Source organism: Acidovorax sp. GW821-FHT09B03 (genome assembly GCF_059418305.1).
This window is the reverse complement of the sequence record NZ_JBWKPP010000007.1, coordinates 110,248-222,386: the sequence shown is the minus strand read 5'-3', so window position 1 is coordinate 222,386 and position 112,139 is coordinate 110,248. Positions and strand designations below refer to the sequence as shown.

Below are 112,139 nucleotides of genomic sequence, written 5' to 3'. Positions count from 1 at the left end.
TGTCCCGCATGCCCCTGCAGCACGACCGCCTGCCAGGCGGTGGCTGCGAAGTGGGCGAGCCCATGCTCCGTTCGGCCCTGTCCGCCGTGCTGCGCGATGTGGCCCACCAACTGGGCCGCCGCGTGGCCGACGTGCGCGCCATCGGCTGCACGGGGCATGGCGCAGGCCTGTACGCGCTGGATGCGCGCGGTGAACTCGCAGGCGGGCGCGCCGTGGCCTCGACCGACCAGCGCGCCGGCGCACGCGCCCAGTCCCTGGCCGCCAGCCACGGGCCGCAGCTGCTGGCAGACGTCGGCTGCCAGCCCTGGCCCGGCCAGCCCACCGTGATCGCCGCCGAGCTGCTGGGCAGCGATGCCGTGCGCAGCGGCGCGCTGCAGCGCCTGATGTTCGCCAAGGACTATGTGGGCTTTCTGCTCACCGGCCAGATCGCCACCGACGCCAGCGACGCCAGCACGGCAGGCCTGCTGTCCGTGGCCAGCGGCGACTGGTCGCCGCTGGCCTTTTCCGCCCCGGGCATCGCCGGCCTGGGGCCGCAGGCTTTCGGGCCACTGGTGCGCAGTGGCGAGGTCATCGGCACGCTGCAGCCATCGGCGGCATCCGCGCATGGCCTGCCCGCGGGCATTCCCGTGGCCATGGGCGCCATCGACCTGCTGGCCGCGATGACGGCCGTGCGGGCCGAAGAGCGGGGCCGTGCGGTGTCGGTGCTGGGCACCTGGTGCGTGAATGCCGTGATCGGGCCGGTGCTCGAACCCCTGCCCGATGTGGCGTCCACCGTGAACTTCGGTCCCCGCGACCGGCGCCTGTACATGGAGAACAGCCCCTCGTCGATGGCCAACATCGCCTGGCTGGCCGGCGTGCTGGGCTTGCCCGATGCGCGTGCGGTGGTCGACCTGGCGATGTCCGTGCCCCTGGGGGCCGGCGGACTGCGCTTCCTGCCCTTCGTGAACGGGGGGGGCGGCGTCACGGCGGGCTTTGTGGGCCTCAAGAGCCACCACACGCGCGGCGACATGGCGCGTGCCGTGGTCGATGCGGTGGCGGCCCTGCATGCACGCCACACGGCGCGGCTGGCGGCTGGGGGCTTGCCGGTCTCGGCTTCCACCGTGCTGGGCGGCGGCGCCAGCGATACCCGCCTGGTGCGCCTGCTGGCGGGCCTGCTGGGGCACCCGGTGGAGCGCTGTGCAGACGACGAAACCGGTGCCCGTGGCGCGGCGATCTATGCCGCCCGGTCCCAGGGAATCGACCCCCATCCCTTGCATGCGAACTGCGACACGGTCGAGCCCGATGCCAGCCAGGCGCGTGCCCACGCGGATTTCAACGCCTCCTTCAACGAACTGATCGCCACCATGTCCCCTGTCTTCGGCCATCTGGCCGGCCACGCGCCCGAGCGCGCGCCACAGCCCCCCGCGGCGACGGCGGCCCCCGTCCCGCCGCAGCGCGTGGAGGCCTTGCCATGAGCGCCTCCACCCCCCTGCCATTCATGCGCCCGGCCGCCGTGGCGGGCCGCCATTTCTCCACCGTGATCGTGGGCGCCGGCATCAACGGCGTGGGCGTGTTCCGCGACCTCTCGCTGCAGGGCGTGGACTGCCTCATCGTCGACAAAGGCGACTTCAGCGCCGGTGCCAGCAGCGCGCCTTCGCGCATGATCCACGGCGGCCTGCGCTACCTGGAAAGCGGCAGCTTCTCGCTGGTGGCCGAGGCCACGCGCGAGCGCAATCTGCTCTTGCGCAACGCGCCGCACCTTGTGCAGCCGCTCAAGACCGTGGTGCCGCTGTCGAGCTTCTTCGGCGGGCTCATGAGCAGCGCGCTCAAGTTCCTGGGCCGCACCCCGCCCCAGCGCACGCGCGGCCTGCTGGCCGTGGCCACGGGGCTGCGCCTGTACGACCTCTTGGGCAGGCGCCAGCGCGTGATGCCCAACCACCGCATCAGCCGCGTGCAGCCGGCCGACCGCCTGCTGTTTCGCGCGGCCGTGCGCTGGACGGCGACCTTCTTCGACGCCTGGATCAGCCACCCCGAATGGCTGGTGCTGGAGCTGGTGCGCGACGCCTGCCGCGACCAGCCGCGCTCGGCGGCCAGCAACCACTGTCGCGTGATGGGCTGCGCGGGCAAGACCCTCACGCTGCGCGACGAAGTCACGGGTGAGGTGGTGCAGGTGACGGCCGACACGGTGGTCAATGCCAGCGGCGCATGGCTGGACCGCAGCACCGAACTGCTGGGCGGCGCGGGGCCGCGCGTGATGGGCACCAAGGGCTCGCACCTGGTGCTCGACCACCCCCTGCTGCGCGACGCGCTGGGCGGGCGCATGGCCTATTTCGAGGCGTTGGACGGGCGCGTGTGCATCGTCTACCCCTTCCTGGACCGGGTGCTGGTGGGCTCCACCGACATCCCGGTGGACGACCCCGACCAGATCGCCACCGAACCGGCCGAAGTGGACTACCTGCTCGAGGTGCTGGGCGAGGTGTTCCCCAACCTGGCCTTCGGCCGCCGCGACGTGGTCTACACCTATGTGGGCGTGCGGCCGCTGGCGCGCTCGGACGCCGACAAGCCGGGACAGATCTCGCGCGACCATTCGGTGGTGATCGACCCTCCCTCGCCATCGCGCGATATCCCGGTCGTGGGCCTGGTGGGCGGCAAGTGGACCACCTTTCGCGCGCTGGCCGAGGAGGCCAGCGATGAGGTGCTGCGCCTGCTGGGGCGCGGGCGCACGGCTTCGACCCGGCAACTGCCCATTGGCGGCGGCACCGACATGCCGCAGGGTGCGCAGGCGACCGAGCGTTTCATCGACCGCATCGCCCAGGATTCCGGCCTGGGCCGTGTCCGCGCCCAGGCACTGCTGCGCCGCTACGGCTCCCAGGCCTTGCGCATGGCCCAGCGTTTCAAGGTGGCCGGTGACGTGCCGCTGCAGCATGCACCCGACTACTCGGCGGCGGAGGTGGCCTGGCTGTGCACCGAAACCGGCGTGATCCACCTCGACGACCTGGTGATCCGGCGCACGCTGCTGGCCATTCGCGGCCTCGTCACGGATGCGGCGCTGGCCGAAATGGCGGGCATCGCCGCACAGGCGCTGGGCTGGAATGCGGAGCGCGAACGGCAGGAACTGCACAATTGCACCACCGCACTGCGCGAGCGCCATGGCGTGCGCCTGGCCCCCGCAGTCCCCGATTCCGATGCAGCGCCGGCTTTCCATGCATCATTGACCATCCATCCGGCCCTGAGCCCGTCCTGACGTGAATGCACCGACCGAACTCCAGCCCCTGCTCGACCGCAACTCCGAATCGCCCCTGTGGGCGCAGTTCCGTGATGCCCTGCGCCTGCAGATACTGCAGGGCGAACTGGCCATCGGCGCCAAGCTGCCCTCCGAGGCCGAGCTGGGCGAGCAGTTCGGCATCTCGCGCATCGTGGTGCGCGAGGCGCTGGCCGACCTGGTGCGCAACAACCTGATCTACAAGATCAAGGGCCGTGGCGCGTTTGTCGCGGCGCGCGAGCGCGACGAGGACTTCGTCTCCACCGTGCTCGGCTTCTCCGACGAAATGGAGCGCAAGGGCCGCTCGGTGCGCACCCAGATCCTGTCGCAGCAGCTGCGCGACCCCACGCCGCAGGAGATCAGCGCACTGGGCCTCACCGACGATACCCAGGTGGTGGCGCTCAAGCGGCTGCGCAGCGTGGACGGCGAGCTGCGCCTGCTGGTGGAAACCGTGGTTCCCGCCGACCTGGCGCCCGGCCTGCACCGCATGCGCCTCGATGACCGCTCGCTGTACGACGTGCTGCGCCGCCAGTACGGTGTGCGCCTGGTGCGCGCCGAGCGCTGGATCGATGCCGTGCTGCCCGACGCCGAGACCTGCACGCTGCTGCAGCTGGAACACCCCGAGCCGCTGCTGCGCATCGAGTCGATCGCCTATGGCGCCAATGGCCGGCGCCTGGAGTACTACAACGCCTTGCACCGCTGCAAGTCCAGCCGCCTGCACGTGCAGACCACGACCTGAGCGGACCGCAACGCTCTCTCGGTCGATCAGGAACTCTCGATAAAACCCAGCACGCGCGAGAAATCGCAGAGGGCCAGGTCCTTGCGGTGGATGGTGAAGGTCAGGGTGCCGGCGTCCCAGAACTCGAAGCCCGGGTGCCGGTCGGAGCCCAGGCGCAGCAGGTTCACCCACTCGCCGGGGTTGCCGCGCTGCAGCGCCACGGATTGCTCCTCGGGGCTGTCGTGCTGGGTGAAGACAAAGGCGTTCTGCAGGTGCACGCCGTGCTGGTTGTCCGGGCTGAACGACAGCTCCTCGGCCAGGGTGTTGTAGACCTCGCTCAGCGCGTCGTCCCCGTGGATATCCATGAGCCCTGCGTCGTCCCCCGTATAGCGCCCATGGGCGTTGTAGAGGATGGGCAGGGACACGGTGGCGTCCACCACGGCCCGGTAGCCCGTGTAGGCCCGGGACACGTCGATGTCGTCCACCGAATCGACCTCTGCCCCCCAGATGTGGGGCACGAGGGAACTGCGCGGCGAGGTATCGTGCAGCACGCGCACGCCGTCGCACGGGTCCTGGCTCTGGGCAAAGAAGTACAGCCGCCCGGTGCGCGGCAGCCAGCTTTGCAACCCGGCGATGGCGTCCAGGTCCAGCTGCGCATAGAAGTGCCAGGGCTTGCCGTCGGTGGTGGGGTAGGGCAGGCCGGGCGGCAGGTCCGGCGCGCCGCCAAAGCGGGTGCCGCCGCGCACCGGCGGCGCATCGGGCTGGGTGGTGCGCCAGCGCAGGGCCTGGCGGGCGTGGCGCAGCAGGGCAGGCTCGTGGGCCAGCAATCCGTGCCGGGCCAGGCCGGCATGCAGCAGGGCGGCATGCGCGGGGCTGCTGCTCGCCAGAAATGGCTCGGCGCTCGTGGCCACGTCGATCTCAGGGCGGTAGCGCATGTCGCGGAACAGCGGCAGGTAGCGCACGTCCACCTGCAGGTTCTCGATGCGATCGATCGAGGCGGGCAGGGAGGTGAAGGCATTGCCGCTCAGGTTCAATGCCTTGAGCGACGGCATGTGGCCTATGGCCTCGGGCAGCGAGGTGAGGCGGTTGTAGGACAGGTCCAGCCGTTCGAGGTGGGGCAGCTGGGCGATCTGCTCGGAAACGCTGGTGAGCATTCCGTGGGACATGGCCAGGTGGCGCAGTTGCCCGAGCTGGCCTATGGCATCGGGCAGGTGCTGCACGCTGGTGTTTGACAGGTCCAGCCGGGTCAGTTGCTGCAGCGTGCCGATCTCTTCGGGCAGTTCCGTGAAGCGGGCATGGCCCGTGGAGGCATAGTCCAGGATCAGCGACTCGATGGCGGTGAACGCCAGCACTTCCTCGGGGAACCGGTCCGTCCTGGGGGTGTCCGGCCGCCATTGCTGGCGCAAGCTCAGGTGGCGCACCGTGTCGGCGGGCACGGCCTGTGCTGCTTGCAGGCTGTGGAAGTCGCGGGGCTTGGGGCGCACCTGGCCACGGGGAAAGTGGCGCACCAGGTGCAGGGGCGTGCCCTGGCTGTCGTCATGGTGCTCCTGGCGCAGCACGCCATGCAGGGCGATTCGGTCAGGGGCCAGGTCGACCTGGCCGAAAAAGCGCAGACCGTACGCCACGCCCTGGACGTAGAGATGGAATGGGGAGTCCGGGTCGGTGTGCGGGTAGGAGAACACCCGGTGCGGTTCCCCCGCGCGGTCGTCGAAATGGAACAGGCCGCTGGACCACAGATGCGGTGCAGGGTTGCCCTGCTCGGGCGCGTGTTCGGCCTTGAAATCGAAGCGCATGCCGCCGTCTTCGAATACCACCCTGGAGTCTGCGGAGAACGAGAACGACGTGGCGCCGATCTGGAAAACGTCCTGGGGCGGGGCGGTGGAAGTGGGCGTCATGGCGCGGTCGGGTCTGCAAATGTCGCGGCCGATTGTGGCAAACCCGCGCCACGAAAAAAGGGCTCCCGCACGGGAGCCCTTTCAGGGAGTCAGGGGAAACACTTCCACATGGTGGCGGTGCCCACGACCGTGAGACACCACCACCATGGGAAGGCCCGCATTCTTTACAGGGCGCTGATTTCGCCCGAAGGGATCTGGCCCAGGCGCACGGCTTCAGCGGCTGCGGCACGCACGGCAGCGCGGTCAGCCGTGGACTTGTAGGTCACGACGCGCGAACCAGCTGGCTCCAGGCTGCGCGTTTGAGCGACGGTAGCGGCTTCTGCCGCCACTTCGGCGCGGGTGCGGTTCGTGTCGAACTTCAGGGCGAACTGCGAGCTGTCGGCTTCGTCAGCGTGGGCACCGAAAGCGGAGAAAGCAGCCACAGCGGCGATGGACAGGAAACGTGCGGTCTTGTTCATGGTGATCTCGATTCTTTGTTTATTGATTGGGTAGGGGGGCAGTTCAGTCCGGGGCGCTGATTACAGAGCGCCGATTTCGCCGGAAGAGATCTGGCCGGTGCGCACAGCGTCAGCAGCCTGGGCACGCACGGCAGCGCGGTCAGCAGTCGACTTGTAGGTCACGACACGCGAACCAGCAGGTTCGATGCTGCGGGTCTGGGCCACGGTAGCGGCTTCAGCGGCCACTTCGGCGCGGGTGCGGTTGGTTTCGAACTTGGTGGCGAATTGCGAAGCGTCGGCTTCGTCGGCGTAAGCACCGAAGGAAGCGAAAGCGGCAACAGCGGCGATGGAGAGGAAGCGAGCGGTCGTGTTCATGATGAAAGTCCTTTGGGTAGAAAAAGCGTCTCAAAAAAACCGGAACAAAAACAACTTCGAACCGGGTTCGGTGAGTCGCCTTGCGGGTTCGGCTCATCGATGGGTTGAACTGTACGCCTCAGGTGACCAGAGAAAAACCACCCAGTCGCGAACTAACTGTTCCAGTTTTAGAAATAATAATTGGAGTAGAAGGCCTGGGTTTACCCGCATCTCCTGGGGCTCGCATTTTTCAAAAAAGATAGCACCATGTGTATTGAAGTATTGGGTTTGAATCGGTTTTTGTGCTGCTGGTGAAGTCGATTCCGCAGACTGGCGATTCGACGGCATCATTGCAACGATTGAAACGCCTGGACACAAAATGCCGACTCCCGACTCGGCATGCCCCGCCTGGCAGCAAGGCATCGCCCCTGGGGGACAATCCGTGCATGAACATGTCTTCCGACGGCGACACTGCGGGCGCCGCATCCGGCCTGGCCTGGCAACCCGGCTTTGCCGCCCTGGGCCCGGCCTTTTTCACCGAACTGCAGCCCACGCCCCTGCCCAGCCCCCATTGGGTGGGAACGAGTGCCAGCGTGGCGCGCCTGCTGGGCCTGGACGAGGCCTGGCTGCGCAGCGATGCGGCCTTGCAGGCTTTCGCGGGCAATGCCCTCCTCCCCGGTTCACGCCCGTTGGCCAGTGTGTACAGCGGCCACCAGTTCGGCATCTGGGCCGGCCAGTTGGGCGATGGCCGGGCCATCCTGCTCGGCGAGACGGTCGGCGGCCACGAAATCCAGCTCAAGGGCGCGGGCCGCACGCCGTATTCGCGCATGGGCGATGGCCGGGCCGTGCTGCGTTCGAGCATCCGCGAGTTCCTGTGCAGCGAGGCCATGCAGGGCCTGGGGGTGCCGACCACGCGGGCGCTGTGCATTACGGGCTCGCCCGCGCCGGTGCGCCGCGAGGAGGTCGAGACGGCGGCCGTGGTGGCCCGCGTGGCGCCGAGCTTTGTGCGCTTCGGCCATTTCGAGCACTTCTCGGCCAACGACATGGACGACGAACTCCAGGCCCTGGCCGACTACGTGATCGACCGCTACTACCCGGACTGCCGTGGCCGCAGCGAGCTGGCCGGCAACCCCTATGCGGCGCTGCTGCAGGCGGTGAGCGAGCGCACGGCGGTGCTCATGGCGCAGTGGCAGGCCGTGGGCTTTTGCCATGGGGTGATGAACACCGACAACATGAGCATCCTGGGCCTGACCATCGACTACGGGCCGTTCCAGTTCCTCGATTCCTTCGTGCCTGGCCATGTCTGCAACCACAGCGACACCCAGGGCCGCTATGCCTACAACCGCCAGCCCAACGTGGCGTACTGGAATGTGTTCTGCCTGGCGCAGGCGTTGCTGCCGCTGATCGGCGACCAGGAGCTGGCCATGGCCGCGCTGGAATCGTACAAGACCGTCTTTCCCGCCGAGTTCATGGCCCGCATGCGCGACAAGCTGGGCCTGGGTGAGCGGGCAGAGGAGGGCGATGCCGAACTGATCGATGGCCTGCTGGTTGTGTTGGCCAAGGGCGGCGTCGACTATCCCATTTTTTGGCGCCGGCTGTCCCATGCGGTGGGCTCGGGCGAGTTCGAACCCGTGCGCGGCATGGTCCCCGACCAGGCGGCCTGGGACGCGTGGCTGGCAAAGTACCTGGCAGAGCCCCGGCTGGCCGACCGGGAGAAGGCTTCCCGCGCGATGCTGGCCACCAACCCCAAGTTCGTGCTGCGCAACCATTTGTGCGAAGAGGCCATCCGCGCGGCGAAACTTGGCGACTTCAGCGCACTCCAAACCTTGCAGCGGCTGCTGGAGCGCCCATTTGAAGAGCACCCCGGGCACGAGTCCTACGCTGCCTTCCCGCCCGCATGGGCTTCCACCATCGAGATCAGCTGTTCATCATGACCTATCCCGTCCACAAGACCGATGCCCAATGGCATGCCGTGCTCGAACAGAAGAACGCCGAGCCCGGCGCCCTGCAGGTGACGCGCTTTGCCGCCACCGAACGACCCTTCACTGGCAAGTTCGAAGCCCACTGGGCCGATGGCAGCTACCATTGCATCTGCTGCGGTGCCAAGCTGTTCGATTCGCACACCAAGTTCGACGCGGGCTGCGGCTGGCCCAGCTTCTCAGAAGCCGTGCCCGGCGCCATCCAGGAAATCGTGGACCACAGCCACGGCATGGTGCGCACCGAGACGGTGTGTGCACAATGCGGGGCCCACCTGGGCCATGTGTTCGAGGACGGCCCCCAGCCCACCGGCCTGCGCTACTGCATGAATTCGGCCTCCCTTGATTTCGAGGACAAGGCCCCCTGACCCCGCCCCATGAAAATCCTGATCGACTTCCTCCCCATCCTGCTCTTCGTCGGCGCCTACAAGTTTTACAACATCTATGTGGCCACCGGCGTGCTGATGGCGGCCACGGTGGCGCAGATGGCCCTGATCTACCTGATCGACCGGCGGCTGCAGACCATGCACAAGGTGACGCTGGCGCTGATCCTGCTGTTCGGCACGCTCACGCTGGTGCTGCAGGATGACCGCTTCATCAAGTGGAAGCCGACGGTGCTCTATGGCGCCATGGCCCTGGCGTTGGCGGTGGCGCTGTGGATCCTGAAGAAGAACTACCTCAAGCTGCTGTTGGGCAGCCAGATGGAGCTGCCCGATGGCGTCTGGATGCGCCTGAACGTGGCCTGGGTAATCTACTGCGCCTTCATGTCGGCCATCAACGCCTACGTGGTGCTCAATTTCAGTACCGAGGCCTGGGTGGAGTTCAAGCTCTGGGGCTATGCGTTCCCGCTGGTCTTCCTGGTGGCGCAGGGCATCTACATTGCGCCCCATCTCAAGAACGACGAGCCCGCTGCATGACCATGGCACCGACCGATACCACCACGATGCCCTCCCTGGCCCGCCAGATGCATGAGCGCTTGGTCGAGCGCCTGGCGCCCACGGCGCTCGAGGTGATCGACGAAAGCGCCGACCATGCCGGGCATGTGGGGGCCAATGGGACAGGCTTTGGCACCCATTTCCGGGTGCGCATCGCCTCACCTTTGCTTACAGGCAAGCCCCGCGTGGCGCGCCACCGCCTTGTGTATGATGCGCTGCAGGAATTTTTGGATGCGGGCGTCCACGCCCTCGCTATTGAAATCCTCTGAACCGGCCCCACTGTCCTGATCTGCCGTATTTCAGCTGGCAATTACTCTCTCATTTTTTGGATTCCGCATGAAGAAACAGCTCCTGTCCGGCCTCGTGGCCGCTGCCGTGCTGGGCACGTTGGCCCTGCCCGTTTCCGCCCAGAATCTCGCCATCGTCAATGGCAAGGCCATCCCCAAGGAACGCGCTGAAGTGTTCAAGCGGCAGTTGGCCAGCTCGGGTCGCCCCGTGACGCCGGAAGTCGAAGGCCAGATCAAGGACGAACTGATCACCCGCGAAGTCTTCATGCAGGAAGCGCAAAAGCGCGGCCTGGAAACCTCGGGCGATTTCAAGGTCCAGATGGAAATGGCGCGCCAGACCATCCTGATCCGGGAACTGTTCGTGGACTTCCAGAAGAACAATCCCGTGACGGACGAGGAAATCAAGGCCGAGTACGACAAGTTCGTGGCCGCCAACAGCGGCAAGGAATACAAGGCCAGCCACATCCTGATCGAGAAGGAAGCCGACGCCAAGGCGGCCATTGCGGCCATCAACAAGGGCGCCAAGTTCGAAGAGATCGCCAAGAAGCAATCCAAGGATCCAGGCTCCGGCGCCAACGGCGGCGCCATGGACTGGGCCAGCCCCTCGAGCTATGTCTCGGAATTCACCGAAGCCATGATCAAGCTCGAAAAGGGCAAGATGTCGCAGACCCCGGTCAAGAGCCAGTTCGGCTACCACATCATCCGCCTGGACGATGTGCGCCAGGCCGAGCTGCCCAAGCTCGAAGACGTGAAGCCCCAGGTCGCCCAGCAGCTGCAACAGCAAAAGCTGGCCAAGTACCAGGAAGAACTGCGCACCAAGGCCAAGATCGAGTAATCGATCGGCCTGCCCAGGTGGTGCGCCTTGCGGCGCGCCGCACAGAAAAAAACGCGGCCTTGGCCGCGTTTTTTTAATGGCGGGTGTGCCGGATCAGGGCTTGAGGAGCCAGGCCAGGCCCATCACGATGGGGATCAGCACCGGCTGGTGCAGCATGTAGAAGCTCAGCGACCAGCGGCCCAGCACGGCCAGGGGCGAAAGCGCGGCAGGCAGTCGCACCTGCAGCAGTCCGCCAGGGCGGCCCAGCGCCCATTGGCCTGCGGCCAGCCCCCACCAGAGCACGCCCAGCCAGGGGAAGATGGGCACATAGTCCTCGGTGAAGGGCTTGCGCGCCACCAGCCCCAGCCAGTTGAGCGTGCGGGCGTTGAAGGCCGGTGCCAGCTCGCTCCAGGCCCCTGTGAGCAGGTGGTTGGCCGCCACGGGCAGGGCCAGTGCCCCCAGGCCGCACAGCCACAGCCAGGCGCCCCAACCGGCCGTGAAGCGCGCGATCAACAGCATCACCGCCATGCCGTGCAGCACGCCGAAGTAGATGAAGCTGCGCGGGAACATGAAGAACGAGCCCAGGCTCACCAGCAGGGCGCAGCCGGCGATCTGCAGCCAGCGGCGGGTGAATCGCTGGAAGGTCTGCCCCTGGTGCAATGCGATGGCCTGGCCCAGGCCGGCGCAGAACAGGAACAGGCTCAGGATCAGGGTGCGTTGCGTGGTCCACACCGGGTCGGTGCGGAAGTCCTGGGGCCACAGGCCGAAATGGGCCAGGTCGAAGCAGAAGTGGAAGGCGGCCATCCAGACCATGGCTGCTGCGCGCAGGGCGTCTACGGCTTCGTAGCGGGGTGGGGTGGATGGTTTTGAGAGTGGGTTCATTCGGGGCGCAAGCGCGGTGGGCGTGGGGTGGATCGTAGCGCGACAGGGTTTCACTGCCGCTGGTGGCTGTCTGCTGTTTTGTGCTTTGGCTGAGGGCGGGCGCACATCCCGGCTCCCGCCCTCTGCAAAGGCAAGCCGTCGGCATAGACCCCAATACGTCAATGTTGCCCCGCAACCTCTGGTAGATACATTCTGAAATAAACCGAAACTGCCCCGAGACCCCCAAAAAACCGCCCAGGCGCACCATAGGACCCATGTTCAACACCGTCCATGAAAGGACTGCACCATGAAACCCTGGATCCAAAAAACCCTGGCCGGCGTCTTCGGCGCCACCATCGTCCTGGGCGGTCTGACCGCTTGCGCGGGCGGCCACCGCCACGGCGAGATGGGCCCCGAGAAGATCGCAGAGATCCGCGGTAAGGTCGTCAACCGCGTGAGCAGCAAGCTGGACCTCAACGATGCCCAGAAGGTCAAGCTCAATGCCCTGGCCGACACCCTGCAGGCCCAGCGCGCCGCGTTCAAGGGCAAGACGCCCGACCCGCGCGCCGAGGTGCAGGCCATCGTCGCCGGTGCCACCTTCGACCGTGCCCGCGCCCAGGCCCTGATGGAAGAAAAGACCCGTGCCGTGCAGACCGCCAGCCCCGAGGTGATCACCGCCATGGCCGACTTCTACGACAGCCTGAACCCCGCGCAGCAGCAGAAGGTGCGCGAGCTGATGGACAAGCGCGGCCGCCACGGTGGCGGCGGCTGGATGTCGCGCGGCTGATCGCAGGAAGGAGCCCCGCATGTCACCCACGCTGGAACCCATCCACACACTCACCGCGCGTGTGCGCATGCATGGCCCCCGCCTGCTGGCGGGCCTGCCGGACCCCCATGACGAGCTGATGTCGCTGGTCTGGGGCCCCCGCTTTGACCGCGAGCACGCCATGGGCCTGCTGGCCCGGCAGCCCGAGCATGCCGCCCTGACGCTGCCTGCGCTGCTGGATGCGGCCGACCGCTTCGACGCGCTGCACACCGGCGCCAAGCACCGCCTGCGCCAGCTCATCGTGCGCCACCGGGCGCTCGGTGGCGCGCTGGACAGCTGACCTTCTTAGAATCGGCCATGCACCGGATCCTGCTCATTGATGACGACGCACAGCTCGGCCCCCCGCTGGCGACCTATTTCCAGCGCTTCGAGCTGGAGCTCACGCATGCGCTCAGGCCCAGCGAGGGGCTGGCGCAGCTCGCGGCGGGCGGCTTTGATGCCGCCATCCTCGACGTGATGCTGCCCGAGATGGATGGTTTCGAGCTGTGCCGCACCATCCGCAAGCAGGGGGACCTGCCCATCGTCATGCTCACCGCGCGCGGTGACGTGATGGACCGGGTGGTGGGGCTGGAGCTGGGTGCCGACGACTACCTGCCCAAGCCGTTCGAACCGCGCGAATTGGTCGCGCGCTTGCAGACGGTGCTGCGCCGGCGGCGCAGCGACGGGCCGGGCAATGGACAGGGCCAGGGGCCGCTCGAATTCGAAGGCCTGCACATCGATGCCGCCCGCCGCAGCGTGCTGCGCCAGGGCGTGGCGGTGGAGCTGACGGGCACCGAGTTCGACCTCTTGCACCTGCTGGCGCGCGAGCCGGGCCGCGTGTTCAGCCGCGACGACATCCTGAACCAGCTGCGTGGGCACGAGGCCGAGCTCTACACCCGTGCGGTGGACATCGTGGTCAGCCGCCTGCGCAAGAAGCTCGAGCCGCTGGACTGCATCAAGACGCTGCGCAATGCCGGCTATTCGCTGGCCCTGCGAAAGGCGCCGCCATGAGGCGCTGGGGCCGGCAGGCAACGGCCGCGCTGCCTGGGGATGGGCCGCCAGCGGCGCGGCGCGGCTGGTGGCGCCACCACCATCGCCATGGGGTGGGCGAGGACGGCCAGCCGTGCCCCTGGCACCGGCGCGCGCGCGACGCCGTCGGGCACTCGCTGCGCATCCGCCTGGTGCTGCTGTTCCTGGTGCTGGCCTGCATGACCACCATCACCTTCGTGGGCGGCGTGCAGAAGGCCTTGTCGGTGGGCTGGCGCGAGGCGGCGCGGCCGCTGCTCATGGACTATGTGGACCGCCTCACCGGCGAGATCGGCACCCCGCCCAGCGTGGAGCGTGCGCAGGCCATCGTGCAGCGCCTGCCGATCCACCTGCGCATCGAGGGGCCCACCGTGAACTGGGCCTCGCACCCCGACATCCAGCGCCCGGACTGGATGCGCGACCACCGTCCACGCAATCCCAAGGAGCGCTGGCTGGACGATGGTGACGAGGGCCACCGCCTGCTGCAGCGCACCACGGCCGATGGCCACTCCATCGAATTCGGCCTGAACGCCATGACCTGGGAGCAAAAGCCCCGCGTGGCCTGGGTCACGCTGTCGGTGCTGCTGCTGCTCACGGGGCTGTCGTACGTCTATGTGCGCCACCTGCTGCGTCCGCTCGACGACATCCGCCGCGGCGCGCGGCGCTTCGGCGAAGGCGACTTCGGCGAGCCGATTCCCGTGCGCCATGCCCACCGGCCCGACGAACTCGGCCAGCTGGCGGCCACCATCAACACCATGGGCGAGGACATCCACCAGATGCTGGAGGCCAAGCGCGCCCTGCTGCTGGCCATGAGCCACGAGCTTCGCAGCCCGCTGACCCGCGCGCGCCTGAACACCGAGCTGCTGCCCGAGGGCCCCGACGTGGGACCCCAGCGCGAGGCGCTGATGCGCGACCTGGGCGAGATGGCGCACCTGATCTCCGACCTGCTGGAGAGCGAGCGCCTGGCAGGCCGGCATGCGGCCCTGCACCGCGAGCCCACCAACCTGCCCGAACTGGCGCGCGAGGTGATCACCGAGCTGGAGGTGCGGCACGAATGCGCCGACGACATCGTGGTCATTGCCGACCCGGCCTTGCCCGTGCTGGCACTGGACCGGGGGCGCCTGCGCCTGGTGCTGCGCAACCTGCTGGACAACAGCCTGCGCCACTGCGAGCCCACGGCATCGCCGCCCGAGCTGCACCTGCGCAGCACGCCCACGGGCGTGGAGCTGGAGGTGCGCGACCACGGCCCCGGCGTGCCGCCCGAGCACCTGGCGCGCATGGCCCAGGCCTTCTACCGGCCCGATGTGGCGCGCCAGCGCGCCACCGGCGGCGTGGGCCTGGGGCTGTACCTGTGCCGGCTGGTGGCGCAGGCCCATGGCGGCCAGTTCGAGCTGCGCAATGCCTCGCCAGGCCTGTCCGTGCGCATCACGCTGCCGGCCGAGCCTGCGCAGGTGGCGCCCACCAAGGGCTGAGCTAGCGCGCAGCCGCTCCCGGCGCAGTCATCTCGTCGCGTTGCTGCGCGAAGGCGGCCTTGGCGATGCGCGCGAACAGTGCCGAGCGCGGGTTCTCGTGGCCCTGCTGCCCCGGAGATGCCAGCACCACAGACTGGGCTGCCAGCGACCCGCGCAGGCGCCGGCAGACCAGGCGCTTGCCGTCGTAGCTCCAGTCGCGCACCGGCCGCGTGGTGAGCAGCGAAACGCCCAGGCCATTGGCCACCAGCGAGCGCACCATCTCGATCGAGGGCGTCTGGTGCGCGATGCGCGGCGTGACGCCTGCCTGGCGGAACAGCGAGAGAAAGTACTCGCGGCTGTGCGGCAGGTTGATCAGGATGAAGGGCTCCTGCGCCAGGGTGGACAGCGCAAGGCTGCTGCGCGCGGCCAGCGCATGCCCGGCCGGCAGCAGCGCATAGGGCACGAAGGAGGTGACCGCCTCCAGCCGCACGGCGCGCGCCAGGCCCAGGTCGTAGAGCAGGGCGGTATCGAGCGCGCCGCGCTCGAGCATCTGCACCAGGGTTTCGGTGTCCGCCTCGTGCACCTCGATCTCCACCTGCGGGTGCCGCTCGCGCATGCGCACCAGGATCTCGGGCAGGTAGCGCGGTGCCAGTGTGGACAGGCAACCCACGCGCAGCAGGCCGGCCTCTTCCTCGCGTCGCGGCCCTTCGAGCGCGCGCGCCTTCTCCAGCAGCACCTGTGCCTCGCGCTGGCGCTGCCGGCCTGCGGCCGTGAGCTCCAGCCCGCGTGCATGGCGGCGCACGAACAGCGCTTCGTTCCACAGCGCCTCCAGGTCGGCAATGGCCTTGGAGATGGAGGGCTGCGACACGCTGAGCGCGTGCGCGGCCCGGGCCGCGCCGCCGTGCTGTGCCGCGGCCACGAAATACTCGAGCTGTCGAAGGCTGATATTGATCAAGATAGTTGATCCATTGCATCAAGATTGAATATTTTATTTTGATAGAGGAATGGGCAACCATGTGAACTCCCGATCAGACACGGAGATCCCTGCCATGACCCCCACCACCCGCCCGCTCGACGGCGTGCGCATCCTCGACTTCAGCCGCGTGCTCGCGGGCCCGCTGTCCACGGCCCTGCTGGCCGACCTGGGTGCCGAGGTCATCAAGGTCGAGCCGCCCACGGGCGACGACTACCGCCACATCGGCCCCATGCGCGAAGGCATGAGCAGCCTGTTCACGGCACTCAACCGCAACAAGAAGAGCCTGGTGCTGGACCTCAAGCACCCCGATGCCGCACAGACCATCGCGGCGCTGGCCGCCACGGCCGACGTGGTGGTCGAGAATTTCCGCCCCGGCGTGGCCGAGCGCCTGGGCGTGGGCCCCGAGGCCTTGCGCGGTGTGAACCCGGGCCTGGTCTACGTGAGCGTTTCGGGCTTCGGCCAGACCGGCCCGCTGGCGCACCTGCCGGCCTACGACATCATCGTGCAGGCCATGAGCGGCCTGATGGAATCCACGGGCGACCCCGATGGCGCGCCCACCATGGTGGGCGAGGCCGTGTCCGACGTGATCGCCGGCCTGTTCGCCTCCTGGGCCACGCTGGCCGCGCTGCTGCAGCAGCGCCGCACGGGCGAAGGCCAGCATGTGGACGTGGCCATGTTCGATGCGACCCTGAGCTTCCTCGTCACCGGCGTGGGCCGATACCTGTTCACCGGGCAGAGCCCGCGGCGCAGCGGCAACCGGCACGCGTTCTCGGCGCCGTTCGGGGTGTACCGCGCGCAGGACGGGCATTTCGCGCTGGCCGTGCTCAACCACAAGCTGTTCGCATCGCTCGCGCAGCTCATCGGCGAACCCGGCTTTGCCATGGATGCACGCTTTGCGAGCGACGAGCTGCGCCATGCCAACGAACCCGTGCTCGCTGCGGCCATCGAAGCCTGGGCCGCGCAACGGCCGGTGGCCCAGGTGGTGGCCGCGCTGGAGGCGGCCGGCGTGCCTGGCGGCCCGCTGTGGACCACGGCCCAGGCGCTCGAATCCGAGCAGGGCAGGGCGCGCAGCCTGCTGCGCGAGGTGCACGACCCTCGCCTGCCCGGCCTGCGCGTGCCCACGCAGCCGGTCAAGTTCGGTGGCGCCGCGCCCAACCGGGCCGAGCCGGCACCGGCGCTGGGCCAGCACACCGACGAACTCATGGCAGCGCTGCTGCACTGCGGTGGCGAGCGGCTCGCGGCGCTGCGCGAGGCCGGGCTGTTCGGCCCGGCGCAGGCGGCCACCACCTCCCATTGATCCCTGAAGGAGATTTTCCATGACCACCATGAACCGACTGGGGGTGACCCCCGATGAACAGGGCATTGCCGATGCCGTGGCCCGTTTTGCCACCGAGGTACTGGCGCCCCGGGCACGCGAGATCGACGAGGCGGCCCTGTCCGTCACCTGCCATGTGCCGCAGCTGGCCGCCTTGGGCGTGATGGGCATGAACCTGCCCGAGCACCTGGGCGGTGCGGGCGTCACGCCCACGGCCATGCTGCTGTCGCTGGTGGAGATCTCGCGCGCCTGCGCGGCCACCTCGTCGATGATCGGTGCGCACTACCTGGGCACCGATGCGGTGCTCATCGGCGGCAGCGCCGGGCAGCACCAGCGCTTCTTGCCGCGTGCGGCCAGCGGCGAATGGCTTGCCGGCTTTGCGCTCACCGAGCCGCGCGGCGGCTCGCACCCGGCGGACATGCGCACCCGGGCCGTGCGCGAGGGCGACCACTACCGCATCGACGGCGTCAAGCACTTCATCTCCAACGCCCGCGAGGCGCAGTTCCTCGTGGTCTTCGCCAAGACCGACCCCGATGCCGGGGCGCGCGGTGTCAGCGCCTTCGTGGTGGAAACCAATACCCCTGGCACCACGGTCTCTTCGCCTGAGAAGCTCATGGGCATCCAGGGTGCGCATGCCTTCGAGGTCGCATTCGATGGGGTGCTGGTGCCGGCGGAAAACCTGCTGGGCGAGGAGGGAACGGGTTTCAGGATTGCCATGAAGGTCCTGGACAACAGCCGCCTGGACGTGGCCGCCACGGCCCTGGGCATTGCCGAAGCGGCGATTGCCGACGCCACGCGCTGGATGAAGGAGCGCCTGGTCGGCGGCGAACCCCTTGCCGGCAAGCAGGGCCTGCAGTGGATGCTGGCCGACATGAAGCTGCGCCTGGAGGCCTCCTGGGCCCTGACCCTGCAGGCACTGGCGCTGCGCCAGGCTGGCCAGCCCTTCACGCTGCAGTCGGCCATGGCCAAGCTGCATGCCTCGGAGATGGTCGGGTTCGTGGCCGATGCGGCGCTGCAGATCCACGGCGGCTATGGCTACACGCGCGAAATGCCGCTGGAGCGCTATGTGCGCGATGCCCGCATCCTGCGCATCTACGAGGGCTCCTCGGAAGTGCAGCGCAACATCATTGCGCGCACGCTGCTGGGCTGATTGCGGGTGATTGCACCTTTTTGGTGCAATCGGGGCGCCTGGCACTGGCCCGCAATTTGCTAAATCGCTGTGCCGGTGAAGCACCGGCCAGCGCCCCGAGTGGGCCCGACCATGGGATGGCCCGAAGGGCGTTCCCAAGAGACGGGAAGCGGGGCGGTTTCTTGGGGCCGAGGGCCCGGTTTCCTAGCGTTTACCCTGTATAGACAGGTACGATAGAACCTCCATTATCGGACCCAGGAAGCAAGGCCTGTTTCCCTGCGGATGCATAAAAGTACTTTTTTCCCCTACAGGAGCTGATGATGAGCCGAATGGTTGTGAAGATGGCGTCGCTGGCAGCGGCGGTTGCGTGTGTGGTGGGGCTGGCCGCACCGGCCCAGGCCCAGGAGACCAAGGTGGTTCTGGGCATGTCTGGCTGGACGGGCTTCGCCCCGCTGACCCTGGCGGACAAGGCGGGCATCTTCAAGAAGAACGGCCTGGACGTGGAACTGAAGATGATCCCCCAGAAGGACCGCCACCTGGCCCTGGCCTCCAAGGCCATCCAGTGCGCCGCCACCACGGTGGAGACCCATGTCGCCTGGAACACGAATGGCGTGCCCATCGTGCAGATCTTCCAGCTCGACAAGTCCTACGGCGCCGACGGCCTGGCCGTGCGCAACGACGTCAAAAGCTTTGCCGACCTCAAGGGAAAGACCATCGGCGTGAGCGCACCGGGCACGGCCCCGTACTTCGGCCTGGCCTGGATGCTGTCCAAGAACGGCATGAGCCTCAAGGACGTGAAGATCGTCTCGCTGGAGCCCCAGCCTGCCGCGCAGGCCTTCGTGTCGGGCCAGAACGATGCTGCCATGACCTACGAGCCCTACCTGTCCACCGTGCGTGCCAACCCCGCCGCCGGCAAGATCCTGGCCACCACCATCGAGTACCCGATGGTGATGGACACCGTGGGCTGCGACCCGGTGTGGCTCAAGGCCAACCCCAAGGCTGCACAGGCACTGGCCAATTCGTACTTCGATGCGCTGGAGATGATCAAGGCCGATCCGACCAAGTCCAACGAGATCATGGGCGCCGCCGTCAAGCAGACGGGCGAGGCGTTCGCCAAGTCTTCGGCCTTCCTGCGCTGGCAGGACAAGGCGGCCAACCAGAAGTTCTTCGCGGGTGAGCTCACGTCCTTCATGAAGGATGCCGGCGCGATCCTGCTCGAAGCCGGCGTGATCCGCAAGGCGCCCGAGAACTTCCCCGCGATGTTCGACGACAGCTTCATCAAGTAAGTAACCACCAAAGGATAGAACCATGAGTCGCGTGATGGGTGTTGCACCTTCGCTGGAGCCAGAGCGGCCTCGCCGCCGGGCCCTGGCCCCGCTAGAACCTGTGAGCACCCGCACGCGGCTGGTCTTGGGGGTGGCGTTTTTCATTCTGTTCTTCGCCGTCTGGGCCGTGTTCACGCTGGGGGGCTTTGTGTCGCCCACGTTCCTGGCCAGCCCCGTCACCATGGCCCGGGAAGGCTGGCTGCTGTTCACCGAGTTCGGCTTTTTGCACGACATCGGCATGACCGTGTGGCGCGTGCTGGGCGGCTTCATCCTGGCGGCGATCGTCGCCGTGCCCCTGGGCATCGCGATGGGTGCGCACAAGGGGGTGGAGGCCTTCCTCGAACCCTTCGTGTCGTTCTGCCGCTACCTGCCGGCCTCGGCCTTCATCCCGCTCCTGATCCTGTGGGCCGGCCTGGGCGAGATGCAGAAGCTGCTGGTGATCTTCATCGGCTCGGTGTTCCAGATCATCCTGATGGTGGCCGTGATCGTCGGCAATGCCCGCAAGGACCTGGTGGAGGCGGCCTACACGCTGGGCTCCAGCCCCACGGGCATCGTGCGCCGCGTGCTGATCCCCGGTGCCGCCCCCGACATCGCCGAAACCTTGCGTCTGGTGCTGGGCTGGGCCTGGACCTACGTGATCGTGGCTGAGCTGATCGGCTCGTCCTCGGGCATCGGCCACATGATCACCGACAGCCAGGCATTGCTCAACACCGGCCAGATCATCTTCGGCATCATCGTCATCGGCCTCATCGGGCTGGTGTCGGATACCTTCTTCAAATTCGTCAACCGCCGTCTGTTTGCCTGGAGTGCCCTGCGATGAGCCCGCTGCTGTCCATCCAAGGTGTCTCGCGCACCTTCGTCAGCCCCAAGGGGCAGGCCACCCAGGCCCTGCTGCCCGTCGATTTCGACGTGCAGGAAAACGACTTCGTGACCATCCTCGGCCCCTCTGGCTGCGGCAAGTCGACCATGCTGCGCATCGTCGCGGGCCTGGACCACCCCACCTCGGGCCGCGTGCTGCTCGGTGGCCGCCCCGTGGAAGGTCCGGGTGCCGACCGCGGCATGGTGTTCCAGAGCTACACGCTGTTCCCCTGGCTCACCATCGAGCAGAACATCCGCTTCGGCCTGCGCGAGCGCGGCATGCCCGAGGCCCAGCAGAAGGAGCGCGCCGCCTACTTCATCGCCAAGGTGGGCCTGCGCGGCTTCGAGCAGCATTTTCCCAAGCAGCTCTCGGGCGGCATGCAGCAGCGCACGGCGATTGCCCGGGCGCTGGCCAACGACCCCAAGATCCTGCTCATGGACGAGCCCTTCGGCGCTCTGGACAACCAGACCCGCGTGCTCATGCAGGAGCTGCTCCTGGGCATCTGGGAGGCCGAGCGCAAGACCGTGATGTTCGTGACCCACGACATCGACGAAGCCATCTTCATGGCCAACCGCGTGGCGGTGTTCAGCGCCCGGCCCGGCCGCATCAAGACCGAGCTGGCCGTGGACCTGCCGCACCCGCGCCACTACACGATCAAGACCTCGCCCGAGTTCATGGACCTCAAGGCACGCCTCACGGAAGAGATCCGCGCCGAGTCCATGGCCGCGGACGCCCACTGATCCCGCAAAGCCACCCCTTCGCCATGCCCGCTGCCTCCTCCGCCCGCGCACCCCGTCCCAAGGCTTCGCCACAACCCGTGGCGCAGCCTGAGACGTCTGCGCTGGCCCTGTACCAGCAGATCAAGGACCACATCGCGCGCAAGATCCAGGACGGCTCCTGGAAGGCCGGCGACCGCCTGCCGTCCGAGAACGACCTGGTCACGCAGTTCGGCATGTCGCGCATGACCGTGAACCGCGCCCTGCGCGAGCTGGCCGAGCAGGGCCGCATCGTGCGCGTGGCTGGCGTGGGCAGTTTCGTGGCCGAGGACAAGCCCCAGTCCACGCTGCTGCAGATCGCCAACCTGGCCAGCGAGATCCGCCAGCGTGGGCACGACTACCGCTGCAAGGTGCTGACCGTGGAGCGCGTCTCGGCCACCATGGAAGTGGCGGCGGCGCTCGACATGCGCACCGGTGAGTCGGTGTTCCACGCCGTGTGCGTGCACCTGGAAGACGGGCTGCCCGTGCAGCTCGAAGACCGCTACGTGAACCCGCGCGTCGTGCCGCAGTTCGCGCAGCAGGATTTCACGCTGCTGCAGCCCTCCGAATTCCTGGTGCGCAACGTGCCCTTCGACCAGGTCGAGCATGTGGTGGATGCCGTGCTGCCCACGCCCGACCAGGCGCTGCTGCTTGAAATGGACCCGGCCCAGCCGTGCCTGCTGCTCACGCGGCGCACCTGGAGCCGGGGTGTGCCCGTGACCATGGTGCGCTGCCTGCACCCGTCATCGCGCTACCGGCTGGGGAGCCGCTTCCGGGCGGACGGCAACCCGGTTTTTGAATAGGTATCCAGGACGCCTGCCGGTGGCAGGCATCCTTTTTTTTCGCTTGTGCCAACTTGTATATACAGGACCAACCCATGACCACTGCAACCTCTGTATCCCCAAGCACCCTGTTGCTGCGCCCCGGACAGGTGAGCCTGGCCGAACTGCGCCGCGTGAGCGCCGGTGGCGTGCGCCTGGCGCTGGACCCCGCGGCCCTGGTCGGCATGCAGGCCTCCGAGGCCACCGTGCAGCGCATCGTGGACGAGGACCAGGTGGTCTACGGCATCAATACCGGCTTCGGCAAGCTGGCCAGCACCAAGATCGCCCATGACCGCCTGGCCGAGCTGCAGCGCAATCTGGTGCTGTCGCACAGCGTGGGCACGGGCGAGGCGCTGCCCGACCCCGTGGTGCGCATGGTGCTGGCCACCAAGGCCGTGAGCTTGGCGCGCGGACACTCGGGCGTGCGCCCGGCCCTGGTCGATGCCCTGCTGGCCCTGGCCAATGCCGACGTGCTGCCGGTGATCCCGGCCAAGGGCTCGGTCGGCGCCTCGGGCGACCTGGCGCCGCTGGCCCACCTGGCCTGCGTGCTCATCGGCGAGGGCCAGGCCAAGGTCGACGGCAAGGTGGTCGGCGGCCGCGAGGCCATGGCCGCCGTGGGCCTGGCGCCCTTCGTGCTGGGCCCCAAGGAAGGGCTGGCACTGCTCAATGGCACGCAGGTGTCCACCGCGCTGGCGCTGGCCGGCCTGTTCGGGGCCGAGAGCGTGCTGGCCGGCGGCCTGGTGTCGGGCGCACTGTCGCTCGAAGCCATCAAGGGTTCGGTCAAGCCCTTCGATGCGCGCATCCACGAAGCGCGCGGCCAGGCCGGGCAGATCGCCGTGGCGGCCGCCGTGCGCGGCCTGCTCGACGGCAGCGAGATCGACCCCTCGCACCCGAACTGCGGCCGTGTGCAGGACCCGTACTCGATCCGCTGCGTGCCCCAGGTCATGGGCGCCTGCCTGGACAACCTCACGCACGCTGCGCGCGTGCTGCGCATCGAGGCCAATGCCGCGTCCGACAACCCGCTGGTCTTCACCGACACGGGCGAGGTGATCTCGGGCGGCAACTTCCACGCCGAGCCCGTGGCCTTCGCGGCCGACATCATTGCGCTGGCGGTGTCCGAGATCGGTGCCATCTCCGAGCGCCGCCTGGCGCTGCTGCTGGACACCGGCCTGTCCGGCCTGCCAGCCTTCTTGATCCGCGACAGCGGCGTGAATTCGGGCTTCATGATCGCCCAGGTCACGGCTGCCGCGCTCGCGGCCGAGAACCAGTGCCTGGCCCACCCGAGCAGCGTGACCAGCCTGCCCACCTCGGCCAACCAGGAGGACCATGTCTCCATGGCCACCTACGGCGCACGCCGCCTCTCCGAGATGGTGCGCAACACCGCCGTCATCGTCGGCATCGAGGCCATGGCCGCGGCCCAGGGCATCGACTTCGAGCGCGTGCCGGCCCCGGGCGCCGCTGCCACCCCCTGGCTCAAGAGCTCCGCGCTCGTTGAAGCGCAGCTCGCCGCCATCCGCCAGCGCGTGGCCTTCCTCGAGCAGGACCGCTACCTGGCGCCCGACATCGAGGCCATGCGCCTGTGGGCGCTCGAATCGGCCTGGCCCGCACCGCTGACCCAGTGCCTGCCCAGCCACGCCTGAACTGTCCCATCCATCCACCGCTTTTCGCACCCGTTGACCAGGAGATCACCATGAACGCCAACGACGCCATCATCGCTGCTGCCGCTGCCAACAACGACCCTCGCCACGACGCCTCGCGCGTGATCCGCGCGCCGCGCGGCACCGAGCTGACCTGCAAGAACTGGCTCACCGAAGCTGCCTACCGCATGATCCAGAACAACCTGGACCCCGAGGTGGCCGAGCGCCCTCAGGACCTCGTGGTGTACGGCGGCATCGGCCGCGCCGCGCGCAACTGGGAGTGCTTCGACCAGATCCTGGTCTCGCTCAAGGACCTGAACGACGACGAAACCCTGCTCGTGCAGTCGGGCAAGCCCGTGGGCGTGTTCAAGACGCACGCCAACGCACCGCGCGTGCTGCTGGCCAACTCCAACCTGGTGCCCCAGTGGGCCAACTGGGAGCATTTCAACGAGCTGGACCGCAAGGGCCTGTTCATGTACGGCCAGATGACCGCCGGCAGCTGGATCTACATCGGCAGCCAGGGCATCGTGCAGGGCACGTTCGAGACCTTCGTCGAGGCCGGCCGCCAGCACTACGGCAACAGCCTGGCGGGCAAGTGGATCCTCACCGCCGGCCTGGGCGGCATGGGCGGCGCGCAGCCGCTGGCCGCCACGCTGGCCGGTGCCGTGTCGCTCAACATCGAGTGCCAGCAGAGCAGCATCGACTTCCGCCTGCGCACGCGCTACGTGGACAAGCAGGCCAAGGACATCGACGACGCCATCGCCCTCATCAAGCACCACACCGAGCGCAAGGAAGCCGTCTCCATCGCCCTGCTGGGCAATGCGGCCGACATCCTGCCCGAGCTGGTGCGCCGTGCCAAGGCCGGCAGCATCAAGCCCGACCTGGTGACCGACCAGACCTCGGCGCACGACCTGATCAACGGCTACCTGCCCAGCGGCTGGACCGTGCCCGAGTGGCAGGCCGCCATGAAGGACCCCGCGCGCCATGCGGCCCTCACGGCTGCTGCCGCCAAGAGCTGTGCCGTGCACGTGCAGGCCATGCTCGACTTCCAGGCCATGGGCGTGCCCACGGTGGACTACGGCAACAACATCCGCCAGGTGGCGTTCGACCAAGGCGTGAAGAACGCCTTCGACTTCCCGGGTTTCGTGCCGGCCTACATCCGCCCCCTGTTCTGCGAAGGCAAGGGCCCGTTCCGCTGGGTGGCGCTCTCGGGCGACCCCGAGGACATCTACAAGACCGACGCCAAGATCAAGGAGCTGTTCCCGAACAACACGCACACCCACCGCTGGCTGGACATGGCGCGCGAGCGCATCAGCTTCCAGGGCCTGCCGGCGCGTATCTGCTGGCTGGGCCTGGGCGAGCGCCATCTGGCGGGCCTGGCCTTCAACGAGATGGTCAAGAACGGTGAGCTCAAGGCGCCCATCGTGATCGGCCGCGACCACCTGGATACCGGTTCGGTGGCCAGCCCCAACCGCGAGACCGAGAGCATGAAGGACGGCACCGACGCCGTGAGCGACTGGCCGCTGCTCAACGCGCTGCTCAACACCGCGGGCGGTGCCACCTGGGTCAGCCTGCACCATGGCGGTGGCGTGGGCATGGGCTATTCGCAGCACTCGGGCATGGTCATCGTGGCCGATGGCACCGACGCAGCGGCCGAGCGCCTGGCGCGCGTGCTGGTCAACGACAGCGGCAGCGGCGTGATGCGCCACGCCGATGCCGGCTACGACCTGGCCGTGGCCACCGCGAAGAAGCAGGGCCTGAAGCTGCCCATGGTGCGCTGAGCGCCGGCAGGACAGCGCTTTTTCCGAGGCACCGAGACATGCCCAAGGATGCGTCCACCCTGGCCAACGTGCCCACGGCCGACCGGGTGCTGCAGGTGCTGGCCGTGCTGGCCCAGCAGGGCAAGTCCATGCCTGCGGCCGAGCTCATGGAGCGCACGGGCCTGGCGCGCAGCACGCTGTACCGGCAGCTCGCGCGGCTCAAGCGCTGGGGTTTCGTGCTGGAGAGCGACGGCTTCTACGCGCCCGGCCCGCTCAGCCTGCAGTTGGCGCTGGGCTTCGACCTGGCCTCGCACCTGGTGCGCCAGGCGCGGCCCGACATGGTGGACCTGGCCCAGCAATCGCAGGAGAGCGTGGGCCTGATCGTGGCCGTGAACGACCAGGCCATCTGCCTGGACATGGTGGAGAGCCAGCATTCGCTGCGCTGCTCGTTCGAGAAGGGGCGCAGCGTGCCCCTGCGCGCCGGCGCCTCTGCCAAGTGCGTGCTGGCCCACCTGCCCGAGGCCGTGCGCGCCGCGGTGCTCGACGGGCTGTGGGGCGCGGGCACGCCCGAGCGCGACGCCGCGCAGCGCGAGACCGATGCCATCCGCAAGGCGGGCTTTGCCATGACCGCCGGCGAGGTGGACCCCGGCGTCTGGGGCTGCAGCGTGCCGCTGTTCGGCGCCTCGCGCCAGTCCGTGGGGGCCATCACGCTGATGGCACCGATCGTGCGTGCCAGCGGGCAGGAAGAAGCCCTGATCCGCATGGCCGTGGTGGCCGCGGCGCGCATCTCGCGCCAGCTGGTTTTGCATTGACCGACAACGATGACTGATTTTTCGATGAGTGCGATGGTTTTTTGGCTGGCTGCCCCAGCGTGGGAGCACTGAACATGGTGCAGTTTTTTGACCTGGCCTCCACCCCCAGCGTGCCCTGGAAGAACGGCGGCGGCAGCACCCGCGAGCTGGCCTGCTGGCCGCAGGGCGCCGGCATGGATGGTTTCGAGTGGCGCGTGAGCGTGGCCACGATTGCCGCAGCGGGCCCGTTCTCGGCCTTCCCGGGCGTGGACCGGCAGATCATGCTGCTCGACGGCGACGGGGTGCATCTGCGCTCGGACGACGGGCAACTGGACCACGACCTGGACCAGCCCTGGCAACCGCTGGCCTTCAAGGGCGACGTGCCGGTGGACTGCGCCATGCTGGGCGGCACCTCCACCGACTTCAACCTCATGGTGCGCCGCGGCCGCTGGCACGGCGGCCTGCAGGTGACCGGCCATGCGCGCGTGGCAGGGCGCGCACGCGCCGGCCTGTGCATGGTGCTGCGCGGGCGCTGGCGCTGCGGTGAAGAGGTGCTGGAGCCCGGCCAGGGACTGTGGTGGAGCGATGGCACCGCCGAAAATGCGCTGGAGCCTTTGGATGCCGATCCGGCATTGGCCTGGATCGACCTGGACATGGAACCCTCCGACTGACTGTTTGCCCATGACACCCACACCCATTCCCACCCCTCAAAGCCATCCCTCCGCCGACGGCATCTGGATCGGCCTGCGCCCGGCCCCCGGCCTGTGCGTACCCGATGTGCCTGTGCCCCAGGGTACCGCCACCTGCGTGGTGGTGCAGGGCGGCACCGTGCAGTGGGTGGGGCCAGAGAATGCCTGGCCTGCGGCCTGGAATGCCTTGCCGCGCCATGATGCGCGGGGCGCCCTGGCCACGCCGGGCCTGGTGGACTGCCATACGCACCTGGTCTATGGCGGCCAGCGCGCCAACGAATTCGCCATGCGCCTGGCGGGCGCCACCTACGAAGAGGTGGCCCGGGCCGGCGGCGGCATCGTCTCGTCGGTGCGCGCCACGCGCGAAGCCAGCGAGGACGAACTCCTCGCCCTGGCCCTGCCGCGCCTGCAGGCGCTGCTGGACGAGGGCGTGTGCGCCATCGAGATCAAGTCGGGCTATGGCCTGGCGCTGGAACACGAACGCAAGCAATTGCGCGTGGCGCGCCGCCTGGGCGAGGCGCTGGGCGTGACCGTGTGCACCACCTTCCTGGGCGCGCATGCGCTGCCGCCCGAGTACGCGGGCCGCAGCCAGGACTACACCGACCTGGTGTGCAACGAGATGCTGCCTGCGCTGGCTGCCGAGGGCCTGGTGGACGCGGTGGATGTGTTCTGCGAACGCATCGCCTTCACGCTGGCCGAGACGGAGCAGGTCTTTCAGGCCGCACAGCGGCTGGACATTCCCGTCAAGCTGCATGCCGAGCAGCTCTCGGACATGGGTGGCTCCGCGCTGGCCGCGCGCTACGGTGCGCTCTCGTGCGACCACATCGAGCATCTGTCGCAGGAGGGCATCGCTGCGATGAAGCAGGCCGGCACCGTGGCCGTGCTGCTGCCCGGCGCCTACTACACGCTGCGCGACACGCACCTGCCGCCCATCGCCGCGCTGCGCGAGGCCGGCGTGCCCATGGCCGTGTCCACCGACCACAACCCTGGCACCTCGCCTGCCTTGAGCCTGCTGCTCATGGCCAACATGGCCTGCACGCTGTTCCGCCTGACGGTGCCCGAGGCTTTGGCTGGCATCACCGTGCATGCCGCGCGCGCGTTGGGGCTGCAGGACACGCATGGCCTCATCGCATCGGGCCGGCCGGCCAACTTCGTGCTCTGGCCTTTTGCCGAGGCCGCGGAGCTGGCCTACTGGTTCGGCCACAAGCCCGCACGCACCATCGTGCGCCAGGGGCGCATCGTGAAAGGGGCCTGAGTCCATGGCCACGCACAGCGAATTCCTGGCGGCGCTGGTCGATGCGCTCGGTGCCGACCGCGTGCAGGTGGGCGATGCCGTGCCAGAGCGCCACCACACCGACTGGAGCGGCACGGCCCCCGTGCCACCGCTGGCGCTGGTGCGCCCGCGCAGCACCGAGGAAGTCTCGGCCCTGTTGCGCCTGTGCCATGCGCACCGCGTGCCCGTGGTGCCGCAGGGCGGCCTGACCGGGCTGGCCGGGGCGGCCGTGCCCTGTGCGGGCGGTGTGGCCCTGTCGCTGGACCGCATGAACGCCATCGAGGCGGTGGACGCACGCTCTGCCACGCTCACGGTGCAGGCCGGTGCCACCGTGCAGGCCGTGCAGGAGGCCGCGCTCGCCGTGGGCCTGCAGTTCGGCGTGGACTTCGGTGCGCGCGGATCGGCCCAGGTGGGCGGGGCCGTTTCCACCAATGCCGGCGGCAATGGCGTGCTGCAGTACGGCATGGTGCGCGAACAGGTGCTGGGCCTGGAGGTGGTGCTGGCCGATGGCGCGGTGCTGCCCATGCTGCGGCCCATGCTCAAGAACAACACGGGCTACGACCTCAAGCAGTGGTTCATCGGCGCCGAGGGCACGCTGGGCGTGGTCACGCGCGCGCTGCTGCGCCTGCGGCCCTTGCCGCGCGCCCGGGCCACGGCCCTGGTGGCGCTGCCCGATTTCGATGCCGCGCTGGCGCTGCTGGCCCGGCTGCAGGGGCGCTTTCCGGGCGCGCTGTCGGCCTTCGAACTCATGTGGCGCGATTTCGTCGAGGCCTCCCTTCGCTGGCAAAGCCTGCGCGAGCCCTTCGAGGTGCCGCACCCCTTTGCTGCACTCATCGACGTGGGTGGCCAGGACGAAGCCGGCCTGCGCGATGCGCTGGAGGAGGTGCTGGGCGAAGCCATGGAGTCCGGCGAGGCCAGCGATGCGGCCATCGCCCAGTCCGAAGCGCAGGCCCGCGCGCTGTGGAAGATCCGCGAGGCGACTGCCGAACTGCCTGCCAACATGCACCCGCCCATCAACTTCGACGTGAGCCTGCCGCAGGCCGACATCGGCCGGTTTGCGCAGGAGTGCCGCGCCGCGCTGACTGCCCGCTGGCCCGGGCACCTCACCGTGTTCTTCGGCCATATCGGCGATGGCAACCTGCACCTGTCCACCGATGCCTCCACCGTGAACGGGGAAGAGGGCGCGGTCGAGGAACTGGTGTATGCCCAGCTGGCGGCCTTCGGCGGCAGCGTCTCGGCCGAGCATGGCATCGGCCTGCACAAGAAGCCCTACCTCCACGCCAGCCGCACCCCGGCCGAGCTGGCCGCCATGCGCGTCATCAAGCAGGCGCTGGACCCTCTCCATCTCATGAACCCCGGCAAGGTATTCGACCTATGAACGCTGCTGTTGTTGTTTCCGCCATCGCTGCCCTGGCCCGCCCCGAGGTGCCGCCTTTGCCCGCCTACAACGCGGGCCTGTCGTCCGACGCCGTGCGTGAGCGCTACGGCGTGACCGAGATCGCGCGCCTGGCCAGCAACGAGAACCCCTACGGTGCCAGCCCCGCCGTGGCGCGCGCCCTGGTGGACCTGGCGGCGCGCGTGGGCACCTACCCCGATGCCAACTGCACCGCGCTGCGCGCCGCCATCGCCGCACGCACGGGCGTGGCGCCCGAGGGAATCGTCGTGGGCAATGGCTCCGAGGATATCCTGCAGATGCTGTGCCAGGCCTTCCTGTCGCAGGGCGATCGCGTGCTCACGCAGCGCCCGGCCTTCGGCCTGCACGAGATATACCCGCGCATGATGGGCGCGCAGGTCGAGCTGCTGGCGCTCACCCCCGAACTCGGCTTCGACGTGGATGCCTGGTGCGAGGCGCTGGCGCGCGGCCCCAAGATCGCCATGCTGGCCAACCCATCCAACCCCGTGGGCTGCATGTTCACCGCGCAGGAGTTCGAGCGCCTGCTGGCCGCCACGCCCGCGCACACCCTGCTGGTGGTGGACGAGGCCTACCACGAGTACGCCTGCCACGCGGCCGATTACCCCGATGTGCTGGCCCTGCTGCAGGGCCGTGCCATGCCCTGGATCGTGCTGCGCACCTTCTCCAAGGCCTGGGGCCTGGCGGGCCTGCGCGTGGGCTACGGCCTGGCGAGCGATGCGGCGCTGGTGCAACTGCTCGACCGCGTGCGCACGCCCTTCAACGTGAACCATGCGGCCCAGGCTGCGGCGCTGGCGGTATGGGGCGACGAAGCCTTCATGCAGCGCGGTGTGGCCGAGACGGTGCGCCTGCGCGGCGTGCTGGTGCAGCGCTTGCAGGCCCTGCCGGGCTTGCGCATCGCACCCTCGGCCACCAACTTCCTGTTCCTGGACATCGGCCGGCCCAATGGCCCGGTGAATGAGGCCCTGCTGGCCCGCGGTCTCATCACCAAGCCCTGGAAGGAGCCGGGTTTCGAGACCTTCATCCGCGTCTCCATCGGTACGGAGGCCGAGAACGCGCGGTTCGCCGACGCGCTCGCCACCATCCTGGAGGTGGCTGCATGAGCGCCAACACCATGCTGTTTGCCGAGCACGCGCTGCTGTCCGGTGGCTGGGCCCGCGACGTGCTGTTGCAGTGGGATGCCACGGGCCGCCTGCAGTCCGTGGTGCCGGGCAGTGCGGCCGGTGCCGCGCCGCGTGCCACGGGCCCGTTGATACCGGGCATGCCCAACCTGCATTCGCATGCCTTTCAGCGTGCGTTCGCGGGGCTGACCGAGTACCGCGGCGAAAGCCAGGACAGTTTCTGGAGCTGGCGCAACCTGATGTACCGCTTTGCGGCGCAGATCACGCCCGAGTCGCTGGAGGCCATTGCCACCTGGCTCTACGTGGAGATGCTCGAAGCTGGCTACACCTCGGTCTGCGAGTTCCACTACGTGCACCACGACCGGGACGGCCGGCCCTATGCCGACGATGCCACGCTGTCGCTGGCGCTGCTGCGCGCGGCGCGCCATGCGGGCATCGGCATCACCTTGCTGCCGGTGCTCTACCAGACCAGCGGTTTTGGTGCCAAGCCTCCGCGTGCGGACCAGGCCCGCTTCATCCGCAGCACCGACAACATGCTGGCGCTGCTGGAGCGCCTGGCACCGCTGGCCAAGGCCCAGGGCGCGGGCCTGGGCCTGGCGCCGCACTCGCTGCGTGCCGTGCCGCCGGACAGCCTGGCCGCTGCCGTGCAGGGCCTCACTGCCATCGATGCGCGCGCGCCCATCCACATCCACATCGCCGAGCAGACCCAGGAGGTGGACGATTGCGTGGCCTGGAGTGGCCAGCGCCCCGTGCAGTGGCTCTTGGAAAATGCCCCCGTGGATGCGCGCTGGTGCCTGGTGCATGCCACGCACATGACGCCACAGGAGTATGCCGATGCCGCGCGCACCGGTGCGGTGGCCGGCATCTGCCCGACCACCGAGGCCAACCTGGGCGACGGTATCTTCGACATGCCGCGCTGGCTGGGCCATGGCGGTGCCTGGGGCGTGGGCTCGGACAGCCATGCCTGCGTGAACGCAGCCGAGGAGTTGCTGGCGCTGGAGTACAGCCAGCGCCTGTCGCTGCGCCAGCGCAACGTGCTGGCCAGCGCCGCACAGCCCCAGGTGGGCACCGCCCTATGGCTTGCGTCCGTGCAGGGCGGGGCGCAGGCATCGGGTCGACCCATCGGTGGCCTGGCCGTGGGCCAGCAGGCCGATTTCGCGGTGCTGGACCCGTCGCACATCGCGCTGGCCGGGCTGCCGGTGGAATCCCTGCTCTCGGCCCATGTGTTCGGCAGCCACCGCACCAGTGCGCTGCGGGACCTGTGGGTGGGCGGCGTGCAGCGCGTGGCCGCCGGCCGCCATGCCCTGCATGACAGCGCGGCCGCCGCCTTTGCCCAGGCCCGTGCAGCGACCATCGCGCCACAATGAACGAAACTTGAAAAGCGTCCCCTTCGAGACCCACGCCATGAGCATCACCACCCAACCCGCCTTCACCTTCCACCAGGGCACTGCGCCGCTGCTGGTGTCCATGCCCCACGTCGGCACCTATGTGCCGCCAGCGATTGCCGCGCGCTTCACCGACGAGTGCCGCCAGGTGCCCGACACCGACTGGCACCTGGAGCGCCTGTACGATTTTGCCAAGGGCATGGGCGCCTCCATCCTCGCGGCCACGCATTCGCGCTATGTGGTGGACCTGAACCGCCCGCCCGATGGGGCCAGCCTCTACCCTGGCCAGAGCGTCACCGGCCTGTGCCCCGTGGACACCTTCGACGACACGCCCATCTACACGCGCGGCGACGGGCCCGACGACACCGAGGTGGCGGCGCGCCGCGATGCCATCTGGGCGCCTTACCACGCCCAGCTGCGCACCGAACTCGACCGCATCCGCGCCGCCCATGGCGTGGCCGTGCTCTGGGACGCGCATTCGATCAGATCGGTGCTGCCGCGTTTCTTCGAAGGCAAGCTGCCCGACCTGAACCTGGGCACGGCCAACGGCGAGAGCTGCGACCCGGCGCTGGCGCAGCAGCTGCTGGCGATCGCGCAGGCCGCACCGGGCTACACCGCGGTGCTCAACGGCCGCTTCAAGGGCGGGCACATCACGCGCCAGTATGGCCAGCCCGCGCAGAACGTGCATGCCGTGCAGTTGGAGATGACGCAGTGCAGCTATATGCAGGAGGCGCTGCCGTTCGACTACCTGCCCGAGGTAGCGGCCGGTGTGCAGCCGCACCTTGAGCGCCTGCTGCAGGCGGCTCTGGCGTTTGCGCGGGCGCGGGCCGGGGCCTGAGGATCGCGCCGCGGCGGGGCTGCCCATCTGCGCCGCGGGGCCTTGCTGGCCACAGTGGCACCCGCATAGGTGCTAGTATGGGTTTACGCCGCCCTGCGGGGCAGCAGGGTGCGCCACCTTGGCCACCTGTGCGGAAGGAGCCGCATTCCCCATGGAAACTGCGGCCTACTACTACATGCCCTTGTTCAAGCCGGGTGCCTTCGTGCACCTGGGGGGTAGCCGCGAGACCGTCAGCCATGTGGTTGTGCGCCGCAATGCCCTGATGGTCTACCTGGTGGGGCATGAATCCCCGGTGCACCCCGATACGCTCACGGTGGCACCCACGGCCTTTCACCTCACGCGGGTTCCCGACCGCGCCTGACGCGGGCAGGGCAGGCTCAAGCCGCCTGGTACTGCGCCATGGTCTCGCCCAGGCGCACGGGGCGCGCAGGCGCCCATTCGGTGTTGAACTGGAACGGCCCCTTGGGGAACAGCATCACCACAGTGGAGCCGAGCAGGAAGCGGCCCATCTCCTCGCCCTTTTGCAGCGACACCTGGCCGGGCGCGTAGTCCCAGTGGCGCAGCACGCCGGTGCGTGGCGGGTTCACCTGGCCATGCCACACCGTGGCCATGCTGCCCACGATGGTGGCGCCTACCAGCACCAGCACGAAGGGGCCGTTGGCCGAATCGAAGAAGCAGACCACGCGCTCGTTGCGCGCGAACAGGCCGGGCACGCCGCGCGCCGTGGTCGGGTTCACCGAGAACAAATCGCCCGGCACATGCACCATGCGCGTGAGTTGGCCGGCGCACGGCATGTGGATGCGGTGGTAGTCGCGCGGGCTCAGGTACAGCGTGGCGAAGTAGCCATCGTCGAAGCGCGCGGCCAGGGTCGAGTCGCCGCCCAGCAGCGCCGTGGTGGAGTACGAGTGGCCCTTGGCCTGGAAGATCTGGTCCTTCTGGATCGGGCCGAACTGGCTGATCGCGCCATCCACGGGGCAGATCAGGTCGGCATCGGCCAGCGGGCGGGCGCCGGGCTGCAGGGCCCGGGTGAAGAAGTCATTGAACGAGGCGTAGGCCGCGATGTCCGGGTTGGCCGCCTCCGCCATGTTCACCTTGTAGTGGGACACAAAGCCGCGGATCACCGATGTGGTCAGCCCTCCGAGCTGGGCCGAGGCGAATTTTCCCGCCAGGGTGGTCATGGCCTGCTTGGGCATCAGGTACTGGGGGAGAACGGCGAGGCGGTCAGACACTGTGGGAAGATCCTGCGAAAAGGGTGCGGGCCATTCTACTGATGCCATCCCCTCAAAAATGTAGGTGTGCAGCCTGTTGTGCTGGCTGTGTGCTCCAGGTATGGGGACGGGGCGACCAGTCCTCGGTGGCCTGCACCAGGGCGCCGACGTAGCCACCCAGGTCAATCCCCAATGCGCTGGTGGCCGCCTCGGCACCGGCATCCCTGCGGCTGGCGCTGGTGGCGAAACGGCTGAACGCAGGCCAGTCGCGCGCCAGCTGTGCCACGGCGATGCGGGCCAGGTCGTAGGACAGGGCGTTGCCTTCGTCCGTGCGGTGGAACGAGTCGCCCGACCAGAATTCCTGCATGCGCTCGGCATTCCAGAACGCCTGGTGGCGCTGGTGCATGGCCTGCGGCGACTGCGCGGGGCGCCCGGCACCCGCGATGCGGTGCTCGGTGTTCACGGCCAGGCCTTCGTCCAGCCAGGTGGGCAGGCGCAGCCAGGCCAGCGCACTGTGCGTGAGCTCGTGCGCGATCACGGGTTCGATGCTGGACAGGTCGGCCTGCACCACCACGAAATGCGGGCAGCCGTTGTGGATGAACATGCCGCCGCTGAAGGCGAACTCGCCGCCATCGGGGTAGAACTGGCCCACGTAGTGGTAGTAGAGCTCCTGGCTTTCCAGCACCAGCAACACGCTTTTCTCGCCGGGGTTGAAGCGCGCCACACCGTCGAGCACGCGTGCGACGCGCTGGCGCGTCTTGGTCACATAGCCGGCCATGGCCTGTGCCACAGGGGCTTCCAGTGCAGACAGGATGTACACGTCCTGGCTTTCATGCAGGTGCATGTGCGGGCCGATCGCGTCGCGCAGGTGCAGCAGCCAGGCGCGGCGGCCCTGGTCGATGGCGTGGGTCGTGGCCTCGGGGCTGCCGGCCTGCTGTGCCCAGAGGTCGAGTGCCTGCCAGTCCAGGGCGGGCAGGTCCGCAGGCGCGATCAGGTGGTCCAGCAGGTCGAAGGGGGCCAGGCCGGGGATGCGCAGGACCTCCGGCGCGGGCGGCTGCTCGCCGCCATGCCCGGGCAAGGGCGCCGCGGTGGACGGAGAATCCGCGGGTGGGGCAAACTGGTAGCGCGCCATGAAGGCGCCCAGGAAGGGCAGGATCCAGATGCCCATCACCATCAGGGCCTTGCGGTTGCCGAACTCGTCGCTGCGCAGCACGCGCCGCGTGGCCCAGATGTTGAGCAGCACCAGGGCCGCAAGGAGCGCGAGGAAGATGGCGAGGGCAGGGGGCATGGGCGATGGCAGCGTGGTGGCGGGCAAATGGCCGCATGCTAAGGCAATGCGGACCCGCCCAGGCGCCCTGTGCTGCACTTGCCGGCCCCGGCCGAGAAACTGTTCACGTTTCCTCGCGGGATCGTGGGTGCCTACACGCCCAGGTGCTGCTCCAGCAGGTGCGGCTGGGAGCACAGGGTCTCCGAGCTGCCCTCGAACACCACCTGGCCCTTGACCAGGATGACGTTGCGGTCGGTGATCTGGGTGACGTGCTTCCAGTTCTTGTCCACGATCACGCTGCTGATGCCGCTGGCCTTGATGAGGCTGCAGATGCGCCAGATCTCGCGCGCGATCAACGGGGCCAGGCCTTCGGTGGCCTCGTCGAGGATGAGCACGTCCGGGTTGGTCATCAGCGCGCGGCCGATGGTCAGCATCTGCTGCTCGCCGCCGCTCAACTGCTGGCCACCATGGCCCAGGCGCTCCTTGAGGCGCGGAAAGGTCTCCAGCACGCGCTCGTAGGTCCAGTCGCGCTGGCCGCGTGTGCCGGCGCGCGCGGCCATCTGCAGGTTCTCGACCACGCTCAGGTTGCCGAAAATGCCGCGCCCCTCGGGCACATAGGCAATCCCCAGGCGTGCCACCTCGTAGGGTGGGCGGCCCGTGGTGTCGCGCCCGGCCACGGCCACACTGCCCGAGCGGGGCTTGACCAGGCCCATGAGCGACTTGAGCAAGGTGCTCTTGCCCATGCCGTTGCGGCCCATGAGGCCGATGGTCTCGGCCTGGCCCACGGTGAAGTCCACGCCGTGCAGGATGTGGCTGGCGCCGTAGAAGGTGTTGAGGCCGCGGGCCTCGATCAGGGGAGGGTGCTGCTGTGCCATGGTCAATGTTCTTCACCAAGATAGGCGGCCTGCACGTTGGCGTCGGCGCGCACCTCGGGCGGTGTGCCGCTGGCGATGGCCTCGCCGTTGACCATCACCGTGAGGTGGTCTGCCAGGGCGAACACGGCGTCCATGTCGTGCTCCACCAGCATCATCGCGTGCCCGGGCTTGATGCGCAGCAACAGCTGCACCATGCGCTCGGCCTCGGCCACACCCATGCCGGCCAGGGGTTCGTCGAGCAGCAGCACCTGGGGTTCGGTGGCCAGGGTCATGGCGATCTCGAGCTGGCGCTGCTCGCCATGGCTCATGGTGCCGGCCACGGCATCGCGCCGCGCCTGCAGGCCCGCCAGCTCGATGGCGCGGTCGACGCGCTCGCTGCTGGCGCGGTTGTGTGCGCCGGCATGGCGCGTGTCGCGCCACCAGCGCAGCGGGTTCCAGGGCTGCTGCGCATCGCGCGACTGGGCGGCCAGGCGCACGTTCTCGTGCACGCTGAAAGGCAGGAAGATGTTGGTCTTCTGGTAGCTGCGGCCCAGGCCCTGGCGCGAGATGCGCTCCGACGCCCAGCCCGTCACCTCGGTGCCGCCGAGCCGTATCTGGCCGGCCGAAGGCGGCAGGTCGCCCGAGAGCAGGTTGGTCAGCGTTGACTTGCCCGCGCCGTTGGGCCCGATCACCGCGTGGATGCGGCCGCGCCACAGGTCCACCGAGACGCCGTTGACCGCTGCCAGGCCGCCGAAGCGCTTGGTGATGCGCGTGGCCGAGAGCAGCACTTCGTTGTGTTCAGCCATGGCTGCCTCCCTTGGCGGCCTTCAGGCGCACCAGCATGCCCAGCAGGCCGCGCGGCGCCACCAGCACCACCAGCACGATGAAGCTGCCCATGAGCAGTTGCCAGTGCTTGGTGATGTCCTTGAACACGTGCAGCAGGTACTCGAACGCGAAAGCACCGACGATGGCCCCTGCGAAGTTGCCCATGCCGCCCAGGATTACCATCATGATGGCGTGCGCGCTCATGTGAAAGCCCATGAGCTCGGGGTTTACGTAGCCCGTCTGTGCGCCCCACAGGTAGCCCGCCAGGCCTGCCAGGGCGCCCGCCACCGTGAAGGCCGTGAGCTTGTAACCCTGCGTGGAAAAGCCCATGGCGCGCATGCGGTGCTCGTTGACGCGGATGCCCGAAAGGGCCCGGCCCAGGGGGCTCCACAGCAGGCGGCGCAGCCCCACGTAGACCAGCACCACCAGCGCCAGCGTGAAGTAGTAGAAGGTGCGGCGCCCTTCCAGGTCGAACAGCAGCCAGCCGAACACCGAGGCGTCGGGGCGGAAGTTGATGTAGATGCCGTCCGATCCGCCCAGCACCTTGTTGTCGAAGAACAGGTAGAACACCATCTGCGCGAACGCCATGGTCACCATGATGAAGTAGATGCCGTGCGTGCGCACCACGAAGAAGCCGATGAACAGTGCCACCAGGGCCGAGCCCGCCACCGCGGCCGGCAGCGTCCACCACAGGCTCACCGGTGCGTCGGCCGGGGTGAGGAAGGCCAGCGCATAGCCGGCCACGCCGAAGTAGGCCGCATGGCCCAGCGAGACCAGGCCGGTCACGCCCTGCAGCAGATCCAGGCTCATCGCGAAGATGGCCATGATCATCATGCGCGTGACCATCTGCACATAGAAGTCGCTGCCCACGAAGGGAAAGGCGAGCAGCGCGACGAGGCCGAGCGCGAGCACGAACTGCACGCTGCGCGGCAGCACCTCCAGGTTGGTGCGGGGGGCGCTCATGCTGCGTTCCCCCGCCATAGGGATGGCGCGCAGCGCTTCATTGGGTGGATCGTCATCATTGTTTGAACAGGCCTTCGGGTTTCCAGAGCAGCACCGCCGCCATCAGCATGTAGACCAGCATGCCGGCCACGGAGGGCAGCAGCACCTTGCCGAAGGTGTCCACCAGGCCCACCAGCAGCGCCGAGATCAGGGCCCCGCGAACCGAGCCGATGCCGCCGATGACCACCACCACGAAGCACATGATGAGCACCGAGGAGCCCATGTTGGGGTAGACGCTGGAGACCGGCGCGGCCACCATGCCGGCCATGGCCGCCAGGCCCACGCCCAGCGCGAACACGATGGCGTGGATGAGCTTGATGTTCACGCCCAGCGACTCGGCCATGTCGCGGTTGAAGGCGCCCGCGCGGATCTTCATGCCCAGCCGGGTCTTGGAGATCAGGAGGTACAGGCCGATGGCCAGCACGATGCACACGCCCGAGATGAAAAGGCGGTACACGGGGTAGGAGAGGGTGTCGGTGAGCGGGATCGACCAGTCCAGCAGCTTCGGGATGGCCACGCCGTGCACGTCGTCGCCCCAGAGGATGGAGCGCAACTCCTCGAAGATGTAGATCAGCCCGAAGGTGAGCAGCACCTGGTCCAGGTGGTCGCGGTGGTAGAAATGGCGAAACAGCAGCCATTCGAGCGCTAGCCCGAAGGCCACGGCCAGCACCGCGCCGCCCAGGATGGCCAGTGTGAGGCTGCCGAAATGCCCCGACAGCGAATACGCCAGGTAGGCGCCCAGCATGTAGAAGCTGCCGTGCGCCAGGTTCACCACGCCCATGATCCCGAAGATCAGCGTGAGGCCGGCCGCCAGCATGAACAGCAGGAGGCCGTACTGCACGCCGTTGAGCAACTGGATCAGGAAGGTGGCGAAGTCCATGGTGGCGTGCAAAGAATGGCGAAAGTGGGTCTCAGGCCGCGCGGCGCGTGACCAGCAGCAGCGAGCCCATCAGGGTGAACAGCCCGCCCGAGATGCGGTTGAACCAGCGCATGCGGTTGCCTGCGCGCAGGGCCGGGGCCAGCCGGGCCACGCCCAGGGCGCACAGCGTGAGCACCGTGAACTCGAAGGCCACGAAGGTCGCGGCCAGGATGGCGAACTGCGGCGCAAAGGACAGCGCAGGGTTCAGGAACTGCGGGAAGAAGGCCGTGAAGAACAGGATGGCCTTGGGGTTGCTGCCGCCCACGATCAGGCCCTGCACGAACAGCCGGTGGGCAGGCACGGCGGGTGCCGCAGTGGCGCCCTCGGGCATCTGGTCGAACACCGTGCCCTGGCTGCGGAAGGTCTTGATGCCCAGCCAGATCAGGTAGGCCGCGCCTGCGGCCTTGAGGATCCAGAAGGCAGTTTCGGAGGCGGCCAGCAGCGCGCCCAGGCCCAGGGCCGACAGCAGCATGGTGCCCAGCACGGCGGTGACGCTGCCCCCGGCAGCCGCCATGGCCTTGCGCGGGCCGTGTTGCAGCGAGGTGGTCATGCACATCAGCATGGTCGGGCCGGGCGAAAGCACCAGCAGGGCCACGGCGGCCAGGTAAAGCAGGTAGGTACTGAGGGTCATGGGAGGGGTGATCCAGAGGGTGGCCGCAAAGTCCGGGCGCACGAAGGACTGGCCTGCCGCATTGGCAGGCAAGGTCATTGTGTCAAATTCCGGGGCTTTGAAACCTTTGCGAATTGGCATTCAGCCGGATGGCTAGGCGGTGTGCCGCAGACAGTGCTGTAGCACGGCAAGGCCCACCAACGACGCCAGCCGGTTGAAGGTCAATTCGCCTCAGGTCATGCGGCAGCCGGCGCCGCTGTCGGAGAGAGCCTTTGCCGCCACGCCGACCACCTTGTTTTCCTTGTTCTCGACCACGCGCAGGTAGATGTCCTGCACCGGGTTGTGGGCCTTGCTCATGGTCCACTTGCCGCGCGGGCTGTCGATCACGGCGCTCTCCAGCGCCTTGTACAGCGCGGGCTTGGCGGCCAGGTCGCCCTTGACGGCGTTGGCACCCTGCACCAGCAGCAGGCCGGTGTCGTAGCCCTGCACGGCGTACACGTCGGGCTGGCTGCGGAAGGTCTTGGCGTATTCCAGGCGGAACTGCTTGTTGCGCGGTGTGTCCAGCGAGTCGCTGTAGTGCATGGTGGTGATGATGCCGTCGGCCGCAGGGCCGGCCGCATCGAGCACGCCTTCGGTCAGGAAGCCCGAGCCGTACAGCGGGATCTTGTCCTTGAGGCCGGCGGCCGCATAGTCCTTGATGAACTTGGCCGCGCCGCCACCGGCGAAGAAGCAGGCCACGGCATCGGGCTTGAGCGCCGCGATCTCGGTCAGCAGCGCCTGGAATTCCACGTTCGGGAAGGGCAGGCCCAGTTCCTTGACGATGGTGCCGCCGGCAGCGGTGTAGCTTTGCTTGAAGCCCTCGAAGGCCTCGTCGCCGGCCGCGTACTTCCAGGTGATCCAGACAGCCTTCTTGTGGCCCTTGTCCATCATCGCCTTGCCCAGTGCCAGCGTGGGCTGGGAGTTGCTGAACGAGGTGCGGAACACATTGGGCGCGCACAGCGCGCGGGTGGCGGCATGCACGCCCGCATTGGGGATAAGGTTGAGCACACCGGTGTCGCGCGCGACCTTCTGGATGCCCATCTGCACGCCCGAATGCACGGTACCGATCAGCACGTCCACCTTGTCGCGCTGCACCAGCTTGCTGGCGTTTTCCACGCCCTTGCTGGGTTCGGACTCATCGTCCACCTTGAACCACTCGATCTCGCGCCCGCCGAGCTTGCCGCCCTGCTGGTCGATGGCCATGCGCACGCCGTTCTCGATGGCCACGCCCAACTGTGCGAAAGTGCCCGTGTAGGGCAGCATGAAGCCCACGCGCACCTTGCCGCTCTGGGCCCGCACGATGGAGGGCAGCAGCAGGCCCGTGGAAGCGGCGCCGACGAGGGCTGCGCTGCGGCTGATGACGAGGCGGCGAGTGGTCATGGGGAGTGTCTCCTTTGTTTAGGCTTAAAGTAATTTAACTCCAAGCCTCGGTGGTGAAAACCTATGGCTTACCCGTACCGGTGCTGGCATGCAGGTGTTCTTCCCGTGCCGCGAGCCCCTGTTGTCAGGCCGGTGGCTGCCAATGGGTGACGTGAAGTAAACTGCATTAAACACGGTGCACATGCAGTATAGAGCATGTTTTTTGGGCCGTGGGACGCTGTTTGCCCCATGGGGCTAGGTAGTTTCGAGCATAGGCCGGGTTTCTTTTACCCACCCTGGCAGCGCCGGGTTCGCACCCGCTTGGTGCATGCGATGCCGGCACCCGGCAAAATGGCGGGCTGCATGCGGCGCGGCATGTGCTCCCACCGCTTTGCGGGGCGGGGTGCCGTGCCGGTGTGTGAATGTTCCGTCCCCATGTCTGCACCGCCCCAGCCCCCTCTGCCTTCTTCTCCAGCCCCGGAGCCTGATCCTCCCCCCTTGCCAGCCTCGCGCCCCGTCGTGGCCCGTTTGCCGACGCGGGTGCGCATCGTGCGCTGGCTGCGCCATTTCTGGCCGGCCCCGCTGGGCATTGATGGCCGCGAGCGCCTGCGCTTCATCGTGGGCGCCGTGCTGGGCATCTTCCTGACAGCGGTGCTCAGCCGCTGGTGGGTGGGCGGTGGGAATGCCCACGGGCCCTGGATGCTGGGGGCGCTGGGCGCCAGCGCCGTGCTGGTGTTCGGCATGCCCTCGAGCCCGCTGGCCCAGCCCTGGCCGGTGCTGGGCGGCAGCACCCTGTCGGCAATGGTGGGGGCGGCGTGTGCTGCGCTGGTGCCCGACCCGGCCGTGGCGGGCGCGCTGGCCGTTGGCCTGGCCATCGCCCTCATGGTGCCGCTGCGCTGCCTGCACCCGCCCGGGGGGTCCATGGCGCTGTACGTGGTGCTCACGGCGAGCGACGGCCTGCACCTGGCGGCGTTTCCTGTTCTCTTCAACGTGCTGGTGCTGCTGCTGGCGGGCGTGGTCTACAACAGCCTGACCGGGCGCAGCTACCCGCATCCGCAGCAGTCGCCTGCACGCACCGCCGTGGCCAAGGGGGCCTTTGCCGCATCGGATGTGGATGCCGCGCTGGCGCACTACAACCAGGTGCTGGACGTGAGCCGCGCCGACCTCGAAGGCCTGCTGCAACTGGCGGGCCGCGCGGCCTTCCAGCGCACGCTGGGCGAGGTGCGCTGCGCCGACATCATGTCGCGGCCGGCCATGGCGGTGGAGCAGGGCGTGTCGCTCAAGGATGCGTGGACCCTGATGCGCATCGAAAAGATCAAGGCCCTGCCCGTGGTGGATGCGGGGCGGCAGGTGCTTGGCATCGTCACGGTGGCCGATTTCATGCGCCTGGCCAACCTCGACCTGCACGAGGGCCTGGGCCAGCGGCTGCGCGCCCTCGTCAAGGGCCGCAGCGGCCAGCCCGCCAGCGTGGGCGAGATCATGACGCACCCGGTGCAGGTGGCCCGGGTGGGCCAGCACGCCATGGACCTGGTGCCCCTGTTCTCGCAGGGCGGGCACCACCACATTCCCATCGTCGACGATGGCGGGCACCTGGTGGGCATCATCACCCAGACCGACCTGGTGCGCACCCTGGCGGTGGCCGTGCAGGGGCAGGATCCAGGGGCCTGACAGGCCTGCGGGGGCTGCCTGCAGAGGTGCTGCGCCGCTGCGGCATTCTCGCCATAGGCAAGTACGGGTACATCGCGGTACAATCGACAGGCTATGCACAGCGCTCTGCCTGTCCATTGAAGCCGTCTCCCCGGCCCTCTGCCTGATCTGCGCCCCGGGTGCAGCGACTCCCACCGCCCGCAATGCACCGTGTGTCGAGCCCGACCACGCTGCATCGGCCGTGGTGGATGCCCCAGCGTTCAGGTGCCGATCACCAGATTTTTTGATTTTTGAAAAGACAAGAGAACATGGCCAAAGAAGAACTGATTGAAATGCAAGGCTCCGTGACCGAAGTGCTGCCCGACTCGCGCTTTCGCGTGACGCTGGACAACGGTCACCAGCTGATTGCTTACACCGGCGGCAAGATGCGCAAGCACCACATCCGCATCCTGGCGGGCGACAAGGTCTCACTGGAAATGTCGCCTTACGACCTCTCCAAGGGCCGCATCACCTTCCGCCACCTGGCCGGCCGCGGCCCAGGCCCGTCGAGCCGCTGATTGCAGGCCACCATGCGGCCGCTGATGCGCGGTCGTGTGCTGGTGCCTGTGGGCTCGCCGTAGTGTCTTCCCCGTTGGTTGTTGGTTATTGATTGAGTTTTCCCTCCCATCGCCGCAGTTTGCATCGCCCTGGATGCATGACAGCACTGCCGATGGAACCCTGGTCCGATGCAGTCGCTGCAAAAAAATCAAAAAAAGCGCGCATTTGGTCAGAACCCGAAATTTCCCGGGTTAGAATACGAGCTGTCGGAGCGTAGCGCAGCCTGGTAGCGCATCTGCTTTGGGAGCAGAGGGTCGCGAGTTCGAATCCCGCCGCTCCGACCATTATTGGCAAGGCCTGCAGAAGCAATTCTGCAGGCCTTTTGTCATTTCAGGGCCTGCACTGCGCAGGCCTTTTCTTTTGGCCCACTGCAAGCGGCGCCCCTTCCTGGCATGGCTCCAATGACCCGCGGGAATGCTCTGAAAAGCCGCCGCGGTTAGCGGAATGGGGTACGATAACTGTATGAAAATACAGTATCTCATCGCTCCCCCAGCCCTGCCGTGCAGGATGCTCCGGGGTTGGGTGCGCAAGCCGCACCTCTCTGCCTGACCCCGTGCATGTCCATCCCGGGTTGCCTCGCTCATGTCCGCCGTCCCCCTCCGTTCCGTGCCCGCTGGTGCCCCGCCCCGGCTGGCAGGCGTGTGGCTGGCCGACCAACTGGGCACATCCGCCGCAGCGCGGGTGCAGGCCACGGGGCATGCGGTGCTCGATGCGCAGCTGCCGGGTGGAGGCTGGCCCCTGGGGGCCATGACCGAGGTGCTGCAGCCTGCAGCCGGGCTTCATGTCTGGCAGCTGGTGCTGCCAGCACTGGCCCAGGCCACGGTTGCGCGGCCGGGGGCCGTGGTGCTGGTGGCGCCGCCCCATGAGCCCTTTGCCCCCGCCCTGCGCGCGGGTGGGCTGGACGCGGCGCGGCTGTGCCGCGTGCAGGCCACCTCGGCGGCGCAGGCGCTGTGGGCGGCCGAGCAGGCCCTGCGCTGCCGCGATGTGCAGGCGGTGCTGGCCTGGCTGCCGCAGGCCGCGCCCGAGTCGCTGCGGCGGCTGCAACTGGCTGCCGCACAGATGGGGCAGTTGCTGTGGGTGTTCCGCCCGGCCAAGGTGCGCCAGCAGGCATCGCCCGCGCCGTTGCGGCTGTGGGTCGAGGCCGTGGCCGCATCGGGCGGCGCCGAGCTGCAGGTGCAGGTGCTCAAGCGCCGTGGGCCCCCCATGGAGCAGCCCCTGGTGCTGCCGGCCAGCAACGCGGCGCTGGCCCGGGTGCTGGCCGCGTCGGCGGCGCGCGGCCAGGGGCGGCGTGCACTGCCGTCGCAGCCGCAGCAGCCAGCGCGGCCTGCCGTGGTGCTGCCAGTGGTGGCGTGGCTGGATCGCCTGCCGGCAGGAGGTGTGCTGCATGCACTGGATCGCATGGCCGTTGCCGCCCACCACCCCCACTGACGGCGGATCCTCCCGCCCTGGTGCTGGCGCGCCGGCCGCTGCCGGGCCGCACCCACCCTTGCCGCAAGCGCCGCACGAACACTGGTGGGCGCTGCAGTTCACGCCGCGCGTGGCGCGGGTGGAGGACGAGGCCTTGCTGCTCGAAGTGTCGGCCACGGAGCGCCTGTGGGGCGGGCGCGCAGCATTGCTCGCCCAACTGCAACGGCACAGCCCGCCCTGGTCCGGCCACCTGCCCGCAGAAGCCGGCCACCCATCGCCAGGGCCTGCGCAGCAGGAGGGCCCAACCCCTTTTGCCGAGGCCCCCACCTCGCTGCAGGCCCTGGCCCTGTTGCGCCTGCAACTGGCAGGCCAGCCCGCGCCCCGGCACCTGCCCGATGGCCTGCCGCTGCACACGCTGACGGCGCTGCACCCGCACCTGCCCAGCCTGGCACGCATGGGTTGCCGTACCTGGGGGGCCTTGCGTGCGCTGCCGCGCGACGGTGTGGCACGGCGCCTGGGCGCGGCCGTGCTGCTGGCGCTGGACCGGGCCTATGGCCACATCGCCCACAACCATGCCTGGGTGGAGCTGCCCGAGCGCTTTGAGCTGACGGCCGAGCTTCCCGCGCTGGCCACCTCGGCCGACGCCTTGCTGTGGTCCGCGAGCCGGCTGCTCTCGGCCCTGCAGGCCTGGCTGCAGGCACGCCAGCAGGGCGTTCTGGCGCTGGAGCTGGCCTGGCGGCACGACCTGCGCCGGGTCGACGGTGTGCTCATCGCCCCCTGGCATGCGCTGCCCGTGCGCACCGCCCAGCCCACGCACGAGCTGGCCCACCTGCGCCGCCTGCTGGCCGAGAACCTGGCGCGCACGCCCCTGGCCGCGCCCGCCAACCAGATCACGCTGCGTGCGCTGGAGACCGCACCGCTGCCGCATGCCAGTGCCCACCTGCTGCCGCCCGATGGATCGTCGGCCGCCGGTGACCAGGAGGGCGAGGCCTGGCACCAGCTGGTCGAGCGCCTCTCGGCCCGCCTGGGCACGGATGCGGTGCAGTCCGTCACCCTGCTGGCGGACCACCGGCCCGAATGCATGCAGCGCTGGCAGCCCACCGCAGGCCGTGCACCGGCGACATCCAGGGAACGGCAGGGCGCCCACGCACCCGAGGCCGTGCTGTGGCCCACCTGGCTGCTGCGCACGCCGCAGCGCCTGGCCATGCAGGGCCACCGGCCGTGCTACCAGGGGCGGCTGAGCCTGCTGGCCGGGCCGCACCGGTTCGACATGGCCTGGTGGGAGGAAGGCGAGAGCCAGGTCCCCGCCAGTGCCAGCGACATGGTGCAGCGCGACTATTTCGTGGCCGTGAGCCCGGGGGCAGGGCGTGTCTGGGTGTTCCGTGAACGACCGGTGCATGCGCTGCCGGCGACGTCGGCAGACCACTGGTTCCTGCAGGGCCTGTATGCATGAGCGGACCGGCACATGACCCACACCCTTCCTGACCGCAGCCCCACCGGGGTGGCCTCGCCGCCTGCCTTGCCGGACTATGCCGAACTGCACTGCATCTCCAGTTTCAGCTTCCAGCGCGGCGCCTCGCAGCCCCGGGACCTGGTGGAACGCGCGGCCGAGCTGGGCTACCGCGCGCTGGCGCTGACCGACGAGTGCTCGGTGGCCGGCGTGGTGCGGGCCCATGGACCGGCCAAGGAGCTGGGCCTGCAGTTCATCCCGGGCAGCGAGTTCGCCTACCCGGGCTTTCGGCTGGTGGCATTGCCGCGCAACGTCGAGGGCTGGGGCAACCTGTGCGAGTTCATTAGTGCGGCACGCCGTACCGCGCCCAAGGGGACCTATGAACTGGGACCTGTGTCCGATGTGGCGCGGCTGCAGGACTGCGAGCTGCTGCTCATTCCCGACCGCAGCCTGCAACATGCGATGGAGACCGATGCCTTGCTGGCTTGCGTCCGCCAGGCACAGGTGGATTTCGGTCAGCGCTTCTGGCTGGGCGTGGAACTGCTGCTCGCGCCCGATGACGACCTGTGGCTGGCCACGCTGCAGCAGGTGGGACGCCAGGCGGGCGTGTCCCTGGTGGCTGCGGGCGATGTGCACATGCACCTGCGCTCGCAAAAGCGCCTGCAGGACGTGATCACCGCCGTGCGCCAGGGCTGCACCGTGGCAGAGTGTGGCTTTGCGCTGCAGCCCAATGCCGAGCGCCACCTGCGCCAGCGCGTGCGCCTGGCCGGCATCTACCCACCCGAACTGCTTGAGGCCACGCTGGAGATCGCGGCACGCTGCACCTTCAGCCTCGACGAGATCAAGTACCAGTACCCGCTGGAAGCCGTGCCCGAGGGCATGACGCCGGCGGAGGGCCTGGCCTGGCTGACCTGGGCGGGGGCGCAAAGCCGCTACCCGCAGGGTGTGCCGGACAAGGTGGTGGCGCAGATACTGCGCGAGCTCGCGCTGATCGCCGATTGCCAGTACGAGATGTACTTCCTCACCGTGCACGACATCGTGCGCTTTGCACGCGGCGAAGGCATCCTGTGCCAGGGCCGCGGCTCGGCCGCCAACTCGGCCGTGTGCTACTGCCTGGGCATCACCGAGGTGGACCCGGAGCGCACCAAGCTGCTGTTCGAGCGCTTCATCAGCAAGGAGCGCAAGGAGCCGCCCGACATCGACGTGGACTTCGAGCACAACCGGCGCGAAGAGGTCATCCAGTATGTCTACACCAAGTACGGCCGCAACCGCGCCGCCATTGCCGCCGTGGTCACCAGCTACCGCACCCGCAGCGTGCTGCGCGACGTGGGCAAGGCGCTGGGCGTGCCTGCGCAACTGGTCGACGCCTTTGCCAAGGACCACCACTGGTTCGATGAAGCATTTGCCGCGCACCGCCTGCAAGAGATGGCACTCGCCATGGGCGAGCACCTGAGCCTGCACACGGCCGAAACGTGGTTGAAATTGTCGGGGCAGCTCAAGGGCTTTCCGCGGCACCTGAGCCAGCATGTGGGCGGCTTTGTGCTCACGCAGGGGCTGCTCACGCGCATCGTGCCGGTGGAGAACGCGGCCATGGTCAATCGCTCCATCATCCAGTGGGACAAGGACGACCTCGATGAGATGCACCTGATGAAGGTGGACGTCCTGGCCCTGGGCATGCTCAGCGCGCTGCGCCGCTGCCTGGACCTGCGCGCCAGCCTGCGCGGCGAGCGCTGGGAGTTGCACCAGATTCCCCCCGAAGACCCTGCCACCTACGACATGATCTGCGCCGCCGATACCGTGGGTGTGTTCCAGATCGAAAGCAGGGCCCAGATGAGCATGCTGCCGCGGCTGCGGCCGAAGGTGTTCTATGACTTGGTGGTGGAGGTCGCCATCGTTCGGCCAGGGCCCATCCAGGGCGGCATGGTGCACCCCTATCTGCAGGCGCGGGAAAAGCAGCGCAAGAAAGAACCGCTGAAGCTGGAAAAGGCAGAGCTTGGAGAAGCCCTGGAACGCACCTTGGGCATTCCGATCTTCCAGGAGCAGGTGATGCAGATCGCGATGATCGCCGCCAAGTTTTCCGCATCGGAGGCCGATGCCCTGCGCCGCTCCATGGCCGCGTGGAAGCGCACTGGCGGGGTGCACCATTTCGAGAAACGGCTGATCGACGGCATGGTGGACAACGGGTACAAGCTGGATTTCGCCCAGCGCGTCTTCAAGCAGATGCTGGGCTTCGGCGAATACGGCTTCCCCGAAAGCCATGCCTTCAGCTTTGCCCTGCTGGCCTACAGCAGCAGCTGGCTCAAGTGCCATGAGCCGGCCTGCTTTCTCACGGCGCTGCTCAACTCACTGCCCATGGGCTTCTACACCGCTTCGCAACTGGTGCAGGACGCCCGCCGCCATGGCGTGCGCGTGCTGCCCATCGATGTCACCAGCAGCGACGTGGACTGCACGCTCGAAGGCACGCCCGAGAGGCTGCGGCCCGACAAGGGCCTGCCTGCACCCCCGTTACCTCAACCCGCTGTGCGCCTGGGCTTGCGCCTGGTCGGCAGCCTGGAGCAGTGCGCGGCCGAGCGCCTGGTGGCGGCCCGTGCGCAGGGGCCCTTTGCCAGCACCGAAGACCTGGCCCTGCGCGCGCGCTTGAACCACCAGGACATGCAGATACTCGCTGCGGCCGACGCGCTGGCCCGCCTCTCGGGCCACCGGCGCCAGCAGATGTGGGATGCGTCTGCCCAGCATGCCGCACCGGCCCTGCTGCGCGATGTGCCGGTGAACGAGGCCCCGCTGCAACTGCCCGAGGCGCCCGAGGGCGAGGAGATCCTGTTCGACTATGCGGCCACCGGCCTCACCTTGCGCCGCCACCCGCTGGCACTGCTGCGCGGCCGGCTCGCGCGCTGGCGCCTGCTCACGGCGCTGCAGCTGCGCAACGTGCCCGACGGTCGGCTGGTGCGCGCCTGCGGCATCGTCACCGTGCGCCAGCGGCCCGGCTCGGCCAAGGGCACCATGTTCGTCACCCTGGAGGACGAGACCGGCCCCGTCAACGTCATCGTCTGGCCGGCCATGGTGGAGCAGTGGCGCGACGCCATCCTGCGCTCACGCCTGCTGGCCGTGCAAGGGGTCTGGCAGTGCAGCCGGCATGGTGAGGACGAGGAGAAGGGGATCGCAGGTAGCGCTGGGGAGGCTTTGGTGGTGCGCCACCTGGTGGCCCAGCGCTTCAAGGACCTGACGCCGCTGCTGGGCCGCATGGCCGGGGCGCTCGATGGCAGCCGGGACTTCCATTGATACGGGTTTGCCTTTGACCGTCTGGCGTCGTTGGTTCGCCTTGCCGTGCTATAGCACTGTCTGCGGCTTCCCGCCTAGCCATACGATCCAATGCAAATCCGTATGGGCGCTGCGGCTACTGCTCTTTCAGGTACGCCCCTGGGTCGATGAAGAAGGCTTTCTTGACCCCCTGGGTTGCCCCGTCGATCTGCCACGGTGCAGGCAGCAGCCGCACGATGGAATAGTGCAAGTGCGGCGGCTTGCCCTGGGCATTGCCGCTGGCCCCCACGGTGCCGATGGCGCTGCCCGATGCCACCGGCGCCAGCGCATGGGTGGTGATCCGGTCCAGGTGCGCGAAGTAGTGGATTCGCCAGCGCGGGCCGAGCACCAGCACCACCTGGCCGCCCTTGGCGATCTCACCCGTGAAGAGCACGATGCCGTCCGTGGTGCTGAGCACCGGCGTGCCCGTCTTGCCGAAGATGTCGATGCCCTTGTGCACACCCGAGGTGCCCCAGGGTTCGAACCAGAACGACTGGGCGTTCCAGTCCTTCGGGGTGGCTCTGGCCACGGGGATCCGGATGCGCTCCGGCACGGCCAGGCCCAGGGCCAGCACCACCAGGGCGGCCAGCACCAGGTACTTGAGAATCTTCATGGAGGGAAAGCGCTGCAGCTTGGCGCGCTCCGGGAATGGGAACGGGTGGGATTATTCCTGCAACCGTTGTCGCTGGCCCATCAGCGCGCGGTGGCCGGCTTGCTCGCGGCACGCCGCGCAGGCTCGGACGCAGTGCCCGCTGCCCCCTGGGCGCCGGGCTTCACGGGCTCCTTGGCCAGGTCCAGCAGCGGCTTGCAGTAGGTGTCGTCATCGGCGGCCGGCACCGTCACAGGCACCAGGGCCAGCGCTGCAGGCGCTGCCACGGCGGCGACCACCGCGGCGCCCGCGCGCAGCAGCAGGGGGCCAGGCTCCACACCGACGTTGGGGTTGCCGAAGGTGCCCTTCACATACAGCGGCGTGCGCAGCGAGAAAAACTTCCACTTCAGCGACTCGGGCTTGATGCGCAGGTCCAGGGCTTCGGTGCCCAGGTCGATGGTGCCCGTGGCCTCGATCACCGCATCGTCGGTGCTCATCTTCACCACGCGGGTCTGGGCCAGGCCCTCGACCACGGTGAAGTCGGCCACCGCGCAGCGCAGGTGCACTTCCTTGTCATCGCCGAACAGCTTGCCGACGATGATGCTGCCCACATTCAGCGCGGCCAGGTCCAGCATCTGCTTGCTCAGCGTGCCCTCGCGCACATACAGCCGCGCCTCGCCCGTGCCCTTGCCCAGCAGGCCCGCCACGCTGTTGCCCTGGCTTTGCAGCGCCACCGCGCCGTCCATGCGGCCGAAGCTCTTCTTCATCAGCTCGACCTTGGGGAACAGGGCCGAGAGCTTGAGCCCTTCCACCTTGCCGCGGATCTGTGCCTTGAGCGGTGGTGCGCGCCCGTCGATGCTCACTTCGGACTCGATCTTGCCCTCGGCCACGCCGAAGGTCAGCGGTGCCAGCCTGAGCTGTGCGTTGTCCATCACGGCGCGCATGCTCAGGTTCTCCAGCGGCAGGCTTTCGGGGCGGATGATGTTCTTGCCCTTGAACTGGATGTCCATGTCCATCGCGTTCCATCGCTCGGCCGCGAACTTCGCGTCCGGCAACACCTTGCCCTTGTCCTTGCCATCGCCTCTGCCATCGCTCTTGCCGCGGTGGGTGTTGTCGCTTGCCGTGGTGCCCAGGGCCGGGCCCAGGTCGGCCAGGCGCAACTGGTTCGAATTCATGCTGCCCGTCAGCTTGGGCCGCGGCTTGCCCGAGGTGTACTTGAGGTTGCCGTGCAGGTCGCTCTGACCCACCTTGCCGTGGAAATCGCTGTAGCTCCACACGGCGCGCTCGGGCTCCAGGCTGCCGGTCAGGTGCCCGCGCGTCTCGAAGGGCGGTGTGCTGGGCAGCACCAGCCCCGTCACCTCGTACAGGTCGGCCATGCTGCCGGCCTTGAGCCTCACGTCGAAGTCCATGCCCGACAGGGCCCCGGGGTTGGCCAGAATGCCTTCTGCCGACAGCGCCGCGCCGCCCGCGGTGGCCTCGATCTGCAGCGGGTAGTTGACCACCTTGTCGCGCAGGCTGATCACCTGGCCGGCCCGGCCGCTGCCTTGGACCTGTGCCTTGGCAATGCGGCCCTGCAGCTCGAATTGCAGGCCGTAGGGCACGGGGGCGCTGCTCCCGCTGTCCTTGCCGGCCGCTGCGTCGCGCGAGGCCGCAGCTTCGGCCGAGGAGGCCGCCGCTGACGCGGGCAGGACGGATGCCTTGGCCGCCTTCGCACTGCCTGCCCGTGCGGGATCGATCGGCTCCGTGGTGTTCACCCGCGCCTGCAGGTCCACATCCTTCATCGCATCGGCATAGGCCAGCAGCCCCTGGTTGACCACCAGCCGGTCCAGGTCGAAGGTCCAGCGGCTCTTGGGGGTGTCCTCGTCCTTGTGCTTGAAGGTCCAGTTGTTGCTGCCATCCTTGGTGCGGGCCAGCGCGATCTCCGGGTCGGTCAGGGCCAAGGTGTCCACGGCCAGGTGGCGGCGCAGCAGCGGCAGCAGGCTGATGGAGGCACTCGCGCTGCCGATGCTGGCCATGGTCGCGGTGCCGGACAGGGTGGCCGTGGTCGGCGGCGTGGATGTCGAGGCCGACCCCACCGAAGCGGCGCTGGCCGGGGGCCGGGCCGTAGTGGTGCCGTGCGCCTTGTCGCTGCCCCTGGCCTTGCCTTTCTTTGGGTCATCGCCGCTGAACGGGGGCTCGAACCCGGCAGGGTTGTCCATCACCAGGCGCTCGGCCTTCACCGTCACGCCCGGCACCCAGCGGCGCCAGCCTTCTTCCAGCGGCTGCGGCCAGCGCCAGGCGGCCGACAGGTCGCCCTCGATCTCGAAGCGCCGGCCCGTGGCCTCGCTGACCTTCTCGTTGACCCAGGGCTTGTAGCGGTTCCAGTCCATCAGTGCCAGCACCACGCCGACCAGGATGGCCAGGCCCACCAGCAGGCCGGCCAGTACGAGCAACCACTTCATCAGCCGGTGCAGGGGCTTGCGGGCAGGGCGGCCGGCCGCCGGTGGCGGGCTGGGCAGGTCGGTCGATGGCGTGGCGGGCATGGGGACAGGTTTTATCCAAAAGAGCGAAGATCAGTGCACATGCCGCAAGGCCATGGGCCGTTGCATGCGGTGCGGGCCATGCTAGCCCGCAACCGCGCCTGCGGGGGGCGCGCGCGCCCAACTGCCGCCCTTGTCCTACAGCCCCGGTGCGGGGTCGCCAGCGCCCGCCTTGCGCAGCAAGGCCTGGGCGCATGCACGCAGTGCGTCGCGCAGGGCTGGCGGGTGCAGCACTTCGAAATCGAAGGACAGGCGTGCCAGTTGCCGCGCATACCAGGCGAGGTCGTCCACCTGGCTGTGCAGCAGCACACCGCCATCGTGCGGGGCAAACAGGCCGATGGCATCGAACAGCTCTTCACGTGCCGTGGCCAGGTCGGTGTGCAGCAGCACCTGCACGCTGAACGCGCGCGGCAGCGAGGCCACGCCCAGCGCCAGGTGGCGCACGGCATCGAAGTCCTCGGGCACGCCGAACGAGGCGGGCAGCGGCTGCACCCCCTGCACCCGGTCGAGCCGGAACGAGCGCAGCCCGCCGCGCAGGTGGCAGTGCCCCACGGCGTACCAGCGCCCACCGCGCCAAGCCAGGCCATAGGTGTCGAAGCCGCGTTCGGTCACCTCGCCCTGGGGCGTGCGGTAGGCCAGCTGCACGCGCTGGCGCGCATGGGCCGCCGCACTCAGCGTGAACAGGGCCTGGTTGTCTGCGGGCGTGTCGGGGTGCGCCAGGTCCAGCTGCACCGTGTCGCCCAGGGCGCGAATGCGGCGCCGCAGCGGCTCGGGCATCACGCGCTCGAGCTTGGCGCGCGCACTTTCCACGGCCGGCGCGGCCTCGGCCAGGCCCAGGCGGCGTGCGGCCAGCAGGCCCACCGATAGGGCCAGGGCCTCGTCGTCGGTGAACACCATGGGCGGCAGCTTGAAGCCCGGCATCAGCCGGTAGGCGCCGTAGCGCCCGCGCTCGGCCACCACCGGAATGCCCAGGTCCTCGAGCTTGCGGATATAGCGGCGCAGGGTGCGTCCGTCCACCTCCAGCCGCTGGGCCAGCTCGGTGCCGCTCATGGCGCCGCGCGCCTGGAGCAGTTCCAGCACGCTGAGCACGCGGGTGGTGGGGGAGGCCATGGCGCCATCATGCACCCGAATCAGGGCCGATTGTGTCCTGATTCATCCCTACATTGGCTGGCAGGCGGTTCCCAACCCGGGGCCGGATGAAGGAGATGAAAGATGGACTGGGCAATCGATTCCCTGGCGCTGCAGCACACGGCGCACCTGTGGCTGTTCTTCGTGGTGCTGCTCGGCGTGGTGGCGCTGCCGGGGCTGGACATGGCTTTCGTCATGGCCAGCTCGCTGGTGGGCGGGCGTCGGGCGGGCCTGGGCGCGGTGGCGGGCATCGTCGCCGGTGGCGCCTGTCACACGGCCATGGGGGCACTGGGCGTGGGCGTGGTGCTCAAGCTGTTTCCCGCGGCCTTCAACGCGCTGCTGCTGGCGGGCGCGGCCTATGTGGCCTGGATGGGGATGGCGCTGCTGCGCAGCCGCTCGGCCTTCGATGGGGCGGTGCACACGCGCCGGCGGCCGCTGGCCGCCACCTTCGGCAAGGCCGTGCTCACCTGCCTGATGAACCCCAAGGCCTATGTCTTCATGCTGGCCGTGTTCCCGCAGTTCCTGCGGCCCGAGCACGGCCCCATCTGGGCCCAGGCCGTGGTCATGGGGCTCATCATCGCCGCCACCCAGGCCGGGGTCTACGGCGTGGTGGCGCTGGGCGCGGCCCGGGCGCAGAGCAGCCTGCAGGACAATCCGCAGGCCAGCGTGTGGACGGCGCGGGCCGTGGGAGGCCTGCTGTTGCTGGCGTCGGCCTGGACGGCATGGGAAGGCTGGCGGCTGTAACGGGCCGGCGATGGTGGCCTTTTAGAATGCGCCACCATGCACAGCCCCCACCATCCTTTCGCCCCGCCCATGCGCGACGGCGTGGGCCCGAGCTGCGTGGTGCTGCCCACCCACGGGCAGGGCAGCATGCTCGACTTCCTGGCCGAGCGCCTGCCTGCGGTGGACCGCAGCGAATGGATGGCGCGCATGCAGGCCGGCGACGTGGTCGATGGGCGCGGAGCCGTGGTCGCACCCGCGCGCCCGTTCGAAGGCGGGCTGCGCGTGTACTACTACCGGCACCTGGCCGATGAGCCCGAGATCCCGTTCACCGAAACCGTGCTCTACCAGGACGGGCACCTGCTGGTGGCCGACAAGCCGCATTTCATGCCCGTCACGCCGTCCGGCCGCTACCTGCAGCACACGCTGCTGGTGCGCCTCAAGCGCCGCCTGGGCCTGCCCGAACTGTCGCCCCTGCACCGCATCGACCGCGACACGGCCGGGCTGGTGCTGTTCTCGGTGCAGCAGCGCACGCGCGGCGCTTACCAGGCGTTGTTCCGCGACCGCACCATCACCAAGCACTACGAGGCCGTGGCACCCTGGCGCGACGACCTGGCCTTTCCGCGCGAGCATATGAGCCGCATGGAGGAAAGCCCGCAGTTCTTTCGCATGCACGAGGTGCCGGGCGAACCCAACAGCCACACCCACATGGAGGTGCTCGAGAGGCAGGGCAACTGGGCGCTGTACCGCCTGTCGCCCATCACCGGCAAGCGCCACCAGCTGCGCGTGCACATGGCGGCGCTGGGCCTGCCGCTGCGCAACGATGCGTTCTACCCGGTGGTCAACGACCCGCCCGAGGGCGATTACTCGCGCCCGCTGCAGCTGCTGGCGCGCTCGCTGGCGTTCACCGATCCGCTCACAGGCGAGGGCCGGCAATTCGCCAGCCAGCTGCAGCTCAATTCCCTGGATTGATCAGCCGCGCGGCACGCTGCCGCGGGCCACGGCGTCCACGTAGACATTGCCGCCACTCGAGATATGCCGGCACATGTGGCGGTCGGCCGCGTCCTCGTCGCCGTCGAGGATGGCCTTCATGATGTCCTGGTGCTCGGCCAGCGAGTTGCGCACGCGGTTGGGCCGGTCGAACAGCGAGCGCTGCGGATGCCGCATGCGCAGGCGCATCTGGCGCAGCTGGCGCGCCAGCACCTCGTTGAGGCTGCCGTCGTAGATGGTCTGGTGGAACCAGCGGTTGGCCTCCTCGTAGGCCACGGAGTCGTCCTTGGCGGCTGCGGTCTCGCAGGCCTGGAAGGAGGCCTGCAGGTCCCGCCGCAGGGCCGCCGGCATGCGCCGTGCCGACAGGCGCGCGGCCAGGCCTTCGAGCTCGGTGAGCATCTCCAGCATGGCCACGTACTCGGTGAGCGAGAGGGTGGCGACCACGGCACCGTGGCGCGGCACCATCTCCACCAGGCCGGCGGTGGCCAGTTGCTGGATCGCCTCGCGCGCCGGGGTGCGCGAGACCTCGAAGCGCTCCATCAGTTCCTGCTCGTCGATGCTGCAGCCGGCATAGAGCTTGCCGGAGATGATCTCTTCCTCCAGGGCTTCGCGGATCTTGTCGCTGAGGTTGACGCGGGGCGGGGTCGTGGTTGTGGTGGCCATGTTCGTAGTGGCCGAATGATAATGCGCGGGCGCTCGCATCGCTCTCGGGCTCAGCTCGGGGTGGTGGTACCGCGTTGGCGCTCCTGCAGCACCTCGCCGAACAATTGCAGGCGCGCTGCGGCAAACGCCGGGCGCTGCTGCATGGCCTGCCACCAGCCGTGCACGCGCGGGTGCGCCGCTTCGGCCAGCGCTGCGGGCGCTATCTCCGCAATGCGCGCGACGAAGGGCGCAGCCGCAATGTCCGCCAGCGAGTAATTGGCGCCTATCAGCCACGGCGAAGAGGGGGCCAGCATCCCTTCCATCCGGTCCACCAGCAACAGCAGCTTGCGCAAGGCCTCGGCCTTTTCCTCCTCGGTGTAGGGCTTGCGCGCAATGCGCACCCAGGCCTCGCGCCGCTCGGCCGTGGGGATGCGCGCCAGCTTGTCCTGCAGCTCCTGGTCGCTCCACTGTTGCGCGGTGGACTGCAGCATCAGGCTCCAGTTGAGGATCAGCAGGTGAGGCAGCGATTTCTCGTCGGTCCAGCGCACGAAATTGCGCATCTGCGCCAGCGCGTACGGGTCCGTGGGCCGCAGCGGGGGCTTGGGCACGGTGTCGTCCAGGTACTCGCAGATGGTCGAGCTTTCGTGCAGAAAGCGGCCGGGCGCGATCTCCAGCGCCGGCACCACGCCGTTGGGGTTCATGGCCAGGAACTCCGGTGCGTGCTGCTCCTGCCGGCTCAGGTCCACGGCCACGCTCTCGTAGGGGATGTTCTTTTCGGCAAGGCACAGGCGCACGCGGCGCGAGGCGCTGGACAGCCAGGCATGGAAGAGTCTCATGGTGGGGCAGTGGTCAGGTCAGGGGATGAGGACGGGTGCGCCGGTGGTGGCGCGGCTTTCCAGGTCGCGGTGCGCGCGCCGCACCTCGACCAGCGGGTAGCGCTGGCCTATGCCCAGCCGCACATGGCCGTCGCGCACGGCGTCGAAGAAGGCCTGGGCCGAAGCGCGCAGCTCGGCCGGGTCGGCCACGAAGCTGCGCAGGGTGGGGCGGCACACGCTGAGCGATTTCGCATGCAGGACCTGCAGGTCGAAGGCTTCCACGTCGCCCGACGCCGTGCCGTAGTTGACCGCCAGGCCGCGCGGGCGCAGGCACTGCAGCGAGGGCAGGAACACGTCCTTGCCCACGGCGTCGTACACCACGCCCACACCGACACCGCCGGTGAACTCCAGCGTGCGGGCCACGAAGTCTTCGTGGCGGTAGTCGATCACGTGGTGGCAGCCATGTGCCAGCGCCACCTCCGCCTTGGCGGCCGAGCCCACGGTGCCGATCACCGTGGCGCCCAGCGCGCGCGCCCATTGCGACAGGATGAGCCCCATGCCGCCCGCGGCTGCATGCACCAGCACCGCCTCACCGGGCTGCACCGCATGCAGCCGCCGCAGCAGGTACTCGGCCGTGAGCCCGCGCAGCAGGTTCGCCCCCGCGATGTCCTGCGGTATCCAGTCCGGCAGCGCTACCACGCGGTGTGCCGGCACGTTGCGCGTGACCTGGTAGGCCCCCGGGTGCAGGTAGGCGACGGCCTGGCCCGGGGTGAATTCACGGACCCCCGGGCCCACCGCCTCCACCACGCCTGCCCCCTGTGCGCCCGGGGTGACGGGGAAGGGCGTGGCCGCGTGCGGCCCATGGCCGCCGCGACGCTGGTAGATGTCCGCGAAATTGAGGCCGATGGCCGTCTGGCGCACCTGGACCTCGCCAGGTGCAGGTGCGGGAACGTCGACGTCCACGGCTTCGAGCACGTCGGCCTCGCCGTGGCGGCGGAAATGGATGGAGGGGCTTTGTGTCATGGCAGCGCCATTAGAGCTTCTGAATCGGTTGTAAAAAATACATACAAACCATTAGTGTATTTATATAAATGTTCTGTGCATACTGAAAAGAGGCCGACACCGATCGGTCACCAACGATCAGGAGACAACCCATGTTCTTGCGCAGACGAGAGTTCGGTGTGATGGCGGCCAGCGCACTGGCCTTTCCCGCGATAGTCCGCGCCCAGGCCGCGAGCCTGGGCGCCCTGCACGACGCCGCCCGCAAGGAGGGCGAGCTCACCTGGTACACGGTGCCCCAGACCTCCGAGGTGGCCGAGAAGATGGGCCGCACCTTCACGGCCCGCTACCCGGGCATCAAGGTCAACGTGGTGCGCACCACGGCGCAGGTGGCCTACCAGCGCCTGAACCAGGACCTCAAGGCCGGCACGCCCAATTGCGACGTGTTCACCTCCACGGACCTGGCGCACTACGTGGACCTCAAGGGCCGCAACCTGCTGCTCAAGTTCCTGCCGGCCGCCGTGGCCCGCCAGGACAAGCGCGTGCAGAACATGGACCCGGACGGCTACTTCCACGCGTCGAGCTGCTTCATGATGGGCCTGATCTACAACACCCAGAAGGTGTCGGCCGCCGCGGCGCCCAAAAGCTGGAGCGACCTGCTCGACCCGAAGTGGAGCGGTGCCGGCCTGGTGGCGCACCCCGCGTACAGCGGCGCGGCCGGTGCCTGGTGCATCGAGATGCGCAAGCTCTATGGAGACGGCTTCTTCCAGAAGCTGGCCGCCAACAAGGCGCACGTCAGCCGCTCCACCATCGACGCGGTGACGGCGGTGATTTCCGGCGAGTCCTCCGTCTCCGCCGGGCCGATGAGCCTGGCCGCGCGCTCGGCATCCAAGGGCAACCCGGTGGCCACGCTGGCGCCCAAGGAGGGCCCGGTGCTGATCCTCTCGCCCACGGGCATCCTGGCCAACACGCGCCGGCCCCATGCGTCCAGGCTGTTCATGGAGTGGCTGCTGGGCAGCGAGGACACCGAACGCATCTCGGTCGAGGAGTTCAGCGTGCCGCTGCGCGCCAACGCCAAGCCTGCGCCCGGCGTGATCGGCCTGGGCGACGCCAGCCCGCTGCTGGCGCCCACGCCCCCGCAGATGGTGGCGCAGATCCCCAAGGTGATCGACGCCTGGCGGGAGGCTTTCGGTGTCTGACGCCATGGCCGTCCCCGCCCCGGCCATGGGCCGGCTTTCCGCCCGCTTCGGCGATCCTGCCGTGTGGCTGTTCGGCGTGCTCATTGCCGTGCTGATCCTGCTGGTGGCCAATCCCATCCTGCGCCTGGTGTGGGACAGCTTCCATACCGCAGAGGGCGCCTGGTCGCTTCAGAGCTATGCGCAGGCCCTGGGCCGTGGCCGCAACCTGCAGGCACTGCTCAACTCGCTGTACCTGGGTGCGGCGGTCACGGCCATTGCCCTCGCGCTGGGCGTGCCGCTGGCGCTGGCCGTCTCGCGCACCAACATGCCGGGCCGCGGATTCACGCACCTGAGCGTGCTGGCGGCCTTCGTCATGCCCAACTTCCTGGGCGCCATCGCCTGGATCCTGCTCGCCGGGCCGAATGCCGGCTGGCTCAACCGCCTGGTCGTGGAGCTGACCGGGGTGCAGAAGGGGCCGTTCAACATCTTCAGCTTCTGGGGCCTGGCCTTCGTGATCGCGCTGTACACCTACCCGCTGATCTACGTGTTCACCAAGTCGGCGCTCGACCTGGTGTCCACCGAGCTGGAAGACGCCGCCAGCATCCACGGGGCCGGCAAGTTCCAGACCATGGCGCGCGTGACGCTTCCGCTGGTGCTGCCCTCCATCATCGGTGCGGCCATCCTGATCTTTCTGGAGGCGATTGCCCTGTACGGCACGCCGGCGCTGATCGCCATCCCCGCGCGCATCAACCTGGCCACCACGCAGATCGTGTCGTTCTTCCAGTACCCGCTGCAGGTGGAGCAGGCGGCGGCGTTCTCCATGCCCATCCTGCTGCTCACCATCGTCATGCTCATGCTGCAGCGCAAGCTGCTGGCGCGGCGCGGCTATGTGTCGGTGTCGGGCAAGGGCGGGGAGCGGCGGCCTTTCGACATCGGCGCCTGGAAGTGGCTGCTGCTGGCCTACTCGGCGCTGGTGGCCCTGCTCAGCGTGTTGATGCCGCTGGCCATCCTGGTGCTGGCCTCGTTCTCCAAAGCCTGGGGCAAGGGGCTGGCGCTCAGCAACCTCACGCTGGCCAATTTCCACGGCATCTTCTTCGAGCAGCTCACGGTGCGCTCGGCCATCGCCAACACGGTGCTGTATTCGGGCGCCACGGCGCTGGTCTGCGTGGGCATGGGCATCTGCATCGCCTACGCCACGCAGCGGCGCATCACGCCGTTTCCGGTGCTGGTGCAGTTCCTGGCGCTGGCGCCCGTGGCGGTGCCGGGGCTCATCCTGGCCATCGGCCTGTATGCCGCGTACGCCGGGCCACCGTTCTCGCTGTACGGCATGGGTGTGCTGATCGTGATTGCCTTCACCACGCGCTTTTTGCCGATCTCGGTGGCCGCCAGCGCGGCGGGCGTGCGCGCGCTCAACCCCGAGCTGGAGGAGGCCGTGCGCATCCTGGGCGGTGGCCGCATCACGGTGCTCACGCGGGTGGTCGCGCCGCTGCTCAAGAAGACCCTGGTGGGGGCCTTCATCCTGGTGTTCGTGATCTGCACCAAGGAGCTGTCCACCGCGGTGTTCCTCACCGGGCCGGGTTCGCGCGTGGTCTCGGTGCTCACGCTGGACCTGAGCGAGCAGGGCAACTACGAAACGCTGGCCGCCATGGGCGTGGTGCTGGTGGTGATCGTCACCGTGGTCGTGGCCATCGGCATGAAGCTCGCGGGGCGCGACTTCATGCTGCGCCGCGGCTGATGCATTCAGAAAGCAAACAAAACATGTCCAAACTCGAACTCAAAGACCTGCGCAAGAACTACGGCAGCGCGTCCGTGGTGGACGGCGTGTCCCTGCAGCTGCGGCGCGGCGAACTGGTCACCCTGCTGGGCCCCTCGGGCTGCGGCAAGACCACCACCTTGCGCATGATTGCGGGCTTCATCGAACCCAGTGCCGGCGCCATCCTGGTGGACCGGCGCGAGGTTTCCACGCCCACGCGCTCGGTGCCGCCCGAACACCGCGGCATGTCGATGATCTTCCAGAGCTATGCCATCTGGCCCAACATGACCGTGGCCGAGAACGTGGGCTTCGGCCTGCAGGTGCGCAAGACGCCCGCGGCCGAGACCGCGCAGCGCGTCAAGGAGATGCTCGACGTGGTCAAGCTCGGCCCCTACGCGCAGCGCTACCCGGCCGAGCTGTCGGGCGGGCAGCAGCAGCGCGTGGCCCTGGCCCGGGCGATGATCGTGCGGCCCGAGGTGTTGTTGCTCGACGAGCCGCTGTCCAACCTCGACGCCAACCTGCGCGAGGAAATGGCCGCGGAAATCCGCCGCCTGCACGACGAGTTCCGCTTCACCACCGTCTACGTCACGCACGACCAGACCGAGGCGATGGCCATCTCCGACCGCATCGCCGTGCTGCACCAGGGCCGCCTGGAGCAGATCGACACGCCCTGGAACCTCTACAACCGCCCGCAGACGCCCTTCGTCGCGGGCTTCATCGGCAAGACCAACCTGGTGCAGGGGGCGGTGCAGGGCGGGCACATGCGGCTCGACGGCCTGCCCGATGGCATTCCCCTGCAGGCCGGGCTGGATGGCGACCGCGCCAGCCTGCAGGCCTCCATCCGCCCGCAGTCGCTGTACCTGGGCGCCGGGCCCGATGGCGCCGTGCCGCTGGGTGCCGTGTCGGTCGTGGGCCGCACCTACCTGGGCGAGTACTGGCACTACCTGGTGCAGCCCAGCGCGGGCGGCGGCACGCTCAAGGTCCACGCGGTGCCGTCCATGGTGCTCGAGGTGGGGCAGCAATCGGTGATCTACGTCGATCCCGCAGCCGTGGCGGCGGTGCAGTGATGTCCTCCATGAACGAACTCCCCATGCAAGCCCCCCCCACTGCCACCGCTCCCATGCCGCTGGCAGGCTACCGCGTGCTCGACCTGACCATCGCACGTGCCGGCCCGGTGGCCGTGCGCCTGCTGGCCGACTGGGGTGCCGACGTCGTGCGCATCGACCCGCCCGACCGCAAACCCACACTGGGGCCGCGCCGCGGCTCCGACGAGCAGAACCTGCACCGCAACAAGCGCAGCCTGAGCGTCAACCTCAAGACCGCCGAGGGCATGCGCGTGCTGCGCCAGCTGGTCGAGCGCAGCGACGTGGTGGTGGAAAACTTCCGCTCCTCCGTCAAGCAGCGCCTGGGGCTCACCTACGAAGCCCTGAGCGCGGTGAACCCGCGCATCATCCTGGCCAGCATCTCGGGCTTTGGGCAGACCGGCCCGTATGCCGAGCGCCCGGGTCTGGACCAGATCGTGCAGGGCATGAGCGGGCTCAGCTCCGTCACCGGCGAGCCGGGGCGTGGACCCTACCGCACCGGCATCGCCATTTCTGACACCACGGCCGGCATGTTCCTCGGCCAGGGCATCCTGCTGGCGCTGCTGCACCGCGAGCGCACGGGTGAGGGCCAGTGGGTGCACACCTCGCTGCTCGAGGCCATGCTCAACAAGCTCGACTTCCAGGGCGCGCGCTACACCGTGGATGGCAAGGTGCCGGGCCAGGAGGGCAATTCGCACCCCACGCTGGTGCCCATGGGTACCTTCGAGGCGCGCGATGGCCAGGTCAACATCTGCGGGCCCGGCGCTGCCATGTGGGCCAAGCTCTGCGACTTTCTGCAGGCGCCGCACCTGGCCCAGGACGAACGCTACAAGGACCAGCCTTCTCGCCTGGCCCACCGGCGCGAGCTGGAGGAGGCCATCAGTGCGATCACGCGCCAGTTCGGCGTGGCCGAACTCGTGGAACGCCTGAACCAGGCCGGCGTGCCCTGTGGGCCGGTGTATGACATCGGCCAGGCCTTCGAGGATGCGCAGGCCCGGCACCTGCGCATGACGCGCCCGGCGCTCCATGCCGAGCTGGGTGCGTTGCAGCTGCTGCGCTCGCCCATCAACCTGTCGGCCTGCGCGCATGCCGAGGCCTTCCACCGTGCCGCGCCCGATGCCGGTGAACACACCGACGACGTGCTGCGCGAGCTGGGCTATGGCGCCGAAGCGATCACTGCCCTGCGCAGCGAAGGAGCCGTGGCATGAGCGCGCTGGACCTGGGAACGCCACGCATCCTGGCCGAGGTGCAGGGCGGCGTGGGCTGGATCACCTTCAACCACCCCGAGCGGCGCAACGCCATGTCGCTGGACATGTGGCAGGGCCTGGGCATCGCGGCCGAGGCCTTCGAGCGCGACCCGGCCGTGCGTGCCGTGGTCATGAAAGGGGCGGGCGGCAAGGCCTTCGTTTCGGGGGCCGACATTTCGGAATTTGAGCAGCACCGCGCGGACGCGGCGCAGAAGCAGACCTACGACGGGATCGCCGCGCGTGGCCACGCCGGCCTGGCCTCGCTGACCAAGCCGCTGATCGCCATGATCGAAGGCTATTGCGTAGGCGGCGGCCTGGCGATCGCGCTGGCGGCCGACGTGCGCTTCGCGGCGGCATCCTCGCGCTTTGCCATCCCCGCAGCCCGGCTGGGCCTGGGTTACGACTACCGGGGCGTGGCGGCGCTGGCGCGCCTGGTCGGGCCGTCGACCGCCAAGGACATCCTGTTCAGCGCGCGCTTCCTGGAGGCCGACGAGGCGCTGCGCGTGGGCCTGGTCAATTGCGTGGTCGACGATGGCGCACCGCTCGGGGAGCGCGTGGCCGCCTATGCCGCGCAGATCGCCGCCAATGCCCCGCTGACCGTGCATGCCGCCAAGCAGGCGCTGCAGGCATTCGAGCACTATTCCGATGCGGCCGAAGGCGCCGACGCGGTGGCAGCCCTGGTGCTGCGCTGCTTCGACAGCGAGGACTACCGCGAGGGCCGCCGCGCCTTCCTGGCCAAGCGCCAACCCCAATTCCAAGGCCGATGAGATCCCCGATGAACGCACTTCCCGAACTCACCACCGATGGCGCCGTGGCCACCATCACCCTGCGTCGGCCTGACCAGGCCAACCGCCTCACGGCCGATGACCTGGAGCACCTGGCCGGGCTGATCGAGCAGGTCAATGCGCGCCCTGAACTGCTGGTGCTGCAACTGCGCAGCACCGGCAAATACTTCTGCAGCGGCTACGACATCGGCAGCATCGGCGCCCCGCGCAAGATCGACTTTGCCGGCATGGTCGATGCACTGGAGATGGCCCGGCCCGTGACCATCGCCGTGCTGCACGGCGGCGTCTATGGCGGCGCCACCGACTTGGCGCTGGCCTGCGATTTCCGCGTGGGGGCCGAGGGCATCGACATGTTCATGCCGGCCGCGCGCCTGGGCCTGCACTACTACCGTTCGGGCATGGAGCGCTATGTGAGCCGGCTGGGGCTGGACAATGCCAAGCTGCTATTCCTCACCGCGCGCAAGATCGGAGCAGCGCAGATGCTGCGCATCGGCTACCTCACGCAGCTGGTGGAGGCGGCGCAACTGGAGCAGGAGGTGGCCGACCTGGCGCGCGACTGCGCCAGCATGGCGCCGCTGGCCCTGGTGGGCATGAAGCGCCACCTCAACCGCATGGCCCGGGGCACGCTGGACGTGGAGGCCTTCAACGCCGATGCCTTGCGCGCCTACCAGTCGGCCGACCTGCGCGAGGGCCAGGCGGCCTGGGCGCAAAAGCGCACGCCCCAATTCACGGGTCGGTGATGAACGGCCTGCAACGGAGACCTCCGCCATGAAACTGCACTGCATTGCCTGGGCCCTGCTGCTGGGCCTGGCAGCCTCGGCCCAGGCCAGTGACTACCCCGCCAAACCCATCCGCCTCATCGTGGGCTATTCGCCCTCGGGTGCGGGCGATGGCATCGCGCGCATCGTGGCCGAGGCCATGGGCAGGGAGCTGGGGCGGGGCATCGCCGTCGACAACAAGCCCGGCGCCGGCAGCACACTGGCTTCCACCCTGCTGTCGCGTGCACCGGCCGACGGCTACACCATCGGCCTGGCCACGGGCACGCTCTACGGCATCGACCAGCACCTGTACGGCGTGCGCTACACGCCGGCGGACTTCACGCCCATCAACCGCCTGACCGTCTCGCCGCTGGTGCTGGCGGTGAGCCCCAAGAGCGGCATCACGCAGCTCAAGGACCTGGTGGCCACGGCCAGGGCGCGGCCGGGCCAGCTCAACTACGCCTCGTCGGGCATCGGCGGCTCACCGCACCTGGCGGCGCTGACCTTCGAGAAGGCCATCGACGCGGCCATGGTGCACATCCCCTTCAAGGGCGGCGCACCGGCGCTGCAGGCCGTGGCCACCGGCGAGGTGGACCTGTCGTTCGGTACCGCGGCCTCGGTGCTGCCCCTGGGCCGCCAGGGCGTGGTGAAAATGCTGGGCGTGACCACGCAGCAGCCCTCGGCCGTGGCGCCCGGCGTGCCCACGCTCGACTCGCAGGGGCTGCCGGGTTTCGAGTTCTCGTTCTGGTTCGGGCTGTTCGGCCCGGCCAGGCTGCCGCCCGAGGTGCATGCGCGCCTGGTTGCTGCGTCCAACAAGGTGCTGGCCGACCCGCAGGTGCAGGAGAAGCTGCTGTCCACCGGCAACGAGGCAGCACCCTTCAAGTCGGTGGCGGAGTTCGGTGCCTGGGCCGCCGGGGCCGGCAAGGCCCAGCTCGAACGCGTGAAGAACGCCAACGTGAAGGTGGAGTGACCGATGATCGACGTCTATTCCTGGGCCACGCCCAATGGCCACAAGGTCCACATCCTGCTGGAGGAGTGCGGCCTGCCCTACCGGGCACACCCCGTGAATATCGGCGCGGGCGAGCAGTTCCGGCCCCAGTTCCTGGCCATCAGCCCGAACAACAAGATCCCGGCGATCCGGGACCCTGAAGGCCCGGGCGGTGAACCCATCACCCTGTTCGAGTCGGGCGCCATCCTGCTGTACCTGGCGGGCAAGACCGGGCGTTTTCTGCCGCCGGGTGATCGGGGGCGCTACGAGGTGCTGCAGTGGCTCATGTTCCAGATGGGCGGCGTGGGGCCCATGCTGGGGCAGAACCACCATTTCAGGCTGTATGCGCCCGAGAAGATTCCCTACGCCATCGACCGCTACACCAACGAGGCGAAGCGACTTTATGGCGTGATCGAGCGGCGGTTGGCGGCCAGCCCTTGGCTGGGCGGCGAGCAATACTCGATTGCCGACATGGCCGTATGGCCCTGGCTGCGCAACTGGGAAAAGCAGGGCATCACCCTGTCGGACCACCCGCACCTCGAACGCTGGTTTGCCACCGTGGGCAGCCGCCCCGCCGTGCAGCGCGGCATCGCCGTGCTGGCCGACCTGCGCAAGCCCGCTCACGATGAACGGGCGCGCGAGGTGCTGTTCGGAGCGCAGCAGTACGCGAAGCGTTAACCCCGGAATGTGACCGACAGCCGCGACAGCGGCGCGTCGAAATCCGCGCTCCAGCGCTGGCCGGGCTGCACGGGCCAGGCATCGGTCCAGGTGCCGGTGGTCACCACGTCGCCGGGCTGCAGGTCCGGCGCACCGGGGCAGGCGCGCAATTCTTTCAGGAAATGGTGCAGGGCGTTCAAGGGGCCGCCCAGGACGTTGGCGCCCTGGCCCTGTTCCACCGCTTCGCCATCGCGCAGCAGCGATACGCGCGCGGCCGCCAGCTGCTGGTCGAGCCCGGCCGCCGAGCGGGCGAATTCGCGCACCGGGCGTTGCGGGCCCACCAGCAGCCGCGCATGCAGCGCGCTGTCGGCCACGGTCTGGGCGGCGGTGAACTTCCAGCCCGGCTGGTGCGACTGCACGATCTCGAAACCCGGCGCCACCCAGTCGATGGCATCGAACAGATCGTCCAGCGACGCATCAGGCGCCGGCGTGGCCTTCAGGCCGAAGACCGCCTCGGGCTCCAGGCGTGGCTGGGCGCAGTGGTCCAGCGACACGCTGCCGTCACCCGCGCAGAAACCCAGCGTGGTCGACCATACCGTGCCCCAGATCGGCCCGAACACGTTGTAGTGCGCCCAGATATTGCGGTTGGTGAAGCCGATCTTGTAGCCGCGGGGCACCTCGCCGCGGGCAGTGCGCAACGCGCGCACGGCCAGGGCCTGCTGGTAGGCGGTGGGCACATCGCCCTCGATGCCGGCGGCTGCCTGGGCAGGCCACAGCAGGCCGCTGTCGTAGTGCGCGAGGAGTGTGTCGGGGGTCATGTTCAGCGGGCTCCTGGGTGGATGCGACCAGCCTCCCATGCAAGCCCGGATACAGGGCTGCCGGGGGCGTGCTGCAGTGTATCCATGCAGGGTCTCGGGGCTGCGCATTGCTGTTTGCACGCTTGCGGGGCTGGCCTTTATGCGTCACAAAGACGCAAGATGGAGACAGATGGCCCCAGGCGATGCCGGGCCAATGCCGGAGGGCTGACGGCGGCGTTTACATTTGGACTGATTGAAAACACCTATTGACATTTGAATATTTTTATTCGAAAGGTCCATGCCATGAGAAATTTTGCCTCCCGATCCATTGCCTTCAAGCTGTCCTTCGTGGCCCTGGCCAGCCTGTTGGTGGTGCTGCTGTCCACCATGGCCCTGGTCAGCAGCATGGTGTGGAAGAGCTTTGGTGCAGCGTCCCGTGGCGAGGTGCGGCAATACGCATCGCAGGTCGCCACCCTGGTCAAGACCATGGACGAATCGGCCCAGCAACTGGCACGGCGTGATTTCGGCCTGTTGAAATCCCGCTTTGCGGGGGCTTTCAGCCTGGCCGAGCAGCCTGGTGCCGATGGCAAGCCCGAGGCGGTATTGAGCTTTCAGGGCAACCCGCTCAATGGCAATTTCGAACTGGTGGACCGCTTTTCCAGCGACGCCCAGGGTGCGGTGGCGACGATCTTCGCGCGCACGGGCGATGACTTCATCCGCGTGACCACCTCGCTCAAGAAGCAGGACGGCGAGCGTGCCTTCAAGACCCTGCTGGACCGCAAGCACCCGGCCTATGCGCTCATGGCCGAGGGCAAGCCCTACATCGGTCGCGCCAACCTGTTCGGCCGGGACTACATGACCGTGTACGAACCCATCCGCGAGGGCAACCGCACCATTGGCATCCTGTTCATCGGCTCCGACATCGCGCCCATCCTGGGCAGCCTGGGCGAACTGATGGCCAGCCGCAAGCTGTTCGACACAGGGGCCGTCTACGCGGTCGACGTCTCGTCGGGGCCGGCGCGCGGCCGCATCACAGGCCTGGGCGGCTCGGGCACGCCGCCGGTCGTGGACGAGAAGGGGGAGGAGGGCAAGGCCTGGCTCGCATCCCTCACGGCGGCGGAGCAGTCCGGCGACTTCGAGGCGTCCTGGTCCCCGCGCCCATCCGGCAATGCCAGCGCGCGCCGCTATGTTGCGGTGGAGCGCTACAAGCCCTGGAACTGGGCCGTCGTGGCCGAGGCGCCCGTGGCCGAGCTCACGGGAGAGGCGCGCAGCGCATTGACCTGGCTGTGGCTGGGGGTGCTGGTGGCGCTGGTGCTGCTGGCCATGGTGCTGGTGCAGGCCACCCGGCGCCTGGTGGGCGCACCGGTGCAGCAGTTGAGCACGGCCCTGGGCTACCTCGCGCAGGGTGACCTGACGCACGGCGTCAGCATAAAGTCCCGCGACGAGATCGGCACGCTGGCGCAGGCCATGGAAGGCTTTCGCCTGCGCCTGCTGGAGAGCCTGGGCACGGTGCGCGCCAGTGCCGAAAGCGTGTCGGCCGCCAGCTCCCAGATCGCCCAGGGCAACCAGGACCTGTCGGCCCGCACCGAAAGCCAGGCCAGTTCGCTGGAGCAGACCTCGGCCAGCATGGAAGAGCTGGGCGCGACCATCCGCCACAACGCGGACGGTGCCGCCCAGGCCAACCAGCTGGCCGTGCGCGCCAGCCAGGTGGCGACCGATGGCGGCAAGGTCGTGTCCCAGGTGGTCAGCACCATGCATGGCATCAACACCAGCAGCCAGAAGATTGCCGACATCATCGGCGTGATCGACGGCATCGCCTTCCAGACCAACATCCTGGCGCTCAACGCCGCCGTGGAAGCCGCGCGCGCGGGCGAGCAGGGCCGCGGCTTTGCCGTGGTGGCTGCCGAGGTGCGCAACCTGGCGCAGCGCACGGCGGCCGAGGCCAAGGCCATCAAGGAATTGATCGGGGCCAGCAGCGCCATGGTGCAGCAGGGCTCGGTGCTGGCCGACCAGGCCGGAGCCACCATGCAGGAGGTCGTGCAGTCCATCGGGCGCGTGGCCAGCATGGTCGCCGAGATCAGCGCTGCCAGCAGCGAGCAGACCGCCGGCGTCGGCCAGGTGGGCGAAGCCGTCACCCAGCTCGACCAGGCCACGCAGCAGAATGCCGCCCTGGTGGAGGAGATGGCGGCCGCTGCCAGCAGCCTGCGCACCCAGGCCGAGCAGATGGTCGGGGCCGTTGCGCAGTTTGAGCTGGGCAGCGGCGGCGCGCACAAGAGACTGGTCCGCTGAGAGGCGCCAGCCTCTACGCGTGCACTAGCGCCATGCCGTGGCCCAGGCGTCAGCCATGGCCGGCGTGTGGTAGCAGGCGGCCTCGAAGCTCTTGGTGCAGACGGCGCGCTCCAGTAGCTGGATGTCGGCCTCGTGCTGGCGCGCGACGTGCACGTCTTCAAAGAAGAGGACTTTGTCGCAGCGCTTGTCGAGCACCAGCTCGGCGATCTGCGCGTCGCCACCCAGCGGGCCGCTGCGCAAGGGCTGCACCCAGGGCAGGTCGCGCGGCCAGCCGCGGGACCAGGCCATCTCGTTGAGCCGCCCGCCCGTGGTGCCAGTGGCAAAGCGCTCCTTCGTCTGCGAGAGCAGGTCGAAATGGCGGTGCGCAAAGTCCACCATGGCGGATTTCAATGCATCGTGTGCGATGAGGGCGACGGACTGCTGGTTGATGGCAGGCACCATGGCCGGCGGGCGCTGGCGCAGCGACACGCCGGCCTGCAGCGCGGCCTCCACGGCCACCCATTCGACGGCGGCGGCCACGGTGAGCAGCAAGGGCTTGCCGTGCGAGATGCACTGGCGCTTGAGCGCCTGGGCCTCGGGGTACAGCGATGAAGGGTCGAGCGGGTCCAGCAGGTAGATCGCGCCAGCCAGTTCCTGCTCGGCATGCACGCCGCCGGCGATGCGCGAGACCATGCGCATCACCCCGCCCTCGCGCCCGTACGGTAGGCGCGTGATGTGCGGGAAATGGCCAGCCAGGGCATGGTTCTCGATGGCGTCAGCGCAGCCGCCAACCGCGGCAATACCCAGCTGCAACTCGGATAGCCCGCTTTGCGAGGCGGCAGCCCATAGGGCCAATCCACCGTCCGCTTCCGAGCGGTGCAGCCGGTGTGCTGCCAAGCCGAATGATTTTCGAGGATGGCGGTCTACCACGATGCAGCGAATGTTTCGCGCAACTCCGCCAGATCTGAGTCGCCCAGGCTGGAACAACTGAAATCCGAGAGCAGCCAAAGTTTGGCGGTCTCTTCCAGTTCTTCCAGCGTGGCCATGGCCTCGGAAGGCGTGCGGTGCCACACATTGGGACCTAGCCGGTCGAGCATCACCGCGCGGAGCTGGCGGCCTTTGGAGGCATATTCGGAAATGAGTTGCGCGACCTCCTGCGCCACGGCGGGCGCACCAGGCCGCTGGTAGGGCACCAGGGGCACTCGGCCCACCTTCATCACGAAATACGGTGTGATGGGCGGTATCAATTCACCATGCTGCTCCAGATAGCCGCTGCGCCGCAGCGTGAGCGCGACCAGGTGCGTGCTATGGGTGTGCATCACGCAGGTAGCGGATTGCCCCGCAGCCTCGGTTGCACGGTAGATGGCGCGGTGCAGTGTGATGGTCTTGCTGGCGCGGGCGCCGCTGAGCTGAGCGCCATCGTCTCCTATGCGCGCCAGTTGCGCCGGGTCCAGAAAGCCCAGGCAGGCATCGGTAGGCGTGATGAGAAAACCGCCGCCGTGCTCCGGTGCGAGGCGAGTACTGATGTTGCCGGCCGTGGCGTGCACATAGCCACGTGCGAACAGGCTGGCACCCACACGGCAAATTTCTTCTCGGGCCTGGGATTCGGTCACTCCTCGCTCCCCAACTTCGTGATGCGCGCGGTGTTCAGGTGCTGACGCAAGAAAAGCGACGCTTCCATGCGTTCGCCGCGCACCAGCAGCTCGATCAACTGCAGGTGCTCTTCGCACTGGCGGTGGAGGCGGCTGCGGTCCAGCAGCGTGCCGTATTCGACGATGCGGCGCATCTGGTTGACGTTGCGCAGCGCATCGACCACAAAGCGGTTGCCGCTGCCGGCCGCCACGGTTTCATGGAAGTGGCTGCCCGCCTGGAACAGCTGCGCTGGTGTGCACTGCTCGATGCCGCCATCGAGCAGTTCCTGCTGCTCCCGGCGGCAGCGCTCCAACTCGGCCAGGTCCACGGTGTAGCCAGGTTCGAGAATGGCAGCGGGCTCCAGCATCATGCGAAAACGATAGCTCTCGCGGTGCGATTCGAGGCTTGTGAGCATGCGACGAAAGACCCAGCCGCGCCCGGGCTTGCGGTCCACCAGGCCGTCCTTGGCCATGGTGTTGAGAAGTCGCTGCATCTGAGGCCTGGCCAAGCCGTACCGGCTCATCAGCTCTGCCTCGGTCACCTCCTGATCGATGTAGCCCTTAATGCGATCGCTGGCGATTCGCATGTACGTGTCCTCGCTGGAAACGCCGGCCTCAGAGAGATCAAGGCCTTTGATCTCATGCGACTCTTTGGCGAGCTGGAATCCCCGGTTCGGATTGGAAGTCACGACCCCGGTGGATTCCAGGAACTGCAGGGCCTTTCTCACTGGCGAGCGAGACACGTCCAATGCGTCGCACAACGCTTGCTCCGTGAGACGGTAGCCCTTGGGCAGGCCCTCGCGCTGAACCATCTCCAGAATCTGGGCAGCCAGTTTGGGGATGAGAGGGCTTACATTCCCACTCGGCGCGATTTCAAGTGCAGCATTGGATTTCATCGTGAACTCGTCAGGTCAGCTGTTCAAAGGCCTTGGTAAAGAAATCAGTCGTGCCGAAGTTGCCGGACTTCAATGTCACGTGGATTCCCTCGGTCAAAGCATAGCGTGATTGTGCGTGGCACCAGGGGACGCCGGGTGCGATGGCGGGACCGATGCGCATGCGGTCAATGCCAAGCGCCTGCACGCAAGCACCCGAGGTTTCGCCTCCAGCGACCACCAGTTGTCCCACGCCTTTGGCTACCAACCCGCGGGCAATCTGGGACAGTGCATGCTCAACCATCTGCCCGGCTTCCTCCACACCGAGCTTTGCCTGGGTGGTTTTCACCGCCTCAGGCTCCGCGGTGGCATACACCAGCACAGGCCCGACATCGAGCAGCTTGTCTGCCCAAGCCAACGCTTCGGAGACCACGTCCACACCGGCCACGATCTGCATCGGATCAATGGAGAACGCGGCCCCACCACGCTGCCGGAAGTCTGCAACCTGTGCATTGGTGGCCACCGAGCAGCTACCGGACACGATTGCACGGCGGCCGCGAGCCGCTGGCAGTCGTGCGGCCAGGTCGCTGGCAGTCACCCCGAAGTTGGCTGGCAGGCCGATGGCGACGCCCGACCCTGCAGTGACCAGGGGCAGCCCGGCCAAGGCGGGACCCATGGCCAGCAGATCGTCGTTGTCGATGGCATCGACGATGGCGATTTCAACGCCTTCGCTGCGCAACTCGGCAATGCGACTGCTGACGGCGTCACTGCCCCGCCGGACGTAGCTGTGATCCACCAGACCCACGCGCCGCTTGGTCTGCGCCTGCAGCACGCGCACGAGGTTGGAATCGGTCATGGGCGTCAGGGGATGGTTCCTCATGCCCGACTCCTGCAGCAACACGTCGCCCGCGAACAGATAGCCCTTGTAGACGGAGCGACCGTTCTCGGGGAACGCGGGGCACGCAATCGTGAACTCCGTGCCGAGTGCGTCCATGAGCGCATCGGTTACCGGGCCGATGTTGCCTTCTGGCGTGGAGTCGAACGTGGAGCAGTACTTGAAATAGACCTGCTGCACTTGCTGCGTCCGCAACCATTGGAGCGCAGCGAGCGACTGCTCCACGGCCTGGGTGGCCTGGATCGTGCGTGATTTCAACGCGATCACGATCGCATCGATCTCTTCGCTGGGAGGCTCAGACGGAATGCCGATGGTTTGCACCACCCGCATGCCGCTGCGCACCAGGTTGCTGGCCAGGTCGGTCGCGCCGGTGAAGTCATCGGCGATGCAACCCAGATAGGGTGGTTTCATGGGCACCGTCCAGACTCAGGCGGCTGCCACGGCATCCGCCACGGCCGTGGCGAAGGCCTTGCAGCCGATGCTTCCGCCGATGTCAGCAGTGCGGGTCGCGGGGTTCTCCAGCACCTTGTCTACTGCGGTCTCGATGGCCTTGGCAGCCTGCTTGAGCTTGGCGTCGCCGCGCTTGTCGCCGAGCCAGGCCACCATCATCGCGACGGACAGGATCATGGAGGTGGGGTTGGCCTTGTCCTGGCCCGCAATGGTAGGGGCCGAGCCGTGCTGCGCCTGGGCGCAGCAGTTCGTGTCGCTGGCCATGATGGAACCTGCCAGACCCAGGCTGCCCGAGAGTTCGCTGCACAGGTCCGAGAGGATGTCGCCGTAGAAGTTGGTGGCCACCAGCACGTCGAAGCGCTCCGGCTCCTTGACCAAATGGGCAGTGGAGGCATCGACCAGCAGATCGTCCAGCACCACCTCCGGGAAATCCTTGGCGACATGGCGCACGGCTTCGAGGAACAGGCCGTCGGTCATGTGGAAGCTGTTGGCCTTGTGGATGGCGGTGACGCGCTTCTTGCGGGTCATGGCCAGCTCGAAGGCGCGGCGCGCGATGCGCTCGCTGCAGTGGCGGGTGATCTTGCGCGTGGACAGCGCCATATCGGGACTGGGCATGACCTCACCCCAGCCGCGCGACATGTTGCGGTCTGGGTAGAAGCCCTCGGTGGCTTCGCGCATGATGACCAGGTCCATGGTCTTGCCTTCGCGCATGTTGGACTGCAGGAAAGGCCGAGTGCGTGCGGGGCGCACGTTGGCGTACAGGTCCAGACCGATGCGGTAGGCAGCGGACACGTTGCGACCGCCCTTCTCAGGCGGGGGGTAGTCGGCATGCGACTGCGTGCCCAGGATGATGCCGTCGTAGGTCTTCGAGCGTTCCAGCAGCTCGTCGCGGATGGTGACCCCGTACTTTTCCAGACTCGCGAAGCCCAGGTCTTCATAGTCGAATTGGAAGTCCAGGCCGAAGCGAGTGCCGGCTGCTTTCAGCACGCGCACGGATGCGTCAACGATTTCGGGGCCGATGCCGTCGCAGGGCAGAACGATGAATTTCATGTGAGTCTCCAGTCAGTTGCGGGGGTTAAAACTAGGGGGTGGTGGCGGAATGTTCAACGGAACGCCTGAGCAGCTTTACCGCGCTGTCAGGGCTTGAAAGGACTGGCCGACGCGTCTCCGCTTCGACACGGCTCCTCATGTGCGAGGTAGAGAACTGGCCCAGCATGATCACGTCACAGTCGATGAGTTCCTGTGCGGCCTTGCTGACCAGGGTGTCATGGATCTCGACGTTGCCTTCGCTCAGCGCCTCCAGCGCGCCGTCTGGGCACTCGACTTTCAGCACGTAGTCCAAATTCAACTTGGCTGCGAGTTCGCGAAGCTCTTGCTTCATGCTCGACACAGAGGGCGCGAACGTCGAAACCATTCCTATCTTTCCTGTGCGCCCAAGCTTTGCGCACACGCCCAGCGCTTCGCCAAACATCGCTTCGTTGGGTTTGAACGTGGGCAGGTCAACACCTTCTGCGGCCGAGTCAATGGCCGGGCCGAACGCTGAGCATGTGAAGAGGACGCCTTTCACTCCAGCACTTTCCGCGTAGCGCGTCAGGGAATGGAACCGGTCCGTGAGGCCTCCGGTGATTTCGCCTGCCTCTGCAAGGTCACCAGACAGGCTGTCGTCAAGCAGGTTCATGCAGTAGGCCTCAGGCCAAAGACGCGCAAAGGCGTCCTCGATTGGACGGATCGCCAAGGGAGTGGCATGTATCAAAGCAATTTTTGGTGCATTCATTGGCTTGATATTCGATGTAGGGTTGACACTGATTGTACCAATATCGAAGTCGATACAATATCGGGTATCTACTGACCGCCAACCAAAAGGAGACAAACGTGCATCTGACCAACGATCAACGCCTTCGCCGACTCGGCCTGCTGGCCATAGGAGGCCTGCTTGCGCTTCCTTCGTACGCGAACACAGACGTCGGGGGCTATCCCAACAAAAACATCACGTTCGTGGTGCCCTACGCTGCGGGCGGCAGCTCGGATACACGGTCGCGCCAGATTGCGACGAAGCTGTCAGCGGCATACGGTGTTCCGGTGATCGTCGAAAACAGGCCAGGTGCTGGCGGGAATATTGGTACGGAGTACATCGCCAAAGCCAAGGGCGATGGCTATGTCATCGGGCTGGGCAACTTTGCGCCACTGGCCGTCAACAAGGCCCTGTTCCGCAAGCTCAATTACGATCCAGCGACCGATCTGGTGCCTATCGTGATGATTGAGAAGGGACCGCTGATCATGTCGGTCGCACAAGCGTCCCCCTTCAAGTCTGCGAAGGATGTGATCGCGGCGGCGAAGGCCAAACCAAATTCGCTGAGCTTCGCTTCCGGCGGTATCGGTGGATCTCACCACCTTGCTGGCGAGTTGCTCCAAGATGCTGCGGGCATCGAGATGACGCACATTGCCTACAAAGGCGGTGCCCCAGCGACCAATGACCTGATCGCCGGCACCGTGAACATCATGTTCGAGTGGATCTTCGCGGTGATGCCCTATGTGTCGGGCAACGAGCCACGGCTGCGCCCGCTGGCCATCACCAGCACCCAGCGCTCTCCGCTGCTCAAAGACGTGCCGACCTTTGAGGAACTGGGCATCAAGGGTATGGAGATTTCCAACTGGTTCGGTGTCGTCGCGCCCAAGGGCACGCCCGCGCCCATCATCGCGAAGCTGAACGCCTCGATCAACGAGATCCTCAAGCAGCCTGAAATGGTGAAAGCCATCACCAGCCTGGGCGATGAGCCGGTAGGCGGCACCCCTGAACAGTTTGGCAGCTTCATCAAGGCTGAGACGGCGCGCTGGTCGAAGTTGGTCAAGAGCCACGACATCAAGCCCGAGTAGTCCCTTCCATCAATGCAGCGGCCCAGCCGCTGGAGATTCCATGCAACACTTCAAGAACGCCGCCATGCGCAGCATGGCCGGCTTGGCGCTCGTCGCGCCAGCATTCACCTTCGCCCAGACATCCAGCCAAACTCTGTACGGCATCATGGATGTCACCGTCCGCCACGCCAGTAATGCAGGTGCCAACCGGGGCGGGCTCACCAACGTCGGCGACGGCCTGTTCGGTGGCTCGCGCCTGGGCTTCAAGGGGACTGAGGACCTCGGCGGCGGAACCCGGGCCTTCTATGTGCTGGAGATGGGGATCGATCCATCCACCGGCCTGGCCCAGCAGTCCACAGCCACGGCCAACTACGGCCAGGTGGCATCCGCAGCGGGACGCGCCTTCGGCCGTGAATCGTTGGTAGGCGTGTCCTCGGACGCATTGGGAGTGCTCACGCTGGGCCGCCAGTACACACTGGCGCACCAGGCTGCTGCGCGCATCCAGCCCATGGGCAACCCCAATATTGATGCGATCACGGTGCTTAGCAACCACCACATGGCGCGCCAAGACAACATGATCAAGTACGCAAAGGACCTTGGTCCCGTCACGCTGGCTGGCAGCGTGACGCTGTCCGAAGGAAATGGCCGCGGCAGCGGACTTTCGGCGACATACGCCAGCGGGCCATTCGAGGCCGTGGCGTATGGTCAGAACCTGTCGGCAGCCACTGGCGGCGAGACGCGCAAGATCCGTGGTGCTGGGGTGGCATACCGCATCAGCACGGATTGGAAGGCGTTCATTGCCTACATGGAGCGCAGCCATGAGATCAGCCTGCAACGCAACAAGGTCGCTTCTATCGGCGTCAACTACAGTGTCACTCCACTGCTCATGCTGACGGCGAGCTACACGCAAGACCGCCAAAACGCGTTCGCCGCCAATGGCTCGGGGAATAGAAAGGTCGCGTGGGTCTCCGCTGACTACTACCTGTCCAAACGGACGGATGTGTACGCAGAGGTGGACCGCAACCGGATTGATGGCGGCTACGTGCTGCCCGCGTTCATGGGCACGCGCGGCTCGCAGACGGGTGTGACTGTCGGTCTGCGTCATCGGTTCTGAGAGGAGCACGGAACATGTCTCACTTCCTGATCGCACGCCGCGCCCTGCTGTTGGCTGGCCTCGCAGCCTCATCGCTTGCCATCGCTCAGTCTTATCCCACCAAGCCTGTTCGGCTGATCGTGCCCTTCGCCGCCGGTGGGCCCAACGACGTGATGGCCCGCGTGCTCGCGAAGCGCCTGACGGGCGACACGGGTCAGCCCTTTGTGGTGGACAACAAGCCGGGGGCCGGCGGCATCATCGGCACGGATGCTGTCGCCAAGGCCATGGCCGACGGCTACACGCTGGGCTTCATCAGCGGACCTGTGACCATGGCCCCGGCCTTGCAGGCGAAGATGCCGTACGACACCATGCGCGACTTGGTGCCGGTGGCACGCGTGGCTGAGTCGCCGATGGTGATGATGGTGCCGGCAACGTCGAACTTCAAGACTGCGGGCGAACTCATCGAGTACGCAAAGAAGAATCCGGAAAAGCTGACCTATGGGACTGGAGGCGTGGGCAGTACGCCGCACCTCACGACCGAACTGCTCTCCAGCATCACGGGTGCGAAGTTCTTGCATGTGCCGTACAAGGGCGGCGGCGAGTCGATCAAAGCGGTGATGGGCGGTGAGGTCGATCTGTTGATCGACAGCGTGACGAGCACGGGTTCGGCCTTCGCATCGGGCCGCATCAAAGGCCTGGGCATCGGTTCCGCCAAGCGCCTGCCAAACTTGGCCAATGTCCCTACCTTCGAGGAAGCGGGACTGAAGGGCTTCAAGGTAGAGCACTGGGTAGGCATCGTTGCTACGGGCAAGACGCCCCAGCCGGTGCTGGATGCCTTGCAGGCACAGATCGCCAAGGCGCTGCAAAGCCCTGAGGTCGCCAAGAAGTTCGAAGAACTGGGCGCTCGCACTGTCTCGGACACACCCGCAGAGTTCGACAAGTTCATGCGTGATGAATTGGCCAAGTGGCAGCAGCTGGTCAAGACAGCCAAGATCCAAACGCAGTGAGCGAGCCATCCTTACAACTACCGCAGAGCGTGGTCTGTGATACCCACGTCCATGTGTTCGACGCGGCGCGGTTCCCTTTCGCGGAGCGCCGACGCTTTACGCCGGGCTATGCGGGCGTGGATCGGCTGGTCGAGCACCTGCAACACATCGGCGCGGGCCGCGTGGTGCTGGTGCAGCCCAGCGTCTACGGTAGCGACCATGGGTGCCTGGCATACGCGCTGCAGCGGTTGAAAGGCCGCGGACGTGGTGTGGCCGTGCTGGCACCTACCAGTACGGCCCACGAGGTCGCAGGACTGGACGCCCTTGGGGTACGCGCCACCCGTATCAACTTCGTTGTGGATGGCAATGCCGACGCATCCGCTGCGCGCGATGCGGTCTCGCAAGCGATCCGGCAGGTGCCTGTGCACTGGCATGTGCAGCTGCACGTCACCCTGGGCGTGTTGCGCGAACTCGGCGACCTCATCCGGAGTAGCTCCTGCCATTTCGTGCTCGATCACATCGGGCTGCCCCCCATCACGCCCGGTGCTGCAGAGGCGGAGCACTGGCGGGAAGTGTGCGAATTGGCTGCAGCGGGCAAGCTATCTGTGAAGCTGTCCGCGCCCTACCTTTCCGTTGCAGATGCAGCAATGCTTGCGCCGCTGGCCCACAGCCTCCTGCAGGCCGCTCCCCGTTCAGTGCTGTGGGGGACAAACTGGCCGCACACGCAGGGCACGGCACGCTCAGCTCCGGCAACACCCGACGCAATCGAGCCTTTCCGAGAGGTAGATGACCTTGTCTGGCTGGCCCTGTGCCAAGGGTGGCTGGCGACAGCCGACCTGGCGGCCGACACCCTGGATGCCAACGCACAACGGCTCTATGAATTCTGACCCATTGAAGACCTTCTGATGACATCGAGGAACGAACCCAACTCACCTCCGCGCTATGCCTATGTTGGATCGCGCACCACGCGCGAAAGAAATGCCCGGGGTGAAGGTATCAGCGTCTATGCCATCGAAGCCGATGGACAACTGCGCCTGATGCAGGTTTATGGCGGGCTCGTGAATCCATCGTTCCTGGCGTTGAACCGCGAACGTAGCCGCCTGTACACGGTACATGGCGACGGCCACGAGGTCAGCGTGCTGGCCATTGACCCGGAACACGGCACGATCTCGCTGCTGCAGACACAAGAGTGCGGTGGCCTCAACCCGGTGCATCTTGCGCTGAATCCAACTGAACAGTGGCTACTCGTTTCCGATCACCTCGGCGTCGGCCGCCAGGGCGGCGCTTTGCTGGTGATGCCGGTGCGCCCCGATGGAACCTTGGATCCGGTAATCCAACGCGTGGAGATGACGGGGACACCGGGACCACACCGAAAGGAACAGCCGCACGCCAAGCCGCACTTCAATCCGTTTGATCCCAGTGGCAAATTCGTAGTGGTACCCGACAAGGGATTCGACCGCGTGTTCGTGTTTCCGTTTGATGATGGGCGGATCGACACGGCTGCCCAACGTTGGGTCGATACACGCACGGGAGCCGGTCCCCGGCACATCGCGTTTCATCCAACACTGGCCACCGTTTATGTGGTGAACGAACTGGACTCCACCGTCGCGGCGTACCGGTTTGACACGGCGACGGGCGGGCTTTCTCCATTCCAGGTGCTGTCCACGCTGCCAGATTCATTCACAGGCAACAACACAGGCTCGGAAATCGCGATATCCCGATGCGGAGGACAGCTCTATGCGTCCAACCGGGGGCATGACAGCATCGCGGCATTTTGCGTTGATTCGACGACGGGGCGGCTGACTTTTCACGGCGTGACCTCGTCACTTGGCAAGACGCCCAGATTCTTCGCGCTGGAGGACGAACAGTCGCGAATGTATGTGTTGAATGAGGACAGCGATTCGATCATTGTCTTCTCCACGGATTCCCCCGATGGAGTCACGCTCGCTGTCATTCAACAGATTGAGTCTGGCAGTCCCGTGTGTTTGGTAATCTAACTTTTCGGCGGTGAGGGGATCCACGCATGCAGTAGGGCTGCAGCCATGACTGCGACAAGTCCTATGGCAGAGATGCCAATGGCCAGCGAGCCCATGGAAACGATCAACGACAGCGCCGCGGGCCCCGCGGTGGCTCCGATGTCCGCGAGGAGGCGCCATACGCCCAGGAAATAGGCCCGGCCCTGGACTGGCGCGTGGTCCGCACCCAGCGTCATGTTCATTCCCGAACCGATCCCGTTGCCAAAGCCTATCGCCATGGCCGCGAGCAGCATGGTGGCAAAGCTGGCGGTGAAGGGCATCGCCAGCATGCCCGCCCCCATGATGAGCATGGAAGGCAAGGCCACCCAGCGACGGCCCTTCACATCCATCACCTTGCCTGCGGGATAGAACACCAGCATCTCGATGCCCCCAGCCAGACCGTAGATCAGCGACGACACGGCGGGCGACAGGCCCAGGTGGTCCGCCCAAAGCGGCAACACCACCTGACGGGCAGCTCGGACGGCGCCCACCAGTGCGATCGCGATACCCAGGGTGAGGAACACCCGGCGATGGTCGGCGAACGTCGTGAGCACGGACACGCGCGCCGGTGCCTGAGCAGGTGAGGGCGCGCCCGGCGCCTTGAGGTCCCGGATTCCGGCCGCAAGGCTCGCCGCGGACAGTGCTGCGATGACTCCCACGGCGAATGCAGCGGAAAGACCGTAGAAATGGATCACTGCTGCGCCGGCAAACGGCCCGATGAACGTCCCGATCCGCACTACTCCACCCAGGCTGGACAGGGCCCGTGCCCGGTGGCTGATAGGAACGACCTCCGTCATGTAGCTTTGGCGGGCTAGGTTGTAAACACCCTGCGACATGCCGATCATGAAACACCCGACGGCCAGTATCCCGAAGTGCGTTGCAAAAAGGCAGACGGCCATGCCCAGGGCGCTCCACACCCCGGCTGCCACGATGCATGAGCGCTCCCCCAGCCGGGTGATCAGCACGGATGCCAGCACATTGTTCAGTACGCAGCCTATGCTGATCAGCATCACGGCCAACGCAGCCATCGGCACCGATGCGCCCAGCTCCCGTGCCAGCAGGGCCACCACAGGGAGGATCGCTCCTTCGCCAATACCGAACAGCAGCGACGGGCCGAATGCCGCCACGGCAATCTTCTTGAATGAAAAGTCGTTCACGGAGTCTGATTGTCTCCTGGTGTGACGGTACCTTTGGACATCAAAAGTCAAACCTGCGTTGGCCGCGCGCCAATCTCCCTTCCAACTTTCCCAAGCCAGCTACCGAGTCGAAGCCAGTCTCGTACATAAAAGCTACTCGAATTTCCAGCTCTCCAACCACACCTACCGGAGCTTCCAGAAAGCAGACCCGTGGCGCGACCATTGGAAAAAGATGCAGTGACTGACCGACGTCAGCAAACTGCTCAGGTAGCAAGCAAGCACAACTTCGGGCGTGTAGTCGCGAAACCCTCCTCGATAGCCACATCCTGCACGAGCTGTTCATACTCCGCGCGCCTTGGAACCCTGCAGTAAGGTCGTGGTGCTCAACTGTCCGAAGTGCCTGTGAAGGCGGATTTCTGTATAAGCGTCCAACGATGGAAACCGAACGAATTGCTCCTGTGAACCGCTGCGGCTACTGTGGCTCGACCAACTACCGCAGGGTGGTGGAGCGCGATGGCCAGGGGGTGTTGCGCTACGGCGAAAGGTTAGTGTGTTCGGGTTGTACGCGGGAGTTCACTGACATAAGAAGCTGGCGAATAGGCCAATCCGATGCGCCGCAAGTGTTGCAGACTGCCGCATGAGCGCTACCAATAGTTCAAGGTGTGCTCCGGTTATCGTTCAGTCTACATTCCTGAGCGACGCTTCTTTCCGTGGCGCTCTTTCAGTTCAAGCGCGTGTCGAATGGCTTCAAGGCCACTCTGGGTGTTGAACTCCGCGATGGAAGGTAGCGGGTAAGAAAGTGCATTGATGCCTGTACCCAGCGACTTCATCGATGCTCCTTTGTCGTAGCGAGTTTCTACCAATGCCTTTGACCGGGAATGCCCCATCAAATCCGACTTGAGATTCGTGGGTATACCAGCGGCACCGAGGGCGGTGGCAAAGTTATGACGCAGCGAATGAAAAGTTCGGCGGCCGTCGCGGGGAATCTTCAGTTCGTTACCCAGAAACCGTTCGTTAAACCACTTGCCGGCGGCCTTGCCGTAGCCCTTGGTCTCGTCGAAGGTTAGCTCCGGGAATAGACGCGAATGCCCGGCACTGCGAAGTGCGTTCACGTACTCCTGAAACCCGCGTGACAGCAGGTAGTTGTGTACCGGGATCATGCGCTGGGAGTTGATGGTCTTCAGCGATTTATCGGTCCCGGCTGATACTTCCACTCCGTCCAAATCCATTTTGCCCTCGCCCTCCAGATTGAAGTCGAGGTAAGTAGTTCCCGAGCCATCTACCTGGATATCGCTAAGGTACAACTGCGAAAGCTCGTTGAGACGGCCGCCACAGAAGAGCGCGAGCAACGGCAGCCAGTAGTAGTGTGGCCGGTAAGCGTAGAACTTGCCCTTGGGCGTGCGCTGACCCACGCCGTTTTGAAACCAGGGCGCGCTAAAGATCAAGCCAAGTTCAGCCGGTGAAAACGCATCTCGCTGCTGGCTGGCTTTTGCTTTGGGACCGCCTGCCCTCTTCAGCAACTCGCCGCCCAGCCCGTCGCTGGGTTCTGAATCATCATTGTCTCGCGCACGGCCCAGGCGAAAATCTCCGCCAGGCTGTCCAGCAGTCGTGCCTGGGCCTGTGTGGTCAGGCGAGGCAGATTAAGTTGGTCAGCCAATGCGATGAGTTCGGGGAATGTAGCGGCGGGGCTCTTGTGCTTTCTCCGGACGTTGTGGCGTTCGTCCGGAATGCGTGCAATCTGGTCGGCAAGCTCACGCAGCGCAAGACGATCTACCTTGGCCAACGGGACATCGCCGACCAGCTCGACGAGCAAATCGCACTGGTCCTTGCGCCGTCGCAATTGATCCGGCTTCCATGCGCCCTCGTGTCTGCGGAGGTACTCAACCGTCAAGTCTGTCACCGTCCTATCCTTGCCCGCCGGTGGAAGGGGAGCTGACGCCGCCTTCGTCAACGCGCCGAGGGTAGCTGCGGTACGCACCTCAGGGGCCAGCAACGCTGCAAGCGAGGTCCGCAGGGCCTCAACATCCCCTCGACGCACTTCCAGCATGGCTGTTGTGATGCTTGGGCCCGGAACATCGCATACGAAGCCATTTTCGGTAGAGGGCCAGTGAAGAAACTGGCTCACCGGTACGCCCGCATCGGCGCGCGCGATGGCCCCAATCTCCTCGTCAAAGCGAATGCGCAGGCGGCCTGTGTACCGAGTGCGTGCAGCGAGCCCCCCCAGCTTGTGTTCGTCAATGACTACCTCGACAAGGCCCTGCGCGTCGCGCAAGTGTTCGAGCTGTTGCTCATAGTCGTGCACTTGCCAGCCTAGCCATCCATCCGCATGTACAAAGAACGGCGTGCCGCGCGCGATCAATCTGTCGGCAAGCAGTGCAGAGGTTGTCCCCAGAGCGAGAGCTGAATCTACAAGTGGTAGGTACCCGTCTCCAAGAAGTTGGAGAGACCCGGCAGCAATGGCAGATATGTCCATGAGATCAGCCTTTGCGATGGCTCGATGCCACTCAGCGACAAGGTCGGCTGCCACGATCCGGGCAGTCCGAAGGTCTCGGCAGCCGGTGCTCCGATGAATCTCAAGCTTCCCGACCGCCTGCTGAAGGCGCAGAGGCACGCACAGACGAACAAAGTAAACGCCGCTATGGCGGCGGTTTAAAGACAAAGAGCCTGACACGTCGTACCACACTTTCGTAGTGGGTCTGCGTGCCAAGCTCGGGCTTGGATGCGAATGTAGGTGGATCAACCACTTACAAAACTATGGAGCGGGTGAAGGGAATCGAACCCTCGTCAGTTGCTTGGGAAGCAACAGCTCTGCCATTGAGCTACACCCGCAGTGCGCCGGATTATAGGGGCACTGCTGCCGGGCCGATTCACGCCGCCTGCGCCAGCACGGTGCGCCGTCCCTCGGTGGCCAGCACCTGCTGGGCATTGAGGCTGCGGATGGGGATCGATGCGTCCTGCGGGATGCCGCCCGACAGCTGCAGCGCCATGTAGCGGCCACAGCACACGCGCAGGAACGAAGCGAAATTGTCCACCTCGCCGCGCTCGGCCACCAGTTCGTCGTACAGCTTCGTGCACAGCTGGGGCACGCCCATGCCATCGCGCCGGGCGATCTCGCCGAGCACTTGCCAGAACAGGTTTTCCAGCCGGATGCTGGTGGCCACCCCGTGCAGCCGCACCGAGCGGGCGCGGCTTTCGTACAGGGTGGGATCGGCGCTGATGAATACCTGGCACATGCTTGCGGCCTTTCAGAAACGGCCTCCATCATCGGAGGCCGTTGTCCTGGCGTCAAACGGTGCTTACAAACTGATGCGCGTGCCCATCAGGGCCAGGAACTGTGCAATCCAGGCCGGGTGCGCCGGCCAGGCCGGGGCCGATACCAGATTGCCTTCGGTCACGGCGGCGTCGATGGCGATCTCGGCGTAGGTGCCGCCCGCGATCTCCACCTCGGCCCGGCAGGCCGGGTAGGCCGAGCAGGTGCGGCCCTTGAGCACGCCAGCACCGGCCAGCAGTTGCGCGCCATGGCACACGGCGGCGACAGGCTTGTTGGTGTCGAAGAAGTGCTTTACCGCCGAGACCACCGCCGGGTAGGTGCGCAGGTACTCGGGGCCGCGGCCACCGGGGATCACCAGCGCGTCGTAGCTGGCCACGTCCAGGCCGGCAAAGGTGGCGTTCAAGGTGAAGTTGTGGCCCGGCTTTTCGCTGTAGGTCTGTGCGCCCTCGAAGTCGTGGATCGCCGTCTTGATGTGGTCGCCGGCCTTCTTGTCCGGGCACACCGCATGCACCGTGTGGCCCACGGCCAGCAGGGCCTGGAAGGGCACCATGGTCTCGTAGTCCTCGCAGTAGTCGCCGCACAGCATGAGTATCTTTTTCGCCGCCATCGTGTGTCTCCTCAAAGGTCAGGGGAGTCCATTGTTGGGTTGCGGGGCGTGTGGTGGGTGTTAGCCGGCTACTACATGCGGCGCAGCTCCAGGCCATTCCCATTGGGGGTAAACCAGGGCCCGTGCCGGGCAGATCCCATACGTCCCATCCGGGCATGCTCGCGCCTTTTTCGCATAACCAAGCGCGTTTTGCTTTGTTCCGCAGCCGGCGCCGAGCCCCTAAATTCCGTTCATCGGTTGCCGCAATGGTTGCAGCACCGGCCACCCGACAAGAGAGGATGACCCGCATGAGCCAGCCACAGCACACGACGACGATCCACCCCACCCAGCCCCTGGGCCGCCGCCTCGGCGCATGGGTACTGGGTGCCGGCATGGCGCTGGGCGCATCGCTGGCCTGGGCGGCCACGCCCATCCCGGCGGGCCCGCTGGTCAGCACCGAGTGGCTGGCGCAGAACCTCGACAACACCCAGGTGCGCATCGTCGAGGTCAGCGTGAACCCGGGCCTCTACGAACGCAGCCACGTGCCCGGCGCCGTGAACTTCTCCTGGCACCAGGACCTGAACGACAAGGTGCGCCGCGACATCGTCAGCAAGGAGGCCTTCGAGGCGCTGCTGTCCAAGGCCGGCGTGACGCCCGAGACCACCGTGGTGCTTTACGGAGACACCAACAACTGGTTTGCCGCCTGGGGCGCCTGGGTGTTCGACATTTACGGGGTGAAGAACGTCAAGCTGCTCGACGGCGGCCGCAAGAAGTGGGAGGCCGAGAACCAGCCGCTGAACAACCGCGTGCCCGAGTTCACGGCCAGCAACTACAAGGTCACGCAGGTCAACACGCAGCTGCGCGCCCGCCTTGCCGACACCCTGGCCGCGGCCGAGGGCAAGAGCAACGCCAAGCTGGTGGACATCCGCTCGGCCGACGAATACTCCGGCAAGATCTTTGCGCCGGCCGGCGTGCCCGAGCTGAGCATCCGCGCCGGCCACATCCCCGGTGCCGCCAACGTACCCTGGGGCCAGGCGGTCAAGGAAGACGGCACCTTCAAGTCGGCCGACGACCTGAAGAAGCTCTATGCCAACGTGGGCATCGACGGCAGCAAGCCGGTCATCACCTACTGCCGCATCGGCGAGCGCTCCAGCCACACCTGGTTCGCGCTGTCCAAGATCCTGGGCTACAGCGTGAAGAACTACGACGGCTCGTGGACAGAATACGGCAACGCCGTGGGCGTGCCCATCAACAACCCGGCCGGCACGGTCTGGGCCGCCAAATAAGGCGTACCGAGTTTTTTGGTAGGGGGTCTCTTTACAGCCCGCTTCGGCGGGCTTTTTTTCGTTCCGGTGCCACATGACGACGACAAGCAACAAGCAGCCATTCCCATTCCTTTCTCCCATCGCTGCAGTGGCCCTGCTGGCGGCGTTGGCCCTGTCCACGCGCTGGATCGAGGGCCTGGCCGGTGGGCGCACGCTGGTCTTTGCACTGGTGACCGGTGCCGTGCTGGGCCTGGTGCTGCAGCGCTCGCGTTTTTGCTTTTACTGCCATGCGCGCGACTGGTTCGAGGACGGCAACCCGCGCGGGTTGCTGGCCATCGTGCTGGCGCTGGCCGTGGGCCTGGTGGGCTACACCGTGGTGCTGGGCGGCTGGCTGCCGGTGCCGCAGCCGGGCAAGCTGCCGCCGGACATGCACATCGGCCCCGTGAGCTGGGTGCTGGTGGCCGCCGGGCTGTCGTTCGGTGCCGGGATGGTGGTCTCGGGCTCGTGCATCAGCGCGCACTGGTACCGGCTGGCCGAGGGCTCGGCGGTCTCGCCGTTTGCCCTGCTGGGCTCGGCGCTGGGCTTCATCCTCGGGTTCAAGATCTGGAACGGCCTGTACAGCCTGAGTGTGGCCGATGCACCCGTGGTCTGGCTGCCTGCGCACCTGGGCTATGGCGGGGCGCTGCTCGCGCAACTGGCGGTGCTGGCCGCGTTGGCGGCCTGGCTGTGGCGCGGCTTTGCGCGCGAGCCAGTGGGCGAGGGCGTGCGCGGGGTGGGCGTCCCTGGCCTGCGCGCCGTGTGGCGGCGGCTGTGGACCGGCCGCTGGAGCTACTGGGTCGGCGGCCTTGCCGTGGGGCTCATCGGTGCACTGGCCATCGTGCGCATGCGCCCGCTGGGCGTGACGGCCACGCTGGGCAGCGCGGCGCGCCAGTGGGCGCAAGGCCAGGGCTGGATCCCCGATCGGCTCGACGGGCTCGACGGCTTTGCCGGTTGCGCCACGCTGCCCCAGTCCACCTGGCTCACGCCCAATGCGCTGCTGCTCGCCGGGCTGGTGGCCGGGGCCTTCATCGCCGCGCTGGCCAGCCGCCAGTTCGCCCCGCGCTGGCCGACCTGGCGCGATGCCGTGCGCGGGCTCTCGGGCGGCGTGCTGCTGGGCTGGGGCGCGATGACCGGGCTGGGCTGCACCATCGGCACACTGCTCTCGGGCGGCATGGCCGGTGCGCTGTCGGGCTGGGTGTTCGCGGCGGCCTTGTTCCTTGCCGTGTGGGCGGGGCTGCGGGCCAAGGCCCTGATCCAGGGCACTGCAAAGACCTGATGGGTTTGGGGGCATGTCAAGGCGTTGGCTGACGCCGGGGCGCCAGCGCCTGGGGCACCATGCAGGCACGGCCCGGGGTGCGGGCCGCCATTGCATGAGGACTGAATGGCATCCAAAGACAAAGACAAGGGCGCGAAGGCCAAGAAGGCTGCGCCCGACAAACCCAGCGCCGCGCAGGAGGAAAAGGACGCCAAGGCCCAGCGCGAGCTGGGCATCGTCGGTCCGCACGGCGACATGCGCCTGGCTTCGGTCGTGATCGAGGGCTACAGCCTGGAGCTGCGCGATGGCGACGGCTTCGTGGGCGACGTGGCCAGCCGCACGGCCTTCCGCCACATGCTCGACGCCTGGCGCAAGCTGTTCACGGCCATGGACGGCAAGGACCCCATGGGGCGCAAATCCACGCGCGAACTGAGCAAGCACCAGCTCGATGCCATGCTCGAAAAGGACGGCATCGCCGCCCAAGCCATAGCGGCCGCGTCGGAAGACTATGCGCTGCAGCTGGCGCACGTGGTGCAGCGCTTTCTCAAGCACAAGACCTGGCGCGGCGTCGAGCGCATCATCATCGGCGGAGGCTTTCACCAGAGCGAGGTGGGCAGCCGCTCCATCGCGCGCGCCGGCAAGATCCTCAAGGCCGAGAAGGTGCCCGTGGAGCTGCGCACCCTGCACCACCATGCGGACGAGGGCGGCCTGATCGGCTGGGTGCACCTGGCGCCCCCGGCCCTGCTGCAAAGCTACGATGCCATCCTGGCGGTGGACATCGGCGGCACCAACGTGCGCTGCGGCATCGTGCAGACGCACCTGCACAAGGCACCCGACATGTCATTGGCCGAGGTGGTGCGCCGCGAGAAATGGGCCCATGCCGACGACGAGCCCAAGCGCGACGAACTGGTCGAGGGCATCGCCACCATCCTCGAAGACCTGATCGCCTACGCGGAGAAAAAGGAGATCCGCCTGGCCCCGTACATCGGCGTGGCCTGCCCGGGCCTGATCGTCGAAGACGGCTCGCTGGCCGGCGGCACGCAGAACCTGCCGGGCAACTGGGAGAGCGCGCGCTTCCATCTGCCGCGCGACCTGTGCGAGCGCTTGCCGACCATCGGCGATGGCCGCACCCAGGTCTGTCTGCACAACGATGCGGTGGTGCAGGGCCTCTCGGAGATGCCCTTCACCAACGACGTGGAGCGCTGGGCCATCCTCACCGTGGGCACGGGACTGGGCAATGCCAGCTTCACCAACCGGCGCGATGCGCCTGGGCAGGGGTGAGCGAGCGGGCGTGCCAGTTTCAGCGCTGGTAGCAGCGGCTGGCGGTCTTCACCATCCTGCAATTGAAGAGAGTAGCGCTGACGCCCATGGGCCCATGGGTGTAGTCGGCAAGCTGGTTGTCGTTGTAGCGGGTGTGGTGGGGCTGGCCCGTGGGCTTGTCCAGGCTGTCGGACCAGACCTTGATATGGCAGGAACCCTTGTTCTGGTCCGCGCAGAACTTGTAGGCCGCGCGCCCGATGTAGTCGGTGTCCTGCGCCTTGTCGGTAGGCACCATGGCGTAGTGCGTGTTGCCGTGGGTCTCGAAGACGTCCAGCGTCTGGGCGTGGGCAACGGCGGTCGCTGCGGTCAGCAGCGCAAGGATCAAGGCTTTCATGGCGGGTTCCCTCCAGAGCGCGCGGCCAGCGGGCAATGTCTCACTGCCTCTGGGATGGATGCGCGCAACCCCCTATGGGCTGCGCACGGTGGCCGGCCGGCCTCGGGATTCTGCGTCGGCGCGGTGCTGCCCGACTGGACGAATTGTCCACCGGCGCTTCGGCGGCCGCTCACTGCTGGTAGCAGCGGCTGGCGGTGGTCACGAGCTTGCAGTTGAACCGGATGCCATCGGCGATGCCGCTGTAGTTGCGCATGTACTCGGCCAGCTTGTTTTCGTCGTACCGTGTATGGAAGGGGTTGCCCGTGGGCTTGTCCAGGCTGTCGGACCAGATCATCACGCGGCAGCTGCCCTTGTTCTGGTCCTGGCAGAACTTGTAGGCCACCCTTTCCATGTACTGGGTGTCGCGCGCCTTGTCGGTGGGCACCATGGCGTAGTGCATGTTGCCGTGGGATTCGAAGACGTCGAGCGTTTGCGCGTGCGCGGCGGAAGTCGCTGCAGTCAGCAGCGCAAGGATCAAGGCTTTCATGTTGGTGGGTTCCCTCTGGGTGCGTGCAGCCGGTGGGCCGCCCTGGAACGGGAGCCTCTTGGTGGTGGAAAGCACGGCAGCCCCGGGTGGGGCTGCCTGCGTTGCCGGCCGCACGCCGGCGATTGTGCCCCAGCGAGGCCGCCGTCGGCCTCAGCCGGGCTTACTTCTGGATATCGCCCAGGCAGAGGTATTTGATCTCCACATAGTCGTCGATGCCATGGTGCGAGCCCTCGCGGCCCAGGCCCGATTGCTTGACGCCGCCGAAGGGCACATGCTCCGTGGCCAGGATGCCCACGTTGATGCCGACCATGCCGTACTCCAGCGCCTCGGCCACGCGGAAGATGCGGCCCACGTCGCGGGTGTAGAAGTAGCTGGCCAGGCCGAACTCGGTGGCGTTGGCAGCGTCGATGGCCTCCTGCTCGGTCTTGAACTTGAAGACCGGGGCGAAGGGGCCGAAGGTCTCCTCGCGCGCGCACAGCATGTCGGGCGTGGCGTTGGCCACCACCGTGGGCTCGAAGAACTGGCCCGCCAGGCGCTTGCCGCCGGCCACCACGCTGCCGCCCTTGGCGAGGGCATCGTCCACATGGCGCTGCACCTTCACCAGCGCGGCCTCCTCGATCAGCGGGCCCTGGTTCACGCCGTCCTCGAAGCCATTGCCCACCTTGGCCGTCTTCACCTTGGCGGCGAACTTGGCGACGAACTGGTCGTACACGCTTTCCTGCACATAGAAGCGGTTGGTGCACACGCAGGTCTGGCCGGCGTTGCGGTACTTGCTGGCGAAGGCGCCTTCCACGGCACTGTCGATGTCGGCGTCGTCGAACACCAGGAAGGGCGCGTTGCCGCCCAGCTCCAGCGACATCTTCTTGACCGTGGGGGCCGATTGCGCCATCAGGATGCGGCCGACTTCGGTGCTGCCCGTGAAGCTGATGTGGCGCACCACGTCGCTCGCGCACAGCACCTTGCCGATGGCGATCGAGTTGCCGCTGTCGGCCGGCAGGATGTTGAACACGCCCGCCGGGATGCCTGCACGGATGGCCAGTTCGGCCGCTGCCAGCGCGGTCAGCGGCGTCAGCTCCGCCGGCTTGATCACCACCGGGCAACCCGCGGCCAGTGCTGGCGCGACCTTGCGCGTGATCATGGCCAGCGGAAAGTTCCACGGCGTGATGGCGGCGCACACGCCGATCGGCTGCTTCAAGACCATCAGCCGGCGGCTGTTGTCGAACTGGGGCAGGGTCTCGCCGTTGATGCGCTTGGCCTCCTCGGCAAACCACTCCACGAAGCTCGCGCCATAGGCCACCTCGCCCTTGGCCTCGGGCAGGGGCTTGCCCTGCTCGGCCGTCATGATGCGGCCCAGGTCGTCCTGGTTGGCCATGAGCAGGTCGTACCACTTGCGCAGCAGGATGCTGCGCTCCTTGGCGGTCTTGGCCTTCCACGCAGGCCAGGCGGCGTTGGCGGCGGCAATCGCGGCCTCGGCGTCGGCCGGGCCCAGGTTGGCCACACTCGCGAGTTTCAGGCCCGTGGCCGGGTCGTTCACGTCGAAGCGGCCCGTGCCCGCCACCCACTGGCCGTTGATGAGGCCATCGGTCTTGAGCAGGCTCGGGTCCTTGAGCAGGGAAAGGGGGGAGTTCTTCATGTCCATGGTGATGTCTCTTGGGGGGTGGTCAGGGGTGGTAGGCGCACTGCCGCATGGCAAGCATAGCGGCAGGCTGAAAGCGGGGGGTGTCTCGGGTGTACCAGTGGTTGGGGCGTGTGTTCGCACTCAGGCCCTGCGCCCGCGCAGCCACTCCAGCACCAGCAGCAGGCTGGTGGTGAACAGGATGAGCAGCGTGGCCACGGCGGCAATGGTGGGCGAGATGTTCTCGCGGATCCCGGTGAACATCTGGCGCGGCAGCGTGGCCTGTTCGGCCCCGGCCAGGAAGAGCGTGACCACGACCTCGTCGAACGAGGTGGCGAAGGCGAACAGCGCCCCCGAGACCACGCCGGGTGCGATCACCGGCAGCGTGATGCGAAAGAAGGTCCTGAACGGCGTCTCCCCCAGGCTCAGCGATGCCCGCACCAGGTTGTGGTTGAAGCCCGCCAGGGTGGCCAGCACGGTGGTGAGCACGAAGGGCGCGCCCAGCGCCGCGTGCACGATGACCAGGCCCACGTAGCTGTCGGCCAGGCCCAGCGGTGCGAAATACAGGTAGGTGGCCACGCCGACCACGATGATGGGCACCACCATGGGCGCGATGAGCACGCCCATCAGCAAGCCCTTGAAACGGAAGTCCGCGCGCGACAGGCCCACCGCCGCCAGCGTGCCCAACACCGTGGCGACCAGCGTGGCGGCCGGCGCCACGATGAAGCTGTTGCGCGTGGCGCGCGCCCATTCGGCTGATTCGAACAGGTTGCGGTACCACTTGAGCGACCAGCCGGTGATCGGGTAGGCCAGGAACGAGCTCTCCGAGAACGACAGGGGCACCATCACCAGGATGGGCGCCAGCAGGAATGCGAGCACCGCCACGCACAGCGCGCGCAGCAGCCACCACAGTGCCTTGTCGGTCAGCGTGGCGTAACGGGGGAATTCGGGCAGTCGGAACATGGCGGGTGGGGCGGGGGATGATGGGAGGTGCACAGTCAGGCGGATCAGCCCAGGCTCAGCTCGGCCTTGCCGATGCGGCGGTACACGCCATACAGCACCAGCGTGGCGGCCAGCAGCACGGCACCGAGCGCGCAGGCCATGCCCCAGTTCACCTCGACGTTGGTGTAGCGGGCGATGTAGTAGCTGAGCATCTGGTCGTCGGCGCCGCCCAGCAGCGCCGGTGTCACGTAGTAGCCGATGGCGAGGATGAACACCAGCAAGGCCCCGGCACCGATGCCCGGGTAGGTCTGCGGCACATACACCCGAAAGAAGGCCGCCAGGGGCGGGCTGCCCAGCGACACGGCGGCACGCACGTAGGTGGCGGGCACGTTCTTCATCACGCTGTACAGCGGCAGGATCATGAACGGCAGCAGGATGTGCACCATGGCGATCACCACGCCCGTGCGGTTGAACAGCAGGGCCAGCGGTTCGCTCACGAGGCCCAGCCCCATCAGCCCGCGGTTGACCAGGCCTTCGGACTGCAGCAGCACGATCCAGGCGGCCACGCGCACCAGGATGGAAGTCCAGAACGGCACCAGCACCAGGATCATCAGCACATTGGCCGGGCGCGCCGGCAGCGAAGCCAGCCACCAGGCCAGCGGGTAGCCGATGGCCAGGCAGATGAGCGTGACCACCAGGCTGATGTGGAAGGTGCGCAGCAGGATGCTGCCGAACGCGCGCTGCTGCTCGGGCATGCGTTCCACCTGGCCCAGCGCGTCGCGCTGCAGGTCCACCGAGGCGAGCAGGTAGTCCGGTGTCCAGCGCGCGCCATTGCGCGCGATGGCGCGCCACAGCGGCGCTTCGCTCCAGCGCGGGTCCTTGGCGATCAATTGGTCGCGCATGGATTCGGGCGTGCCCGCCGTGGGCAGGGCGCGGTACGCACCCATGATGAGGGAGCGGGCGCCGGGCACGTCGGAGTTGAGCCGGCGCGCCAGCGCTCCGGCGTCGGCGCTGTCCGGCAGGCGCGCCAGATCGCGCACCAGCGCTGCATACGCGGCCGGGCCGGGCGCCTCCTGGCGGTCCCAGCCTTCGAGCGCGGAAATGGTGGCCGGCAGCGCGTTGGCCACCTCGGGGTTCTCGATCGCGCGCTGCAGCAGCGCCACGATGGGGACCAGCAGGGTGAGCAGCAGGAACACCAGCAGCGGCAGGGTGAGTGCGAACGCCCGCCACTTGCGGCGTGACTCTGCGCGCGACAGGGCCTTGCGCAGTGCGCCGGGCGTGCTGGCGCCCGGTGCGCTTGCGGCGGGGATGGCGAGGGTGGCTGGCTGCATGGTGTCCTGTGCTCCGGCTGCCGCTTACTGCGTTGCCCAGGCGGCGAAGCGCTTCTCGAGCGCCTCGCCCTGGTCGGCCCAGAAGCCCACGCTGAACTGCAGCGCCTCCTTGGCGTTGGCGGTGGAGGTGGGCAGGTCGTCCAGCACCTTCTTGTCCAGTTGGGCCAGGGCCTTCGTGTTGGCCGGGCCGTAGGCGATGTGCTGCGCGTAGGCCGCCTGGTTGGCGGTCTGCATGGTGAAGGCGATGAACTTCACGGCAGCATCCTTGTTGGGCGTGCCCTTGGGAATGGCCCAGTAGTCCAGGTCGTAGATGCCGCCCGGCCAGAAGATCTTGAGGTTGCGGCCTTCGCGGTTGGCCGCGTCGATGCGGCCATTGAACACGGTGGTCAGCGCCACGTCGCCCGCCACCAGGAACTGCGGCGCCTGGGCTCCGGCTTCCCACCACTGGATGCTGGGCTTGAGTTCGGTCAGCTTCTTGAAGGCGCGGTCTGCACCCTCCTTGGTGGCCAGCACCTTGTACACGTCGGCGGGTTTCACGCCGTCGGCCAGCAGCGCGAACTCCAGGTTGTAGCGCGCGCCCTTGCGCATGCCGCGCTTGCCGGCGATCTTCCGGGTGTCGAAGAAATCGGCCCAGCTGGTCGGTGGGGTCTTGAGCTTGTCGCCGTTGTACGCCATGACGGTGGACCACACGAAGATGCCCACGGCGCAGTCGTTCACCGCAGCGGGCAGCAGGTCGCCCTTGTCCACGATCTTGCTGTAGTCGAGCTTTTCGAACAGGCCCTCATCGCAGCCGCGCGCCGCGTCCGGCGACTCGACCTCCACCACGTCCCAGGTCACCTTCCTGGTCTCGACCATGGCCTTGATCTTGGCCTGCTCGCCGTTGTACTCCACAGCCACGATCTTGTTGCCGGCCTTCTCGTAGGGTTCGTAGAACGCCTTCTTCTGGGCATTGGCATTGGCGCCGCCGAAGTTCACGACGGTGATCTGCTGCTGGGCAAAGCTGGGCAGTGCCATGCATGCGGCAAGGGTTGCGCAGGCGATCAGACTCTTTTTCATGGTGCGGTTTCCTTGGAAAGGACGTTGGGAAAGGGGAGGGCGTGAAAAGAACAAAAAGGACAAGCTGCCGGGGCCTCAGACCGCATAGATGCGGGTGGACTCCGGCGGGAACTCCAGCAGCACGTTCTGCCCCGGTTGCGGGTAGGCCGATGCGTCGGAATGGGTGAGGGCCAGCTTCACGGTGGCCTGCTCCTGGCCGTGGCCCAGGTCGCACATGAGGCGAAGGTGGTCGCCGTAGTAGATGGAGCGCGCCACCGTGGCCGGCACGGCCGAGCCACGGGGGTAGGAGGCGTACGGATGCAGCACGATGCGCTCGGGGCGCACGCAGGCCTGTACGCGGCTGCCCAGGGCCGCGGTGTTGACGTTTACCCCGGGCAGCAGGTAGCCGCCGGGCATCTGGATGGCCGTTCCATCGCCCGCGCCCTGCAGGGTGCCGCTGAGCACGGTGTTGTCGCCCACGAAGCCCGCCACGAAGCGGTTGGCCGGGCTCTCGTAGAGTTCCTCCACGCCGGCCAGCTGCTGGATGATGCCTTCGTTGAACACCGCCACCCGGTCGCTCATGGTCAGGGCCTCGCCCTGGTCATGGGTCACGTACACGAAGGTCACCCCGAGCTGGCGGTGCAGCTCCTTGAGCTCGATCTGCATGTGCTCGCGCAGCTGCTTGTCCAGTGCGCCCAGGGGCTCGTCCATCAGCACCAGCTGCGGGTTGAAGACCAGGGCGCGCGCCAGCGCCACGCGCTGCTGCTGGCCACCCGACAGGCGGGCCGGCAGGCGCTCGCCCATACCCGCCAGGCGAACCATGTCCAGCGCCTTGCGCACCCGTTCCTGCTGCTCGGCGCGGGGCACCTTGCGCACGGTGAGCGGGTAGGCCACGTTCTGCTCCACCGTGAGGTGCGGAAACAGCGCGTAGTTCTGGAAGACCATGCCGAAGTTGCGCTTGTGCGGCGGTGTGCCGGTGATCTGCCGGCCGTCGAGCAGGATGTCGCCGGTGGTGGGTGACTCGAACCCGGCCAGCATCATCAGCGTGGTGGTCTTGCCCGAGCCCGAGGGCCCCAGCAGGCTCAGGAATTCGCCGCGATGGATGTCCAGGTCCAGCGAGCGCACGACCAGCTGTTCGCCGTCATAGCTCTTTTGCACGCCGCTGAAGCGGACCAGGGGTTCGTCGGAGGTCATGGGTGTCGTCAGGATGGGGGCGTTGGAGCCGGTTGGGTCAGACCACGGCAGCGAAGCTGTCGGCCAGGATGGCCAGGCCTTCGTCGAGCAGTTCGTTGGAGGCGGTGAGCGGCACCAGGATGCGGATCACATTGCCGTGGGTGCCGCAGGACAGCAGGACCAGCCCGCGGCGCGCGGCCTCGGCCACCACCTTCTTCGTGAGGGACGCATCGGGCCTGGCGGGGTCGCCGCCCTCGAACAGCTCGATGGCCACCATGGCCCCCAGGCCGCGCACGTCGCCGATACCGGGCACCCGGCTCGCCAGGTCCTTGAGCGCGCGCACCAGCAGCGCGCCCATGTCCTGGCTGCGGGCCAGCAGCTGGTCCTTTTCGAAGGCCTCGATCACGGCCAGTGCCGCGGCGCAGGCCACGGGGCTGCCGGCATAGGTGCCGCCCAGGCCGCCGGGGGCGGGGGCGTCCATCACCTCGGCGCGGCCCACCACGCCGGCCAGCGGGAAGCCGCCGGCCAGCGACTTGGCGGTGGTGATCAGGTCGGGGGCCACGGGCCATTGCTCGCAGGCGAACCAGGTGCCGGTGCGGCCGGCGCCGGTCTGCACCTCGTCGGCGATCAGCAAGATGCCATGGCGGTCGGCCAGCGCCTTGAGACCGGTGATGAACTCGGGTGGTGCGATGTAGAAGCCGCCTTCGCCCTGCACGGGCTCGATGATGAAGGCCGCCACGCGCCCGGGCTCGATGTCGTTCTTGAACAGCAGCTCCACCGAATGCAGGGCCTGTTCCACGCCCACGCCATGCAGCGCATTGGGAAACAGCGCGTGGTACACCTCGCCGGGGAAGGGGCCGAAGCCGGTCTTGTACGGTGCGACCTTGCCCGTGAGGCCCAGCGTCATGTTCGTGCGGCCGTGGTATCCGCCGGTGAAGGCGATCACCCCTGGGCGGCCGGTGTGGGCGCGGGCGATCTTCACGGCGTTCTCCACCGCTTCGGCGCCGGTGGTCAGCAGCAGGGTCTTCTTGGCGAAGGCGCCGGGCGCCAGGGTGTTCAGGCGCTCGGCCACTTCCACATAAGGTTCATAGGCCAACACCTGGAAGCAGGTGTGGGTGTACAGGTCGAGCTGTGCCTTGACGGCGGCGATCACGCCCGCATGCAGGTGGCCGGTGTTGAGCACGGCAATGCCGCCTGCGAAGTCGATGTAGCGGCGGCCTTCCACGTCCCACAGTTCGGCGTTCAGCGCCTTCTGGACAAAGATCTCGTGGGCCTGGCCCACGCCGCGGGCGACGGCGGCGTGGCGGCGGGCGAGGAGGGCGGCATTGGTGAAGTGGCGGTCGTGCTGCATGGCGTTGGCGGGCGGGTTGAACCAGCGGATGTGAAGGAATGGAGCGGATTCTGGAAGCCGTGCCGCAGCCCGTCCATGTACACACACAGGCGCTTTGCCGCGCACTGTGCAGGTCTAGAATCCTGTACAGGCATTCCCTGATCTGGTGTGCGCCAACACGGTGCACAATTCGCTCCCCTCTTTGCTTTCCCGATGCTCACTCTCAGCCCGGACCTCCAGACACCTCTGGTCAGCCAGATCGTCGATGGTCTGCGAGGCCTCATCGTCAGCCAGGTGCTCAAGCCTGGCAGCAAGCTCCCCTCGATCCGCGCGTTCGCGGCCTCCCACGGTGTCAGCGTGTTCACCGTGGTCGAGGCCTATGACCGGCTGGTAGCCCAGGGCTGGCTGGTCTCGCGTGCGCACGCGGGCTTCTTCGTCAAGCGGCGCGGCGACGAGACCGGTGTGCCCGCCGGTGGTGCGCGGGAGCGGCCCGTGCCCCGTTTCGATGCACGCTGGTACCTCAAGCAAATTTTCGAAAACCGCAACCTGCCGATGAAACCGGGGTGCGGCTGGCTGCCGCACGACTGGTTGTTTGGCGATGCGGTGCGCCGCAGCATGCGCCAGCTGTCCTCGGATGGCCCCGAACTCGATGGCTACGGCCTGCCGCACGGCCACATGGCGCTGCGCATGGTGGTGGCCGAATCGCTGGCCGAGCAGCACCTGGCGGTGGACCCCGACCAGATCCTGCTGACCCAGGGCTCCAGCCAGGCGCTGGACCTGGCGGCGCGGCTCCTGCTCAAGCCCGGCGACGTGGTGCTGGTGGACGACCCCGGCTACCCCAACCTGCTGTTCATGCTGCGCTTTGCAGGGGCCCATCTGGTCGGCGTGCCGCGCACGGCCACGGGCTATGACCTGCCTGCGCTGGAGGCGCTGCTGGTGCAGCACAAGCCCAAGGCCTTCTTCACGCAGCCACGGCTGCAGAGCCCCACCTGCTCCATGGCCTCGGTGGCGCACCTGCATCGGCTGCTACAGCTCGCCGAGCAGCACGGCTTCACCCTGGTGGAAAACGACATCTACGTCGACATGGACAGCAGCGTGCGCCCTTCGCTGGCGAGCCTGGACCAGTTGAGCCGCGTGATCTACGTGGGCAGTTTCTCCAAGACCATCTCGCCCAACCTGCGCACGGGCTATGTCGCGGCCAGGCGTGACGTGCTGGACGACCTGCTGCAGCTGAAGATGGTCTCGGGCCTCACCTCGTCGGACATCACCGAGCGCATCACCTTCGGCGTGGTCACGGACGGCCGCTGGCGCAAGCATCTCAAGTCGCTGCGCGAGCGCCTGGCCGAGGCGCACCGCAGCGTGGGCCGCAGGCTGCAGGCCCTGGGCTTCGAGCTGTTCCATGAGCCCGAGGCCGGGATGTACCTGTGGGCCCGCCATCCCGATCTGCCCGACAGTGCCGAGCTGTCCATGGAGGGCACGGGCGAGGGCATCATGCTCGGGCCGGGAGCGCTGTTCCTGGTGGAGCCGCGGCCCACGGGCTGGCTGCGTTTCAACGTGGCCTTCTGCGGCGATGAACGCCTGTGGCGTTTTCTGGAGCAGCGCATCGCACTGGGAAGCCAGGGTACCCAGTAGCTTGGCTGGCGCGGGCTAGGGTTTCCCGCTGCGGGCTGCCAGGTGGTCGGCCATGGCGGGGCTCATGAATTGGGCGGGAACCTCTGCCACCACGGCCTGTGGATCGCCCAGCGCGAGAAAGCACGCCTCGTACTCCTGCTGCAGGTCGAATTTCGGCGGCAGCATCAGCAGGCTCTTGGGGGCCAGCGCAAAGGCCGCCTGGCGCACGGCGCGCGTCAGTTCCCTGGGCGGGATCTTCGAGAACAGCTCGTGCACCTCGGGCCGGGGCAGTGGGCACTGGGGCGTCAGCAGCGCCAGGTACATGGCCTCGGTGCGCAGCTCCTTGGGGATCTTGGCGATGCGCGTGTAGTCGCTCCACACCACGTTGCGCCATTCCTCGGCCGTCTGCGGGGTGGTCATGGAGGCCAGGCTGCGGCCCTGGCGCAGACCGTCCCGCACCGATTCCAGCGACAGCGGCGATTTCTTGAGCAGCTTCCTGAGCGCGGCGGGCAGGATCTCCGGGTCGTCGGGGTCCCGGCCTTCGGACAGGTCGATGCACAGCAGCTTGCTGCCCTTGGCCGGCCGGCCCCGCACATCGATGCCATGGTCGTCATTGATCAGCGCCTGGGCGATGACCTGGCCGCCCACGATCAGCTGGCCGTGGTTGTAGTGGCCGTAGACGACCTCCTGCACGCGCAGGTCGCCGTCCACCCGGATATGGGAGCCGCCGCAACTGGCCTGGCGCGCGCCGAGCGCGCCGGTGACCAGCAGCAGCGGGCCGGAGTCGCCGTCGGCATTCACCAGGGCACCCGCAAGATGCAGGTCGCCCTGCACGCACAGGCCGCTGACGGCCTGTCCTTGCAGGCCCGCAAGCGCCGCTGCGATGTGGCCATCCTCCCAGCCAGCGCTCCAGTCGAGCAACAGGTCGCCATTCAGCGCCAGATCGCCTGTGTGCAGCAGCACCGGGTCCGTGGGCCGCAGCCAGGATGGCGCGCTGAATGCTGCGGGAAGCTCCGCGATGGTGGTGAGCGTGAACATGGCTGCGCTCACCGGTCGATGATGCGGCGCGCGAACTGCTCCAGGTAGTCCATGAGCTGGTTGGCGCCGGCCACGGCATGCGCCTCGTCGCCGCTGGCGATGCCCTGCGCCAGGTGCATGTGGGCGCGCGCACCCTCGGTCACGTCGCCCTCGTGCTGGTAGGCGTACCAGAAGCGGCGGCACTGCACGATCAGCGGTGCCACGGATTTGACGGCCGACTGGTTCTGGCAGGCCAGGTGCACGATCTGGTCGAGCCCATGGTCGGCCAGCATGTAGCCGTCGAGCTCGCCGCGTTCCGCGGCGCGCACCATCTCCTCGGCGCAGCGCACGATGGCCTGGCGCTGCGGCGCGGTGGCGCGCCGCGCTGCGCACGACGCGATCAGCCGCTCCAGCACGCGGCGCGTCTGGATCACGTCCAGGTGGTCCGCCAGGTCGATGTTGGAGACCTGCAGCCCGCGGCGCGGCTGCTGCACGATGAGGCCGATGGACACCATGCGCAGCAAGGCCTCGCGCACCGGTGTGCGCCCGAGGCCGGTGCTCTCGGCGATCTCGGCCTCCACCACGGGGCTGCCGGGCTGCAGCTGCAGGGTGGAGATCATGGCCTCGATGGCGTCATAGGCCACGTCCGCCGCGCGCCGCTTGGGGCCGGTGTCTTTGCGGGGAGGGGGGCTGCTGCTAAAGGTCATCAAGGGTGGGGTGCCGGTGGGGCGCGGCCCCGCCTGGGGCCTTGCTGGGCCGATCTTAAATCAGAGCGTGGCACCCGCCTTGCGCAGCTCGGCGATCTGCGGGGCCTTGGGCAGCCACAGCTTGTCGAACTCCTGAATGGTGGCCTCGGGGTTGAAGGACGACGCGCTCTTGAACGCGATGGAGGTGCCCTTGAACTTGTCGATCAGGCCCGCCTCGGTGGTCACGATGTCGTTGATCTGCGCGTCCAGCGACTGGGCCACGAGCTTGCGGATCAGCTCCTTGTCCTTGGCATCGAGCCCCTGCCAGATGCGGCCCGACACCAGCGGCGCGAAGGGCATGAACAGCGCGTTCATCTGCAGCAGGGTCTTGGCGACCTTGTCGAAGCGCTGGTTCCACGAGAACTCGATGTCCGCCTCCAGCCCGTCCACCTGGCCGTTGCTCATGGCGTCGAACACCTGGGGGGTCGGGATGGGCGTGGGCGCGGCACCCAGCATCTGGTAGAAGTCGCGGTACACCGGCGTGGGGTTGATGCGCAGCTTCATGCCCTTGAGATCGGTCGGGCTGGCGATGTCCTTGGTCGAGAACACCGCGCGCATGCCGGTGATGCCCCAGCCCAGGCCGATGGTGCCGGTCTCGCGCGGCAACACTTCGAGCAATTTGGTGGCGGCCGGGTGCTTGACCAGCTTGGCCACGCTGGGCGTGGAGCGCACCAGGTAGGGCGCGTTGATGGCGGCAACACTGGCCACGCGCGAGCCCAGTTCGGCCGCCTGGATCCAGCCCATGTCCAGGGCGCCCGATTGCAGCTGCTGCATCATGGCCGCCTCGTTGCCGAGCTGGCCCGAGTGGAACACGGTCACGCTCAGGCGGCCATCGCTCTCCTTCTTGAGCGTCTCGCCGAACTGCAGCGCGGCGCGGTTCCACGAATGCCCGGCCGGGGTGATCAGGCCCAGGCGGAATTCCTTGGCGCCCGCGCCCTGCGCGAACACGAGCGGGGCAGCAAGGCTGGCGGCAGCGGCCACGGCATGGCGCTGGACGAACTGGCGGCGGGTGGTGGTCATGGTGGACTCTCCTTGGTCTGGGAAGGGAACTTGCAGGAACGGAAAAGGCAGAAGGAGCGGCGCTACTCGAGCAGCGCCAGCGACAGGCTGGGGAACAGCGACAGCAGCACCAGCGCCACGCAGCTGATGAGGAAGAAGGGCAGGGTGACGATGAACATTTTTCCGGGCTTGGCCCCGGTCACGGCCGAGGCGACGAAGAAGCTCAGCCCCACGGGCGGCGTCATCAGGCCCAGCACCAGGTTGACCACCACCACCACGCCGAAGTGGCGCGGGTCGATGTGGTAGACCTCGGTGGCGATCGGCAGCAGGATGGGCACGGTCATGATGAGCCCGGGAATGCCGTCGATCACGGTGCCGATGACCAGCAGGATCACATTGGTAAGCAGCAGGAAGGTGACCGGGTCGTGCGCCACGGTCTGTATCCACGCCGCCACCATCTGCGGCACCTTGCCGTAGATCAGCAGCCACGAGAACACCGCGGCCGCGGCCACCAGGAAGAGCACGATGGCCGAATAGATCGCCGAGCGCAGCAGGATGGCCGGCATGGCGTTGAAGCGGAACTCCTTGGTCACGTAGCGCCCCACCAGCGCCGAGGCCAGCGCGCCCACGGCCGCGGCCTCGGTGGGGTTGGCCAGGCCGCCCAGGATGGAGCCGACGATCACGATGGGGATCAGCAGCGTGGGGCTGGCCAGCACGATGGTGCGCGCGCGCTGGGCCAGGGTGCGTTTTTCGCTGCGCGGGTAGTCGTAGATGAAGCCCATGAGGGCAATCACGACGAAGAACAGCAGCGTGAGCAGCACCCCGGGCAGGATGCCGGCGATCAGCATGTCGCCCACGGCCACCTGGGCCAGCACGCTGAACACCACGAACATCACGGACGGCGGGATGATGGGCCCGAGCATGCCGCCATACACCGTGAGGCCGGCGGCGAAGGTCTGGTCGTAGCCCTGCTTTTCCATCTCGGGCACCATCACCTGCGACATGATGGCCACCTGCGCCGTGGCCGAGCCGATGATGGACGAGACCAGCATGTTGGCCAGGATGTTGACGTAAGCCAGGCCGCCCTTGACCGAGCCGATGAAGGCCATGGACAGGTCCACCAGCCGGCGCGTGATGCCGCCGCTGTTCATGATCTCGCCGATCAGGATGAACAGCGGAATGGCGATCAGTCCATAGCTGTCCACCCCCGCGAACATCTGCATGGGAAACGACTGGAACAGCACCGTGCCGCCAGTGGCGAAGATGTAGACGATGCCCGAGAGGCACAGGCACACGCCGATGGGCACGCCCACCAGCAGGGCCAGGATGAAGAACAGGGTGGTGATCATGGGAGGGGCCTTCGGGTTCGTTCAGTTCACGGCATCGGCGTTGACCACGTCGAAGCCCGGGTGCGTGCGCCGCTCGGCGCACCCGAGGTCCTCGAGCAGGTTGGCCAGCGCATGCACGCTGAAGGTGGCCGAGAAGATCGGCAGGATCAGTTGCAGCACCCAGGTGGGCCAGTTGAGCGTCTGCGTGCGCTCGGTGTAGAGGAAGTTGAAGCTCTCGGCCGCGTACTCCTTGGCGTCGAAGCCATAGCGCGCGATGCCGATCGGGTCCATCCATTGCCAGCACATCCAGAGCATGGCCATGCCGAACAGCACCACGCCGGCCGTGGCCACCGCCTTGATGGCCTTTGCAGCGCGCGCGCCCAGCTGGTCGGTGAGCATGGTCACGGCAAAGTCCATGCGCAGCCGCGTCATCACCGAGGCCCCCACGAAGGTCAGCCAGACCACCGTGTACACCGCCGCCTCGTCGATCCAGTAGATCGGCATGCCGGTGTAGCGCGTCACCACGTTGAGCAGGATCAGCCCCACCAGCAGCGTCATCAGGGCCGTGAGCAGGTGGCGCTCCATGCGCAGCAGCCCGCTGGAAAAATCCAGCAGCCAGCGGACGGGCGCGCGCGGCGGGGTGGCAGGAGGGGTGGAGGCGGGGGCTGGGGAGGGCATGCGGGTCGGCTCTGTTGGAGTGCTTGTGGGAAGAAACTCGGCTGCACCAGGGTAAATATTTTCTTAATATATGTAGAAGCAAGATGAGTGCCCGGTGGCAGGGCCAGGCCCCATCCCTGGGTTCTCTGCCTCAGCCGGGGGGCGGCCTGTCGGCCACCATGGCCAGCGTGGCAATGCGCGCCGGTGCCAGCAGATGGCGGGGCGGCGCCGGTGTCCAGCCGAAGAGCTGCTGCGTGGCGGCACCGCAGATGCGCCCCTGGCAGGCGCCCATGCCGCAGCGTGTGTGCAGCTTGGCGTCGATCCAGCTGCTGCGCCCGGCCAGTTTGGCATGCGGCACGTCTTCGCAGCGGCACACCAGGGTGTCCGGCAGCGGCAGGGCCTTGAGGCCATCGTCCAGTGCGAAGGAATGCTGCAGCGCCCGGGCAAAGCCTTCCCAGCGGCGCAGCGTGGCCTGCAGCGCATGCACCGGCGTGGTGTAACCTGCTGCGGCATGGCCGGCAAGGGCGCCCTGCGCCAGTGCACGCTCGCTGCCGCCAAAGCCCGTGCACTCGCCTGCAGCATGGACACCGGCCACGCTGGTGCGCATCTGCGCGTCCACCTGCAGGCCCAGACCATTGCTCAGGGGGCCGCCCAGTGCGCAGCCCAGCAACTGCCCCAGGTGCGTGTTGGGCACCAGGCCAAAGCCACAGGCCAGGCGGTCGCAGGCGATGGTTTCCTCACCGGATGCGGTGCGCAGGCGCACGGACTGCACCTGGCCATCTCCACGGGCTTCGAGCACATGGCTGCCCGCGCGCAGTTGCGGGTGCAGCAGCGTCAGCGCCTGCACGGCTTTGGCGGGCCAGCGCGGCAACTGCGCGGCAAAGCCCGCGAGTGCTCGCCAGCCGGCCTGCTCGGCCACGCGCACCACCTGTGCACCGGCCTTGGCAGCTGTGGCGGCTGCAGCCAGCAGCAGCGGGCCCGTGCCTGCGACCACGATGCGCTGGCCCTGTACGGGCAGCCCCGCCTTGACCAGGGCCTGCAGGGCGCCCGCACCCGTCACGCCCGGCAGCGTCCAGCCTGGAAAGGGCAGCAGCAACTCGCGCGCGCCATTGCACAGAACGAGTCGGTGGCTGTGCTGGGCCCAGCCGCGCTCGGCGCCTTCAAGCAGCAGGGTGGGGGCATCACCTGCCAGGGGCGCATCGCCCAAACCCACCACGCGCGTGCCGCGCAGCAGGCTGATGTTGGCGTGCCGGGCCAGCGCCTCGCGGTACTGGCGGGCCAGCGGAGGCAGGGTGGCGCCGGGGCCGTCGCGCCAGATCTGGCCGCCGGCCTCGGGGTTGTCGTCCACGATCGTGATGGCCGCGCCACTCGGGGCTGCGGCCAGTGCCGCAGCCATGCCTGCAGGGCCTGCGCCGATGATGAGGATGTCGCAGCGCGCATGCGCCGACCAGGGGGTGGAGGTGTTCATGGGCAAGGCATGCCGGTATCGGTATGGACCTGCATGCCCTCGGTGCATACGGTCTGGCAGGCCAGGCGCACGCGGCCGTCGATGCGCACGCGGCATTCATGGCACACGCCCATGCCGCACAGCGGCGCACGCGGCTGGCCGCTGGTGGAGGTGCGCGTGCGGCCCGGCGGCACCTGGGCCAGGGCCGCGGCCACGCTGGTGCCGGCGGCGACCTGCAGGCGCACGCCGTCGGCATGGATCTGGAGGGTGAGGGCGGTGCTCATGCCATGAGGCTCCGGGCAAAGCGGTCGGGGGAGTAGGGCGCTGGCTCCAGCGGTGGCGTGGCGCCCGTGATCTGCGCGGCCAGCAACTGGGCCGTGGCCGGCGCCGTGGTCACGCCCAGGCCCTCGTGGCCCACGGCCAGCCACAGGTCGGTGTGCTGCGGGTGCCGGCCGATGATGGGCAGGCCATCGGGCGTGGCCGCGCGAAAGCCGGTCCAGGTGCGGATGGCGTTGAGCTCGGCCAGGCCTGGCACGTACTCCAGCGCGCGCTGCAGCATGCGCGCCAGCACGGCGTTGTCGATGGCCGGGTCGGTGGTGTCGAACTGGCGCGACGAGCCGATCAGCAGTTGCCCCGTGGGCCGCGGCTGCAGGTTGAAGGCCACCGAGGTGCCATCGCTCTGGTGCGCATTGGTGATGTAGCCCAGCTCCACCAACTGGTGCCGCACGGTACCGGGGTAGCGGTCGGTGATGGCCAGGTGCCCCTTCTTGGGGCGTATCGGCAGGCCTGGGCACAGGTTCGTGGCGTGGATGCCCGCGGCCAGCAGAACCGCACCGCCCTCGCGCACGCCGCCATCGGCCAGGTGCACGCGCCGGCCCTCGATGCGTTCGACCTGCGCATGTTCGACGGTGATGGGGCGTGCGGCGTGGGCCAGCAGCCACTGTGCGGCGTTGGGGGCATAGACCACGCTGTCGCCACCGACCTTGAGGGCGCCGTGCAGGCCGGGGCGCAGCGCAGGTTCCAGCCGCGCCAGCGTGGCGGCGTCCAGCAGCTCGCAGGCGATGCCGTGCGCGCGCAGCCCGGCAGCCTTGGCCTCCGCGCCGGCCATTTCCTCGGCATTGGCCGCGATCCAGAGCGTGCCGCAGTTGGAATAGGCGCAGCCGGGCAGGTCGGCGTTCATGCGCGGGCCCCAGGCATGCCACTGCTCCAGCGAGGCCTGGCTCAGTGCCAGTTCGGCCGCGTTGTCGTCCATCACCACCAGGTGGCCCATGCCGGCCTGCGTGGCACCGCCCCGGCGCGCATCGAGCACGCGCACCGAAAGCCCGGCATGGGCCAGCAGGTGGGCGCAGGCCGCGCCCACCATGCCGGCACCGATGACGATCACGTCTGCAGCTTGCATGGGGTGGATCGAGGCTTAGAGGCGGATGCCCCAGGCAAACGGGTCGTCCCGGTCGATCAGCAGCGTGGCCTCGGCGCTCATATGGGCCGTGCCGCGCAGCGTGGGGATGATGCGGCCTGGCGTGGCATCGGGTTCGTAGCGCGCCTCGAAGCTGCTGCCGATGATGCTGGCCTGGCGCCACACCTGGCCGGGCTGCAGCTTGCCATCGGCCGCCAGGCAGGCCAGCTTGGCGCTGGTGCCGGTGCCGCAGGGCGAGCGGTCGTAGGCACCGCCCGGGCAGAGCACGAAGTTGCGGCTGTCGGCCAGCTCGTCGTCGGCAAACAGCTCGATGTGGTCGATCTCGCCGCCGTTGTCGCCGCGGATGCCCTGGTCCTTCAGGGCCAGCTGGATGGCGCAGGTGTAGTCGGTCAGCGCCTGCAGGTTGTCGCTGGCCACGCGCTGGCCGTGCTCGCTCATCAGAAAGAACCAGTTGCCACCCCAGGCCACGTCGCCCGTGACGCTGCCGATGCCCGGCACCGTGAGCGACAGCCCCTGGTGCAGCCGGTAGGCCGGTACATTGCGCACGCTGACTGAGCCGTCCTCGTGCAGCGTGGTCATCACCGTGCCCACGGGGGTCTCGATGCCGTGCTCGCCCGGCTGGATGCGGCCCAGGTAGGCCAGCGAGGCCACCAGGCCGATGGTGCCGTGGCCGCACATGCCCAGGTAGCCGGTGTTGTTGAAGAAGACCACGCCCGCCGCGTTGGCCGGGTCCTGCGGCGTGCACAGCAGGGCCCCCACGATCACGTCGTTGCCGCGCGGCTCGAGCACAGTGGCCGCGCGCCAGGCATCGTGCTGGCTGGCCAGCAGCGCGCGGCGCTCGGCCATGCTGCCCGTGCCCAGGTCGGGAAAGCCGCCGACCACGAGGCGCGTGGGTTCACCCCCGGTGTGGGAGTCGAGGATCTGGATGCGTTGCATGGCGCGGTTGGGGTTCATGGCGTCAAGGGGCTGAAAGTGTTCCGGGATCGTAGCGGGCTGCGGGTTCGTTTGGCAGATGTGCCGTGTCGCCACAGCCTCTGGGCATTGGCAGGGCCAAGGCCAGTGCCCCCGTGCAAGGGCCGCCCCGCCGCACCGGGGCGTCCCCCTGGGGGGAAGGCGCGAAGCGACTCAGGGGGGCTTTCAATAGCTGGCCAGAGGAACGGGCGCCGCGTTCTTGAACGTGAGCACCGTGATCGGCGCCTGCTTGAGGTTGCCCTTGTCGTCATAGGCGTAGGTGCCGGCCACGCCCTGGTGGCTCAGCTGGCCCATCTGCGCGCCGACCTTGGCGGGCTCCACGGACTGTGCCTTCTGCATGGCATCGGCCATGAACATGACCTGGTCGTAGTACGAGGCCGCGTAGGCATCGGCATCGAGCTTGAAGCGCGCCTTGTATTTGGCCTTGAAGGCCGGGCCGGCGGCGGCCTTGTCGAGCATGGTGCCGCCCTGGGCGCAGAACACGGTGTCGTTGACGGCCTCGCCGCCGAGCTTGCCGACCTCGGGGCTGCACAGCGTGTCGCCGCCCAGCAGCTTGGCCGTGAGGCCCAGCTGCTTCATCTGGCGGGCCATGGGCGCGGCCTGCGGTGCGTAGCCGCCAAAGAAGATGGCCTGTGGCTGCTTGCCCTTGAGGCTGGTGAGGATGGACAGGAAATCCGTGGACTTGTCGGTGGTGAACTCCTGGCCCACCACGGTCAGGCCCTGCTTTTTCGCCTCCTTGGTGAACTGGTCGGCCACGCCCTGGCCGAAGGCCGTGCGGTCGTCGATCACCGCCACCTGCTTGACCTTGAGCACCTGGGCCGCATACACGGCCATGTTCGAGCCGATCTGGGTGTCGCTGGCGATGATGCGGAACAGGTTCTTGTAGCCGTTCTCGGTGACCTTGGGGTTGGTGCCCACGGTGGAGACCATGGCGCCGCCGTCGCTGTAGACGCGCGAGGCCGGGATGGCCACGCCCGAGCAGTACGGGCCCATGACGAACTTCACGCCGCTGTCCACCAGCTTCTGCGCCACGCTCACGCCGGTGCGGGCGTCGCACTGGTCGTCCTCGGACACCAGCTCGAACTGGAGGGTCTTGCCCCCCACCACGATCTTCTTCGCATTGAGCTCCTCGACGGCCAGGCGCACGCCGTTCTCGTTGTCCTTGCCCGCGAACGCATTGGGGCCCGACAGCGGACCGCTGTGGCCGATCTTGACGACCTGCTGCTGCGCGAATGCCGGTGCCGCCAGCAGCAGGGCTGCCAGCGCCGAGGGGGTCATGAATCTGGATGTCATGGGAGGCCTTTGCATGGATGGTGAAGAGGGTGGGGGAGCGCCGGCGATCAGGCGACCGACTGGTACTCGGTGGGGCGCGTGTCCAGCGCCTTCTTGACGACGCGCTCGATGAAGGCACGTTCCTCGCCGATCAGCGGCAGGCGCGGGCGTCGCATGTGCTCGGTGCCCACACCCACCAGCACGTCGATGAGCTTGAGGTTCTGCACCAGCTTGGTCGAGACATCCAGGTGCAGCATGGGCGTCATCCACTGGTAGAGCTTGAGCGCTTCGGCAAAGCGGCCCGCCTTCATCAGGTCGTACAGCGCCACGGTCTCGCGCGGGAAGGCGCAGCCCACGCCAGCCAGCAGGCCATCGCAGCCCAGCGCCAGGCCTTCGTAGGCCAGGTCGTCCACGCCCAGGAAGAGCTGGTAGCGGTCGCCCACGGTGTTGCGCAGGTCGGTGATGCGGCGGATGTTGTCCGTGCTCTCCTTGATCGCGGCGATCCACTCGCAGTCGGCCAGCTCCAGCATGTGCTCGGGTTTCAGGTCCACGCGGTAGGCGACGGGGTTGTTGTAGACCATGAGCGGCTTCTGGGCCACCTTGGCCATGGCGCGCACGTTGGCCATGGCTTCGCGTGCGTCGGCCACGTAGATCACCGACGGCATCACCATGTAGCCGGCCACGCCGAGCTTGTTGCCGCCGTCGATGTAGCGCAGTGCTTCGCGGGTGCTGGTCTCCGAGACATTGGCCAGCACGGGGATGCGGCCGTCGGCGGCGTCGAGGGCGATCTTGGCGACCTGCAGCTTCTCTTCCAGCGTGAGGGTGCTGGCCTCGCCCAGCGAGCCGCAGGTCACCAGGCCGTGGATGCCGTTGCGGATCTGGAAGTCGATGTGGCGCGCCGTGCCTTCGGCATCGATGCTCTCATCGGCGTGGAACTTGGTGGTGATGGCGGGGAAGATGCCTTGCCAGCGGGGATTGCTCATGGATGGACTCCTGGAAAGAAAGAAGAAGACAACAAAGGACGGAAGAAAACAGGCGGGGTCGGAAGTGCGTGCAGTCGAACTTGTAAATATATTAATAAAATATTTGAAATATCTTGTCAGGGTATTTAGCAGCTTGCATGCCAGCCGGATTTGCGCTTGCTCGCCCTCGGCGCGGGGGGCATGCAGGGGCGCCAGGGGCGAAGATGGGGCGTTTTCGGGTCGGCGCCTGCCCTGGGGTGGGGCGCCAGGCACTGCAACGGGGCACGCTTTGCACAGCGGCAGGCGCGTAGGGCGGATGGGGCGTGGCCGTTGCGCGCCGGGCCCCTGCAGCCTGTGCGATGCCGCGCCCAGACCGCGTTCAGGGCAGCGAAGTGCAGTGTCTCTGGCCGCCGCGGGCTGTGTCACCTTGCTGTCTCGATAGAATCGAGGGTTCTCCCCATAAACCGGGTGGCCGCGCCTTGCGCGCGAGGCCCCTCACTGACCCAGGCCTGTTGCCCTTTTTCGCACATGACCAACCACACCACGCCTTCGTTCTCGGTTGCCGACATCCGCAAGTCCTTCCTGGACTTCTTTGCCTCCAAGGGCCACACCATCGTGGCCTCGAGCTCGCTGGTGCCGGGCAACGACCCCACGCTGATGTTCACCAACTCCGGCATGGTGCAGTTCAAGGACGTGTTCCTGGGCACGGACAAGCGCCCCTACAACCGCGCGGTATCGGTGCAGGCCTGCCTGCGCGCCGGCGGCAAGCACAACGACCTGGAGAACGTGGGCTACACCGCGCGCCACCACACCTTCTTCGAGATGCTGGGCAACTGGAGCTTCGGCGACTACTTCAAGCGCGAATCGCTGCACTGGGCCTGGGAGCTGCTGACCACCGTGTACAAGCTGCCGCCCGAGCGCCTGCTGGCCACCGTGTACCAGGAAGACGACGAGGCCTACGACATCTGGACCAAGGAAATCGGCCTGCCGCCCGAGCGCGTGATCCGCATCGGCGACAACAAGGGCGGCCGCTACAAGTCCGACAACTTCTGGATGATGGCCGACACCGGCCCCTGCGGCCCCTGCAGCGAGATCTTCTATGACCACGGCGACCACATCCCCGGTGGCCCCCCAGGCAGCCCCGATGAAGACGGCGACCGCTTCATCGAGATCTGGAACAACGTGTTCATGCAGTTCGACATGGCTGAGGACGGCTCGGTCACGCCGCTGCCCGCGCCCTGCGTGGACACCGGCATGGGCCTGGAGCGCCTGGCCGCCATCCTGCAGCACGTGCACAGCAACTACGAGATCGACCTGTTCGACGCGCTGATCAAGGCCGCCGGCCGCGAGACCGGCGTGGCCGACCTGAACAACAAGAGCCTGCGCGTGATCGCCGACCACATCCGCGCCACCGCCTTCCTGGTGAGCGACGGCGTGATCCCGAGCAACGAAGGCCGCGGTTACGTGCAGCGCCGCATCGTGCGCCGCGCCATCCGCCACGGCTACAAGCTGGGCAAGAAGACGCCGTTCTTCCACAAGCTGTTGGCCGAGCTGGTGCGCGTGATGGGCGACGCCTATCCCAAGCTGCGCGAGCAGGAGCAGCGCATCACCGAGGTGCTCAAGGCCGAGGAAGAACGCTTCTTCGAGACCCTGGCCAACGGCATGGAAATCCTCGACACGGCCCTGGCCGGTGACGCCAAGGTGCTGCCCGGCGACGTGGCCTTCAAGCTGCACGACACCTACGGCTTCCCGCTGGACCTGACCAACGACGTGTGCCGCGAGCGCGACGTCGAAGTGGACGAGGCCGGCTTCAAGGTCGCCATGGAAAAGCAGAAGGCCCAGGCCCGGGCTGCCGGCAAGTTCAAGATGGACAAGGCCCTGGACTACACCGGCGATGTGAACCGCTTCACCGGCTACGAGCAACTGGTCGAAACCGCCAAGATCACCGCCATTTATGTGGACGGCACCAGCAGCGCTGCCCTCAAGGCCGGCCAGAACGGCGTCGTGGTGCTCGACACCACCCCGTTCTACGCCGAAAGCGGCGGCCAGGTGGGTGACGAAGGCACCATCACCAGCGGCTCGGCGCGCTTTGCGGTGGGCGATACGCTCAAGATCAAGGCCGACGTCTACGGCCACCACGGCACGCTCGAAGAAGGCACGCTCAACGTGGGCGACACCGTGCAGGCCGAGGTCAACACGGCCCTGCGCGCCGCCACGGTGCGCAACCACTCGGCCACCCACCTGATGCACAAGGCCCTGCGCGAAGTGCTGGGCAGCCATGTGCAGCAAAAGGGCAGCCTGGTGAATGCCGAGCGCACGCGCTTCGACTTTGCCCACAACGCCCCCGTGACCGACGCCCAGGTGCGCGAGATCGAGCGCCTGGTGAACGAGGAAGTGCTGGCCAACGTGCCCACGCAGGCGCGCGTGATGGACATCGAATCGGCCCAGAAGACCGGCGCCATGATGCTCTTTGGCGA

At 67.6% G+C, this 112,139-nt stretch carries 104 protein-coding genes, 2 tRNA genes and 1 pseudogene (2 of these 107 only partly in view); 55 read left to right on the top strand and 52 right to left on the bottom strand.

The window, feature by feature from the left end:
• The 3 genes in view from AC07PA_RS15560 to AC07PA_RS15550 are tightly spaced (at most 1 nt apart) and all read left to right on the top strand, a layout consistent with a single transcriptional unit that may run on beyond the window.
• Positions 1-1,454, top strand: the 3' portion of a protein-coding gene (locus AC07PA_RS15560) for an FGGY family carbohydrate kinase (RefSeq protein WP_145697281.1). It extends 91 nt beyond the left edge of the window; only the last 1,454 of its 1,545 coding nucleotides appear in the window; its start codon lies off the left edge, out of view; the stop codon is at positions 1,452-1,454.
• Complete coding sequence (locus AC07PA_RS15555) at positions 1,451-3,223, top strand: glycerol-3-phosphate dehydrogenase/oxidase (protein ID WP_494609941.1); 1,773 nt, start codon at positions 1,451-1,453, stop codon at positions 3,221-3,223. Before AC07PA_RS15560 ends, AC07PA_RS15555 begins: the two co-directional genes overlap by 4 nt.
• A 1-nt stretch (position 3,224) precedes the next feature.
• Positions 3,225-3,980, top strand: a complete 756-nt coding sequence (locus AC07PA_RS15550; protein ID WP_494609942.1) for a GntR family transcriptional regulator — start codon at positions 3,225-3,227, stop codon at positions 3,978-3,980.
• A gap of 26 nt (positions 3,981-4,006) precedes the next feature.
• On the opposite strand, the gene AC07PA_RS15545 is transcribed toward AC07PA_RS15550, so the two are convergent.
• The 3 genes from AC07PA_RS15545 to AC07PA_RS15535 all read right to left on the bottom strand — a co-directional run bounded on the left by AC07PA_RS15545 (position 4,007) and on the right by AC07PA_RS15535 (position 6,666).
• A complete protein-coding gene (locus tag AC07PA_RS15545; RefSeq protein WP_494609943.1) occupies positions 4,007-5,854 on the bottom strand; it encodes a DUF1963 domain-containing protein in 1,848 nt (615 codons plus the stop codon).
• Positions 5,855-6,018: 164 nt separating this feature from the next.
• Positions 6,019-6,312 (bottom strand): DUF4148 domain-containing protein, encoded by a 294-nt coding sequence (locus AC07PA_RS15540; protein ID WP_436176511.1) that lies wholly within the window; start codon positions 6,310-6,312, stop codon positions 6,019-6,021.
• Between the two features lie 60 nt (positions 6,313-6,372).
• Entirely contained in the window at positions 6,373-6,666 is a 294-nt protein-coding gene (locus AC07PA_RS15535) for a hypothetical protein (RefSeq protein WP_007857805.1), read from the bottom strand.
• A 425-nt stretch (positions 6,667-7,091) separates the two neighbouring features.
• Here AC07PA_RS15535 and AC07PA_RS15530 point away from each other — a divergent pair, with 425 nt between their 5' ends.
• The 5 genes from AC07PA_RS15530 (at position 7,092) to AC07PA_RS15510 (ending at position 10,678) form a co-directional block, all read left to right on the top strand.
• Positions 7,092-8,579: a protein adenylyltransferase SelO gene (locus AC07PA_RS15530; protein WP_007856947.1), complete on the top strand. Its 1,488-nt coding sequence runs from the start codon at positions 7,092-7,094 to the stop codon at positions 8,577-8,579.
• Entirely contained in the window at positions 8,576-8,989 is a 414-nt protein-coding gene (gene msrB / locus AC07PA_RS15525) for a peptide-methionine (R)-S-oxide reductase MsrB (RefSeq protein ID WP_007856946.1), read from the top strand. The genes AC07PA_RS15530 and msrB overlap by 4 nt, the downstream gene beginning before the upstream one ends.
• A 9-nt stretch (positions 8,990-8,998) precedes the next feature.
• Positions 8,999-9,538 carry a septation protein A gene (locus AC07PA_RS15520; RefSeq protein WP_007856945.1) on the top strand — a complete coding sequence of 180 codons (540 nt, stop codon included), beginning with the start codon at positions 8,999-9,001 and terminating at the stop codon, positions 9,536-9,538.
• Positions 9,539-9,564: 26 nt separating this feature from the next.
• Entirely contained in the window at positions 9,565-9,825 is a 261-nt protein-coding gene (locus AC07PA_RS15515; protein ID WP_035204617.1) for a BolA family protein, read from the top strand.
• Between the two features lie 67 nt (positions 9,826-9,892).
• Positions 9,893-10,678, top strand: a complete 786-nt coding sequence (locus AC07PA_RS15510; protein WP_007856943.1) for a peptidylprolyl isomerase — start codon at positions 9,893-9,895, stop codon at positions 10,676-10,678.
• A gap of 93 nt (positions 10,679-10,771) precedes the next feature.
• Here the strand turns inward: AC07PA_RS15510 and AC07PA_RS15505 are convergent, their stop codons facing one another.
• Positions 10,772-11,539 carry an acetyltransferase domain-containing protein gene (locus AC07PA_RS15505; RefSeq protein WP_035204597.1) on the bottom strand — a complete coding sequence of 256 codons (768 nt, stop codon included), beginning with the start codon at positions 11,537-11,539 and terminating at the stop codon, positions 10,772-10,774.
• Positions 11,540-11,825: 286 nt separating this feature from the next.
• Here AC07PA_RS15505 and AC07PA_RS15500 point away from each other — a divergent pair, with 286 nt between their 5' ends.
• Genes AC07PA_RS15500 through AC07PA_RS15485 form a run of 4 tightly spaced genes read left to right on the top strand, consistent with a single transcriptional unit; the run spans position 11,826 to position 14,821 of the window.
• On the top strand, positions 11,826-12,305 hold the full coding sequence (locus tag AC07PA_RS15500; RefSeq protein WP_007856940.1) for a Spy/CpxP family protein refolding chaperone: 480 nt from the start codon (positions 11,826-11,828) through the stop codon (positions 12,303-12,305).
• A gap of 19 nt (positions 12,306-12,324) precedes the next feature.
• A complete protein-coding gene (locus AC07PA_RS15495; RefSeq protein ID WP_007856939.1) occupies positions 12,325-12,624 on the top strand; it encodes a hypothetical protein in 300 nt (99 codons plus the stop codon).
• A 17-nt stretch (positions 12,625-12,641) separates the two neighbouring features.
• Complete coding sequence (locus tag AC07PA_RS15490; RefSeq protein ID WP_007856937.1) at positions 12,642-13,334, top strand: response regulator transcription factor; 693 nt, start codon at positions 12,642-12,644, stop codon at positions 13,332-13,334.
• Positions 13,331-14,821, top strand: coding sequence for a HAMP domain-containing sensor histidine kinase (locus AC07PA_RS15485; protein WP_007856935.1), 1,491 nt, complete (start codon positions 13,331-13,333; stop codon positions 14,819-14,821). Before AC07PA_RS15490 ends, AC07PA_RS15485 begins: the two co-directional genes overlap by 4 nt.
• 1 nt (position 14,822) lies before the next feature.
• Here AC07PA_RS15485 and AC07PA_RS15480 read toward each other — a convergent pair whose 3' ends face one another.
• Positions 14,823-15,755, bottom strand: coding sequence for a LysR substrate-binding domain-containing protein (locus AC07PA_RS15480; protein ID WP_494608560.1), 933 nt, complete (start codon positions 15,753-15,755; stop codon positions 14,823-14,825).
• Between the two features lie 94 nt (positions 15,756-15,849).
• Here AC07PA_RS15480 and AC07PA_RS15475 point away from each other — a divergent pair, with 94 nt between their 5' ends.
• From AC07PA_RS15475 to AC07PA_RS15400, 16 genes are all read left to right on the top strand, one after another.
• Positions 15,850-17,073, top strand: a complete 1,224-nt coding sequence (locus AC07PA_RS15475; protein ID WP_494608559.1) for a CaiB/BaiF CoA transferase family protein — start codon at positions 15,850-15,852, stop codon at positions 17,071-17,073.
• Positions 17,074-17,092: 19 nt separating this feature from the next.
• On the top strand, positions 17,093-18,241 hold the full coding sequence (locus AC07PA_RS15470) for an acyl-CoA dehydrogenase family protein (RefSeq protein ID WP_494608558.1): 1,149 nt from the start codon (positions 17,093-17,095) through the stop codon (positions 18,239-18,241).
• Positions 18,242-18,540: 299 nt separating this feature from the next.
• Positions 18,541-19,506, top strand: a complete 966-nt coding sequence (locus AC07PA_RS15465; protein ID WP_007856930.1) for an ABC transporter substrate-binding protein — start codon at positions 18,541-18,543, stop codon at positions 19,504-19,506.
• A 22-nt stretch (positions 19,507-19,528) separates the two neighbouring features.
• On the top strand, positions 19,529-20,365 hold the full coding sequence (locus AC07PA_RS15460) for an ABC transporter permease (protein ID WP_007856929.1): 837 nt from the start codon (positions 19,529-19,531) through the stop codon (positions 20,363-20,365).
• Positions 20,362-21,144, top strand: a complete 783-nt coding sequence (locus AC07PA_RS15455; protein ID WP_007856928.1) for an ABC transporter ATP-binding protein — start codon at positions 20,362-20,364, stop codon at positions 21,142-21,144. Before AC07PA_RS15460 ends, AC07PA_RS15455 begins: the two co-directional genes overlap by 4 nt.
• Before the next feature lie 23 nt (positions 21,145-21,167).
• Positions 21,168-21,962, top strand: a complete 795-nt coding sequence (gene hutC / locus AC07PA_RS15450) for a histidine utilization transcriptional repressor HutC (protein WP_007856927.1) — start codon at positions 21,168-21,170, stop codon at positions 21,960-21,962.
• A gap of 74 nt (positions 21,963-22,036) precedes the next feature.
• Positions 22,037-23,620, top strand: coding sequence for a histidine ammonia-lyase (gene hutH / locus AC07PA_RS15445; RefSeq protein ID WP_494608557.1), 1,584 nt, complete (start codon positions 22,037-22,039; stop codon positions 23,618-23,620).
• A 50-nt stretch (positions 23,621-23,670) separates the two neighbouring features.
• Positions 23,671-25,398 (top strand): urocanate hydratase, encoded by a 1,728-nt coding sequence (gene hutU / locus AC07PA_RS15440; RefSeq protein WP_494608556.1) that lies wholly within the window; start codon positions 23,671-23,673, stop codon positions 25,396-25,398.
• A gap of 38 nt (positions 25,399-25,436) precedes the next feature.
• Positions 25,437-26,189, top strand: coding sequence for an IclR family transcriptional regulator (locus tag AC07PA_RS15435; protein ID WP_494608555.1), 753 nt, complete (start codon positions 25,437-25,439; stop codon positions 26,187-26,189).
• A gap of 74 nt (positions 26,190-26,263) precedes the next feature.
• Positions 26,264-26,839 carry a HutD/Ves family protein gene (locus AC07PA_RS15430; RefSeq protein WP_007856923.1) on the top strand — a complete coding sequence of 192 codons (576 nt, stop codon included), beginning with the start codon at positions 26,264-26,266 and terminating at the stop codon, positions 26,837-26,839.
• A gap of 10 nt (positions 26,840-26,849) precedes the next feature.
• On the top strand, positions 26,850-28,112 hold the full coding sequence (gene hutI, locus AC07PA_RS15425) for an imidazolonepropionase (RefSeq protein WP_494608554.1): 1,263 nt from the start codon (positions 26,850-26,852) through the stop codon (positions 28,110-28,112).
• Between the two features lie 4 nt (positions 28,113-28,116).
• A complete protein-coding gene (locus tag AC07PA_RS15420) occupies positions 28,117-29,508 on the top strand; it encodes an FAD-binding oxidoreductase (RefSeq protein ID WP_494608553.1) in 1,392 nt (463 codons plus the stop codon).
• Positions 29,505-30,644, top strand: a complete 1,140-nt coding sequence (locus tag AC07PA_RS15415) for a histidinol-phosphate transaminase (RefSeq protein WP_494608552.1) — start codon at positions 29,505-29,507, stop codon at positions 30,642-30,644. The genes AC07PA_RS15420 and AC07PA_RS15415 overlap by 4 nt, the downstream gene beginning before the upstream one ends.
• Positions 30,641-32,029, top strand: a complete 1,389-nt coding sequence (locus tag AC07PA_RS15410; RefSeq protein WP_494608551.1) for a formimidoylglutamate deiminase — start codon at positions 30,641-30,643, stop codon at positions 32,027-32,029. Before AC07PA_RS15415 ends, AC07PA_RS15410 begins: the two co-directional genes overlap by 4 nt.
• 37 nt (positions 32,030-32,066) lie before the next feature.
• Positions 32,067-32,885 (top strand): N-formylglutamate deformylase, encoded by an 819-nt coding sequence (gene hutG / locus AC07PA_RS15405; RefSeq protein ID WP_494608550.1) that lies wholly within the window; start codon positions 32,067-32,069, stop codon positions 32,883-32,885.
• 151 nt (positions 32,886-33,036) lie between these two features.
• A complete protein-coding gene (locus tag AC07PA_RS15400) occupies positions 33,037-33,246 on the top strand; it encodes a hypothetical protein (protein ID WP_145697324.1) in 210 nt (69 codons plus the stop codon).
• Between the two features lie 16 nt (positions 33,247-33,262).
• Here AC07PA_RS15400 and asd read toward each other — a convergent pair whose 3' ends face one another.
• The 8 genes from asd to AC07PA_RS15360 all read right to left on the bottom strand — a co-directional run bounded on the left by asd (position 33,263) and on the right by AC07PA_RS15360 (position 40,989).
• The gene (gene asd / locus AC07PA_RS15395; RefSeq protein ID WP_494608549.1) at positions 33,263-34,114 is read right to left on the bottom strand and encodes an archaetidylserine decarboxylase; all 852 of its coding nucleotides are present in this window, start codon (positions 34,112-34,114) and stop codon (positions 33,263-33,265) included.
• Between the two features lie 52 nt (positions 34,115-34,166).
• Positions 34,167-35,381 carry a hypothetical protein gene (locus AC07PA_RS15390; RefSeq protein WP_494608548.1) on the bottom strand — a complete coding sequence of 405 codons (1,215 nt, stop codon included), beginning with the start codon at positions 35,379-35,381 and terminating at the stop codon, positions 34,167-34,169.
• A 131-nt stretch (positions 35,382-35,512) separates the two neighbouring features.
• Positions 35,513-36,235, bottom strand: coding sequence for an ABC transporter ATP-binding protein (locus AC07PA_RS15385; RefSeq protein WP_007856909.1), 723 nt, complete (start codon positions 36,233-36,235; stop codon positions 35,513-35,515).
• 2 nt (positions 36,236-36,237) lie between these two features.
• A complete protein-coding gene (locus tag AC07PA_RS15380; RefSeq protein WP_494608547.1) occupies positions 36,238-37,020 on the bottom strand; it encodes an ABC transporter ATP-binding protein in 783 nt (260 codons plus the stop codon).
• On the bottom strand, positions 37,013-38,002 hold the full coding sequence (locus tag AC07PA_RS15375) for a branched-chain amino acid ABC transporter permease (protein ID WP_494608546.1): 990 nt from the start codon (positions 38,000-38,002) through the stop codon (positions 37,013-37,015). The genes AC07PA_RS15380 and AC07PA_RS15375 overlap by 8 nt, the downstream gene beginning before the upstream one ends.
• Positions 38,003-38,057: 55 nt before the next feature.
• Positions 38,058-38,921, bottom strand: coding sequence for a branched-chain amino acid ABC transporter permease (locus AC07PA_RS15370; RefSeq protein WP_007856906.1), 864 nt, complete (start codon positions 38,919-38,921; stop codon positions 38,058-38,060).
• A gap of 31 nt (positions 38,922-38,952) precedes the next feature.
• Positions 38,953-39,669, bottom strand: coding sequence for a LysE family translocator (locus tag AC07PA_RS15365; protein WP_007856905.1), 717 nt, complete (start codon positions 39,667-39,669; stop codon positions 38,953-38,955).
• A 132-nt stretch (positions 39,670-39,801) separates the two neighbouring features.
• Complete coding sequence (locus AC07PA_RS15360) at positions 39,802-40,989, bottom strand: ABC transporter substrate-binding protein (protein ID WP_494608545.1); 1,188 nt, start codon at positions 40,987-40,989, stop codon at positions 39,802-39,804.
• Between the two features lie 342 nt (positions 40,990-41,331).
• Between AC07PA_RS15360 and AC07PA_RS15355 the strand changes: the two genes are divergently transcribed.
• From AC07PA_RS15355 to AC07PA_RS15330, 6 genes are all read left to right on the top strand, one after another.
• Positions 41,332-42,636 carry an HPP family protein gene (locus AC07PA_RS15355; RefSeq protein WP_494608564.1) on the top strand — a complete coding sequence of 435 codons (1,305 nt, stop codon included), beginning with the start codon at positions 41,332-41,334 and terminating at the stop codon, positions 42,634-42,636.
• Positions 42,637-42,923: 287 nt separating this feature from the next.
• Positions 42,924-43,172: a translation initiation factor IF-1 gene (gene infA / locus AC07PA_RS15350; protein WP_007856902.1), complete on the top strand. Its 249-nt coding sequence runs from the start codon at positions 42,924-42,926 to the stop codon at positions 43,170-43,172.
• A 247-nt stretch (positions 43,173-43,419) separates the two neighbouring features.
• Positions 43,420-43,496: transfer RNA gene (locus AC07PA_RS15345), tRNA-Pro, on the top strand.
• Positions 43,497-43,794: 298 nt separating this feature from the next.
• A complete protein-coding gene (gene imuA / locus AC07PA_RS15340) occupies positions 43,795-44,640 on the top strand; it encodes a translesion DNA synthesis-associated protein ImuA (protein WP_494608544.1) in 846 nt (281 codons plus the stop codon).
• The gene (locus tag AC07PA_RS15335) at positions 44,597-46,072 is read left to right on the top strand and encodes a Y-family DNA polymerase (protein WP_007856900.1); all 1,476 of its coding nucleotides are present in this window, start codon (positions 44,597-44,599) and stop codon (positions 46,070-46,072) included. Before imuA ends, AC07PA_RS15335 begins: the two co-directional genes overlap by 44 nt.
• Positions 46,073-46,084: 12 nt before the next feature.
• The gene (locus tag AC07PA_RS15330) at positions 46,085-49,348 is read left to right on the top strand and encodes an error-prone DNA polymerase (RefSeq protein ID WP_494608543.1); all 3,264 of its coding nucleotides are present in this window, start codon (positions 46,085-46,087) and stop codon (positions 49,346-49,348) included.
• Positions 49,349-49,463: 115 nt separating this feature from the next.
• On the opposite strand, the gene AC07PA_RS15325 is transcribed toward AC07PA_RS15330, so the two are convergent.
• From AC07PA_RS15325 to AC07PA_RS15315, 3 genes are all read right to left on the bottom strand, one after another.
• Complete coding sequence (locus AC07PA_RS15325; protein ID WP_494608542.1) at positions 49,464-49,979, bottom strand: M23 family metallopeptidase; 516 nt, start codon at positions 49,977-49,979, stop codon at positions 49,464-49,466.
• Positions 49,980-50,059: 80 nt separating this feature from the next.
• On the bottom strand, positions 50,060-52,477 hold the full coding sequence (locus AC07PA_RS15320) for an AsmA family protein (RefSeq protein WP_494608541.1): 2,418 nt from the start codon (positions 52,475-52,477) through the stop codon (positions 50,060-50,062).
• Between the two features lie 135 nt (positions 52,478-52,612).
• On the bottom strand, positions 52,613-53,584 hold the full coding sequence (locus AC07PA_RS15315) for a helix-turn-helix transcriptional regulator (RefSeq protein WP_007856896.1): 972 nt from the start codon (positions 53,582-53,584) through the stop codon (positions 52,613-52,615).
• Positions 53,585-53,686: 102 nt separating this feature from the next.
• Between AC07PA_RS15315 and AC07PA_RS15310 the strand changes: the two genes are divergently transcribed.
• Together AC07PA_RS15310 and AC07PA_RS15305 are read left to right on the top strand one after the other, a co-directional pair.
• Positions 53,687-54,346: a LysE family translocator gene (locus AC07PA_RS15310; RefSeq protein WP_494608540.1), complete on the top strand. Its 660-nt coding sequence runs from the start codon at positions 53,687-53,689 to the stop codon at positions 54,344-54,346.
• A 36-nt stretch (positions 54,347-54,382) separates the two neighbouring features.
• Positions 54,383-55,294: an RluA family pseudouridine synthase gene (locus tag AC07PA_RS15305; RefSeq protein ID WP_494608539.1), complete on the top strand. Its 912-nt coding sequence runs from the start codon at positions 54,383-54,385 to the stop codon at positions 55,292-55,294.
• On the opposite strand, the gene AC07PA_RS15300 is transcribed toward AC07PA_RS15305, so the two are convergent.
• Genes AC07PA_RS15300 through AC07PA_RS15290 form a run of 3 tightly spaced genes read right to left on the bottom strand, consistent with a single transcriptional unit; the run spans position 55,295 to position 57,792 of the window.
• Positions 55,295-55,975: a GntR family transcriptional regulator gene (locus AC07PA_RS15300; RefSeq protein WP_007856893.1), complete on the bottom strand. Its 681-nt coding sequence runs from the start codon at positions 55,973-55,975 to the stop codon at positions 55,295-55,297. It lies immediately after the preceding gene.
• 50 nt (positions 55,976-56,025) lie between these two features.
• Entirely contained in the window at positions 56,026-56,790 is a 765-nt protein-coding gene (locus tag AC07PA_RS15295; protein ID WP_494608538.1) for a glutathione S-transferase family protein, read from the bottom strand.
• 18 nt (positions 56,791-56,808) lie between these two features.
• Positions 56,809-57,792 (bottom strand): quinone oxidoreductase family protein, encoded by a 984-nt coding sequence (locus tag AC07PA_RS15290; RefSeq protein ID WP_494608537.1) that lies wholly within the window; start codon positions 57,790-57,792, stop codon positions 56,809-56,811.
• Positions 57,793-57,923: 131 nt separating this feature from the next.
• On the opposite strand from AC07PA_RS15290, the gene AC07PA_RS15285 reads away from it, so the two are divergent.
• The 8 genes from AC07PA_RS15285 to AC07PA_RS15250 are packed head-to-tail and all read left to right on the top strand — an operon-like array spanning position 57,924 to position 66,237.
• Positions 57,924-58,967 (top strand): ABC transporter substrate-binding protein, encoded by a 1,044-nt coding sequence (locus AC07PA_RS15285; RefSeq protein ID WP_007856890.1) that lies wholly within the window; start codon positions 57,924-57,926, stop codon positions 58,965-58,967.
• A gap of 4 nt (positions 58,968-58,971) precedes the next feature.
• A complete protein-coding gene (locus AC07PA_RS15280) occupies positions 58,972-60,681 on the top strand; it encodes an ABC transporter permease (RefSeq protein WP_494608536.1) in 1,710 nt (569 codons plus the stop codon).
• 23 nt (positions 60,682-60,704) lie between these two features.
• Positions 60,705-61,766, top strand: coding sequence for an ABC transporter ATP-binding protein (locus AC07PA_RS15275; protein ID WP_494608535.1), 1,062 nt, complete (start codon positions 60,705-60,707; stop codon positions 61,764-61,766).
• 23 nt (positions 61,767-61,789) lie between these two features.
• Entirely contained in the window at positions 61,790-62,989 is a 1,200-nt protein-coding gene (locus AC07PA_RS15270) for a CaiB/BaiF CoA transferase family protein (RefSeq protein WP_494608534.1), read from the top strand.
• Positions 62,986-63,795, top strand: a complete 810-nt coding sequence (locus AC07PA_RS15265; RefSeq protein WP_494608533.1) for an enoyl-CoA hydratase — start codon at positions 62,986-62,988, stop codon at positions 63,793-63,795. The genes AC07PA_RS15270 and AC07PA_RS15265 overlap by 4 nt, the downstream gene beginning before the upstream one ends.
• Before the next feature lie 8 nt (positions 63,796-63,803).
• Positions 63,804-64,553, top strand: a complete 750-nt coding sequence (locus AC07PA_RS15260; RefSeq protein ID WP_494608532.1) for an enoyl-CoA hydratase/isomerase family protein — start codon at positions 63,804-63,806, stop codon at positions 64,551-64,553.
• Positions 64,554-64,581: 28 nt separating this feature from the next.
• Complete coding sequence (locus AC07PA_RS15255) at positions 64,582-65,541, top strand: Bug family tripartite tricarboxylate transporter substrate binding protein (RefSeq protein ID WP_494608531.1); 960 nt, start codon at positions 64,582-64,584, stop codon at positions 65,539-65,541.
• 3 nt (positions 65,542-65,544) lie between these two features.
• Entirely contained in the window at positions 65,545-66,237 is a 693-nt protein-coding gene (locus tag AC07PA_RS15250; RefSeq protein ID WP_494608530.1) for a glutathione S-transferase N-terminal domain-containing protein, read from the top strand.
• Here the strand turns inward: AC07PA_RS15250 and AC07PA_RS15245 are convergent.
• A complete protein-coding gene (locus AC07PA_RS15245) occupies positions 66,234-67,034 on the bottom strand; it encodes a 2-keto-4-pentenoate hydratase (protein ID WP_494608529.1) in 801 nt (266 codons plus the stop codon). The two genes, AC07PA_RS15250 and AC07PA_RS15245, sit on opposite strands and share 4 nt — an antisense overlap.
• A gap of 282 nt (positions 67,035-67,316) precedes the next feature.
• On the opposite strand from AC07PA_RS15245, the gene AC07PA_RS15240 reads away from it, so the two are divergent.
• Positions 67,317-69,302, top strand: coding sequence for a methyl-accepting chemotaxis protein (locus tag AC07PA_RS15240; RefSeq protein ID WP_494608528.1), 1,986 nt, complete (start codon positions 67,317-67,319; stop codon positions 69,300-69,302).
• 24 nt (positions 69,303-69,326) lie between these two features.
• Here AC07PA_RS15240 and AC07PA_RS15235 read toward each other — a convergent pair whose 3' ends face one another.
• From AC07PA_RS15235 to AC07PA_RS15210, 6 genes are all read right to left on the bottom strand, one after another.
• Positions 69,327-70,136: a methylglyoxal synthase gene (locus AC07PA_RS15235; protein WP_494655379.1), complete on the bottom strand. Its 810-nt coding sequence runs from the start codon at positions 70,134-70,136 to the stop codon at positions 69,327-69,329.
• Positions 70,137-70,204: 68 nt separating this feature from the next.
• Positions 70,205-70,894 (bottom strand): class II aldolase/adducin family protein, encoded by a 690-nt coding sequence (locus AC07PA_RS15230; protein WP_494608526.1) that lies wholly within the window; start codon positions 70,892-70,894, stop codon positions 70,205-70,207.
• Complete coding sequence (locus AC07PA_RS15225) at positions 70,891-71,808, bottom strand: GntR family transcriptional regulator (protein WP_494608525.1); 918 nt, start codon at positions 71,806-71,808, stop codon at positions 70,891-70,893. Before AC07PA_RS15225 ends, AC07PA_RS15230 begins: the two co-directional genes overlap by 4 nt.
• Positions 71,809-71,818: 10 nt before the next feature.
• On the bottom strand, positions 71,819-73,090 hold the full coding sequence (gene otnK / locus AC07PA_RS15220; protein ID WP_494608524.1) for a 3-oxo-tetronate kinase: 1,272 nt from the start codon (positions 73,088-73,090) through the stop codon (positions 71,819-71,821).
• 15 nt (positions 73,091-73,105) lie between these two features.
• Complete coding sequence (locus AC07PA_RS15215) at positions 73,106-74,179, bottom strand: isocitrate/isopropylmalate dehydrogenase family protein (protein ID WP_007852676.1); 1,074 nt, start codon at positions 74,177-74,179, stop codon at positions 73,106-73,108.
• Positions 74,180-74,210: 31 nt separating this feature from the next.
• Positions 74,211-74,807, bottom strand: a complete 597-nt coding sequence (locus tag AC07PA_RS15210; protein WP_494608523.1) for an aspartate/glutamate racemase family protein — start codon at positions 74,805-74,807, stop codon at positions 74,211-74,213.
• Between the two features lie 194 nt (positions 74,808-75,001).
• On the opposite strand from AC07PA_RS15210, the gene AC07PA_RS15205 reads away from it, so the two are divergent.
• Genes AC07PA_RS15205 through AC07PA_RS15185 form a run of 5 tightly spaced genes read left to right on the top strand, consistent with a single transcriptional unit; the run spans position 75,002 to position 80,058 of the window.
• Positions 75,002-76,003 (top strand): Bug family tripartite tricarboxylate transporter substrate binding protein, encoded by a 1,002-nt coding sequence (locus AC07PA_RS15205; RefSeq protein ID WP_494608522.1) that lies wholly within the window; start codon positions 75,002-75,004, stop codon positions 76,001-76,003.
• Positions 76,004-76,043: 40 nt separating this feature from the next.
• The gene (locus AC07PA_RS15200; RefSeq protein ID WP_494608521.1) at positions 76,044-77,096 is read left to right on the top strand and encodes a porin; all 1,053 of its coding nucleotides are present in this window, start codon (positions 76,044-76,046) and stop codon (positions 77,094-77,096) included.
• A 14-nt stretch (positions 77,097-77,110) separates the two neighbouring features.
• Positions 77,111-78,082: a Bug family tripartite tricarboxylate transporter substrate binding protein gene (locus tag AC07PA_RS15195; protein ID WP_494608520.1), complete on the top strand. Its 972-nt coding sequence runs from the start codon at positions 77,111-77,113 to the stop codon at positions 78,080-78,082.
• Positions 78,079-78,948, top strand: a complete 870-nt coding sequence (locus tag AC07PA_RS15190) for an amidohydrolase family protein (protein ID WP_494608519.1) — start codon at positions 78,079-78,081, stop codon at positions 78,946-78,948. The genes AC07PA_RS15195 and AC07PA_RS15190 overlap by 4 nt, the downstream gene beginning before the upstream one ends.
• 18 nt (positions 78,949-78,966) lie before the next feature.
• Positions 78,967-80,058: a lactonase family protein gene (locus AC07PA_RS15185; protein ID WP_494608518.1), complete on the top strand. Its 1,092-nt coding sequence runs from the start codon at positions 78,967-78,969 to the stop codon at positions 80,056-80,058.
• Here AC07PA_RS15185 and AC07PA_RS15180 read toward each other — a convergent pair.
• From AC07PA_RS15180 to AC07PA_RS15150, 7 genes and pseudogenes are all read right to left on the bottom strand, one after another.
• Positions 80,055-81,233, bottom strand: coding sequence for an MFS transporter (locus AC07PA_RS15180; RefSeq protein WP_494608517.1), 1,179 nt, complete (start codon positions 81,231-81,233; stop codon positions 80,055-80,057). The two genes, AC07PA_RS15185 and AC07PA_RS15180, sit on opposite strands and share 4 nt — an antisense overlap.
• Before the next feature lie 662 nt (positions 81,234-81,895).
• Positions 81,896-82,732 (bottom strand): site-specific integrase, encoded by an 837-nt coding sequence (locus AC07PA_RS15175; RefSeq protein ID WP_494608516.1) that lies wholly within the window; start codon positions 82,730-82,732, stop codon positions 81,896-81,898.
• Entirely contained in the window at positions 82,726-83,685 is a 960-nt protein-coding gene (locus tag AC07PA_RS15170; protein WP_494608565.1) for a hypothetical protein, read from the bottom strand. Before AC07PA_RS15170 ends, AC07PA_RS15175 begins: the two co-directional genes overlap by 7 nt.
• A gap of 69 nt (positions 83,686-83,754) precedes the next feature.
• Positions 83,755-83,823, bottom strand: a pseudogene (locus AC07PA_RS15165) (hypothetical protein); the annotation flags it as partial.
• Positions 83,824-83,967: 144 nt separating this feature from the next.
• Positions 83,968-84,041 (bottom strand) — tRNA-Gly (locus AC07PA_RS15160).
• Positions 84,042-84,079: 38 nt separating this feature from the next.
• Positions 84,080-84,445 (bottom strand): ribbon-helix-helix domain-containing protein, encoded by a 366-nt coding sequence (locus AC07PA_RS15155; RefSeq protein ID WP_007857819.1) that lies wholly within the window; start codon positions 84,443-84,445, stop codon positions 84,080-84,082.
• A 63-nt stretch (positions 84,446-84,508) separates the two neighbouring features.
• Complete coding sequence (locus AC07PA_RS15150; RefSeq protein WP_494608515.1) at positions 84,509-85,090, bottom strand: DJ-1/PfpI family protein; 582 nt, start codon at positions 85,088-85,090, stop codon at positions 84,509-84,511.
• Between the two features lie 287 nt (positions 85,091-85,377).
• Between AC07PA_RS15150 and AC07PA_RS15145 the strand changes: the two genes are divergently transcribed.
• The 3 genes from AC07PA_RS15145 to AC07PA_RS15135 all read left to right on the top strand — a co-directional run bounded on the left by AC07PA_RS15145 (position 85,378) and on the right by AC07PA_RS15135 (position 88,909).
• The gene (locus tag AC07PA_RS15145) at positions 85,378-86,355 is read left to right on the top strand and encodes a sulfurtransferase (protein WP_494608514.1); all 978 of its coding nucleotides are present in this window, start codon (positions 85,378-85,380) and stop codon (positions 86,353-86,355) included.
• Between the two features lie 73 nt (positions 86,356-86,428).
• Positions 86,429-87,649 carry a YeeE/YedE family protein gene (locus AC07PA_RS15140; protein WP_494608513.1) on the top strand — a complete coding sequence of 407 codons (1,221 nt, stop codon included), beginning with the start codon at positions 86,429-86,431 and terminating at the stop codon, positions 87,647-87,649.
• Positions 87,650-87,754: 105 nt separating this feature from the next.
• A complete protein-coding gene (locus tag AC07PA_RS15135; RefSeq protein WP_494608512.1) occupies positions 87,755-88,909 on the top strand; it encodes an ROK family protein in 1,155 nt (384 codons plus the stop codon).
• Positions 88,910-88,928: 19 nt separating this feature from the next.
• Here the strand turns inward: AC07PA_RS15135 and AC07PA_RS15130 are convergent, their stop codons facing one another.
• The 8 genes from AC07PA_RS15130 to gabT form a co-directional block, all read right to left on the bottom strand.
• A complete protein-coding gene (locus AC07PA_RS15130) occupies positions 88,929-89,282 on the bottom strand; it encodes a hypothetical protein (protein WP_494608511.1) in 354 nt (117 codons plus the stop codon).
• Positions 89,283-89,451: 169 nt separating this feature from the next.
• Complete coding sequence (locus AC07PA_RS15125) at positions 89,452-89,808, bottom strand: hypothetical protein (RefSeq protein WP_007861430.1); 357 nt, start codon at positions 89,806-89,808, stop codon at positions 89,452-89,454.
• Positions 89,809-89,968: 160 nt separating this feature from the next.
• Complete coding sequence (locus AC07PA_RS15120) at positions 89,969-91,447, bottom strand: NAD-dependent succinate-semialdehyde dehydrogenase (RefSeq protein ID WP_494608510.1); 1,479 nt, start codon at positions 91,445-91,447, stop codon at positions 89,969-89,971.
• Positions 91,448-91,567: 120 nt separating this feature from the next.
• The gene (locus AC07PA_RS15115; protein ID WP_494608509.1) at positions 91,568-92,386 is read right to left on the bottom strand and encodes an ABC transporter permease; all 819 of its coding nucleotides are present in this window, start codon (positions 92,384-92,386) and stop codon (positions 91,568-91,570) included.
• A 44-nt stretch (positions 92,387-92,430) separates the two neighbouring features.
• Positions 92,431-93,696 (bottom strand): ABC transporter permease, encoded by a 1,266-nt coding sequence (locus AC07PA_RS15110; RefSeq protein WP_494608508.1) that lies wholly within the window; start codon positions 93,694-93,696, stop codon positions 92,431-92,433.
• A 24-nt stretch (positions 93,697-93,720) separates the two neighbouring features.
• Complete coding sequence (locus tag AC07PA_RS15105; RefSeq protein ID WP_007861440.1) at positions 93,721-94,752, bottom strand: ABC transporter substrate-binding protein; 1,032 nt, start codon at positions 94,750-94,752, stop codon at positions 93,721-93,723.
• A gap of 75 nt (positions 94,753-94,827) precedes the next feature.
• Entirely contained in the window at positions 94,828-95,925 is a 1,098-nt protein-coding gene (locus tag AC07PA_RS15100; protein WP_494608507.1) for an ABC transporter ATP-binding protein, read from the bottom strand.
• A 37-nt stretch (positions 95,926-95,962) separates the two neighbouring features.
• Positions 95,963-97,255: a 4-aminobutyrate--2-oxoglutarate transaminase gene (gene gabT / locus AC07PA_RS15095; RefSeq protein ID WP_494608506.1), complete on the bottom strand. Its 1,293-nt coding sequence runs from the start codon at positions 97,253-97,255 to the stop codon at positions 95,963-95,965.
• A 192-nt stretch (positions 97,256-97,447) separates the two neighbouring features.
• On the opposite strand from gabT, the gene AC07PA_RS15090 reads away from it, so the two are divergent.
• On the top strand, positions 97,448-98,866 hold the full coding sequence (locus AC07PA_RS15090) for an aminotransferase-like domain-containing protein (protein ID WP_494608505.1): 1,419 nt from the start codon (positions 97,448-97,450) through the stop codon (positions 98,864-98,866).
• A gap of 15 nt (positions 98,867-98,881) precedes the next feature.
• On the opposite strand, the gene AC07PA_RS15085 is transcribed toward AC07PA_RS15090, so the two are convergent.
• From AC07PA_RS15085 to AC07PA_RS15035, 11 genes are all read right to left on the bottom strand, one after another.
• On the bottom strand, positions 98,882-99,883 hold the full coding sequence (locus AC07PA_RS15085) for a hypothetical protein (RefSeq protein ID WP_494608504.1): 1,002 nt from the start codon (positions 99,881-99,883) through the stop codon (positions 98,882-98,884).
• A gap of 8 nt (positions 99,884-99,891) precedes the next feature.
• Positions 99,892-100,569, bottom strand: coding sequence for a GntR family transcriptional regulator (locus AC07PA_RS15080; RefSeq protein ID WP_494608503.1), 678 nt, complete (start codon positions 100,567-100,569; stop codon positions 99,892-99,894).
• A 60-nt stretch (positions 100,570-100,629) separates the two neighbouring features.
• Positions 100,630-101,628, bottom strand: a complete 999-nt coding sequence (locus AC07PA_RS15075; protein ID WP_494608502.1) for a TRAP transporter substrate-binding protein — start codon at positions 101,626-101,628, stop codon at positions 100,630-100,632.
• A gap of 62 nt (positions 101,629-101,690) precedes the next feature.
• The gene (locus tag AC07PA_RS15070; protein ID WP_494608501.1) at positions 101,691-102,956 is read right to left on the bottom strand and encodes a TRAP transporter large permease; all 1,266 of its coding nucleotides are present in this window, start codon (positions 102,954-102,956) and stop codon (positions 101,691-101,693) included.
• A gap of 21 nt (positions 102,957-102,977) precedes the next feature.
• Positions 102,978-103,613 carry a TRAP transporter small permease gene (locus AC07PA_RS15065; RefSeq protein WP_494608500.1) on the bottom strand — a complete coding sequence of 212 codons (636 nt, stop codon included), beginning with the start codon at positions 103,611-103,613 and terminating at the stop codon, positions 102,978-102,980.
• Between the two features lie 130 nt (positions 103,614-103,743).
• Positions 103,744-105,060 (bottom strand): FAD-dependent oxidoreductase, encoded by a 1,317-nt coding sequence (locus tag AC07PA_RS15060; RefSeq protein WP_494608499.1) that lies wholly within the window; start codon positions 105,058-105,060, stop codon positions 103,744-103,746.
• Entirely contained in the window at positions 105,057-105,323 is a 267-nt protein-coding gene (locus tag AC07PA_RS15055; protein ID WP_494608498.1) for a (2Fe-2S)-binding protein, read from the bottom strand. Before AC07PA_RS15055 ends, AC07PA_RS15060 begins: the two co-directional genes overlap by 4 nt.
• Positions 105,320-106,438, bottom strand: coding sequence for an NAD(P)/FAD-dependent oxidoreductase (locus AC07PA_RS15050; RefSeq protein WP_494608497.1), 1,119 nt, complete (start codon positions 106,436-106,438; stop codon positions 105,320-105,322). The genes AC07PA_RS15055 and AC07PA_RS15050 overlap by 4 nt, the downstream gene beginning before the upstream one ends.
• 15 nt (positions 106,439-106,453) lie before the next feature.
• Complete coding sequence (locus tag AC07PA_RS15045) at positions 106,454-107,392, bottom strand: 4-hydroxyproline epimerase (RefSeq protein WP_494608563.1); 939 nt, start codon at positions 107,390-107,392, stop codon at positions 106,454-106,456.
• Between the two features lie 201 nt (positions 107,393-107,593).
• Positions 107,594-108,721 (bottom strand): branched-chain amino acid ABC transporter substrate-binding protein, encoded by a 1,128-nt coding sequence (locus AC07PA_RS15040; RefSeq protein WP_494608496.1) that lies wholly within the window; start codon positions 108,719-108,721, stop codon positions 107,594-107,596.
• Between the two features lie 47 nt (positions 108,722-108,768).
• Positions 108,769-109,683, bottom strand: a complete 915-nt coding sequence (locus AC07PA_RS15035) for a dihydrodipicolinate synthase family protein (RefSeq protein ID WP_494608495.1) — start codon at positions 109,681-109,683, stop codon at positions 108,769-108,771.
• 507 nt (positions 109,684-110,190) lie between these two features.
• On the opposite strand from AC07PA_RS15035, the gene alaS reads away from it, so the two are divergent.
• A protein-coding gene (gene alaS, locus AC07PA_RS15030; protein WP_494608494.1) for an alanine--tRNA ligase crosses the window boundary here: on the top strand, positions 110,191-112,139 show its 5' portion. Its footprint extends 685 nt past the window's final position; 1,949 of the gene's 2,634 nt are visible here — the first part of the coding sequence; it begins with the start codon at positions 110,191-110,193; the stop codon falls past the right edge of the window.

Bases quoted from the DNA above. Each gene is read 5' to 3' on its own strand.
- AC07PA_RS15555 (WP_494609941.1), top strand. From the start codon at position 1,451: ATGAGCGCCTCCACCCCCCTGCCATTCATGCGCCCGGCCGCCGTGGCG.
- AC07PA_RS15545 (WP_494609943.1), bottom strand. From the start codon at position 5,854: ATGACGCCCACTTCCACCGCCCCGCCCCAGGACGTTTTCCAGATCGGC.
- AC07PA_RS15540 (WP_436176511.1), bottom strand. From the start codon at position 6,312: ATGAACAAGACCGCACGTTTCCTGTCCATCGCCGCTGTGGCTGCTTTC.
- AC07PA_RS15535 (WP_007857805.1), bottom strand. From the start codon at position 6,666: ATGAACACGACCGCTCGCTTCCTCTCCATCGCCGCTGTTGCCGCTTTC.
- AC07PA_RS15530 (WP_007856947.1), top strand. From the start codon at position 7,092: ATGAACATGTCTTCCGACGGCGACACTGCGGGCGCCGCATCCGGCCTG.
- msrB (WP_007856946.1), top strand. From the start codon at position 8,576: ATGACCTATCCCGTCCACAAGACCGATGCCCAATGGCATGCCGTGCTC.
- AC07PA_RS15520 (WP_007856945.1), top strand. From the start codon at position 8,999: ATGAAAATCCTGATCGACTTCCTCCCCATCCTGCTCTTCGTCGGCGCC.
- AC07PA_RS15515 (WP_035204617.1), top strand. From the start codon at position 9,565: ATGCCCTCCCTGGCCCGCCAGATGCATGAGCGCTTGGTCGAGCGCCTG.
- AC07PA_RS15510 (WP_007856943.1), top strand. From the start codon at position 9,893: ATGAAGAAACAGCTCCTGTCCGGCCTCGTGGCCGCTGCCGTGCTGGGC.
- AC07PA_RS15505 (WP_035204597.1), bottom strand. From the start codon at position 11,539: ATGAACCCACTCTCAAAACCATCCACCCCACCCCGCTACGAAGCCGTA.
- AC07PA_RS15500 (WP_007856940.1), top strand. From the start codon at position 11,826: ATGAAACCCTGGATCCAAAAAACCCTGGCCGGCGTCTTCGGCGCCACC.
- AC07PA_RS15495 (WP_007856939.1), top strand. From the start codon at position 12,325: ATGTCACCCACGCTGGAACCCATCCACACACTCACCGCGCGTGTGCGC.
- AC07PA_RS15490 (WP_007856937.1), top strand. From the start codon at position 12,642: ATGCACCGGATCCTGCTCATTGATGACGACGCACAGCTCGGCCCCCCG.
- AC07PA_RS15485 (WP_007856935.1), top strand. From the start codon at position 13,331: ATGAGGCGCTGGGGCCGGCAGGCAACGGCCGCGCTGCCTGGGGATGGG.
- AC07PA_RS15475 (WP_494608559.1), top strand. From the start codon at position 15,850: ATGACCCCCACCACCCGCCCGCTCGACGGCGTGCGCATCCTCGACTTC.
- AC07PA_RS15470 (WP_494608558.1), top strand. From the start codon at position 17,093: ATGACCACCATGAACCGACTGGGGGTGACCCCCGATGAACAGGGCATT.
- AC07PA_RS15465 (WP_007856930.1), top strand. From the start codon at position 18,541: ATGAGCCGAATGGTTGTGAAGATGGCGTCGCTGGCAGCGGCGGTTGCG.
- AC07PA_RS15460 (WP_007856929.1), top strand. From the start codon at position 19,529: ATGAGTCGCGTGATGGGTGTTGCACCTTCGCTGGAGCCAGAGCGGCCT.
- AC07PA_RS15455 (WP_007856928.1), top strand. From the start codon at position 20,362: ATGAGCCCGCTGCTGTCCATCCAAGGTGTCTCGCGCACCTTCGTCAGC.
- hutC (WP_007856927.1), top strand. From the start codon at position 21,168: ATGCCCGCTGCCTCCTCCGCCCGCGCACCCCGTCCCAAGGCTTCGCCA.
- hutH (WP_494608557.1), top strand. From the start codon at position 22,037: ATGACCACTGCAACCTCTGTATCCCCAAGCACCCTGTTGCTGCGCCCC.
- hutU (WP_494608556.1), top strand. From the start codon at position 23,671: ATGAACGCCAACGACGCCATCATCGCTGCTGCCGCTGCCAACAACGAC.
- AC07PA_RS15435 (WP_494608555.1), top strand. From the start codon at position 25,437: ATGCCCAAGGATGCGTCCACCCTGGCCAACGTGCCCACGGCCGACCGG.
- AC07PA_RS15430 (WP_007856923.1), top strand. From the start codon at position 26,264: ATGGTGCAGTTTTTTGACCTGGCCTCCACCCCCAGCGTGCCCTGGAAG.
- hutI (WP_494608554.1), top strand. From the start codon at position 26,850: ATGACACCCACACCCATTCCCACCCCTCAAAGCCATCCCTCCGCCGAC.
- AC07PA_RS15420 (WP_494608553.1), top strand. From the start codon at position 28,117: ATGGCCACGCACAGCGAATTCCTGGCGGCGCTGGTCGATGCGCTCGGT.
- AC07PA_RS15415 (WP_494608552.1), top strand. From the start codon at position 29,505: ATGAACGCTGCTGTTGTTGTTTCCGCCATCGCTGCCCTGGCCCGCCCC.
- AC07PA_RS15410 (WP_494608551.1), top strand. From the start codon at position 30,641: ATGAGCGCCAACACCATGCTGTTTGCCGAGCACGCGCTGCTGTCCGGT.
- hutG (WP_494608550.1), top strand. From the start codon at position 32,067: ATGAGCATCACCACCCAACCCGCCTTCACCTTCCACCAGGGCACTGCG.
- AC07PA_RS15400 (WP_145697324.1), top strand. From the start codon at position 33,037: ATGGAAACTGCGGCCTACTACTACATGCCCTTGTTCAAGCCGGGTGCC.
- AC07PA_RS15390 (WP_494608548.1), bottom strand. From the start codon at position 35,381: ATGCCCCCTGCCCTCGCCATCTTCCTCGCGCTCCTTGCGGCCCTGGTG.
- AC07PA_RS15385 (WP_007856909.1), bottom strand. From the start codon at position 36,235: ATGGCACAGCAGCACCCTCCCCTGATCGAGGCCCGCGGCCTCAACACC.
- AC07PA_RS15380 (WP_494608547.1), bottom strand. From the start codon at position 37,020: ATGGCTGAACACAACGAAGTGCTGCTCTCGGCCACGCGCATCACCAAG.
- AC07PA_RS15375 (WP_494608546.1), bottom strand. From the start codon at position 38,002: ATGAGCGCCCCCCGCACCAACCTGGAGGTGCTGCCGCGCAGCGTGCAG.
- AC07PA_RS15370 (WP_007856906.1), bottom strand. From the start codon at position 38,921: ATGGACTTCGCCACCTTCCTGATCCAGTTGCTCAACGGCGTGCAGTAC.
- AC07PA_RS15365 (WP_007856905.1), bottom strand. From the start codon at position 39,669: ATGACCTTGCCTGCCAATGCGGCAGGCCAGTCCTTCGTGCGCCCGGAC.
- AC07PA_RS15360 (WP_494608545.1), bottom strand. From the start codon at position 40,989: ATGACCACTCGCCGCCTCGTCATCAGCCGCAGCGCAGCCCTCGTCGGC.
- AC07PA_RS15355 (WP_494608564.1), top strand. From the start codon at position 41,332: ATGCGGCGCGGCATGTGCTCCCACCGCTTTGCGGGGCGGGGTGCCGTG.
- infA (WP_007856902.1), top strand. From the start codon at position 42,924: ATGGCCAAAGAAGAACTGATTGAAATGCAAGGCTCCGTGACCGAAGTG.
- imuA (WP_494608544.1), top strand. From the start codon at position 43,795: ATGTCCGCCGTCCCCCTCCGTTCCGTGCCCGCTGGTGCCCCGCCCCGG.
- AC07PA_RS15335 (WP_007856900.1), top strand. From the start codon at position 44,597: ATGCACTGGATCGCATGGCCGTTGCCGCCCACCACCCCCACTGACGGC.
- AC07PA_RS15330 (WP_494608543.1), top strand. From the start codon at position 46,085: ATGACCCACACCCTTCCTGACCGCAGCCCCACCGGGGTGGCCTCGCCG.
- AC07PA_RS15325 (WP_494608542.1), bottom strand. From the start codon at position 49,979: ATGAAGATTCTCAAGTACCTGGTGCTGGCCGCCCTGGTGGTGCTGGCC.
- AC07PA_RS15320 (WP_494608541.1), bottom strand. From the start codon at position 52,477: ATGCCCGCCACGCCATCGACCGACCTGCCCAGCCCGCCACCGGCGGCC.
- AC07PA_RS15315 (WP_007856896.1), bottom strand. From the start codon at position 53,584: ATGGCCTCCCCCACCACCCGCGTGCTCAGCGTGCTGGAACTGCTCCAG.
- AC07PA_RS15310 (WP_494608540.1), top strand. From the start codon at position 53,687: ATGGACTGGGCAATCGATTCCCTGGCGCTGCAGCACACGGCGCACCTG.
- AC07PA_RS15305 (WP_494608539.1), top strand. From the start codon at position 54,383: ATGCACAGCCCCCACCATCCTTTCGCCCCGCCCATGCGCGACGGCGTG.
- AC07PA_RS15300 (WP_007856893.1), bottom strand. From the start codon at position 55,975: ATGGCCACCACAACCACGACCCCGCCCCGCGTCAACCTCAGCGACAAG.
- AC07PA_RS15295 (WP_494608538.1), bottom strand. From the start codon at position 56,790: ATGAGACTCTTCCATGCCTGGCTGTCCAGCGCCTCGCGCCGCGTGCGC.
- AC07PA_RS15290 (WP_494608537.1), bottom strand. From the start codon at position 57,792: ATGACACAAAGCCCCTCCATCCATTTCCGCCGCCACGGCGAGGCCGAC.
- AC07PA_RS15285 (WP_007856890.1), top strand. From the start codon at position 57,924: ATGTTCTTGCGCAGACGAGAGTTCGGTGTGATGGCGGCCAGCGCACTG.
- AC07PA_RS15280 (WP_494608536.1), top strand. From the start codon at position 58,972: ATGGCCGTCCCCGCCCCGGCCATGGGCCGGCTTTCCGCCCGCTTCGGC.
- AC07PA_RS15275 (WP_494608535.1), top strand. From the start codon at position 60,705: ATGTCCAAACTCGAACTCAAAGACCTGCGCAAGAACTACGGCAGCGCG.
- AC07PA_RS15270 (WP_494608534.1), top strand. From the start codon at position 61,790: ATGCAAGCCCCCCCCACTGCCACCGCTCCCATGCCGCTGGCAGGCTAC.
- AC07PA_RS15265 (WP_494608533.1), top strand. From the start codon at position 62,986: ATGAGCGCGCTGGACCTGGGAACGCCACGCATCCTGGCCGAGGTGCAG.
- AC07PA_RS15260 (WP_494608532.1), top strand. From the start codon at position 63,804: ATGAACGCACTTCCCGAACTCACCACCGATGGCGCCGTGGCCACCATC.
- AC07PA_RS15255 (WP_494608531.1), top strand. From the start codon at position 64,582: ATGAAACTGCACTGCATTGCCTGGGCCCTGCTGCTGGGCCTGGCAGCC.
- AC07PA_RS15250 (WP_494608530.1), top strand. From the start codon at position 65,545: ATGATCGACGTCTATTCCTGGGCCACGCCCAATGGCCACAAGGTCCAC.
- AC07PA_RS15245 (WP_494608529.1), bottom strand. From the start codon at position 67,034: ATGACCCCCGACACACTCCTCGCGCACTACGACAGCGGCCTGCTGTGG.
- AC07PA_RS15240 (WP_494608528.1), top strand. From the start codon at position 67,317: ATGAGAAATTTTGCCTCCCGATCCATTGCCTTCAAGCTGTCCTTCGTG.
- AC07PA_RS15225 (WP_494608525.1), bottom strand. From the start codon at position 71,808: ATGAAATCCAATGCTGCACTTGAAATCGCGCCGAGTGGGAATGTAAGC.
- otnK (WP_494608524.1), bottom strand. From the start codon at position 73,090: ATGAAACCACCCTATCTGGGTTGCATCGCCGATGACTTCACCGGCGCG.
- AC07PA_RS15215 (WP_007852676.1), bottom strand. From the start codon at position 74,179: ATGAAATTCATCGTTCTGCCCTGCGACGGCATCGGCCCCGAAATCGTT.
- AC07PA_RS15210 (WP_494608523.1), bottom strand. From the start codon at position 74,807: ATGAACCTGCTTGACGACAGCCTGTCTGGTGACCTTGCAGAGGCAGGC.
- AC07PA_RS15200 (WP_494608521.1), top strand. From the start codon at position 76,044: ATGCAACACTTCAAGAACGCCGCCATGCGCAGCATGGCCGGCTTGGCG.
- AC07PA_RS15195 (WP_494608520.1), top strand. From the start codon at position 77,111: ATGTCTCACTTCCTGATCGCACGCCGCGCCCTGCTGTTGGCTGGCCTC.
- AC07PA_RS15185 (WP_494608518.1), top strand. From the start codon at position 78,967: ATGACATCGAGGAACGAACCCAACTCACCTCCGCGCTATGCCTATGTT.
- AC07PA_RS15170 (WP_494608565.1), bottom strand. From the start codon at position 83,685: ATGGACATATCTGCCATTGCTGCCGGGTCTCTCCAACTTCTTGGAGAC.
- AC07PA_RS15155 (WP_007857819.1), bottom strand. From the start codon at position 84,445: ATGTGCCAGGTATTCATCAGCGCCGATCCCACCCTGTACGAAAGCCGC.
- AC07PA_RS15150 (WP_494608515.1), bottom strand. From the start codon at position 85,090: ATGGCGGCGAAAAAGATACTCATGCTGTGCGGCGACTACTGCGAGGAC.
- AC07PA_RS15145 (WP_494608514.1), top strand. From the start codon at position 85,378: ATGAGCCAGCCACAGCACACGACGACGATCCACCCCACCCAGCCCCTG.
- AC07PA_RS15140 (WP_494608513.1), top strand. From the start codon at position 86,429: ATGACGACGACAAGCAACAAGCAGCCATTCCCATTCCTTTCTCCCATC.
- AC07PA_RS15135 (WP_494608512.1), top strand. From the start codon at position 87,755: ATGGCATCCAAAGACAAAGACAAGGGCGCGAAGGCCAAGAAGGCTGCG.
- AC07PA_RS15130 (WP_494608511.1), bottom strand. From the start codon at position 89,282: ATGAAAGCCTTGATCCTTGCGCTGCTGACCGCAGCGACCGCCGTTGCC.
- AC07PA_RS15125 (WP_007861430.1), bottom strand. From the start codon at position 89,808: ATGAAAGCCTTGATCCTTGCGCTGCTGACTGCAGCGACTTCCGCCGCG.
- AC07PA_RS15120 (WP_494608510.1), bottom strand. From the start codon at position 91,447: ATGGACATGAAGAACTCCCCCCTTTCCCTGCTCAAGGACCCGAGCCTG.
- AC07PA_RS15115 (WP_494608509.1), bottom strand. From the start codon at position 92,386: ATGTTCCGACTGCCCGAATTCCCCCGTTACGCCACGCTGACCGACAAG.
- AC07PA_RS15110 (WP_494608508.1), bottom strand. From the start codon at position 93,696: ATGCAGCCAGCCACCCTCGCCATCCCCGCCGCAAGCGCACCGGGCGCC.
- AC07PA_RS15105 (WP_007861440.1), bottom strand. From the start codon at position 94,752: ATGAAAAAGAGTCTGATCGCCTGCGCAACCCTTGCCGCATGCATGGCA.
- AC07PA_RS15100 (WP_494608507.1), bottom strand. From the start codon at position 95,925: ATGACCTCCGACGAACCCCTGGTCCGCTTCAGCGGCGTGCAAAAGAGC.
- gabT (WP_494608506.1), bottom strand. From the start codon at position 97,255: ATGCAGCACGACCGCCACTTCACCAATGCCGCCCTCCTCGCCCGCCGC.
- AC07PA_RS15090 (WP_494608505.1), top strand. From the start codon at position 97,448: ATGCTCACTCTCAGCCCGGACCTCCAGACACCTCTGGTCAGCCAGATC.
- AC07PA_RS15085 (WP_494608504.1), bottom strand. From the start codon at position 99,883: ATGTTCACGCTCACCACCATCGCGGAGCTTCCCGCAGCATTCAGCGCG.
- AC07PA_RS15080 (WP_494608503.1), bottom strand. From the start codon at position 100,569: ATGACCTTTAGCAGCAGCCCCCCTCCCCGCAAAGACACCGGCCCCAAG.
- AC07PA_RS15075 (WP_494608502.1), bottom strand. From the start codon at position 101,628: ATGACCACCACCCGCCGCCAGTTCGTCCAGCGCCATGCCGTGGCCGCT.
- AC07PA_RS15070 (WP_494608501.1), bottom strand. From the start codon at position 102,956: ATGATCACCACCCTGTTCTTCATCCTGGCCCTGCTGGTGGGCGTGCCC.
- AC07PA_RS15065 (WP_494608500.1), bottom strand. From the start codon at position 103,613: ATGCCCTCCCCAGCCCCCGCCTCCACCCCTCCTGCCACCCCGCCGCGC.
- AC07PA_RS15060 (WP_494608499.1), bottom strand. From the start codon at position 105,060: ATGAACACCTCCACCCCCTGGTCGGCGCATGCGCGCTGCGACATCCTC.
- AC07PA_RS15055 (WP_494608498.1), bottom strand. From the start codon at position 105,323: ATGAGCACCGCCCTCACCCTCCAGATCCATGCCGACGGCGTGCGCCTG.
- AC07PA_RS15050 (WP_494608497.1), bottom strand. From the start codon at position 106,438: ATGCAAGCTGCAGACGTGATCGTCATCGGTGCCGGCATGGTGGGCGCG.
- AC07PA_RS15045 (WP_494608563.1), bottom strand. From the start codon at position 107,392: ATGCAACGCATCCAGATCCTCGACTCCCACACCGGGGGTGAACCCACG.
- AC07PA_RS15040 (WP_494608496.1), bottom strand. From the start codon at position 108,721: ATGACATCCAGATTCATGACCCCCTCGGCGCTGGCAGCCCTGCTGCTG.
- AC07PA_RS15035 (WP_494608495.1), bottom strand. From the start codon at position 109,683: ATGAGCAATCCCCGCTGGCAAGGCATCTTCCCCGCCATCACCACCAAG.